Origin of the sequence: Streptomyces nojiriensis, assembly GCF_017639205.1 — a bacterium.
In the GTDB taxonomy this organism is placed as follows: Bacteria; Actinomycetota; Actinomycetes; order Streptomycetales; family Streptomycetaceae; genus Streptomyces; species Streptomyces nojiriensis.
Window position 1 is genome coordinate 6,570,344 of record NZ_CP071139.1, and the last position, 115,343, is coordinate 6,685,686.

The following is a 115,343-nucleotide window of genomic DNA, read 5'->3' on the forward strand; positions in this document are numbered from 1 at the left end:
GCGCGGGGTCCGCCGGGCGCGCTCCGCGTCGGGTGAAGCTGCCGACCCGGGCCCGGGCGGGAACGTGGCCCCGGCTCGCGGTCGGGCGCCTGCGGTCGGCTGCGGCGGCCCCGTCCCCGGATCGGGTGTCCGGGGACGGGCGTGGCGGCGTGCGCGGCCTGCTTTCCGGGCGTCATCGGCCCGGGGCCGGCGTTCGTGCCGGGGCCCGGGCGGGTGCCGCGGGCCCGGGGGGTGGGGCTACTTCCAGGTGATGCCCTTGCCGTTGCTGATCGCGTTGTACGGGTTGCCCCAGTACTCGGCGCCGGCGACCTTCACCTGGGCCGACGGGGCCAGGGCTATCGCGCAACTGGTCTGGGTCTGGCCGTTGGTGAAGCCCTTCGGCATGGACTCTTCCTTGCACTTCTCGAACTTGCCGATGACCGCCAGGCTCTGGGCCTCGGTGCCGTCCCCGAGCAGGCCCCTGACGTGCCCGACCGAGGCGTACGACATGTCCGTGGCGCCGATGTTCTTGACCGTGTAGCGGATGTAGTACGGGACCTTGCCGTTCGCCTTGTCGCCGAGCTTCAGCCCTTCCAGGTCGGCGGGCGTGCCCTGCTCGATCGCGGTGACGGTGAGGGCGACCCGGCTGCCCTTGAAGTCTCCGTAGTCGTACGGGATTTCCGCGGCCTCGCCGATCTTGAAGACCTGGCCGGACTTCGCCGTGCCCGGGGCCCCGGCGGGGGCCGCGCTGTCACCGGTCGACGGGCTGGCCGAGGCGCCGGCGGTGGGCGAGGTGCCGCCCGGGCTGGACGCGGCCGGCTGCGCCGGGAGCTCCTCGTCGCCGTTCTTGCAGCCGGTCAGGACCAGGCTGCCGATGACCGCCAGGCCGACCGCGCCCAGGGTGGTGTTGCGCATGCTGATGGTGCTCACTCTTCTCGTCCCCCATGACTGTGCATCGCCGGTGCGATGCCTGTGATCACCTTGATAAAGGATCAATAAGTGGATCGGCCTGCTCAGGGGCGGTCGACGACAGGTTTGTGACATGTTCAGGACGCGAGCGGCACAGTCGGGACCGTGTGGGCGGTCAGGAGCGCAGGCGCAACCCCCTCGGCGTGGCGTGGAAGCCGGCCGCCTCCAGGGCCGGTCCCAGGGGGGAGGTCAGGGCTGCCGCCGCGTTGATCCGTTCCACCGTGAGGGCCGGGAGCGTGCCCGCGCGGGAGGCGCCCGCCAGGGCGGCCGTGGCCGCCGCGAGCCGGGGGTCCTCCGGGGCGGGCCAGGCCAGCAGGGTCTTGCCGCCGCGCTCCAGGTAGAGGACGAGCTCCCCGTCGACCAGGACCACCAGGGAGCCCGCTTTGCGGCCCGGCTTGTGGGTGGCCCCGGCCGGGGGCTCGGGCCAGGGCAGGGCCGCGCCGTACGCGTTTGCCGGGTCGGCGGCCGCCAGCACCACCGCCGCCAGCGGGGGCGGCGTCCGTTCGGCGGCCCGGAGCCGGTCCACCGCGCCGTCCATAGCGAACTGGGCCGCGCCCAGCCCCTCGACCACATAGCCCCGGCGGGCCTGGCCGCTGTCCTCGAAGGCCGACAGGACGCGGTAGACCGCGCTGAAGCCGCCCTCCACCCCTTCCGCGGCGACCGCCCCGCGGGTCACCACCCCGTGCCGGTCCAGCAGGGTGCGGGCCAGGGCGTGGGCCCGGTGCGTCGGGTCGGGGGCCGCGGCCGGCAGCAGGGACCAGCGCCCGGAGACGGTGGGCGGGCCGGTACGGGACACGGTCGCGCTGAGCGTGCCGTACCGGCCGCGGGGGACGGTGCGCCGGGCCCGGTGCGCCGTCGAGCCGGCCGTGCGGCCCGAACCGAGCAGTGAGCGCAACGGGGCCAGGGTGTCGTTGGTGAGCCGGCCCGACCAGGCCAGATCCCATACGGCCTCGGAGAGCGCGACGTCGGACACCTCGGGGAACTCGCCGCGGATCGACTGCGCGATCTGCCGGAAGAACAGGCCGTACCCGCCCGCCAGCGACGCCAGGACCGCCTGGTGGAGGGGGCTCTGCTCCAGCGGGTGCGGCGGGGGCAGCAGCATCGGGGCCGCGTCCGCCAGGTAGAGGGAGATCCAGCCGTCCTTGCCCGGGAGGGCACCCGCGCCCGCCCACACCACCTCGCCCGCGGTGGTCAGCTCGTCCAGCAGGCCCGGGGAGTACCCGCTCACCCGCGACGGGAGGATCAGGCGTTCCAGCGCGGAGGCCGGCACCGGGGCGCCCTGGAGCTGCTCCACCGCCCGGGCCAGCCCGTCGAGGCCGCGCAGGGCGCCGCCCAGGTGCTGCCACTGGGGGAGGAAGGTGGCCAGCGAGGTCGGCGGCACCGGTTCCAGCTCCTGGCGGAGCGCGGCGAGGGAGCGGCGGCGGAGCCTGCGCAACACCGTCGCGTCGCACCACTCCTGGCCGATGCCCGCCGGGTGGAACTCGCCCTGCACCACCCGGCCGGCCGCGGCCAGCCGGTGCAGGGCGCCCTCGGTCACCGCCGCGCCCAGGCCGAAGCGGGCGGCGACGGCGGCCGTGGTGAAGGGCCCGTGGGTGCGGGCGTACCGGGCCAGCAGGTCCCCGAGCGGGTCCTTGACCGGTTCGGTGAACGCCTCCGGGACACCGACGGGCAGGGCTGTGCCCAGCGCGTCCCGCAGCCGGCCCGCGTCCTCGATCGCAGCCCAGTGGTCCGCGCCGCCGATCCTGACCGCGATGGCGCGGCGGGCCGCGGCGAGCTCGCGGGCCCACGCCGGATCCGCCCCGCGCTCGGTCAACTGGTCCTGCGTCAGCGGGCCCAGCAGGCGCAGCAGGTCGGCCACCGACTCGGGATCCTTGGCCCGCCGGTCCTCCGTGAGCCACTGGAGCTCCCGCTCCAGCTCCTCCAGCACCTGCGCGTCGAGGAGTTCGCGCAGCTCCGCCTGGCCGAGCAGCTCGGCCAGCAGCCGGGAGTCCAGCGACAGCGCGGCCGCCCGGCGCTCGGCCAGCGGCGAGTCGCCCTCGTAGAGGAACTGGGCCACGTACCCGAAGAGGAGGGAACGGGCGAAGGGGGAGGGCTCCGGGGTGGTCACCTCGACCAGCCGCACGCGGCGCGCCTCGATGTCCCCCATCAGCTCGGTCAGGCCGGGCACGTCGAAGACGTCCTGGAGGCACTCCCGTACGGCTTCCAGCACGATCGGGAAGGAGCCGAACTCCGAGGCCACCTGGAGCAGCTGGGAGGCGCGCTGGCGCTGCTGCCACAGCGGGGTGCGCCGGCCGGGGCTCCGGCGCGGCAGCAGCAGGGCGCGGGCCGCGCACTCGCGGAACCGGGAGGCGAACAGCGCGGAGCCGCCGACCTGGTCGGTGACGAGCTGGTTGATGTCGCCGTGGTCGAAGGCGACATCGGCCGCGCCCAGCGGGGCCTTCTCGTCGTCGAACTCGAACCCGTGCGCGGCGGCCGGGTCGTGGTCCAGGAGGTCCATCGAGAGCAGGTCCGCGTCGGGCAGGCGGAGCACGATCCCGTCGTCGGCGTGCATCACCTGCGCGTCCATGCCGTACTTCTCGGCGAGGCGGGCCCCCAGCGCCAGCGCCCACGGGGCGTGCACCTGCGCGCCGAAAGGTGAGTGGACCACGACCCGCCAGTCGCCCAGTTCGTCGCGGAACCGCTCGACCACGATGGTCCGGTCGTCGGGGACGTGACCGCAGGCCTCGCGCTGTTCGGCGAGGTACGCCAGCACGTTCTCGGCGGCCCAGGCGTCCAGGCCCGCCGCCAGCAGCCGCAGCCGGGCGTCCTCCTCGCCCAGGCCGCCGAGCTCGCGGAGGAACGCGCCGACCGCGCGGCCCAGTTCGAGCGGCCGGCCGAGCTGGTCGCCCTTCCAGAACGGCAGCCGGCCCGGGACCCCGGGGGCGGGGGTGACCAGGACCCGGTCGCGGGTGATGTCCTCGATCCGCCACGAGGTGGTGCCCAGGGTGAAGACGTCCCCGACGCGGGACTCGTAGACCATCTCCTCGTCGAGCTCCCCGACCCGGCCGCCGCCCTTCTTGGGGTCGGAGCCCGCGAGGAAGACGCCGAAGAGACCGCGGTCGGGGATCGTGCCGCCCGAGGTGACCGCGAGGCGCTGGGCACCCGGCCGGCCCGTGACCGTCCCCGCCGCCCGGTCCCAGACCACGCGCGGCCGGAGCTCGGCGAACGCGTCCGACGGATAGCGCCCCGCCAGCATGTCCAGCACCGCCGTGAACGCCGACTCCGGCAGCGCCGCGAAGGGCGCCGCCCGCCGCACCAGGGCGAGCAGGTCGTCCAGCTGCCAGGTGTCCATCGCGACCATCGCGACCAGCTGCTGCGCCAGTACGTCCAGGGGGTTGGAGGGCACCCGCAGCGACTCGATGGCCCCCGTGCGCATCCGCTCGGTGACCACCGCCGCCTGCACCAGGTCGCCGCGGTACTTGGGGAAGACCACGCCGGTGGAGACCGCGCCCACCTGGTGCCCGGCCCGGCCCACCCGCTGCAGCCCCGAGGCCACCGAGGGCGGCGACTCCACCTGCACCACCAGGTCCACCGCGCCCATGTCGATGCCCAGCTCCAGGCTGGAGGTGGCGACCACGGCGGGCAGCCGGCCCGCCTTCAGGTCCTCCTCCACCAGCGCCCGCTGCTCCTTGGACACCGAGCCGTGGTGCGCGCGCGCCAGCAGCGGCGGGGCCCCCCGGGCGGCGCCCGACTGGGCCATGATCTCGGCCGGGGGCGCACCCTCCGGCAGCTTCTCGCCCACGGCGCGCTCGTACGCGATCTCGTTGAGCCGGTTGCACAACCGCTCGGCGAGGCGGCGGGAGTTGGCGAACACGATCGTCGAGCGGTGCGCCTGCACCAGGTCGGCGATCCGCTCCTCCACGTGCGGCCAGATCGACGGCTTGTCCCCGCCCTCCTTGCCCTCGGTCGCGGGGGAGCCGCCCAACTCGCCCATGTCCTGCACCGGAACGACCACCGACAGGTCGAACTCCTTGGCCGAAGGCGGCTGGACGATCTCCACCTTGCCGCGCGGCGCCAGGTACCGGGCCACCTCGTCCACCGGCCGCACCGTCGCCGACAGCCCGATCCGGCGCGCGGGGCGGGGCAGCAGCTCGTCCAGCCGCTCCAGGGAGAGGGCGAGATGGGCGCCGCGCTTGGTCCCCGCGACCGCGTGGACCTCGTCCAGGATCACCGTCTCGATCCCGGTCAGGGCCTCCCGGGCCGCCGAGGTCAGCATCAGGAACAGGGACTCGGGCGTGGTGATGAGGATGTCCGGCGGGCGGGTGGCCAGCGCCCGCCGCTCGGCGGGCGGGGTGTCGCCGGAGCGGATCCCGACCCGGATGTCCGGCTCGGGCAGGCCCAGGCGGACCGACTCCTGGCGGATCCCGGTCAGCGGGCTGCGCAGATTGCGCTCCACGTCGACGGCCAGGGCCTTCAAGGGCGATACGTACAGCACGCGGCAGCGCTTCTTCGACTCGGCGGGCGGCGGGGTCGACGCGAGCCGGTCGAGGGCGGCGAGGAACGCGGCCAGGGTCTTGCCGGAGCCGGTGGGGGCCACCACCAGCACGTCCGAGCCCTCCCCGATCGCCCGCCAGGCGCCCTCCTGTGCGTCGGTGGGCGTGACGAAGGCCCCCGTGAACCACGAGCGGGTCGCGGGGGAGAACGAGTCGAGCGCAGCGCCTGCCATGCCCCCATCGTGCACCCGGCCACTGACAACGGGCCGGACCTGGGGAAACGTGAGTCGGCGCGGGGGCGCAGAATGGGGGGATGGGGACGGACGAGGGCGCCGGGGGCCGCCGGGAGTGGGCACGGCACTGGCAGTACGCGGAACTGCCGGGGCTCGACCTGCTGCGCGCCCATTACGTGCGCCACACCTTCCCGCGCCACGCGCACGACGGGTACGTCATCGCGGCCGTTACCGGAGGCATCGAGGAGATCGGACTCCCCGGCCACGTCGTGCGCGCCGGGCCGGGCAGCGTGGTCCTGATCAACCCCGAGGTACCCCACACCGCGCGCGCCGGCGCCCCCGAAGGATGGGCGTACGCCACCCTCTACCCCTCCAGCGAGCTGATCGCCGAGGTCGCCGACGACCTCGGCACCCTGCGCGGCACCCCCGGCTTCACCACCGACATGGTCGCCGACCCCCAGGGCGCGCAGGCCATCACCGAGATCCACCGGGCCGCCGAGGCGGGGAACGCGCTGGCCGCCGACACACTGCTGCGCAGCGTGGTGGCGCGGATGCTGACCCGGCACGCCGGACCGCTGCCCGCCCGTACCGTCCGTGGAGCGGGCGGCGCCGACGCCGCGGCCGCCCGGGCCGTACTGCAGGAGCGGATGGCCGACCCGCCGTCGCTGGAGCAGCTCGCCGCGGAGCTGGGCACGAGCCCCTTCGCCCTGCTGCGGGCCTTCCGCGAGCGGTACGGGATGCCGCCGCACACCTGGCTGACCGACGCCCGCGTCCGCCGGGCGCGCCGGCTCCTCGACGCGGGCACGGCGCCCGCAGAGGCGGCCGTCACCGTGGGCTTCACCGACCAGCCGCACCTGAACCGGCACTTCACCCGGATCGTGGGCGTCCCGCCCGGCGCGTACCGGCGGGAGCGGGCCCTCTGAGGTCCCTCGGGCCGCAGGTCACGGGCGCCGGGTGCGCGCAAGAACGTACAAGACCCACCCGGCGGGCCCCGCGTAGTTTCGGGGCGTGGGAGAGAACCAGCTGGTCACAGAGCCAGAGATACGTGAGGCACCGACGCCCGACGAGCGGCCGCGCGCCGCCGTCGTACGGGACGCGCTCGGGGTCGGAGTGGCCGTCGGACTGTCCGGGTTCGCCTTCGGGGTGACCGCCGCCGGGGCCGGCATCAGCACCCTCCAGGCCTGTGTGCTCAGCCTGCTCGTCTTCACCGGCGCCTCGCAGTTCGCCCTGGTCGGGGCGCTCGCCGCGGGCGGGAACCCGTTCACCGCCGCCGCCGGGGCCTTCTTCCTCGGGACCCGGAACGCCTTCTACGGGCTGCGGCTGTCGCAGCTGCTCAAACTGCCCCGCCCCGTGCGGCCCCTCGCCGCGCACTGGGTGATCGACGAGACCACCGCCGTCGCGCTGGCCCAGCCCGACCGGAAGTCGGCCCGGCTCGGCTTCACCGTCACCGGCCTCACCCTCTACGTGCTGTGGAACCTCACCACCCTGCTCGGCGCGCTCGGCGCCGAGGCCATCGGGGACACCAGGGCGTGGGGCCTGGACGCCGCCGGCCCGGCCGTGTTCCTGGCGCTGCTGGCGCCGATGCTGAAGACCTCCACCGAGCGGGCCGTCGCCGCCCTCGCGCTCGTCCTCGGGCTCGGCTTCCTGCCCGTACTGCCCGCCGGCGTGCCCGTGCTGATCGCGGCCCTGGCCGCCCCCGTCGTGCTGTGGACGAAGGGACGCCGTCCGTGAACGTCTGGATCGCCATCGGCCTCACCGTCGTCGGCTGCTACGCCGTCAAGCTCGCCGGGCTGCTCGTCCCCGCCGGGGCCCTGGAGCGGCCGCTCGTGCGCCGCCTGTCCGCCCTGCTGCCGGTCGCCCTGCTCGCCGCGCTCACCGCCCAGCAGACCTTCAGCACCGGGTCCGCCCTCGTCGTCGACGCCCGCGCCGCCGGACTCGCGGCCGCCGGGCTGGCGCTGCTGCTGCGGGCCCCGTTCCTGGTCGTGGTCGCGGCCGCCGTCGTCGTCACCGCGGGGGTACGGGCCCTGGGCGGCTGACCTGGGCGGGCAGGCGCCCGTACGCCCGCAATGTGAGCAGGGCCTCCAGGGTCGCGATCGGCCGCCGCTCCAGCGAGCTCCCCGGCGCCCAGGCCCGCCGGCGCACCGGCCAGCCGCCGTCCGGCTGCTGTTCGGAGGCCAGGAAGTCCAGTGAGCGGCGCAGCTCCGCATCGGTGAACCAGCCGCGGGCCAGCGACTCCGGCCGCCGGGCGAAGTCGTGCGGGTACAGCCGCTCGCCCGGCGCGTAGCCGGGGGCCTCCGGGTACTCCGCCCGCCGTACCGGATCGAGCACCACGAGCCGCTGCTCGCGCACCAGCCGGCCCAGCCGGTCCGCGGCCGCCGCCGCGCGCGCCCGGTCGGGGATGCCGTCGAGGAAGGCCACCGCGCTCTGGACCTCGTACGGGTGCGAGTGGCGCAGGTTCTCGACCCGGTCCCAGCAGAAGTCCGTGGCCCGGAAGAGCCAGGCGTGCCAGACCCGGTTGCGGTGCAGTACGCCGACGACCGGGCCCGTGGTCAGCAGCTCGCCCGGAGGGTCGTCGTGCATCGGGTGGTAGGGGGCCGCGGGATAGTCGCGGTGGGCGGGGAAGACCACCGGAAGCGCGCCGTCCGCGGTGGAGACCCCGGTCAGGTGACGGCAGAGCCGCTCGACGCGCTGTCCGGCGCAGCGGCCCAGGCTGTCGAGCACGCGCAGCGCGTGCGCGGTGTGCAGGGGCTGGCTGAGCGGACCGCGAAGATCTGGATCGAGCGCGTGACCGTAGCCGCCGTCCGCGTTGAGGTAGGAACCGAGGGCCGTGTCCACCGGGTCGGCGTCCCCGCCGAGGAAGTGGAAGGCGAACCGCCGCTGCTCCAGCACGCGGGCCGTGAGCCAGATGAACCCCTCGGCGCGGGCCAGCGGGTCCTGCTGGGGCTGGGCGGGCTGCGGGGGCTGGGGAGTCCGGGGGGATGGCGGGGTGTGGGGGGAATGGGGGGTCTGCGGGGAAGCTTCGTCTCCGGGCATGCGTGCAACGTAGGACGCGGTGGTGCGGCGGGGAGGGCCGAACGCGGGCGGTGCACTCTCCCGGGGCGGGATACTGGGGGCATGCGGTTGACGATTTTCTGGGAACGGATGGCGGAGCACTTCGGCGCGGGCTACGCCGACTCCTTCGCGCGGGACCACGTCATGACGGAGCTGGGCGGGCGGACCGTCCACCAGGCGCTGGACGCGGGCTGGGAGACCAAGGACGTGTGGCGCGCGGTGTGTTCGGCGATGGACGTGCCGGCTTCGCTGCGCTGACCAGCGAGCTGTTTCGCGAGGGCGGGCGCGGGTGGGACAGACTTGGCGCCGTGGCAGCCAGCGAAGAGACGACCGATCAGTCCGCCGAGGCGCGGGGGGTGACACCGCCGGTGCAGGCGGAGGAGCCGAAATCGCCGGGTCAGCCGGGTCAGCCTGGTCGGCCGGGTCCGCCCGCGCCGCCGGCTCCACCGCCGTCCGGTGCGGCCCCAGCCGCGGACGATGCGCGCATGCCGCGCTGGCTGCCGCGCGCCGTGATCCTCGTACTGGCCCTCGTGGCCTGTTTCCAGCTCGGCAGCTGGGCCTTCCACCAGCTGATAGGCCTCCTCGTCAACATCCTGATCGCGTTCTTCCTCGCGCTCGCGATCGAACCGGCGGTGGCCAGGATGGCGGCCGGCGGCATGCGCCGCGGGGTCGCCACCTTCGTGATGTTCCTCGCGGTGCTCGTCGTGACCGCAGGATTTCTCGCACTGCTCGGCTCGCTGCTCGCCGGGCAGATCGTCGCCATGGTCGAGGGCTTCCCGGGCTATCTCGACTCGGTGATCAAGGCGATCAACTCCACCTTCCACACCGAACTGTCCCGGCTGGAGATCCAGGAGAGCGTGCTGCGCTCCGACTGGCTGCGCAAGTACGTGCAGAACAGCGCGTCCGGCGTGCTCGACGTCTCCGCCACCGTGCTCGGCGGACTCTTCAAGCTGCTGACGATCGGACTCTTCTCCTTCTACTTCGCCGCCGACGGACCGCGGCTGCGGCGCGCGCTGTGCTCCGTACTGCCGCCCGCGAAGCAGGCCGAGGTGCTGCGCGCCTGGGAGATCGCCGTAGCCAAGACGGGCGGGTACCTCTACTCGCGCGGGCTGATGGCGCTGATCTCCGGTGTCGCGACCTACATCGTGCTGGCGGTCCTCGGGGTGCCGTACGCGCCCGCGCTCGCCGTGTGGGTGGGACTGGTCTCCCAGTTCGTGCCCACCATCGGCACCTATCTCGCGGGCGCGCTGCCGGTCTTGCTCGCCTTCACCGTGGATCCCTGGTACGCGCTGTACGTACTCGGGTTCGTGGTGGTCTACCAGCAGTTCGAGAACTACGTCCTCCAGCCGAAGCTGACCTCGAGGACCGTGGACATCCATCCGGCCGTGGCCTTCGGATCGGTCATCGCGGGCACCGCCCTGCTGGGCGCGGTCGGGGCGCTCATCGCGATCCCGGCCGTCGCCACCCTGCAGTCCTTCCTGGGTGCGTACGTCAAGCGCTACGAGCTGACCCAGGACGCGGATTCCTCTACTTCTCGTCCGCGACGACGCGTACGACTGCCAAGGCTTCGCTGACGGTCGTCTCGACGGCGGCCTTGTCCAGACCGAGGCCGCTCAGCGGGCCCTCGCCGTTCTCCAGCTCCAGGAGCGCCAGCAGGACGTGCTCCGTGCCGACGAAGTCGTGGCCCAGGCGAAGGGCCTCGCGGAAGGTGAGCTCGAGGGCCTTCTTCGCGGACGCGTCGAAGGGGATCAGGTCGGGGACCTCCGGCTGGGCCGGGGGCAGCAGGGCGGTCACCGCGGCGCGTACGTCGTCCGCCGTGACCCCCTGGGCGCGCAGGGCGTACGCGGCGAGGCCCTCGGATTCGGCGAGGAGGCCCAGGACCAGGTGCCCGGTGCTGATCTCGGTGTTGCCGGCGGCGCGGGCCTCGTTCTGGGCGGTCATGACGACGTTGCGGGCGCGGGGGGTGAACCGGCCGAAGCCGGCGCTCGGGTCCATGCCGCCGGCGCCCTCCTTGTCGGCCTTGGGGACGAAGCGCTTCTGGGCCGCCTGGCGGGTGACGCCCATGCTGCGGCCGATGTCGGTCCAGGAGGCGCCGGAGCGGCGGGCCTGGTCGACGAAGTGACCGATGAGGTGGTCTGCGACGTCCCCGAGAGCCTCTGCCGCGACGACGGCGCCGCTGAGCTGCTCCAGGGGGTCGGCGTGGACCTTGTTGATGGCCTCGATCAGGTCGTCGAGGCGTACCGGATTGGTCATGCGAACGGGTTCCACCGAAGGGTTCGTCATAGGTGCAACCGTAGGTTGACACTTCCGTGAGTGTCAACCCTGGGTTGTCACTCGGCTGGGGAGTTCGTGGGCGCGGGACCGCGGTGCCATCCTGAGGGGGAATGGCGAGACGCGGAGGCGGCCATGGGGTTCTACGCCGAGCAGGCAGTGCCGCGGATCCTCGACGTCGCCTGCGGGGCCAAGATGGCCCGGCCGCTGCGCCGCCGGGTCTGCGCGGGGCTCGCGGGCGAGGTCGTCGAGATCGGCTTCGGCGCGGGGCACAACGCCCCCTTCTATCCGCAGGCCGTCACGGGCGTGTCGGCGGTCGAGCCCTCCGACGTCGCGTGGCGACTGGCCGCCAAGCGCGTGCGCGACGCCCGCGTCCCGGTCCGGCGGGCCGGCCTGGACGGCCAGTCGCTGCCCTTCGAGGACGGCCGTTTCGACTCGGCGCTGTCCACCTGGACGCTGTGCACCATCCCCGACGCCATGGCCGCCCTGCGCGAGCTGCGCCGCGTGCTCAAGCCCGGCGGCACCCTGCACTTCGTCGAGCACGGGCTCGCCCCGGAAGGCGACTGGCGCGTGCGGCGCCTGCAGCGACGGCTCGAACCGCTGAACATGCGGCTGCTGGGCGGCTGCCACCTCACCCGCTCCGCCCCGGACCTGCTGGCGGCGGCGGGATTCACGATCACCGCCCTCGACGTGTTCTACGAGGAGGGTGCGCCGAAGTTCCTGTGCGCCGAGTCCCTCGGGACGGCGATCTCCCTCCGGCCGACGACCCGTCACGAAACCATCACGAGGGGCACGGGCCCGGAGCCTCCCTGACAGCATCGGTCGGACCGATCCAGGGGGTTCCAGGTTCCATGAGATTCCGTGTGCGCGTCCCCGCGGCGACCCGCGTCACCGTCACCGTCACCGTCACCCTCGCAGCCGTCACGCTGTTGCTCGGAGGCTGTTCCCAGGCACCGGCCGAGCGGCTGGAGGAGTGGTACAGCTCGGGAGGCGAGGAGCAGATCCGGAAGCTGAACGAGGACGCCGGCCGGGTCAACGAGGTGAGCATGCGCACGATCGACGTCCAAGGACCCGCCTGCCAGGACCTGTTGGCCCGGACCGCCGAGGCCGAGAAGCTCGACCCGATTCCGGACGAAGCCGCCCAGCGGTACTGGAAGGAGGCCCTCGGCGGATTCCGGCGGGGCGCGGGCGAATGCGCCGACGGGGCCGCGAAGAAGGACGGGAGCCAGGTCTCCCGGGGCATCACGGCGGTCCAGACGGAAGGGCTCCCCAAGCTGGTGAGCACCGTCTCGATGATCAAGGCGGGCCTGGCGCACAAGTGACAGAGCCGGCGCAGCCGACAGAGCCCTTGTCGGAGACCGTTGCCGGCTTCCGCCGGAGTGTGGGTACTGGATGGGGAGGCGGGCCGGGGGCGGGTCCAGGAGGAGGGGACGCACCTGATCCTGGACGTGCACAGGATGGTGCGGCCCGGTGGGTCTCCCGGTCACGGCACCGTGCAGCCCGTCCAGCCTGCCGAGGAGTACCGGCTGGCCGGGACCGACCGCCCCACGCGCGCACACGTACAGCTCATGAACTCCTTGCCGACCGGCGGTGGGCCGGCAGGTGCGCGGTCCTGCACGATGCGCACGGCAGCCGGAGGAGATCCGCTTCTGGGGCTTCTCCGGCGACTGAGGCACCCTGCGCCGGTCCACCGCTACGCCCGGGGCCCGGTCATCGTGTCGATCCCGGTGCGGGGTGCTGCCTACCCTGCTCGCATGGCTCATGCGAAGACCTCCTACGTCTGCCTGCCCTGCCGGGCCTCGTACAAGCAGCCCTACGACAGGGACCGGGAGCGGATCTGCCCGCGGTGTGCGGGAACCCTGGTCCATGCGGGCTCGGCCTTCGCCGCACCCCCGCACCGGGACACCGCGGGATGGCGGACCCTCACCGTGCTGCTGAACGCGGGTGTGCGGTTCCACAAGAGCTGCTGCGGCGGGCCGGGCTACCGGCCGCGCACCCTGCACGAGGTGCGCGAGCGGATGGCGTACGCGCGGCGGACCGGCACCCCCTTCGCGGAGGCGCTCGTCCTGCGTGACCTGCCGTGACCGGGCACGACGCCCTGGCGCGGCTCGTGACTCCGCCGGCCGTCCCCGTCGACGCCCGCGGCGACTGGACCGTCGTCGAGAACGCGGTCGGTGTACGGCTGCCCGACGACTACAAGTGGCTGGTCGCCACGTATGGATGGGGGGAGTTCTGCGATCTCCTCTACCTCCACACACCGTTCGGCCCGAGCAAGCACAACGGCATCGAGTGGCAGGGCGCGCATCCGTCGGAATCGGCCGACCGGGGCGGCGAGCGCTACCCGTACCCGCTGCACCCGGCGCCGGGCGGGCTGCTGATCTGGGGCACCACCATGGACGCCGACCGGCTCTGCTGGCTCACCGACGGGGAGCCCGAGGAGTGGCCCGTCGTGGTGTGGAGCAGCGAGGGCTGGTACGAGACCCACCACACGGGCGCGGCCGGGTTCGTCGAGGGCTGGGTCGGCGGCCGCGTCCACTCCCGCCTGCTCGGCGCGATGGATCCGGACCTGGCGCCCTGGTTCAACACCTTCCGGCCCCGTGTCGACCGGTGCCTGGTCCTGTCCGAGGGGCCCTTGCCCCATGACGAGCGCCTGAGCCGTCTGCGTACGGCGCTGGCCCCCACCACGGACCGCGGCGCGTGGCGCTCGGAGCGCGACGGAAGCGGACAGGACCACTTCGCGACCCTCGACGCCGACTGGCTGCTCACCTACGACACCCCCCACCCGCACCGGATCCGGATCGCCTTCCCGCCCGAGGACACGGAGCGCGTCCGACACCGGCTCTTCGCCGCCGCCGAGCTCATGGAGTGCCGGGTGCTGGAGGTCACGACCGCGGCGGGGACCCCGCTGGAGACCTGGGACGCGGTCACGGACGAGGACGAGTAGCCCGGCGTCCGCGGGGTCCTCGCAGGTGGGGGACGGGTAGGCGTGGCGCGCTTGACAGGAAAATCGAACATCCATTCTGATGGGTTATCCACAGCCGAAACGCTCGTGGAGGCGCATTGTCAGTGGCAGGCATTAGCGTCAGTGACGTGAAGCGATCGACTCAAGCAAACCGGGTGGAACCCATGGCAGGCACCGACCGCGAGAAGGCTCTCGACGCCGCTCTCGCACAGATTGAACGGCAATTCGGCAAGGGTGCGGTCATGCGCCTCGGCGACAAGCCGAACGACCCCATCGAGGTCATCCCCACCGGGTCGACCGCGCTGGACATCGCCCTCGGCGTCGGCGGGCTGCCCCGCGGCCGTGTGATCGAGGTGTACGGCCCGGAGTCCTCCGGTAAGACGACCCTGACCCTGCACGCCGTGGCCAACGCGCAGAAGGCCGGCGGCACCGTCGCCTTCGTGGACGCCGAGCACGCGCTCGACCCCGAGTACGCGAAGGCCCTCGGCGTCGACACCGACAACCTCATCCTGTCGCAGCCGGACACCGGCGAGCAGGCGCTGGAGATCGTGGACATGCTGGTCCGCTCCGGTGCCCTCGACCTGATCGTCATCGACTCCGTGGCCGCCCTCGTGCCGCGCGCGGAGATCGAGGGTGAGATGGGCGACTCGCACGTCGGCCTCCAGGCCCGACTGATGAGCCAGGCGCTCCGGAAGATCACCGGTGCGCTCAACCAGTCCAAGACCACCGCGATCTTCATCAACCAGCTCCGCGAGAAGATCGGTGTGATGTTCGGCTCGCCCGAGACCACCACCGGTGGTCGCGCGCTGAAGTTCTACGCCTCCGTGCGCCTCGACATCCGCCGCATCGAGACCCTCAAGGACGGCACGGACGCGGTCGGTAACCGCACCCGCGTCAAGGTCGTCAAGAACAAGGTCGCGCCCCCGTTCAAGCAGGCCGAGTTCGACATCCTCTACGGCCAGGGCATCAGCCGCGAGGGCGGCCTGATCGACATGGGCGTGGAGCACGGCTTCGTGCGCAAGGCCGGCGCCTGGTACACGTACGAGGGCGACCAGCTCGGCCAGGGCAAGGAGAACGCCCGCAACTTCCTGAAGGACAACCCCGACCTCGCCAACGAGATCGAGCGGAAGATCAAGGAGAAGCTGGGCGTGGGTGTCCGCAAGGACGCCGCCGAAGCCGGCACGGACGCGGCCGATGCCACGGCCACCGCCGTGCCCGCCCCGGCAACGAAGGCCAAGACGACGGCCAAGGCCGCCGTGGCCAAGAGCTGACCCGTGCGGGAGCAGGAAGGGGGCGGCGAGCGCCGCGGCCGTGAGGGCCGTTCGGAGCTGCCGCCCCAGAGCCCCGAGGAGCAGGCGCGGGCGATCTGTCTGCGCCTGCTCACCGGGAGCCCGCGTACCCGGCGCCAGCTCGCGGACGCCCTGCACAAGCGGGGCATCCCCGAGGAGGTGTCGCAGCAGGTCCTCTCCCGGTACGAGGAGGTCGGCCTGATCGACGACGCGGCCTTCGCCGGAGCCTGGGTCGAGTCCCGGCACCGCGGCCGCGGCCTGGCCCGCCGGGCACTGGCCCAGGAGCTCCGGACCAAGGGGGTGCACGCCACCCTCGTGGAGGAGGCCCTGGAGTTGCTGGACTCCGACCAGGAGGAGCAGACCGCCCGGGAGCTCGTGGAGCGCAAGCTCCGCTCCACCCGGGGCCTGGAGCGGGACAAGCGGATCCGGCGCCTCGCCGGGATGCTCGCCCGCAAGGGATACCCGGAGGGCATGGCCCTGCGGGTGGTGCGCCGCGCGCTGGAGACGGAGGGCGACGACGCCGACGACCTCGGGTACCCGGGGGAGTGAGCCGGTGGGCCCGGGGTGGGGTTAGCCCCCGGGGCCGGACGCCGGAGCACGCCAGTGTCATGCGCCGGACACGGCGGCAGAGTTGGCCGCATGATGCTGCGCTACGCCCTCCAGACCGTCAGGGACCGCAAGGCCGGTTTCCTCGGCGCCTTCGTCGCACTGCTGTGCGCGGCCGCCCTCATCACCGCCTGCGGGACGCTCCTGGAGACGGGCCTCCGCGGAAAGATCGGCACCGAGCGCTACGCGGCCACGCCGGTCCTCGTCTCCGCCGACCAGAACGTCCACGAGACCACGGTCAAGGAGAAGAAGGGCGGACGGACCAAGACCAAGCACAAGGCCAAGCCCGTCGCCGAGCGGGCCTGGCTCCCCGCCGCCACCGTGGACACGGTCCGTGCCGTGCCCGGCGTCGAGCGGGCCGTCCCCGAGCTCACCTTCCAGGCCGTCCCCCTGGTCAAGGCCCCCGGCAGGCCGGTGCCCTCGTACGGGCACGCCTGGACCTCCGCCGCACTGACCCCCTTCACCCTCTCCGAGGGCGGCGCCCCGCAGAGCGGCGCCGAGGTCGTCGTCGACCGTGCGCTGGCCGCCCGCGCCGGGCTGAAGCCCGGCTCCGAACTCGCCGTGCAGTCCACCGGCGAACCCAGGACGTACCGGGTCAGCGGGGTCGCGAAGACGGACCGGGGCGACCTCGCGCAGCAGAGCGCGCTCTTCTTCAGCGACGACGAGGCCCAGCGGCTCGCCGCCCGTGACGGCCAGGTCAGCGCCGTCGGGGTGCTGCCCGCGCCGGGCGTCGGCACCGCCGAGCTCGCCGCCCGCGTCGAGCGGGCGCTGCAGGGCACCACCGCACAGGTCACCGCGGGCGACGACCGCGGACCCGTCGAATTCCTCGACGCCGCCGGTGCCCGCGTCAAGCTGGTCTCCATGGGCGGCGCGATGGGCGGCACCTCGCTGCTCGTCGCGATCCTCGTGGTCGTCGGCACCTTCGCGCTCTCCGTCCGGCAGCGCTACCGCGAACTCGCCCTGCTGCGGGCCATCGCCGCCACCCCCGGGCAGCTACGCCGCATGATCGGCCGGGAAGCGCTGCTCGTCGGCCTGGCCGCCGGCGTCGCCGGAGCGCTCGCCGGGCTGCCGCTCGCCGCCTGGCTGTACGGCCGGTTCGTCGACAGCGGCGTCGTCCCCGTCACCCTGGAGCGCACCGCCGGCATCTTCCCGATGTTCGCGGCCGTCGCCGCCAGCCTGCTCGGCGCCTGGGCCGCCGCCCGGATCACCGGCCGCCGGATCGCCCGGATCCGCCCGGCCGAGGCGCTCGCCGAAGCCGCCGTGGAGCGGGGGCGGCCCGGCTGGATCCGCACCGGGCTCGGCGTGCTGCTGCTGGCGGGCGGGGCGGTGCTGGTCGTCGCACTCGGATCGCTGCGCACCGAGCCGGCCTCCACCCCGGTCACCTTCCTCGCCGTGGTGGTCCTGGCCGGGGCGGTCTCGCTGCTCGGCCCGCTGCTCGTACGGGGCGCCACCGCGCTGCTCGCCGGACCGCTGCGGCTGGCCGGCCCGGGCGGCCACCTGGCCACCGCCAACCTGCGCGGGAACGCCACGCGCATGGCCTCCGCCGTCACCCCGCTCGCGCTGCTGATCGGCATGACCTGCACCGTGCTCTTCATCACCCCGACGCTCGGGGACGCCGCCCGGGCCCAGGCCCGCGACGGGATCCGGGCCCAGTGGGTCCTGGCCGCGCAGGGCCCCGGAGTCACGCGGGAGGCCGCCGAGCGGGTCCGGCGTACCCCGGGGGTCACGGCGGCCACCGAGATCGTGCACACGTCGGTACGGGTGGGGCTGACGAAGTACGCCGCGCAGGGCGTCACCCCGGCCGGGCTGACCCGGACCTGGAACCCGGAGGTCACCGGCGGCAGCCTGGACGGCTTCGGCGAGGGGAGCGCGGCGGTGAGCGAACTCGCCGCCGGCCGGCTGGGGCTGAAGCCGGGGAGCCCGCTCGAGCTGACGCTCGGGGACGGGACCCCGGTCACGCTGACGGTCTCGGCCGTGTACGCGCGGGGGCTCGGCTTCGGCGACCTGACCCTGCCGCACGGGCTGGTGGCCGCCCACACGGACAATCCGCTGGCCGCCGGCGTGCTGGTGGCGGCCGAACCGGGTTCCGGGACCGGACGCGAGCAACTGGCCGCGGCGGTGCGGGCGTTCCCGGGCGTACGGGTGCAGTCCGCGGCGGACGCCGACGCGGCCCGGGCCGAGCGGCAGGACGCCGGGGCGGAGATCAACCTGCTGGCGATGGGCCTGGTGCTGGCCTTCACCGCGATCGCGGTGGTGAACACGCTCGCGATGTCGACCGCCGAGCGGTTCCGGGAGTTCGCGATGCTGCGGCTCGCGGGGGCGAAGCGCCGGCAGGTGCTGCGGATGCTGCGGACGGAGGCGCTGGCGGTGGTCTTGATCGGGACGGCGCTGGGGTCGGGGATCGCGCTGGCCGTACTGACCGCGTTCAGCGTGGGCATGACCGGGGTGGCGGCGCCCGCGGTGCTGCCGGTGGCCTACGCGGCGGTGGTGGGGGTGGCCGGGGTGCTGGCCCTGGCGGCCACTGCCCTCCCGGGCCGGGTGGCGCTGCGGGTACCTCCGGTGGAAGTGGCCACGGCGAAGGCGTAGCCCCCGGACCCCCGCGCCTCAATCGCCGGCGAGGCTGGATTTTCCAGCCCGTCCGGCGTTTGAGGACCGGGTCCGGGCGGAGCCCGGGGAGTTTCAGGCGGGTGCGACCGGGAGGCCCGCCGTCTTCCAGGCCTGGAAGCCGCCGGTCAGGTCCGTCGCGCGGTGGAGACCCAGGGCGTGGAGCGAGGCCGCGGCGAGGCTGGACGCGTAGCCCTCGTTGCAGATCACCACCACCTGGAGGTCGTGGCTCGTGGCGTCGGGGAGGCGGTGGCTGCCCCGGGGGTCCAGGCGCCACTCCAGCTCGTTGCGCTCGACCACCAGCGCGCCCGGGATCAGCCCGTCCCGCTCGCGCAGGGCCTGGTAGCGGATGTCCACCAGGAGGGCCCCGGCCCGGGAGGCGGCGTACGCCTCCCGGGCGTCCACGCGGGTGTAGCCCGCGCGGACCCGCTCCAGCAGCTCGTCGATGCCGACCGGGGCGCTCACTGCCAGTCCGCCGGACGCTCGACGTGCTCCAGGCTGAGCACCGGGCCGCTGCGGCTGTAGCGGCGGATCAGCGGGAGCGGCGGGTAGTAGGCGTGCACGGAGACCGCGTGCTCGGCCTGCGACTCGTTGAGGACCTCGTGCACGTGGTGTTCCCGGAAGGCGCGCCCCGATCCCGCGGCCAGTGTGCGGCGGCGGTCGACGTCAGGGGCCAGTTCCAGGGACTTCCAGCCCTCCGAGGGCAGGCGCACGGTCAGCGAGTGCTCGGTGAGCCGGCCCTGGGCGGTGGCGAACGCGCCCCGCGATTCGGCGTGGTCGTGCCAGCCGGTTCCGGTGCCCGGAGGCCAGCCGATCAGCCATGCCTCGCTGCCGCCCGGCCCCTCCAGCCGGATCCAGGTGCGGCCCTCGGGATCGAGCGGCAGCGAGGCCACGATCGCGGGGTCGGCCGCTGTGCGGAGGGCGAAGTCGAGGAGCTCGGCGGCGGTGGGGCCGTCGGCCGTCGGCGGGGACTCCGGGGCGTACGGGGGTGCGGATGCGGGTGCAGACATGAAAGGGGACCGTTCCTGGGTTCGCGGAGGTGCGCGCAGGCCGGTGGACGGCACGGGGCGCGCGGAAGGAAGGGCGAATCAGCAGGAAGGGCGACACACGCAGCCCGCGTAGCGGAGCAGGTCCATATGGACCCTCCGCCACAGGCGTACGTCGTTGCCGGTCATTCCGCGAGTGAACCACGGAGTCCCGGAGACGGTCAATCGATCACCACGGTCGGCGTGGGCGCCGGAGCGGGCGTCGGCGTCGCCGTGGAGGGCGCCGGCACCCGGGACGCGGGCGCGCCCGCCCGCAGCGTGTCCGCCGCCTCGTACAGCTCCGCCGGGCGGACCCCCGCGAAGGTCGCCGCCAGATGGCCGTCGGGTCGCACGAGCAGCACGGTGTGGGCCGGAGCCCCCGGGTAGCTGTCCGCGACCAACAGGTCGGTGCGGACCGGGAGGGCGCTCACCGCCGCCGCGAGGCGGGGCATCAGCCCGGCGCCGAGCCAGTGCCGCCGGTCCCAGACCCCGGTGCCGGGAGCCACCAGGACGACCAGCAGCCGGCCCTGCCCGAGCAGGTCCCGCAGGGGAACGGTCGCCCCGTCGGGCGCGGTCACCGCAACGTTCGCCACCGGGCCGCCCGGCTCCGTGGCCGTCGGGACCTCGCGTACGGCGACCGGCGGGGCGTACGTGGGCTCCGCGCCCAGCGGCCCGCGCCCCAGGTGGCCGTCGGTGAGCAGCGATTCGGCGGAACGCGCGGCGCCGGGGAGGTAGGTGCGCAGGCCGCCCCCGGCCCGCAGCGACGGCATCGCCTGGTCGGCCGCGCGCAGCCGGGAGGCGACCGCGGTGCGCCGCTCGCCCTCGTAGCTGTCGAGCAGGGCCTCGGAGGCCCCCTGGTGCCAGGCCAGGGAGAGCTTCCACGCCAGGTTCTCGGCGTCCCGGAGCCCCTCCTCGACGCCCTGGGTGCCGAGCGCGCCCAGCAGGTGCGCGGCGTCTCCGGCGAGGAAGGCGCGGCCGTCCCGCCAGCGCCGGGCCAGGCGGTGGTGCACGGTGTGGACCCCGGTGTCGATGAGGTCGTACGGGGGCGTCGTGCCGCCGCACCACACCGCGAGGGTGTCGCGGATCAGGGTCACCAGCGCGTCGGGAGTCACGAGTTCACCGCGGGGCGGGAGCAGCCAGTCCAGCCGCCACACCCCGTCGCGCAGCGGCCGCGAGGTGACCTCGTGCGGCGGGCTGCGGTGCAGCAAGGCCTCGCCGGGCCACGGCAGTTCGGTGCGCAGCGCGGCCACGGCATGCCGCTCCACGGCGGTGCGGCCCGGGAAGCGGATGCCGAGGAGCTTGCGCGCGGTGGAGCGGGCGCCGTCGCAGCCGACCAGGTAACTCCCGCGCCACCAGGTGGTTTCGGCGCCCCGGGTGTGCGCGGTGACGCCCCGGCCGTCCTGCTCCAGGGAGTCCAGTTTGCTGTCGGTGACCAGCTGGACGAGCGGGTGGGCCGCGGCGGCGTCGCGCAGGCCGCGCGTCAGCGCGTGCTGCGGCACGTGCAGCGGGGCCGGGTGGTCCTCGAAGGTGATCCGCCGGTCGGGCCGGCTCCGGCGCATCGTGCGCCAGGCGGCGAAGTACGCCCCCTCGTCGCGCAGCGTCGTACAGCCGAGCCGGTGCGCCATGGCCGCCGTTTCGGCGTGCAGGACGACGGTACGGGCCGGGCGGACCTCTTCCTTGCCGGGCCCCTCGTCGAGCACGACGGAGGGCACGCCCGCACCCGCCAGGGCGAGCGACAGGGACAGCCCGACGGGTCCCGCGCCGACGACGATCACCGGGTCCATGGCGCGGCTCCCGATGTCCGGTATGTGATCACAGAACGTATGCAACCCACTGTAGGTGCCCGCGTCAAGTGACACCCGTCGGCCGAGTGGCAACTGGAATCGGAAACCCGAAAAGGGGCGTTGCTCCGTGTGATCCGCACTCACGCGGACCGCCTAGCTACCGATGGGCCGGCTGCTCCACATCGCTCGGGCTGCCGCCGCTGGTTGCGCCCTCCCCGTGATCCGCGTGCCGATTAGGTGCCCGCAGGTGTACCGGGTGAGTTTCGCCGGAAATTCGTGGCCACGGTGTGCGGTTCGGCTGGTTTCAGTCATCGCGTGACTCAAATTCCCGCGTCAAGTATTTCGGTCTCCGCTTGGCTCGAATTCTCTATCCTGACATCAGGCCAATTCGGCCGGAATTGAACCTTTCGCTTATTTTGTTCGGGATGGTTATGTAGCGCTTTGCCTCTTTATTTCGCACGCCCTGGGTCGTCTGAGGCTCAAGTAACCCTCAGAAGGTTGTTTTCTCGCTTGCCTCGCTCCAGTAGGCGTGGAATTGTCGTGGCCATGCAGGGGGCGGGAAGCGTCCACCGCATGCAAGGGGAGTTGAAGGCTGTAACAGTTTCAGTCCCCCTCCTGTTCTGTCGGATGGCATATTGAGCGTCTATTGCTCAGGGTGAAAGGTGAAGGATCTTGTTGAAGAGCACTCGCATTCGGCGGATCGCTGCCGCTCCGGCGCTTGGAGTGATGCTTGCCGGTCTCTTATCGCTCGGCGGCGGAGCGACAGCATCGGCTTCCGAGTCCGGCGCTACCGGGCACCCCACCGGTTGCCTCGCGGAGAAGCCTGCTGGGAATTGGGGTGCGGTCGTCAGGTGCACGAACGCCAATGGCGGCTCGTATCGGGCTGTCGCCAACTGCAGGAGCGTTGATACCGGAAGGGAGGCGCAGTTCTACGGCGATTGGAGGCAGGATGGGTTTTCCTATGCTTACTGCCAGGGGTCTTATCAAGCCTATTCCGCAGGGTTTGTGTCATCCCCTCGGAATAACACGTGAGAACGTCCGGATCGATCACGAAAGGTTCAATGAAAATGAAGAAGGTTTACACGGCGCTGCTCGCTGGCGCAGCGTTGGCGTTTCTCGGACTTCAAGGCGCGGCGACCGCGGCTCCCATGGGTTGGCCGGAAGGGTGTAGTAGCTTCCAGTCCCCGCTCGGTGGCGGCTGGGTGGCTACATGTGAACACCCCAATGGTGGCCACTTTAAGGCAACCGTTAAATGTGAGCGATGGGATGGGAAGGGCTTCGTCAATCACGATGCGGCGGATTGGGCCAGCAGCGGGTTCTCGGCCGCCTTCTGCCCGCCGAACACTTCTGTCAAGGGCGGCTCCGTCTGGACAAGGTCCTACTAGCAGGACGCCCGTCTGACGGTCTCCGGTGTTCGCGTAGCGTCCCACGGTGTGAACGGCCGAAGTGGTCCGGCGCATGCGGCGTGACTTGCCTCGCATTGTTCACGATCTGAAGTGTCGACGCACCACGAAGGAGCCTGCAGCTTGGTCGGAGCGCTGCTGCTGGGGAGCCTGGGACGTGGGCATCCTGGTCGTCAACCCGGGCCAACGGCGCGGCGGGATGGCCGACTGTGCAACGCAGTGTGGTGCGGCGGATGAGTTCCGCCGCACCACACAGACTACGCATTCCGACTGACCGTATGTCAGACCCGGGGGCGTCCGAAGGAGGCTCCGGCGTCAGGCTCCGGCCGCCGTGTTCGCGCCGGGGACCGCGTCGTCGATCTCTTCCGCGCCGAGCACGGCGCCGGTGCCCTTCTTCGACTTCCGCAGCCGGCCTTCCAGCTGGGAGGCGAAGGTGGTGAGGACGAAGTTCACCACGATGTAGATCAGGGCGATCACGACGAGGGTCGCGATGGCGTTGCTGTAGTTGGCCGAGATCTGCCGGTACGTGGCGAGCAGTTCCGCGAAGCCGAGCAGGGCGCCACCGAGCGCGGTGTCCTTGAGGATCACCACGAGCTGGCTGACCAAGGCGGGCAGCATCGCCGTGACGGCCTGCGGGATCAGCACGTAGGTCATGGTCTGGCCCTTGCGCATGCCGATCGCCTTGGCCGCGTCGGTCTGGCCGCGGGGCAGGGAGAGCACGCCGGCCCGGACGATCTCGGCGATGACGGCCGAGTTGTAGAGGACCAGGCCCGTGACGACGGCCCAGAACGGCCGGGTGTCGGAGGGGACGTCCATGAGCTGCGGTGCGTACAGGGCGTTGCTGAACAGCATCAGCATCAGTACCGGGATGGCACGGAAGAACTCCACCCACGCACCGACGGCGGCCCGCACCCAGGCATGGTCGGACAGCCGGCCGATGCCCAGCACCGCGCCGAGCGGGAGGGCGATCACCATGGCGAGCGCGCCGGCCTTGAGGGTCTCCATCAAGCCGGGGATCAGGTACGTGGTCCAGACCCGGCTGTCGGTGACGAAGGGCGACCACTTGTCGGCGTCGAGCTGGCCCTTCTCGCTCATGAGGGACAGCGCCCACCACAGGACGAGTCCGAACAGGACGACGAAGATCCCGCTGTAGATCCAGTTGCGCGCCTTGGCCCTGGGGCCGGGGGCGTCGTACAGCACGGAGGTCATCGCTTCACCGCCACTCGCTTGGCGACCCAGCCCAGCAGAAGACCGGTGGGCAGGGTCAGCAGGACGAAACCGAGGGCGAAGACCGCGAAGACCGCGAAGACCGCCTGCGCCTCGTTCTCGAGCATTTCCTTCATCAGCAGGGCCGCCTCGGCCACGCCGATGGTCGCCGCCACCGTGGTGTTCTTGGTGAGCGCGATCAGTACGTTGGCGAGCGGCGCGATGACCGCCCGGAAGGCCTGGGGGAGCACGATCAGGGTGAGCACCTGGAAGAAGCTCAGCCCCAGTGCGCGGGCCGCCTCGGCCTGGCCCACGGGCACGGTGTTGATGCCGGAGCGCAGGGCCTCGCAGACGAAGGTGCCGGTGTAGGCGATCAGGCCGAGGACCGCGAGCCGGAAGCCGGTCTCCTTGAACGTGTCGCCGGCCAGGTCGATGCCGAGGGTCTGGCTGAGACCCAACGAGCAGCCGAGGACCAGCAAGGTGAGCGGGGTGTTGCGCACCAGGTTGACGTACGCGGTGCCGAAGCCCCGTAGCAGCGGGACCGGGCTGACCCGCATCCCCGCCAGGACGGTGCCCCAGATCAGGGACCCGACCGCCGAGTAGAGGGTGAGCTGAACCGTCACCCAGAAGGCTCCGAGCACGTCGTACTGCCCGGAATCAAGAAAATCGAACACGATGCCCTGCGCTCTCCCCAGGATGGCCGGTGAGGTGCGCCGCCGCCCGCGGCAGGCGGGCGGCGACGCTCCTCACCGATGAATCAGCTGCCTTCGGTGATCTGCGGGGCAGGCTCGCTCTTGAAGTTGGCCGGGCCGAGGTTCGCGTCCACGGCCTTCTGCCAGCTGCCGTCCTCGACCATCTTCTTGAGCGCGGCGTTGATCTTGGTCTGGAGCTCCTTGTCGCCCTTCTTCAGACCGATGCCGTAGTTCTCGTTGCTCAGGCTCAGCCCGGCCAGCTTGAACTTGCCCTTGTTCTTCTCCTGGGCCGCGTAGCCCGCCAGGATCGAGTTGTCCGTGGTGAGGGCGTCGACCTTCTTGTTCTCCAGGCCGGTCAGGCACTCGGAGTAGCCACCCAGCTCCAGCAGGTCGGCCTCGGGGGCCAGCTTGGTCTTGACGTTCTGCGCCGACGTGGAGCCGGTGACCGAGCAGAGCTTCTTCTTGTTGAGGTCCTCGGCCTTGGTGATGCTCGTGTCGTCGGCGCGGACCAGCAGGTCCTGGTGCGCGAGGAAGTACGGGCCGGCGAAGTCGACCTTCTCCTTGCGCTTGTCGTTGATCGAGTAGGTCGCGACGACGAACTTCACGTCGCCGTTCGCGATCAGGTTCTCGCGCTCGGCGCTGACGGCCTGCTTGAACTCGATCTGGTTCGGCTCGTAGCCGAGCTCCTTGGCGACGTAGGTCGCGACGTCGACGTCGAAGCCGGTGAACTTGCCGTCCGGGGTCTTCAGACCCAGACCGGGCTGGTCGTACTTGATGCCGACGACGAGCTTGTCCTTGGCACCACCGGAGGCACCGCCGTCACTGGCGGCGTCCTGCTTGCTGCCGCCACACGCGGTCGCGGTCAGGGCAAGGGCGACGGCGACGGCCGCGGCCGCAGCGGCCTTGGAGATCTTCATGGTGAACTTCCCTCGGATGAGACGTTGTTGAACGACGAGCGAGGCTTACGGCGCCCGCGCGGCCGACAGGAACGATCCGGCGGCGATCCGTATACGGATGACTACCAGACGCAAACCTCAGTGGTGCAGGATCTTCGACAGGAAGTCCTTGGCGCGGTCACTGCGCGGGTTGCTGAAGAACTGCTCGGGGGTGGCCTCTTCGACGATCTTGCCGTCGGCCATGAAGACGACCCGGTTGGCAGCAGAGCGGGCGAAGCCCATCTCGTGCGTGACGACCACCATGGTCATCCCCTCGCGGGCGAGCTGCTGCATGACCTCCAGCACCTCGTTGATCATCTCCGGGTCCAGCGCCGAGGTCGGCTCGTCGAAGAGCATCACCTTCGGCTCCATGGCGAGCGCCCGGGCGATCGCCACACGCTGCTGCTGGCCGCCGGAGAGCTGCGCCGGGTACTTGTCGGCCTGAGTGCCGACGCCCACCCGCTCCAGCAGGGACAGCGCCTTCTCCTTGGCCGCCGCCTGGTCGGTCTTGCGGACCTTGAGCTGGCCCAGCATGACGTTCTGCAGCACCGTCTTGTGCGCGAAGAGGTTGAACGACTGGAAGACCATGCCGACGTCGGCGCGCAGCCGGGCCAGTTCCCTGCCCTCGGAGGGCAGTTCCTTGCCGTCGAGCGTGATGGTGCCCGAGTCGATGGTCTCCAGGCGGTTGATGGTCCGGCACAGCGTGGACTTGCCCGATCCCGAGGGACCGATCACCACGACTACCTCACCGCGGGCAATGCTCAGATCGATGTCCTGAAGCACGTGCAGCGCGCCGAAGTGCTTGTTGACGTTGCTCAGTACGACCAGGTCGTCTGCGGCACCGGCCGCGTCCTGCACGTCCTTGGTCACTGATACTCCGCTCATCGGCTTCTTGCTCCGTCCTCCTCGGTTGGGAGGACAGTAGTGACGTGACGCGCACAACGTCATCACATCTGAGGGAGAATTGAGGATAACGATCCGGCCTCTCCCGGATACGCTCCGTGCGCGGTGCCGGTGTGGTCGATCATGTCCGCGTACCGGGTGCATAACGGAAGGCGCGCCGCGGCGGGACCCCCTTGACGTGGGACTCCGCATGGGCGTGGATGCATGGTGGCCCTACGCGCGGCCCCGCGTGTGACCATGCGTGGTGACGGCCGGAGTGAGAAGTGAGAGAAGAGGAGAGGGGGACGGCATGAGACTGCTGCTCGTCGAGGACGACGATCACGTCGCGGCAGCGCTGTCCGCGATCCTCGCCCGCCACGGCTTCCAGGTCACCCACGCCCGCAACGGTGAAGAGGCCCTGCAGGCGCTCCTGCCCGCCGGCGCCCCGACCTGCCCCCAGCCCTACGGCGTGATCCTGCTCGACCTCGGTCTGCCCGACCAGGACGGCTACGAGGTCTGCGGCAAGATCCGCAAGCGCACCGCCACCCCCGTGATCATGGTGACCGCGCGGGCCGACGTACGCTCCCGCATCCACGGCCTGAACATGGGCGCCGACGACTACGTGGTCAAGCCCTACGACACCGGCGAGCTCCTCGCCCGTATCCACGCCGTCGCCCGGCGCACCGGCGCCGCCGAGGAGGCCGCGGCCCCCGGCACCGGTACGCCCGCCACGGTCCGCCTCGGCCCCGTCAGCATCGAGCTGCCCAACCGCCGGGTCAGCGTGGACGGCGCCGACGTACCCCTCACCCGCAAGGAGTTCGACCTGCTGGCGCTGCTCGCGCAGCGGCCCGGCGTCGTCTTCCGCCGCGAGCAGATCATCAGCGAGGTGTGGCGCACCAGCTGGGAGGGGACCGGACGCACCCTGGAGGTCCACGTCGCCTCGCTGCGCTCCAAGCTGCGCATGCCCGCCCTCATCGAGACCGTCCGAGGGGTGGGCTACCGGCTCGTCGCCCCGGCCGCTCCCTAGGGGCCCTCTGTCGTGCGTGCCCGTCTGCTCCCGCTGCTCGTCATCCTGATGGCGGGCACGCTGCTCGCCCTCGGCTTCCCGCTGGCGGTGAGCCTCGCCGCCGGGCAGCAGCAGCGGGTGGTGGTCGACCGGATCGACGACAGCGCCCGCTTCGCCGCCCTCGCGCAGTTCTTCATCGACGCCGAGGGCTCCGGATCGACCGGAGCCGCCGAGCGCCGTGAGACCCTCGGCCTCGAACTCGCCCGCTACCAGACCCTGTACGGAATCCGCGCCGGCATCTTCTACCGCGACGACAACGCCCTGGCCCGGTCCCCGGGCTGGTGGCAGCTCCCGGAATCGCGCGAGGGACGCCGTGCCTTCCAGGAGGCGCTGGCCGGCCGGCGCAGCCACGACCCCCCGCAGGTGTGGCCCTGGCAGACCGACGGCAAACTGCTCGTCGTCTCCCCGGTCGTCCTCGACGGCGACGTGGTCGCGGTCGTCGCCACCGAATCACCGACCGACCAGATGCGCGCCCGCATCCTGAAGGGCTGGCTGCTGATCGCGGGCGGACTCGCCGCCGCCATGCTGGTCGCCTTCGGCGCCGCCCTCAAGCTCACCAGCTGGGTGCTCAAGCCCGTCCAGACCCTGGACGCGGCCGCCCACGGCATCGCCACCGGACGGATGAACTCGCGCGTCGCGGCCGCCGGCGGACCCCCGGAACTCCAACGCCTGGCCCACTCGTTCAACGAGATGGCCGACAACGTCGAAGAGGTCCTGGAACAGCAGCGGGCGTTCGTCGCCGACGCCTCCCACCAGCTGCGCAACCCGCTCGCGGCGCTGCTCCTGCGGATCGAGCTGCTCGCCCTCGAACTCCCCGAGGGGAACGCGGAGATCGCCTCCGTGCGCACCGAGGGCAAGCGCCTGACCCAGGTCCTGGACGACCTGCTGGACCTGGCACTGGCCGAGCACGCCTCCGCCGAGATCAGCCTCACCGACATCGGGGCCCTGGCGGCCGAGCGGGTCGCCGCGTGGCGCCCCTACGCCGAGGAGAAGGGCGTACGGCTCACCGAGACGGGCCGGACCGCCATCACCGGCTGGGCCGACCCCATCGCCCTGTCCAGCGCGCTCGACGCGGTCATCGACAACGCCCTCAAGTTCACCCCCACGGGTGAGGAGGTCGAGGTCTCCGTCTCCACCGAGGGGCGCTCCGTCCTCGTGGCCGTCGCCGACCGCGGCCCCGGCCTCACCGAGGACGAGCTGCTCCGCGTCGGCGACCGGTTCTGGCGCAGCGGCCGCCACCAGAACGTCAAGGGCTCCGGGCTCGGCCTGTCGATCTCCCGTGCCCTGCTGGCCGCGGGCGGCGGGTCCCTCTCCTACGAGACGAACCCGCCGCACGGGCTGCGGGTGACGGTGGCCGTCCCGCGCACCGACCCCCAGGGCGCCTGAGCCCCGGGTCTTGTGGGGTCCGGCTACCAGACGAGGGTGGTGCGGGCCGCCTCCGACACCGCGTACAGCTCGTCGACCGCCCGGACCTCGAAGACCGCCGCCCGCTCCCGCCCGGCGCGCGGGACGGCGGGCAGGTACAGGGCGGTGCCGCAGGTGCCCCCGAGGAAGCGCCGGGTGCCGTCGGGCAGGACCCGCCACACCTCGTGGTGGCGCGGCCGCCCGCCGGGACCGGCCGCCGCCGCCCGCCAGGACAGGCGTACCCAGGCCCGGCCGTCGTGCCGGGCCGAGGCGTCCACCACCGGTGCGGTGGGCGGGGCCGGGCGCCGGGTGCGGGTCTCGTCGCGCACCGACACGGCGCCGATCCGCCACGCCACCGGCTTCTTCCCGAGTGCGGTGATCCGTACCGCCAGGCCGTACGCGGTCCCGCCGGCCAGGGACGCCAGCCCGGCCCGCGTCGTGCGCCAGCCCCGCCCGCTGTCCCGGGTCCGGGCCGGCAGCCACGTGTACGGGACCGGCTCGCCGGGGCCGGACGGCTCGCGGACGGCCACGCCGACCTCCACCGTGATCTCCGTCGCGGCCGGCTCCGGCCCGGTGGTGTGCACCAGCTCCAGGACCGCCCCGCGGGTCAGCGGCAGCCGGGTGGAGTGCAGCCCGATGACCACCGGCGCGGTCAGGGCGCCCTCGACCAGCAGGCTGGAGCCGCCGCGCCAGGCGTTCGCGAAGTCCAGGGTGACCGAGGGGCGCGCCCCGGTGGTGTCCACCGCCCAGCGGCGGCCCGGCAGCCGGTCCTGGAGCCCCAGGTGGTTCCAGGGCGTGTCGGAGACGGCCTTGCCGTCCTCGTACCAGCGCAGCCCGTGCCCGGTGTTGAAGGAGCAGGCGAAGGGGAGCCCGGTGACGGTGGACCGGTCGGCGACGACGGTGGCCGGCGCCCGCCAGCGGGCCCCGGGCGCGGGTCGGGCCGGGTCCAGGGACTCGCCGGTCCAGAACCGGTCGTCGGCGCGGTGGAAGGCCCCGGGGGAGCGGTCGGCGAGGTGGTTGCGGGTCCACTCGGGCCGGTAGAAGCCGTAGCTGACGACGTGGTCCCGCCCGCGCGGGACGATCGCGTCCCAGTCGACGACCGAGTCCCAGCCGCGGGACTCGGTGTCCACCGCGGCCCACAGGTCGTGGCGGGAGCGGCCGAGGCGTTCGGCGAGCGCGCCGGAGGCGCCCAGGGAGTCCGGGGTCCAGCGGAAGTCCACGAACATCGTGTCCGAGACCGCCCCGGCCCGGTCCTCGAAGAACTCCTGGTTGAGCGCGTTGAGGGCGCCCTGCCAACCCACCCGGCCGGTGCTGTTCATGGCGTCGTACCAGGTGATGCGCAGTCCGTGGGGCTCGCCGGCCGCCCGCAGGGCGTGCAGGAACTCCCGCATCCGGGTGGCGAGCGCGCTGTCCCCGCCGTCGGTCTCGGCGTTCACGAACCAGCCGTCGAAGCCGTAGGTCCGCGCCACCCGGACGAGCTTGTCGGCGATCGGGAAGCGGCCGAGGGAGTCCCGCCGTACCAGGTCGCGGGTCCACCGGAGGTCGCCGCCGTAGGCGACGGGCGGCAGGAACACGTTGCCCAGCACCCGGACCCCGTTGCGGTGGGCGGCGTCGACCACGGGTGCGTTCGGCGCGAGCACGATGCCCTCGCCCGCGGAGCCGCCCCAGAAGACCAGCTCGTCGATGTACGCCCAGTGCGTGAGCGCGTAGTGGTCGGCGGTCGGGGAGCCCTGGGACGGGTTCCCGGCCGTGGGCCCGAAGGAGACCAGGGAGGCGATACGGGCCTGGCCGGCGCGGGCCTCCCGGTTGGCCGGGACCGGGGTGAACCGCTCCGCCAAGGGCACGGTCGAGGTGTCGTGGGCCAGATCGGGGTCGCCCTCGGGGGTCCACCGGCTGAGCGAGCGCCACACGATCCCGGGGCCGGGGGTCCCCGACGGGACGGAGTCCGGGAACCAGTACGAGGCGTACGGGGCCAGGTCGGCCGGGGCAGGGGCCGTGGCGGGCGCTCCCACGGGTAAGGGCACGGGCGCGGGCGCGGCGGCGGCACGGGCGCGGCCCGCCAGGCCCAGCAGCACGGCGGCCCCGGCCCCGGTCACCAGCACCCTGCGCCGGGTCGGCCGTACCGCGGCGGGCGGCGTACGCGGATCGACGACGTCGTCGGTCTCTGGCATGCGGGGCTCCTCACGAAGGGATCGGGGGACCGGGGGATCGGCCGGTCAGGTCACGTCGTGCACGCGCAGCACCTCGGTGATGCCGCGCGCGGCCAGATGGGCGGGGTCCGCGGCGCGCTCCGCGAGGACCACCGCGGGGCGCACCCCCTGGGCCGTCAGCGAGGCCCAGGCTTCGAAGAACGCGCCGCCCGGGGCGCACACCGAGCGCCCCGGAGCCTCCAACGCCCCGCCGACGTCCACGGCGAGCGCGGTGGACCGCGGGGCCGGGCGGTGCGCGCGGCCCCGCCACCGCGCCGCGATCCGGGCGACGGCTGCACCGGCCGGTTTGGTCCGGCGGTCGTTGGCGAGCAGACCGAGGCCGTACTCCAGCTCCGGGAAGTCCGCGAGCTCCCGCGACACGTCGTGCGAGCACCACCAGGTCACGCCCCACAGGTCCGGGCAGTCCAGGGCGTTCGCGACGGTGGCCTCGGCGAACCGCGCCGCGTGCTCGGGCGGGATCAGCGGCGCCGGGGCGCCGACCTCCTGGAGCCACACCGGGCGGCGCGGGTCCAGGGACCAGGCCTTGGAGAGCTCGATCAGGTACGCGGCATGGTGCTCGGTCGCCGTCCCGCTCCGGCCGTGGCGCTGCGCGGTGCCGTTGAACACCCAGGAGTGCACGGCGGTGGCCCCGCCCAACCGGGCCGCATGAGCCGGGGTGAAGGGGTGCCCGTCCTGGTACCAGGCCGCGTCGTACTCGGCGTGCAGATGCAGCCGTCCCGGCGCTCCCGCCTCGCACGCGGCGAGCATCCGCTCCAGCCAGCGGGCGGCCTGGTCAGGGGTGATCCGGTCGGGGTCGGGGTGCGGCGCGCCGGAGAACTGGTTGATCTCGTTGCCGACCGTCATGCCCAGGAAGTTCGGCCGGTCGGCGAGGGCCGCGGCCAGCGTGCGCAGGTACTCCTCCTGCCCGGCGACCACGTCCGGGTCGGTGAAGATGCTGCGCCGGTGCCAGGTCCGGGTCCAGGCGGGCAGGAAGTCGAAGCTCGACACGTGCCCCTGCAGGCCGTCCACGTTGACGTCGAGCCCGCGCTCGGCGGCCGCGTCGGCGAGCGCGACGAGCTGCTCCACGGCGCGCGGCCGGATCAGCGTCCGGTTCGGCTGGAACACCGGCCACAGCGGGAAGACGCGGATGTGGTCCAGCCCGAGCGCGGCGATCGAGTCGAGGTCGGCCCGCACCTCGTCGAGGTCGAAGTCCAGCCAGTGGTGGAACCAGCCGCGGGCCGGTGTGTAGTTGGCGCCGAAGCGGAGCGCGTCATCGGGCACAGGGCGTCCTGGAGTCCTGGAGGAATTCACCGGATGCGCCACAACCTGCCGGTGCGGATGAGGAAAGTCAACAGGGCCCCCGACCATGTACTTATGCGCTTCAGCCCAGTTGACACAAGGGTTCTGCGCGAAGAGTCTGAGGTAACTAATGCGCTTTAGTTGTGCCCGGGTGCAAGGAACTGCGTGGAAATGGACAGCGGTATTTCGGTCACGCCGGTCATCGCCGCCACCCGCCCGCTCGGGCATGCCGCTGCGGGAGACGCCCCTCCCGGAAGCGACCGGATCGTCATGGAAGCGGCCTGTCAGGGCAGGATCGCGTACGGTCCGGCCATTGCCGTCCGTATTCCGCCACGTGTGACGCACCCGAAGGACGAATGAGGCAGGCATGGCCCGCAGACCCACGATCAAGGACATCGCCCGGCAGGCCGGTGTGTCGGAGAGCGCGGTCTCCTTCGCGCTCAACGACCGGCCGGGCGTCTCGCAGGACACCCGGGCCCGGATCCGGCGCGTCGCCGAGGAACTCGGCTGGCAGCCCAACAGCGCGGCCCGGGCCCTGTCCGGCGAACGCTCCGGGGTTGTCGGCCTGGTCCTGGCCCGGCCCGCGCACACGCTCGGCGTCGAGTCCTTCTTCCTCCAGCTCGTCTCCGGCGTCCAGGAGGTCCTCTCCGCCGCCCGGACCGCCCTGCTGTTCCAGGTCGTCGAGGACATCGACGCCGAATGCGCGGTCTACCGCCGCTGGTGGGCCGAGCGTCGGGTCGACGGCGTCCTCGTCGTCGACCCGCGTACGAGCGACCCGCGACCGGCGCTCCTGGAGGGACTCGCCCTGCCCGCGGTCACCATCGGCGAGGCCCTGTCCCCGGACAGCGGCGCGGCCGCCGGACCCGGTGACGGGAGGGGCTCCTCCCCGGCTCACCCGGTGACCCTGTCCTCGGTCCGGGCCGACGACGCCGGCGCCATGGCCCAGGTCCTGGAGCACCTGTACGGGCTGGGCCACCGCCGGATCGTGCACGTCGCCGGACTCCCCGGCCTCGCCCACACGGTCCGCCGGATGGAGTCCCTGCGGACGGAGGCCGCGCGCCGCGGCCTCGGCCCGGACCAGGTGCGCTCGGTGGTCACCGACTACTCCGACGCCGAGGGCGCGGCGGCCACCCGACGGGTCCTCGCCGAGCCGGACCCGCCCACGGCGCTCGTCTACGACAACGACGTGATGGCCGTCGCCGGGAGCGCGGTCGCCGCCGAGCTGGGCATCCCCGTCCCGGGCCGGCTCTCGATCGTGGCCTGGGACGATTCCGCGCTCTGCCGGGTCACCCATCCCCGGCTCACCGCTCTCGTACGGGACACCGCCGGCTTCGGCCGGCTGGCCGCCGAGGAACTCCTGGCCGTCCTCGCGGGCAGCCCGCCCGGAGTGCGGATCAGCGAGCGGCCGAGGCTGGAGCCTCGCGACAGCACGGCGCCGCCCCCGGCGCATACTTAATCCTGAAACCTTCCTGGAGTCGCCATCGTGACCATTCCCAGCGCCCCGTTCCCCGCAACGCGGGCCGCCGCAGCGGCCTCCGGACCGACCGTGGCGATCGACATCGGCGGTACGAAGATCGCCGGTGCGCTGGTCCACCCCGACGGCACGATGTCGGCCACCACCCGTCGCCCGACCCCGCGCGGGGCGGACGCCGACGGGGTCATGGCAGCGGTCGCCGAGGTCGTCGCCGACCTCTCCGAGTCGCCGCTGTGGGCCTCGGCGGTCCGCTGCGGGATCGGCAGCGCCGGACCGGTGGACACCTCGCGGGGCACGGTCAGCCCGGTCAACATCGGGGCCTGGCGGGAGTTCCCGGTCCAGGAGCGGGTCGTGGCGGAGCTCGCGGCGCACGGGGCCGACCTGCCGACCGTGCTGGCCGGTGACGGAGTGGCGATGACCGCCGCCGAGCACTGGCTGGGCGCGGCCCGGGGCCACGCGAACGCCCTGTGCATGGTGGTCTCCACGGGCGTGGGCGGCGGCCTGATCCTGAACAGCCGGCTCCACCCCGGCCCCACGGGCAACGCGGGACACATCGGACACATGAGTGTGGCTTTCGACGGTGAACCGTGCGCGTGCGGCGGCCACGGGTGCGTCGAGTCGATCGCCTCCGGTACGGCGATCGCCCGCTGGGCCCTGGACCAGGGCTGGACGCCGTCGGACACGGCGGGGGGCGCCGCAGGCGTGAACGGCGCGGGCGGCGCGGGCGGCGGGCGTGACGCCACGGCGGCGGGTGTGGCGGCCGCCGCCGCCGAGGGCGACCCGATCGCCCTGGCGGCCTTCGACCGCGCGGGCCGCGCCCTGGCCGCCGCCATCGCGGCCACCGCCACCCTCGTGGAGACGGACATCGCGGTCATCGGCGGTGGCGTGGCCGCCGCCGGCGACACCCTCTTCGGCCCGATCCGCAGCCACCTCGCGGCCTACGCCACGCTCTCGTTCGCCAAGGACATCCAGGTGGTGCCGGCGATGCTGGGCACCCACGCGGGGCTGATCGGCGCGGCCGCGGCGGCGACCATGCTGCTTCCCTCGGCACCGTCCTCTTCGTGAACCCCGGCCCCGGGACGCTCAGGGCTTGACGGACCGGTAGTACCGGCGCGCACCCTCGTGCAGGTCCAGGGGGTCGGTGTAGATCGCCGTCCGCAGGTCCACGAGCTGCGCCGCGTGCACCTGGCGCCCGACGAGGTCACGGCTGAGGATCACCGTCCGCGTCAGCTGCTCGGTGAGCTGCGGGTCGGTCGCCGCCGTGGTCACCAGCAGGTTCGGCACGGCCAGGGTCGACACCGAGCTGGTGTTGCGCGCCCGCGCGTAGGCGTCCTGAGGCATCACGGCCGTCCGGTAGTAGCGCGCCGGGCTGCCGCTCTCCTGCAGCTGCTCCATCAGGTCGCCGAGCGGTACGAGCCGGATGTCGAAGCGTTCCGACAGCTCCTTCACGGCGTTCGTCGGCAGGCCGCCGGACCAGAAGAACGCGTCGAGCCGGCCGGCCTCCAGCTCGCCCGGCATGGTGTCGATGCCGATGGACACCGGCGTGATGTCCAGCACCGGGTCGATCTTGGCCGCCCTCAGCAGCCGCTCCGAGACCAGCCGTACGCCGGACCCCGGCTGGCCGATCGCGACCCGCAGGCCCTTCAGGTCACGCGCCGACTGCACCGGGGAGCCGGCCGGGACCACCAGCTGCACGTAGTCGTCGTAGAGCCGGGCGACCCCGCGCAGGCGGTCCGCCCCGGGCTTCTTGTCGAGCTGGTACTTGGCGACCGCGTCCGCCGTCGCCACCGTGAAGTCCGCCTCGCCGGTGGCCAGCCGCTTCAGGTTCTCCTGCGAGCCCTCGCTGGTCTCCAGCCGTACGTCCACCCCGGGCATGTCCCGCCCGAGCGCCTGCTCCAGCAGCTGCCCGTACCGGTGGTAGACCCCGGTCCGCGCGCCCGTGCTGAAGGTCAGCTCGCCCTCCAGCTCCGGCTCCCCGAAGGGCTTCAGCCACCACGTCAGGATCCCGAGCACGGCGAGTACGGCCACCAGGACCCGCAGGGCGTGGCGCCTGCTGATCCGGGGCGGTACGAGAGGCATGGCCGCGATCCTGCCACCCGTCCGCCGTCCTGTCACGGCGCGGGCCGTCCGGGGGCTCCCGAGCGGAGCCTTCCGAGCAGTTTGCGTGCGGCCGGACCGGACGGTCCGTCCGTGCGCCAGGCCAGCGCGACCCTCCCGGTCAGCGCCGGCTCGGTGATCCGCAGCGCGCACAGTCCGCTGCCGCTGCCGCTGCCGCTGCCGCTGCCGCTGTCCGTGTCTGTGCCTGTACCCGTGCCGACGCCGGCTCGCGGGCCCGCGGCCGACTCCGCCCCGGACGGCACCACCGCCACCCCCAGGCCCCGCGCGGCCAGCCGGACCAGCACGGCGGGCGCCGCCGCCTCGAAGTCCACCCGCGGCGCGAAGCCCGCCTGTGCGCACGCCCGCTCCAGCACCGCGCGCAGCCCGGTCCCGCGCGGCAGGCTGATCAGGGCCCGCCCGCGCAGGGCGGTCAGCGGGATCCCGCCGTTCACGGCGTCCGCCACCAGCGGATCGTCCGCCCGCACCGCCGCGACCAGGGGTTCGTCGAGCACCACCCGGCAGGAGACGCCCGGCGGCGGCTCCCCCGCGAGGCCGACCACCGCCAGGTCCAGCTCCCCGCGAAGCAGCGCGGCCAGCATCCGCTCCGAGGTGTCCTCGGAGAGCGCGATCTCCACCCCCGGGTGCTCGTCGTGGAAGGCCCCGAGCACCTCCACCACGTCGAACCCGTCCACCACCGCCCCGGCCGCCCCCGGGACCAGCCCGAGGGCCACCCGCCCGCGCAGCAGGCCGGAGAACTCCTCGGCCGTCCGCCGCACGCCCTCAACCGCCGCCAGGGCGGCACGCGCGTACGAGAGCACCGCCCGGCCCGCCTCCGTCGGGGTCACCCGCCGCCCGGACCGGTCGAGGAGCCGCTGCCCGAGCTCGCGCTCCAGTTGCGCGACCTGTGCGCTCACCCCGGGCTGTGACACGTGCAGCCGCGCCCCGGCCCGCGTGAAGCCGCCCTCTTCCACCACGGCCACGAAATACCGCAGCTGAGCCAGTTCCATAAGCATGGATTCTAGATCGCAGAAGGACCCACTCTTGGACTTATGCCCAGTGCCGCCTCGACCCTGAAGCCATGAGCCGATCCGCCTCCCCCGCCTTCGCGCACCGCCGGACGATCGCCGCGGCCGTCGCCGCCGAACGCCGCGAGCTGGCCGACGTACTGGACGCCCTCACCCCGGACCGGTGGGACGTGCCCTCCCTCTGCGCCGGCTGGCGCGTCCGCGAGGTCGCCGCCCACCTGTCCCTCGGATTCCGCACCACCCTCCCCGGCTTCGCCGCCGAACTGCTGCGGGCCCGCGGCAGCCTGCACCGGATGACCGACCGCACGGCCCGCCGCGACGCCGCAGCCTTCACCACGCGCGAGCTCGCCGCACTGCTCCGCGAGAACGCCGGCCACCCCTGGAGACCACCCGCCGCCGGCCCGACCGGAGCCCTCGCCCACGACGTGGTCCACGGCCTCGACATCACCGTCGCCCTCGGCCACCCGCGCCGCGTCCCCGAGGACCGGCTGCGGCTCCTCCTCGACGCGGCCACCCCCCGGTCCCTGCGCTTCTTCGGCGCGGACCTGACCGGCGTCCAGCTGCGCGCACAGGACCTGGACTGGTCCCTCGGCGAGGGAACTCCCGTGTACGGGGAAGCCCAGGACCTGCTGCTCCTCCTCTTCGGCCGCCGCCTTCCCCCGGGTCGGCTGAACGGGGGACCGGAGGGCCACCGGGTACCGCCTACCCTTGTTGCATGACCAGCAGCGACCGGAGCCAGGCAGTGGACGTGAAGCGAAGCTACGAGGTGCGCACCTACGGGTGCCAGATGAACGTGCACGACTCGGAGCGGCTCTCCGGTCTGCTGGAGGACGCCGGCTACGTCCGGGCGCCCGAAGGCGCCGACGGCGACGCCGACGTCGTGGTCTTCAACACCTGCGCGGTCCGCGAGAACGCCGACAACAAGCTGTACGGCAACCTCGGCCGACTGGCCCCGATGAAGACGAAGCGCCCCGGCATGCAGATCGCCGTCGGCGGCTGCCTCGCGCAGAAGGACCGCGACACGATCGTCAAGCGGGCCCCCTGGGTCGACGTCGTCTTCGGTACGCACAACATCGGCAAGCTGCCCGTGCTGCTGGAGCGCGCCCGCATCCAGGAGGAGGCGCAGGTCGAGATCGCCGAGTCGCTGGAGGCCTTCCCCTCCACGCTCCCGACCCGCCGCGAGTCCGCGTACGCCGCCTGGGTCTCGATCTCCGTCGGCTGCAACAACACCTGCACCTTCTGCATCGTCCCGGCCCTGCGCGGCAAGGAGGAGGACCGCCGGCCCGGCGACATCCTCGCCGAGGTGGAGGCCCTGGTCGCCGAGGGCGTCTCGGAGATCACCCTGCTCGGCCAGAACGTGAACGCGTACGGCTCGGACCTGGGCGACCGCGAGGCCTTCAGCAAGCTGCTGCGCGCCTGCGGCCAGATCGAGGGCCTGGAGCGGGTCCGTTTCACCTCCCCGCACCCGCGCGACTTCACGGACGACGTGATCGCGGCGATGGCCGAGACCCCGAACGTGATGCCGCAGCTGCACATGCCGATGCAGTCCGGATCGGACACGATCCTGAAGGCGATGCGCCGCTCGTACCGGCAGGAGCGGTTCCTGGGCATCATCGAGAAGGTCCGCGCCGCGATCCCGCACGCCGCGATCTCCACCGACATCATCGTGGGCTTCCCCGGTGAGACGGAGGAGGACTTCCAGCAGACGATGCACGCGGTGCGCGAGGCCCGGTTCGCGAACGCCTTCACCTTCCAGTACTCCAAGCGGCCCGGCACCCCCGCCGCCGACATGGAGGGGCAGATCCCCAAGGAGGTGGTCCAGGAGCGGTACATGCGCCTGGTCGCCCTCCAGGAGGAGATCTCCTGGGACGAGAACAAGAAGCAGGTCGGCCGCACGCTGGAGGTCATGGTCGCGGAGGGCGAGGGCCGCAAGGACGGCGCCACGCACCGCCTCTCCGGCCGCGCGCCCGACAACCGCCTGGTCCACTTCACGAAGCCGGAGGCGGAGGTCCGCCCCGGTGACGTGGTCACCGTGGACATCACCTACGCGGCACCGCACCACCTGCTGGCCGAGGGCCCGACGCTGACCGTGCGCCGCACGCGCGCCGGCGACGCCTGGGAGAAGCGCAACGCCGCCCCGGCGCAGCCGGCGGGCGTCATGCTCGGGATCCCGAAGCTGGGCGTCCCGGCGCCCCTGCCGGCCGTCACCTCCGGCTGCTCGGTGCCCACCTCCTCCTGAACGGCACGGGTCCCGCCCCTGCGGCTAGGCTGCGGATCATGCTCGTAGCCGCTGCCGTCTGTCCCGCCCCGCCGCTGCTCGTGCCGGAGGTCGCCGCGGGGGCCGCCGCCGAACTCGGCGACGCCCGCACCGCCTGCTCCGACGCGCTGGCGGTGCTCGCCGCGTCCCGGCCCGACCTGCTGGTCGTGGTCGGGGCCGCCGCCGAGGGCGGCGCGTACGACCAGGGCACCCCCGGCGGCTTCGCCGGGTTCGGCGTGGACCTGACCGTCACCCTGGGCCCCGACCTGGGCGAACCGCCGAGCGGCCACGCCACGGGGACCACCCTCCCGGCTTCCCTCGCGGTGGCCGGATGGCTGCTGGGCCAGGCCCGCTGGGCGGCCGCTCCGGTCGCCGGAGTGGCCGTCGCCGCGGACCTCGCCCCGAGCGGCTGCGGGCTCCTCGGCGCGGATCTGGGCGGCTCCGCCGAACGCGTGGCCATGCTGGTCCTCGGGGACGGCAGCGCCTGCCGCACCCTCAAGGCCCCCGGTTACCTCGACGAGCGCGCCGCCGCCTTCGACGCCGAGGCCGCCCGCGCGCTGGGCGCCGCCGACGTGGCGGCGCTGGCCGGGCTCGATGCCGCTCTCGCGGCCGAACTCCAGGCCGCCGGGCGGGCCCCCTGGCAGGTGCTGGCCGGCGCCGCCGAGGGCGCGGGGCTGGCCGGGCGCCTGCTGTACGAGGACGCCCCGTACGGCGTGGGGTACTTCGTCGCCGCCTGGTCGTAGCCGTACGGCTCCCGGAACGGCGAAGGGGCGCGGGACCGGCAGCAGCCGGTCCCGCGCCCCTTTCCCGGATCGCGTCAGGAGGCGGCAGGCGGCGTCGGCCCGCCGGGAGCGTCCTTGTGCGCGATCTTCCCCAGGGCGTTTTTCGCCTTGCCCGTTCCGCTCGTGATCTGGCCGCTGTACTTGCCCTTGGTCTTGGAGTCCATGGCCTTGGCCACCTTGTCCAGACTCTCGCCGATCCTGCCCTCGTGCTGCAGGGCGAGGTCGCCGACCTTGTCCTTCGCCGGAGCGAGCTTGGCCTTCAGATTGTCCAGCAGGCCCATGGGTCACCTTCCGTTGGCGGTCGCTACGTGCGGGCGCCCTCGCCGGTCTCGCTGTCCGCGGCCACCGGGGCCGCCAGCTGCTTCGGAATCTCCACGACTCCCGCCTCAGGAGACTTCTCGGCAACCGGCTCGGCCTCCTCGGCCGCACCGGACTCCGCCGTCAGGTCCTCCGCCGCGACCGCCTCGGTCACGACTTCGTCCTTACGACGAAAAAACCGCTCAAAAACGCCCATGTCTACTCCCGTAACGTTACTCGTGTGAGTGAAGTTCCGCGTCGACCGGACCGGCCTGCGCCGGGCGTACGCAGGGCGTATGCCCGGCCGGAACCTCGCCAGGGCAACGACCCCGACCTCACCCCGTCACGTCACTCGATCGGGTACATGGCCGCGCCTTGACCAGGGGCTGAGAGACTGGGGCGGTGAGGAAAGCAGCCCCCGCCCCGCGGGTCATCGCCGTCGTAGGTCCCACTGCGGCAGGAAAGTCCGACCTGGGCGTCGCCCTGGCCCGCCATTTCGACGGCGAAGTCGTCAACGCCGACTCCATGCAGCTGTACCGGGGGATGGACATCGGCACCGCCAAACTGACGACGGAGGAGCGCGGCGGTGTCCCGCACCACCTCCTCGACATCTGGGACGTCACCGACACCGCCAACGTCGCCGACTACCAGCGGCTGGCCCGCCTGGAGATCGACAAACTGCTCGCCGAGGGCCGCACCCCCGTCCTCGTCGGCGGATCCGGGCTGTACGTGCGCGGCGCCCTGGACGTCATGGAGTTCCCCGGCACCGACCCGGAAGTGCGGGCCCGCCTGGAGGAAGAGCTCACCCTCCGCGGCTCCGGCGCCCTGCACGCCCGGCTCGCCGCCGCCGACCCGGCCGCCGCGCACGCCATCCTGCCCAGCAACGGCCGCCGCATCGTCCGCGCCCTCGAAGTGATCGAGATCACCGGCCGCCCGTTCACCGCCAATCTGCCCGGCCACGATTCCGTCTACGACGCCGTGCAGATCGGCGTCGACGTGGCCCGCCCGGAGCTCGACGAGCGGATCGCGCTGCGGGTCGACCGGATGTGGGAGGCCGGGCTGGTGGACGAGGTCCGCGCGCTGGAGGCCCGCGGGCTGCGCGACGGAATCACCGCCTCCAGGGCACTCGGCTACCAGCAGGTCCTGGCCGCGCTGGCCGGTGAGTGCACCGAGGACGAGGCCCGGGCCGAGACCGTCCGGGCGACCAAGCGGTTCGCCCGCCGCCAGGACTCCTGGTTCCGCCGCGACCCGCGCGTGCACTGGCTCAGCGGGGCCGTCGCCGACCGGGGGGAACTCCCCGGACTCGCGCAGTCGTTGGTCGAACGAGCGGTCACAGCCTGATCACGTGATGGCATCGGGACGCCTCACGCGCCAGTAGCGGGGCCGGGGGCGTGCCATCATCAAACTCCAGCGGGTGCGATCACCTGCGATGAACGGCGGCGTACCGAGTCCGAGTGGGAGGGCGCGTGGCAATGGAGGCCGGCCCTCGCGACACCGGGCAGGACGACACCCGGAGGGAAGCGGACCCGATGCTTCTGGACGGGACCGACGGGACGGACGTGCCCGCAGGGCTCGGGCTGCCCGCCGACCCGGCGCGGCTGACCCCGGACGGCCCGGACACCCCGGACTCCGCCGAGGCGGAGGCCGCCGCCGGGCCCGAGTTCGAGGTGGAACTGCGCCCGCAGCGCCGTCTGCGCCTGTGGCAGATCGCCCCCATCGCGATGCTCGCCGCCACCGGTTCGCTGATGTTCGCCTTCCCGCTCGCCTTCGAGTTCGGCGACGGCGGTGCCGTGGTGGCCATGCTCGGCTTCCTGATCAGCTGCTGCGCCGGAGGCTGGGGAATGATGGCCGCCCGACGGGTCGGCCACACGTGGCCCGGTCTCCCGGCCCGGGGGAGCGGCCGCCGCCCGGACTGGCGCATGGCCGCGCTGTACGCCGTCGTCGCGCTGGCCGTCGTAGGCCTCGCCGTGTACCGGGTGGCCCGGCTCCGCTGACCGATCCCTCGGACGGTTCCGCCCCTCGGACGGTGCGGCCCCTCTGAGCTGGGGCTCGGTACCATGGGCGGGTGACGCAGACCACCCTCTCCTTCCTCAAGGGCCACGGCACCGAGAACGACTTCGTGATCGTCCCGGACCCGGACAACGCCATCGAGCTGCCCGTGTCGGCCGTCGCGAAGCTGTGCGACCGGCGCGCCGGGATCGGCGCGGACGGCGTGCTGCACGTCGTCCGGTCCGCCGCGCACCCCGAGGCCGCGCACCTGGCCGACGAGGCGGAGTGGTTCATGGACTACCGCAACAGCGACGGCTCCATCGCCGAGATGTGCGGCAACGGCGTACGCGTCTTCGCCCGCTACCTCCAGTACGCCGGACACGTCGAGCCCGGCGACCTCGCCATCGCCACCCGCGGAGGCGTCAAGCGGGTGCACCTCGACAAGACGGGCGACGTCACCGTCTCCATGGGCCGCGCCGAGCTGCCCCCCGGCGAGGTCACGGTCAGCGTCGGCGCCCGCAGCTGGACCGCGCGGAACGTGAACATGGGGAACCCGCACGCGGTGGCCTTCGTCGAGAGCCTCGACCACGCGGGGAACCTGTTCGCCGCCCCCGCGTTCAGCCCGGCGTCCGCCTACCCGGCCGGGGTCAACGTCGAGTTCGTCGTCGACCGCGGTCCCCGGCACGTCGCCATGCGCGTCCACGAGCGCGGCTCCGGCGAGACCCGCTCCTGCGGAACCGGCGCCTGCGCCGTCGCCGTGGCCGCCATCCGCCGCGACGGCGCCGACCCGGCCGCGACCGGCGAACCGGTCGCGTACACCGTCGACCTCCCCGGCGGCACCCTGATCATCACCGAACACCCCGACGGGCAGATCGACATGACCGGACCGGCCGTGATCGTGGCTGCGGGGGAGTTCGACGGGTCCTGGCTCACCGAAACGGCTTTCGCCTGAAGCTTCCCTCTAACGGGTGATCCGTTTCACGCTGAGCGAGAGGTGGACTGCGCCACGTGGTGGGGTCGGTAACATCAGGCACCGGCCCTGAGGGCTCACCCCATGCCCACCACCGCCGGTCGAAGCCGCCGGAGGTGCCCATGAGTGCAGAGGCCACGAACCCCGAAGCACACCCCGAAGCGCGCCCTGAGCTCCGCAGACGGGGGCGGACCAGGCTCGATCTGCGCCGGCTCGGGCGCGCGGCCCTGCTCGGGCCGACGTCACGAGACCGCCTTCCGGACGCGATCGGCCACGTTGCCGAGGCGCACCGCGCCCACCACCCGGACGCCGATTTGTCCATTCTGCGCCGCGCGTATCTCCTCGCGGAGACCTCGCACCGCGGCCAGATGCGAAAAAGTGGTGAGCCGTACATCACACATCCACTCGCCGTCACCCTCATCCTCGCCGAACTCGGCGCCGAGACCACGACCTTGACGGCCTCTCTGCTCCACGACACCGTCGAGGACACCGACGTGACCCTCGACCAGGTCCGGGCCGAGTTCGGTGACGAGGTGTGCTTCATCGTCGACGGCGTCACCAAGGTGGAGAAGATCGACTACGGCGCCGCCGCCGAACCCGAGACCTTCCGCAAGATGCTCGTCGCCACCGGCAACGACGTCCGCGTGATGTCCATCAAACTCGCCGACCGGCTGCACAACATGCGCACCCTGGGCGTGATGCGCCCCGAGAAGCAGGCCCGCATCGCCAAGGTCACCCGCGACGTCCTCATCCCGCTGGCCGAACGGCTCGGCGTCCAGGCCCTCAAGACCGAGCTGGAAGACCTCGTCTTCGCGATCCTGCACCCCGAGGAGTACGAGAGCACCCGCGCGCTCATCGCCGCCCACGCCGGGGAACGCGATCCGCTGCCCGCCATCGCCGACTCCGTACGCGGTGTCCTGCGCGACGCGGGCATCGCCGCCGAAGTGGAGGTCCGGCCGCGGCACTTCGTCTCCGTGCACCGCATCTCCCGCACCCGCGGCGAACTGCGCGGCTCCGACTTCGGCCGCATCCTCGTCCTCGTCGGCGAGAACGCCGACTGCTACGCCGTGCTCGGCGAGCTGCACACCTGCTTCACCCCGGTCGTCTCGGAGTTCAAGGACTTCATCGCCACCCCGAAGTTCAACCTCTACCAGTCGCTGCACACCGCCTTCGCCACTCCCGAGGGCTACGTGGCCGAGGTCATCGTGCGGACCCGGCAGATGCACCGCGTTGCCGAGGCCGGCGTGGTCGCCCTCGGCAATCCGTACGCCACCGCGACGCCCGACGCCACCACCGACCCGGACGAGGAGCGCGTGGACCCCACGCGGCCCGGCTGGCTGTCCCGGCTGCTCGACTGGCAGCAGTCCGCACCCGATCCCGACACCTTCTGGACCGTGCTCCGGGCGGAGCTCGCCCAGGACCGGGAGATCACCGTGTTCCGTGCCGACGGGGGCACGCTGGGCCTGCCGGCCGGGGCCAGCTGTATCGACGCCGCCTACGCGCAGCACGGCGAGGCGGCCCACGGCTGTATCGGCGCCCGCGTCAACGGGCGCCTCACCTCCCTGTCCTCCTCCCTGTCCGACGGGGACACCGTCCAGCTGCTGCTCGCGCAGGACGCCTCCTCCGGACCCGCCGCCGAGTGGCTGGACCACGCGCGGACCCCCGCGGCACGGATCGCCATCAGCAGCTGGCTCGAGTCCCATCCCGACCGGGCCATGGCCACGACCTCGGCCGCCCGGGCACCGCTGTCGGTGGTCGGGGCCCGCGGGGGCGGGGGCAACGCGGTCGCCGATCTGCCGGACGCCACCGTGCGACTGGCGGGGTGCTGCACCCCGGTGCCGCCGGATGCCGTCGCCGGCTTCCTGGTCCGCGGCGGGGCCGTCACCGTGCACCGCATCCACTGCGCGGCGGTGGCGCAGATGCGGGCCGTGGGGCGCACCTCGGTCGCCGTGCACTGGCGGGCCACGGCGGACTGCCGGGTCACCCTGCTCGCTGAATCGTTCGGCCGCCCGCACCTGCTGGCCGATCTGACCGAGGCCATCGCCCGCGAGGGGGTCGAGGTGGTCTCCGCGACCGTGGAGCCGCCTGTCGAGCAGCGGGTCCGGCACAGCTACACCCTGCAGCTGCCCGATGCGGCCGGGCTGCCCGCGCTGATGCGGGCGATGCGGGACGTGCCGGGCGTGTACGACGTCAGCCGGGTATAGACGCCGTCCGACGCCGGCCGATGCGGGCCGATGCGGGCCGGGCGCGGACGTAGGCCGGAACGGCTCCGGAACGCCCCGTTCGGGTGGACCCGTCGCGCGCCGTACGCGGCCGTGTGGCGGGCGCTGGTAAGCGGTGGTGGATGCAGCTCTCCTCCCCGCGCCTGCGCGCCACCCTGCTCGCCGCGGCCTCCCTCACCCTCGTCGCCGCCGTCCTGCCCCCACCGACGCCGCTGGGCATCGGCGACCCGCTCTTCCCGGAGCTCGGGAACCCGGGGTACGACGTGCTCTCGTACGACCTGTCCTTCGACTACAAGGACAACCTGAGCCCGCTCGACGCGGTCACCGTCATCGACGCCCGCGCCCTGGAGCGGCTGGAGCGCATCAATCTGGACTTCACCCACGGCAAGGTGGCGTCCGCCGAGGTCAACGGGGAGCCGGCGCGGTTCGAGAGCGTGGCGGAGGACCTCGTCCTCACGCCAGCGCGCCCGGTGGCGGACAACATGCCGCTGCACATCACCATCCGGCACACCAGTGATCCGCGCGGCCGCGGCGACGGCGGCTGGGTGCCGACGGCGGACGGCCTGGCCATGGCCAACCAGGCCGACGCCGCGCACCGCGTCTTCCCCTGCAACGACCACCCCGCCGACAAGGCGTTCTTCACCTTCCGGATCACCGCCCCGGCCGGTCTCACGGCCGTCGCCAACGGGGAGTCGGTGGTCCCCGCCGTGCGGCTCGGCCCCACGACGACCTGGACGTACCGGACCCGGCACCCGATGGCCACCGAGCTGGCCCAGGTCTCGGTGGGCCGCTCCGAGGTCGTGCACGGCACCGGACCGCACGGACTGCCGCTGCGCGACGTGGTGCCCGCCCAGGACCGCCGGCGACTGGACCCCTGGCTCAAGAAGACCGCGGGCCACATCGAGTGGATGGAGGAGCGGGTCGGCCGCTACCCCTTCGAGAACTACGGGGTGCTGATCGCGCGGGCCACGACCGGCTTCGAGCTGGAGACGCAGACCCTCTCGCTCTTCGAGAGCAACCTGTTCGCGGGCGATGGCTACCCCGACTGGTACGTGGAGTCCGTGATGGTCCACGAGCTCGCCCACCAGTGGTTCGGCGACAGCGTCACCCCGCGGACCTGGTCCGACCTGTGGCTCAACGAGGGACACGCCACCTGGTACGAGGCCCTGTACGCGGACGGGCTCGGCAAGTACTCCCTGGAGCGGCGCATGCGCGAGGCGTACCAGCGCTCCGACCAGTGGCGGGCGGCGGGCGGCCCGCCGGCCGCCCCGAAGGCCGCAGCACCCGGCCAGAAGATCGGACTGTTCCGGCCGGTGGTCTACGACGGGTCCGCGCTGATCCTCTACGCCCTGCGGCAGGAGATCGGCACCGAGGCCTTCGAGAGGATCGAGCGGCGCTGGGTCGCGGAGAACCGGGACGGGATCGCGGGGACGGCCGACTTCGTGCGCCTGGCCTCGCAGGAGGCGGGCCGCGACCTCGCGGCCTTCCTGGAGCCCTGGCTGTACGGGGCCACGACCCCACCGATGCCGGGGCACCCGGAGTGGAGCGGCAAGGCGTCCTCCGGCAAGGCCGCGGCGGACGGGAGCGCCCGATAAAAGGGTGTGACCGGCGAGGAACGGGCATGTCACCATCGACGGGGCCGCGTGGGGAATCCCCCGGCGGTGTGACACGTTGGACGTGACAGTTAACGTCACAGCTAACGTGACACTGCTATTCGAATCGACGTAAGGATCCAATGACCTCCTCTTCTTCCCCTTCCCAGGACGCGCGGGACGCACAGGACGTGCGGGACTCGCAGAGCTTCACCGAGAGCCTTCGGGCCGATGCCCTGATGGAAGAGGACGTCGCCTGGAGCCACGAGATCGACGGAGACCGGGACGGCGAGCAGCTCGAACGCTCGGAGCGCGCGGCCCTGCGCCGCGTGGCCGGCCTCTCCACCGAGCTCGAAGACGTCACCGAGGTCGAGTACCGGCAGCTGCGCCTGGAGCGCGTCGTACTGGTCGGTGTCTGGACCTCCGGCACGGTGAACGACGCGGAGAACTCCCTCGCGGAGCTCGCCGCCCTCGCCGAGACGGCGGGTGCGCTCGTACTCGACGGTGTGATCCAGCGCCGTGACAAGCCGGACCCGGCCACCTTCATCGGCTCGGGCAAGGCGCGCGAGCTGCGTGACATCGTCATGGAGAGCGGCGCCGACACCGTCGTGTGCGACGGTGAGCTCAGCCCCGGCCAGCTCATCGCCCTCGAGGACGTCGTCAAGGTGAAGGTGGTCGACCGGACCGCGCTGATCCTCGACATCTTCGCCCAGCACGCCAAGTCCCGAGAGGGCAAGGCGCAGGTCGCGCTCGCGCAGATGCAGTACATGCTGCCGCGACTGCGCGGCTGGGGTGCCTCGCTGTCACGGCAGATGGGTGGCGGCGGCGGTGGCGGCATGGCCACCCGAGGCCCCGGTGAGACCAAGATCGAGACCGACCGGCGACGGATCCGCGAGAAGATGGCGAAGATGCGCCGGGAGATCGCGGAGATGAAGACCGGCCGTGACATCAAGCGGCAGGAACGGCGCCGCAACAAGGTGCCCTCGGTCGCCATCGCCGGTTACACCAACGCGGGCAAGTCCTCGCTGCTCAACCGTCTCACGGGCGCGGGCGTCCTGGTGGAGAACGCACTGTTCGCCACCCTCGACCCGACCGTGCGCCGGGCCGAGACGCCGAGCGGCCGGGTCTACACCCTGGCCGACACGGTCGGCTTCGTCCGGCACCTGCCCCACCACCTGGTCGAGGCGTTCCGCTCCACGATGGAGGAGGTCGGTGACTCCGACCTGATCCTGCACATCGTGGACGGTTCGCACCCGGCTCCGGAGGAGCAGCTGGCGGCGGTGCGCGAGGTGATCCGCGAGGTCGGCGCGGTCAACGTGCCCGAGATCGTGGTGATCAACAAGGCCGACGCCGCGGATCCGCTCGTCCTGCAGCGGCTGCTGCGGATCGAGCGGCACTCGATCGCGGTTTCGGCGCGGACGGGCCTGGGCATCGAGGAACTCCTCGCGCTCATCGACTCCGAGCTGCCGCGGCCCGAGGTCGAGGTGGAGGCCATGGTGCCGTACACGCGCGGCTCGCTGGTCGCCAAGGCGCACGCCGAGGGCGAGGTGATCTCCGAGGAGCACACCCCGGACGGCACCCTGCTCAAGGCACGGGTCCACCAGGAACTGGCGGCGGACCTGGCGCCGTACGCGCTCGCGAAGCGCTGAGCGTGCTGACGGCTTGACGGTTTGACGGCTGAGGCCCCCCTGCACCGCAGGGGGGCCTCAGCCTTTCGGCCACGCCCGGGGTCCGGGACCGCTCGGACTGCCCGTGCCGCTCGGACTACTTGAACTTGCGGCTGACGGCGTCGAAGATGCCCTTCGCCTCCGGCCCCAGCCGGGGTCCGGCCAGCCAGCCCGCCTTGGCCGGGCCGATCGAGGTGTTCGACACCAGCGCCGGCTTGCCGTCGGAGCCAGCCGAGACCCAGCCGCCACCGGAGGAACCGCCGGTCATGGTGCAGCCGATGCGGTACATCACCGGGTCGTTCGCGTTCAGGGACAGCCGGCCCGGCCGGTCCGTGCACTGGAAGGCGCGCTGGCCGTCGAACGGAGCCGCCGCCGGGTAGCCCGTCGCCGTGATGCTCGCGACCTTCGGCACGGCCTGCGCGTTGAACTCCACCGGGAGCGCCGAACCGACCGTCTCCTCCAGGGACTTGGTGCTGCCCTTCTCGGGCATCACGTGCAGTACCGCGAAGTCGTACGGGGCACCCGCGCCGCCCGTCGGACCGCCGCTCGCGATCCACTGGTCGGAGGTCTGCGCCCAGTCGCTCCACCACACGCCGAACGGGGCCACCGTCTCGCGGGGCGCGCCCTTGAGCTGCGCCGCCGGCTTGCCCGCGTTGTTGTAGGACGGGACGAAGGCGATGTTGCGGTACCAGCCGCCGGCCTTGCCCGCGTGGACGCAGTGGCCCGCCGTCCAGACCATGTTCGACTTGCCGGGGTGGGCCGGGTCCTTGACCACGGTCGCCGAGCAGACCATCGAGCCCTCGGGGCCGTCGAAGAACACCTTGCCGGACGCCGGAACGCTCGTGTGGTAGGGCGGGGCGGCCTGCTTGGCCGCCACCGGTGCCGGGGTGGGGTCGGTGACGCCCTGGTCCTTGCCCGCGTCGGGGTCGACGGCCGGACGCTGCGGCTGCTCGGCGTCACGCATGCGGTCCGGGTCCCACAGGCCCTCGATGACCGGGTTGATGTAGTCGCCCGCCTCGCGGAGCCAGTCCTCCTTCTTCCAGTTCTTCCACTCACCCCCCTTCCACTTCTCCAGGTCTATCCCGTGCTCCTTGAGCTTGTCCTTGAGCTGGTCCGGGATCTTGATCCCGTCCTGGCCCGGCAGGCTCGCAGCCACGGTCGGCTTGGCGTCGCCGCCGGCCTCCCCGTCGCCGGGGCCGCAGGCAGCCGCGGTCAGCGCGAGCGTGGCCGCGCACAGAATCGCGGTGACCGGTCGGTTCGGTCGCATGTCGTTCGTCCCCCTGGGAGTTCGAGGAGTGGAGTGCAGGCCCCCACTATGCCGCTGTGGCCCAGGACGACACAGGCCGGGGCCGCGGTTCCTGGCGCTCTTCCCGTGCGGGACAAGGATCTTGAGTCAACCCGTGATCCCTCGCCGTCACCGTCGTTGGTACGTACGGGGGATGGGGGAGCAGCGTTCATGTTCGAGACGCAATCCGGAAGAGCAATCACTGCGGGAGGACCGACACTCGTGGCTGTCACCGAGCCGGCCGCGGCGGCGGCCGCGACAGAGATCCCGCGCCAAGTGCCGTTGCAGGGAAGCCGGGGGCCGGGTCCGGACGCCCCGAGCGGTTCCGTTGTGAACGGTGGGCCTGAGGGTTCCGCCGCTCCGGAGGGCATCCTGCGCAGGCAGTCGCAGCGGGAGTCCGCCGCCCGCACGTACGCGCGCTCGCTGCCCATCGTCCCGGTGCGGGCCCGCGGGCTCACCATCGAGGGCGCCGACGGACGGCGTTACCTCGACTGCCTCTCCGGCGCGGGCTCGCTCGCCCTCGGGCACAACCACCCGGTGGTGCTCGAAGCCATCCGGGGCGTGCTCGACTCGGGGGCCCCGCTGCACGTGCTGGACCTCGCGACCCCGGTCAAGGACGCCTTCACCACCGAGCTGTTCGCGAACCTGCCGCTCGCGCTGGCCGCCGACGCGCGCATCCAGTTCTGCGGTCCGGCCGGCACGGACGCCGTGGAGGCGGCCCTCAAACTGGTGCGCACCGCGACCGGACGCCCCGGGCTGCTCGCCTTCACCGGGGCCTACCACGGCATGACCGCCGGGGCCCTGGACGCCTCGGGGGGCGCCCCCGGGGTTCGGGTGACCCGGCTGCCGTACCCACAGGACCTCCGCTGCCCGTTCGGCGTCGGCGGCCCCGAGGGTGCCGAACTCTCCGCGCGCTGGACGGAGAACCTGCTGGACGACCCGAAGGGCGGGGTGCCCGCCCCCGCCGGCATGATCGTCGAACCCGTGCAGGGCGAGGGCGGGGTGATCCCCGCCCCGGACGGCTGGCTGCGCCGGATGCGCGAGATCACCGCGGCGCGGGGGATCCCGCTGATCGCCGACGAGGTGCAGACGGGCGTCGGCCGGACCGGTGCCTTCTGGGGAGTCGACCACGCCGGGGTGGTGCCCGATGTCATGGTCCTCTCCAAGGCGATCGGCGGCAGCCTGCCGCTCGCGGTGATCGTGTACCGGGCGGGCCTGGACGTCTGGGCCCCCGGCGCGCACGCGGGCACCTTCCGCGGCAACCAGCTCGCCATGGCCGCCGGTACCGCCACGCTCGCCTTCGTCCGTGAGAACCGGCTCGCCGAGCGCGCCGCCGCCCTGGGGGAACGGATGCTGGCGGCCCTGCACGGCCTGGCCTGCGGCCATCCCTGCATCGGAGAGGTACGGGGCCGGGGCCTGATGATCGGCGTCGAACTCGTCGACCCCGACACCGGGGCCGCCGCGCCGTCCCTCGCCGCCGCCGTCCGCCAGGAGTGCCTCGACCGCGGCCTGATCGTCGAGCTCGGCGGCCGCCACGGCGCCGTGGTGCGCCTCCTTCCCCCGCTGACCCTGACCGACGAGCAGGCCGCGGCGGTCCTCGACCGCCTGGCCGACGCCATCCCGGCCGCCGCCCGCCGGACCCACTGACCCGCACCCCGAGGACCCGCGATGCCAGACCCGCACCCGTCCACCCCGATCACGGAGACCCAGCCGCTGTCCGCCGACCGGCCCGCCCCACCGCCGGGACCGGCCCACACGCAGCCGCGCCCGGACCACGAGGAGGCCGCCGCCCCGGGGCAGCCGTCGCCGCCGCCCGGCACCGCGACGCCGCCACGAGAGGCCGCGTTGTCGGCGTCGCCATCGCCGTCGCCCCGGCCCGACGTGCCCGAGGTGCAGGGCCCGGGGCCCGCGGCCGCCCCGCCGGCCCGGCCGGTACCCGCCGAGGACGCACCGACTCCGCCCCCGGCCGGCACGCCGCCCGACGCCGACGGGGCCATGGCCGAGCACCCGCAGCCTGCGTCGCCGGGCGCACCCGGAGCACCGGCCGAGCCGCTCCCCGCGGCGGCTGCGGCTACGGCCCCCACCGGGGCCGGGGCCGGGACCGGCCTCGGGGCCACGGCCACGGTGCCGCGGCAGAAGGACGGCACGCCCCGGCCCCGTTCCGGCTGGACGAGCCCCCTCCGGCTGGAGCCGACCACACTGCCCGACCTCCTCAACCACCCCGACCCGGCCGTCGCCGCCGAGGCCGCGGCGGTGGAGAACCTGCTCCGCTGCTGGGTCCGCGAATCCGGTGTCGGCCGCCCCGACGGGCCCGTCGGAACCCCCCTGCGCATCCCCCTTCCCGCCTCCGGCACCGCCCTGCTCGTCCCGGTCCGCCACTGGTCCCACGCCGGCTGGCACCGATTCGGTGCGGTCCGGCTCGAAGGCACGACCGCCTCCGCGCCCTCCCTCGACGCCGTCACCATCGCCGCGCTCATCGCCCGTGAGGGCACGAGCGGCGGCCGGGGCGCCGCCGACCTCGTCGGCCGGGTCGCCGACTCGGTGCGCCGCACCACCGAGTTCATCGCCGACCGGCGGGAACGCCCCACCGCCCCGGATCCCGTCGGCGGGGACCGCTTCCTCACCGCCGAACAGGCGCTCCTCCTCGGCCACCCCCTCCAGCCCGACCCGAAGAGCCGCGAAGGACTCTCCGAGGCCGAGGTACGCCGCTACTCACCCGAACTCCACGGCTCCTTCCCCCTGCACTGGTTCGCGGTCGAACCCGCGGCCCTCGCCAGCGAATCGGCCTGGACCGAGAGCGGCCGCCCCGTCTCCGCCCCACAGCTCCTCGGCAGACTCGCCCCCGGGCTCCCGCTGCCCCACGGCACCACCCCCCTTCCCCTGCACCCCTGGCAGGCCCGCGACCTGCTCCAACGCCCCGCCGTCACCGCCCTCCGTGACGCGGGACTTCTGCACGACCTGGGCCCGCACGGCGAGCCCTGGTACCCCACCTCCTCCGTCCGCACCGTCCACCGGCCGGGCGCCCCCGCGATGCTCAAGCTCTCCCTGGGCCTGCGCATCACCAACTCCCGCCGCGAGAACCTCCGCAAGGAACTCCACCGCGGCGTCGAGGTACACCGGCTGCTCCGCACCGGCCTCGCCGAGCAGTGGCAGGCGTCCCACCCCGCCTTCGACATCGTCCGCGACCCCGCCTGGGTCGCCGTGGACGCCCCGGACGGAACCCCCGTGCCCGGACTCGACGCCCTGCTGCGCCACAACCCCTTCCGTTCGGGCGACGACCCCGTCTGCATCGCCGCACTCACCGCTCCCCGCCCGTGGCCCGGCCGGACCACCATGAGCTCCCGCCTCGCCGAACTCGTCACCGGGCTCGCCACCGCCACCGGCCACACCACGTCCGCCGTCGCCGCCGAGTGGTTCCTGCGCTACCTCGACCACGTGGTGCTGCCGGTCCTCGCCTTCGACGCGCTCGCCGGCATCGCCCTCGAAGCGCACCAGCAGAACACCCTGGTGCTCCTCGACCCGGCCGGCTGGCCGATCGGCGGCCGCTACCGCGACAACCAGGGCTACTACTTCCGTGAATCCCGCCGCGCGGAACTGGAACACCGGCTCCCCGGCATCGGAAGCGCCAGTGACACCTTCGTGTCCGACGCCGTCACCGACGAACGCTTCGCCTACTACCTCGGCATCAACAACGTGCTCGGTCTCATCGGCGCCTTCGGATCCCAGCGGCTCGCGGACGAACGGGTCCTCCTCGCCGCCTTCCGCCGCTTCCTCGCCAAGGCCGCGGGCCTCGGCCCGCTCCCCGCACGGCTGCTCGACTCGCCCACCCTGCGCTGCAAGGCGAATCTGCTCACCCGCCTGGGCGGTCTCGACGAGCTGGTCGGCCCCGTCGACACCCAGTCCGTCTACGTCACCATCACCAACCCCCTTCACGATTGACGCGTCGGCGCCGACGCGGAGAAGAGCCCCGATGCCCTCCACCCACATGTCAGCCCCGGCCCCGGCCGCCCGATCCGCCCACGACGCCCGCACCGCCGCCGGCGTCGTCGAAGCCGTCGGCGGAGGGCTCGCGCAACGGCTCAACGCGGCACTGCTGCCGCTGCTCGCCGAGGCCGACCTGCTCGATTCCCCCGCCATCTGGGGCAGCGTCACCACGCCCGCCGGAGCCTTCCGCCTCGAACCCGTGCGGCCCGGCCGTGACCTGGAGCTGCTCACCGGCTGGATGAACGATCCCGAGGTGGCGGCCTACTGGGAGCTCGCGGGCCCCGCCGCGGTCACGGCCGCGCACCTGCGGGCCCAGCTCGACGGGGACGGCCGCAGCATCCCCTGCCTCGGCCTCCTCGACGGCACGCCGATGAGTTACTGGGAGATCTACCGGGCCGACCTCGACCCGCTCTCCGGGCACTACCCGGCGCGCCCCCACGACACGGGTATCCACCTGCTCATCGGAGACGGCACGAACCGCGGCCGCGGACTGGGAACAGCCCTGCTGCGTGCCGTCGCCGACCTGGTCCTCGGCAACCGTCCCCGCTGCACACGCGTCGTCGCGGAACCGGACATCCGCAACACCCCCTCCGTATCAGCCTTCCTGAACTCCGGCTTCCGCTGCTCCGCGGAAATCGACCTTCCCGAGAAGCGGGCCGCCCTGATGATCCGGGAGCGAGTGCTGCGCAATCTCCTCTGAGTGCCGCACCGCAAACCCCGACCGTCGTCGGCAGCTTCGCACCTCTCCCTTCGATAACTCTGCGTAGCGAAGCAAAGTTCCCGACCTCCGAGGAGTCACGTGCCGAACTTCCCCGCAGCCCCCGACACGGCCGAACCCGCCATGCCGCCGTCACCCCAGCACCCCTGCACGCCGCCCGAACTCAACCGCGAGACCTGGGACTTCGCCGCCCGCCGGCTGCTCGCGAAGATGCTCGGCGAGTTCGCCTACGAGGAGATCATCCGTCCCGTCCCCGTACCGGCCGCCGCCGGCGACGCCTGGACCCTGACCCTCGACGACGGCAGCAGCCTCGGCTTCCGCGCCCGCCGCCGCTCGTACGGCAGCTGGCACGTCACCCCGGACACGATCACCCTGACCCCACCGGCGCCCGCGCCGACCCCACCACCCTCACCGCCCGTGCCGGGCGACCTCGGGAGCCCGACCGCCTTCGGGGACCCCTACGCCTTCCTCATCCGGGCCCGCACCCTCCTCGGGCTCGACGGGGCCACCCTCGGTCACCTCGTCCGCGAGCTCAGCGCCACCCTCACCGCCGACGCGCGGCTCGACCACACCGCACTCACCGCCGACGTCCTCGCCGACCTCGACTACGCCGCGCTCGAAGGCCACCAGACCGGCCACCCCTGGCTCGTCCCCAACAAGGGCCGCATCGGACTCTCCGCCTCCGACACCGCGGCCTGGGCCCCCGAGGCCCGCACCCGCCAGCGGCTGCCCTGGCTCGCCGCCCACACCTCGCTCGCCGCCTACCGCGGGACCGCCGGCCTTGAGGACCCCGCCCGCCTCTACACCGCCGAGCTCGACCCCGTCACCCGGGCCGCCTTCGACCGGTCCCTGCGCGACCGTGGCCTCGACCCGCTCCACTACCTCTACCTGCCGGTACACCCCTGGCAGTGGGACGAGGTCGTCCTCCCCCTCTTCGCCCCGGCGCTCGCCTCAGGCGCCTTGGTGCCGCTCCCCGCCGATCCCGACGTGCGTCTCCCGCAGCAGTCCGTCCGCACCTTCCTCAACCTCAGCCGGCCCGACCGGCACAGCGTCAAACTCCCGCTCTCCGTCTTCAACACCATGGTCTGGCGCGGACTGCCCTGCGACCTCGCGCTCGCGGCCCCCGCCGTCACCGCCTGGATCCACTCGCTCCGCGACGGCGACCCCTTCCTCCGCGACGAATGCCGGGTCGTCCTGCTCGGCGAGGTGGCCTCCGTCACCGTCCGCCACCCCGTCTACGACGCGCTCCCCGAGGTCCCGTACCAGTACAAGGAGCTCCTCGGCGCGATCTGGCGCGAGCCCCTGACCGGCCTGCTGGCACCCGGTGAGCGCGCCCGTACGCTCGCCTCCCTCCTCCACACCGACCCGCGCGGCCGGTCCTTCACCGCCGAGCTCGTCGCCCGGTCCGGGCTGACCCCCACCGTCTGGCTGCAGCGCCTCTTCGCCGCCCTCCTGCCCCCGCTGCTCCGCTTCCTCTACCGCTACGGCACCGTTTTCTCCCCGCACGGCGAGAACGTCATCGTGATCTTCGACGAGCAGGACGTCCCGGTCCGGCTCGCGGTCAAGGACTTCGTCGACGACGTCAACATCACCGACGAACCGCTGCCCGAGCTCGCGTCCCTGCCCGACGAGGTCCGGGCGGTCCTGCTCACCGAGCCCGCCGACTTCCTGCCCCAGTTCATCCACTCCGGGCTGTTCGTCGGTGTCTTCCGCTACCTCTCGGCTCTGTGCGAGGACGGCCTCGGTGTCCCGGAGAGCGAGTTCTGGTCCCTCGTACGGGCGGAGATCCTGCGCCACCAGGCCCGCTTCCCGGAGCTCAAGGACCGCTATGAGCTCTTCGACCTGCTCGGCGAGCGCATCGGACGGCTCTGCCTGAACCGGAACCGGCTCTACGAAGATGGCTACCGGGACCGCCCCGACCGCCCCCACGCCGTGCAGCACGGCACCGTACCCAACCCCTTGTACCGGCCATGATTGCTCGCCGGTGCGCTCGCTGTCGGTGCGGCCCCGTAGGGTTGGCAGTGCTATGACGAAGCCCTCCCTCCCCGACCTGCTGCACGCCGCCGTCTCCGCCGTCGGCGGCACGGAGCGGCCCGGCCAGGTGGCCATGGCCGAAGCCGTCGCCGAAGCGATCGACGACAACTCCCACCGGCTGATCCAGGCCGGCACCGGCACCGGTAAGTCCCTCGGCTACCTGGTGCCGGCCCTCGCGCACGGTGAGCGCGTGGTCGTCGCCACGGCGACCCTCGCCCTCCAGCGGCAGCTCGTCGAGCGCGATCTGCCCCGGACGGTGGAGGCACTGCACCCGCAGCTGCGCCGCCGCCCGCAGTTCGCCATGCTCAAGGGCCGGTCGAACTATCTCTGCCTGCACCGCCTGCACGAGGGCGCTCCGCAGGACGAGGAGGACGGCCTGTTCGACCAGTTCGAGGCGGCCGCGCCCACCAGCAAGCTCGGCCAGGACCTGCTGCGGATGCGCGACTGGGCGGACGAGACCGAGACCGGCGACCGCGACGACCTGACCCCGGGTGTTTCGGACAAGGCCTGGTCCCAGATCTCCGTCTCCTCGCGCGAGTGCCTGGGCGCGACGAAGTGCGCGTACGGCGCCGAGTGCTTCGCGGAGGCCGCCCGTGAGCGGGCCAAGCTCGCGGACGTGGTCGTCACCAACCACGCCCTGCTCGCCATCGACGCCATCGAGGGCGCACCCGTGCTGCCGCAGCACGAGGTGCTGATCGTGGACGAGGCCCACGAGCTGGTCTCCCGGGTGACCGGGGTCGCCACCGGAGAGCTCACCCCGGGCCAGGTCAACCGGGCAGTGAAGCGTGCCTCCAAGCTGGTCGACGAGAAGACCGCCGACTCCCTGCAGACCGCCTCCGAAACCTTCGAGCGGGTCATGGAGCTGGCGCTCCCGGGCCGGCTGGAGCAGATCCCCGAGGACCTCGGCTACGCGCTGATGTCCCTGCGGGACGCCTCGCGCAATGTGATCTCGGCGATCGGCGCGACCCGGGACAAGTCCGTCCAGGACGAGGACGCGGTGCGCAAGCAGGCGCTGGCCGCGGTGGAGAGCATTCACGGGGTGGCGGAGCGGATCACCAACGGCTCCGAGTACGACGTGGTCTGGTACGAGCGCCACGACCGCTTCGGCGCCACCCTCCGCGTCGCGCCCCTGTCGGTGTCCGGCCTGCTGCGGGAGAAGCTGTTCGAGGACCGCTCCGTGGTCCTGACCTCCGCCACCCTCAAGCTGGGCGGCGACTTCAACGGGGTCGCGGCCTCCCTGGGCCTGTCCCCCGAGGGGGTCGAGGGCGACGACGTACCCGTCTGGCGCGGCCTCGATGTCGGCTCGCCGTTCGACTACCCCAAGCAGGGCATCCTCTACGTCGCCAAGCACCTGGCCACGCCGGGCCGGGAGGGGACGCGGGGCGACATGATGGACGAGCTCGCCGAGCTGATCGAGGCGGCCGGCGGCCGCACCCTCGGTCTCTTCTCCTCCATGCGCGGTGCCAAGGCGGCGGCCGAAGAGCTGCGCGGCCGGCTCGACAACCCGATCCTGCTCCAGGGTGAGGAAACCCTCGGCGAGCTGATCAAGTCCTTCGCCGCCGACCCGAAGACCTGCCTGTTCGGGACGCTGTCGCTGTGGCAGGGCGTGGACGTGCCCGGCCCCAGCTGCCAGCTCGTGGTCATGGACCGGATCCCCTTCCCGCGCCCCGACGACCCGCTGATGAGCGCCCGCCAGAAGTCGGTCGAGGAGCACGGCGGCAACGGCTTCATGGCCGTCGCGGCCACACATGCCGCGCTGCTGATGGCGCAGGGCGCGGGCCGTCTCGTACGGGCCTCTGGTGACCGGGGTGTCGTCGCGGTCTTGGACCCCCGACTGGCGACGGCCCGCTACGGGAGCTTCCTGCGGGCCACGCTGCCGGACTTCTGGTACACCACGGACCGCAATCAGGTCCGCCGTTCCCTGGCGGCGATCGACGCTGCCGCTCACGCTGACGGCAAGTAGTTCTCGGGAGCACGAGCGGCGAGCGACCGCATCCGCCGGAGCGGCGGCGGTTCAGCCGCAAAGAGCAACCCCCGGAACCGGCGCAGTGGGTCCCGGGGGCTGAATGGGGGCGGCGGGGTCAGACCCGACGCAGTACCGCGACGACCTTGCCGAGGATCGTCGCCTCGTCGCCGGGAATCGGCTGGTAGGCGGCGTTGTGCGGGAGGAGCCAGACGTGGCCGTCCTCGCGCTTGAAGCGCTTGACCGTGGCCTCGCCGTCGAGCATCGCGGCGACGATGTCGCCGTTCTCCGCGACCGGCTGGCGACGGACCGTGACCCAGTCGCCGTCGCAGATGGCGGCCTCGATCATCGAGTCGCCGACGACCTTGAGGACGAAGAGCTCGCCGTCGCCGACCAGCTGGCGGGGGAGCGGGAAGACGTCCTCGACCGACTCCTCGGCGAGGATCGGACCGCCGGCCGCGATCCGGCCGACCAGGGGAACGTAGGAGGCGGCGGGCTTGCCGGTGGTGTCCGTGGGCTGCGAGCTCGGCTGGTCGGAGCCGCGCACCTCGTAGGCCCGGGGGCGGTGCGGGTCACGACGCAGGAAGCCCTTGCGCTCCAGGGCCATCAGCTGGTGTGCGACCGACGAGGTGCTGGACAGGCCGACCGCCTGGCCGATCTCCCGCATCGACGGCGGGTAACCGCGCCGCTGCACGGAGTCGCGAATGACCTCGATGACCCTCCGCTGCCGGTCCGTGAGCCCGGAGCTGTCGGCGCGGATGCCTGGAGGTCGACCTGGCAGCGAGCGTGCGGGGCGCACTGCGGGCTCCGCATCCGGGTTCAGGTTTGCGTCGTTCATGGCATGCACCGGCTCGAGTCGGCTCTGGGAGCGGTTCTGGGCGGTAATGGCGGCACTGTCTGCGGTGGTGGTCACGTCGGCCCCTCTCGAAATGTTCTCCCTAGCTGGACAACGGTAGTAGCTTTCGAAAGGTTGCGCCAAACACACGTTCGAGTGAAAAATCGCAGATCGTCCTGCGTGGGCATATCAAGGGGTGTATGGACGATCGGTTCGCCGAACGCGGGTTCGGCTCGGCATCCGCCGCCTACGGTACCCTTCCCGGTCGGATCGCCGCCTTTCGGGCCCGCGCCCAGTGTGGCACCGACAGGCCCCGTGTCCGCCCACCGGACGCCGCGACACGCGGAGCCGCGTAAATCCTCCACAACCCAAGATCTAGTGGTTGGATGAGCGCTGCCACCCAGAGGTTGTGGTCCTCGGGTCTTCCGGGGGCCCCGGGATCGCATATGCTGGTGGCTGCTTCACGAGCCCCCGACGGAGTCCAGCTCCGTCGTTCAGGGGCTCCGTGGGGTGATTCGGTCGTGCCAAAAGGGAGGGTGAGGGAACCATGCACTGCCCCTTCTGCAGGCACCCCGACAGCCGTGTCGTCGACAGCCGCACCACGGACGACGGCACGTCGATCCGCAGGCGCCGTCAGTGCCCCGACTGCTCCCGTCGCTTCACGACGGTGGAGACGGCCTCGCTGATGGTGATCAAGCGCAGCGGGGTGACCGAACCCTTCAGCCGTACCAAGGTCATCTCCGGCGTGCGCAAGGCGTGCCAGGGGCGGCCGGTCACCGAGGACGCCCTCGCCAAGCTCGGCCAGCGGGTCGAGGAGGCGCTGCGCGCCACCGGGAGTGCCGAGCTGACCACCCACGACGTGGGTCTGGCCATACTCGGCCCGTTGCAGGAGCTCGACCTGGTCGCGTACCTGCGCTTCGCTTCCGTTTACAAAGCTTTCGACACCCTTGAAGACTTCGAGACCGCCATCGCGGAACTCCGCGTTTCGCGGTCTCATCCTGAAGAGTGCGAGCTCGGTGGGACCGTCCAGGTCCCCGTGCCCGCCTCCGCCGCCGACTGACCGGACCATCCGTACCGCGGCGCTCACGCGTCGTGACGCGGCCGGTCGGCCAGGCGAAGAGACGTAGATACACGACACAGCACTGTGCCGCGGAATATCGATGGCACTTTAGGGCGTTTTTGCCCGCATATGGGAGGAAGCGGCATGACAGAGACGGCGAGCGGCTCGGCACGTGGTTCCCGCGCCAAGGGGACCAAGGCTGCCAAGGGCGGCCTGCGTATCGAGCGCATCCACACCACCCCGGGCGTGCACCCTTACGACGAGGTGAGCTGGGAGCGCCGTGACGTCGTCATGACCAACTGGCGCGACGGCTCGGTCAACTTCGAGCAGCGTGGTGTCGAGTTCCCCGACTTCTGGTCGGTGAACGCGGTCAACATCGTCACCAGCAAGTACTTCCGCGGCGCGGTCGGCACCCCGCAGCGCGAGACCGGTCTGAAGCAGCTGATCGACCGGATCGTGAAGACGTACACGAAGGCCGGCGAGGACTTCGACTACTTCTCGTCGCCCGCCGACGCGGAGATCTTCGAGCACGAGCTGACCTACGCCCTCCTGCACCAGATCTTCAGCTTCAACTCCCCGGTGTGGTTCAACGTCGGTACGCCCCAGCCGCAGCAGGTCTCCGCCTGCTTCATCCTCGCCGTCGACGACTCCATGGAGTCGATCCTCGACTGGTACAAGGAAGAGGGCATGATCTTCAAGGGCGGCTCCGGCGCCGGCCTGAACCTCTCCCGCATCCGCTCCTCCAAGGAGCTCCTCTCCTCCGGCGGCAACGCCTCCGGCCCGGTCTCCTTCATGCGCGGCGCCGACGCGTCCGCCGGAACGATCAAGTCGGGCGGCGCCACCCGCCGCGCGGCCAAGATGGTCGTCCTGGACGTGGACCACCCGGACGTCGAGGCCTTCATCGAGACCAAGGTGAAGGAGGAGGAGAAGATCCGCGCCCTGCGCGACGCGGGCTTCGACATGGACCTGGGCGGCGACGACATCACGTCCGTCCAGTACCAGAACGCCAACAACTCCGTCCGCGTGAACGACGAGTTCATGACGGCCGTCGAGAACGGCACCGAGTTCGGCCTGCGTGCCCGTATGACCGGCGAGGTCATCGAGAAGGTCGACGCCAAGGCGCTCTTCCGCAAGCTGGCCGAGGCCGCGTGGGCCTGTGCCGACCCGGGCATCCAGTACGACGGTGTGATCAACAACTGGCACACCTGCCCCGAGTCCGGCCGCATCACCGCGTCCAACCCGTGCAGCGAGTACATGCACCTGGACAACACGTCCTGCAACCTCGCCTCGCTCAACCTGATGAAGTTCCTGAACGACGACGGCAAGGGCAACCAGTCCTTCGACGCCGAGCGCTTCGCCAAGGTCGTCGAGCTCGTCATCACCGCGATGGACATCTCCATCTGCTTCGCGGACTTCCCGACGCAGAAGATCGGCGACAACACCCGCGCCTTCCGCCAGCTGGGCATCGGCTACGCCAACCTCGGCGCCCTGCTCATGGCCACCGGCCACGCGTACGACTCCGACGGCGGCCGCACCCTCGCCGCGTCGATCACCTCGCTGATGACCGGTACCGCGTACAAGCGCTCCGCCGAGCTGGCCGCCATCGTCGGCCCGTACGACGGCTACGCCCGCAACGCCGAGTCGCACAAGCGCGTCATGAAGCAGCACGCCGACGCCAACGCCGTCGCGCCGCGCACCGAGGACCTGGACAACAGCATCTGGGCCGCGGCCACCGAGGCCTGGCAGGACGTCCTGCGCCTCGGCGAGAAGAACGGCTTCCGCAACTCCCAGGCCTCCGTCCTCGCGCCGACCGGCACCATCGGTCTCGCGATGTCCTGCGACACCACCGGTGTCGAGCCGGACCTGGCCCTGGTCAAGTTCAAGAAGCTCGTCGGCGGCGGCTCGATGCAGATCGTCAACGGCACCGTCCCGCAGGCCCTGCGCCGCCTGGGTTACCAGGAGGAGCAGATCGAGGCGATCGTCACCCACATCGCCGAGCACGGTGTGGTCGTCGACGCCCCCGGCCTGAAGACCGAGCACTACTCGGTGTTCGACTGCGCCATGGGCGAGCGCTCCATCTCCGCGATGGGCCACGTCCGCATGATGGCCGCGATCCAGCCGTGGATCTCCGGCGCGATCTCGAAGACGGTCAACATGCCGGAGACGGCGACCGTCGAGGAGATCGAGGAGATCTACTTCGAGGCGTGGAAGATGGGCGTCAAGGCGCTCGCGATCTACCGCGACAACTGCAAGGTCGGCCAGCCCCTCTCCGCCAAGAAGAAGGAGGAGGAGAAGGAGGAGGTCACCGTCAAGACGGAGGAGACCATCCGCGCCGCCGTCGAGAAGGTCATCGAGTACCGCCCCGTCCGCAAGCGCCTCCCCAAGGGCCGCCCGGGCATCACCACCTCCTTCACGGTCGGTGGCGCCGAGGGCTACATGACGGCGAACTCCTACCCGGACGACGGTCTGGGCGAGGTCTTCCTGAAGATGTCCAAGCAGGGCTCGACCCTCGCGGGCATGATGGACGCCTTCTCGATCGCCGTCTCGGTCGGTCTGCAGTACGGCGTTCCGCTGGAGACCTACGTCTCGAAGTTCACGAACATGCGCTTCGAGCCGGCCGGCATGACGGACGACCCGGACGTGCGGATGGCGCAGTCGATCGTCGACTACATCTTCCGCCGCCTGGCGCTGGACTTCCTGCCCTTCGAGACCCGCTCGGCCCTCGGCATCCACACCGCCGAGGAGCGTCAGCGTCACCTGGACACCGGCTCCTACGAGCCGCTCGAGGACGAGCTGGACACCGAGTCCCTGACGCAGGCGACCCCGCTGGCAGCGGTCCCGTCGGCCCCGAAGCCGGTCGCGGCCGTCTCCGTCCCGGCCCCGAAGACGGCGCACAGCAACGCCGAACTGGTCGAGATGCAGCTCGGTGTCTCCGCCGACGCCCCGCTCTGCTTCTCCTGCGGTACGAAGATGCAGCGCGCCGGCTCCTGCTACATCTGCGAGGGCTGCGGCTCGACGAGCGGTTGCAGCTGATCGATCTTGACGCCCTGTAGGGCGTGAGTGAGCTGTTCAGGTGGGGTGTTCGCGGTGACGCGGGCACCCCACCGGGCGTTTCGGTGGCGCCGCGGTGGCATCGAGTCCACACCCGGTCGAGCGGCTACCCGGTGTGTTCGGCTGCCGCAATGGCTTGCCGCAGGGTTCGGCGGGCCTGTGCCAATTCCTCCGCGCGCCGGTCGAGGTGGGCGAGCTGTGTGCGCAGCTTGTCCAGGACTCCCGGGCACGGGCGCAACGAGCCGTCTGCGAGGGCGCAGGGCAGTACCTGCCGGATCAGGCTGGTGGACAGCCCGGCCGCCAGCAGGGCGCGAATCTGACCGACCGTCCGCTCGGCGGCATCGTCGTAGTCGCGGTAGCCGTTGGCCCGACGGGTCGAGGCGAGCAGGCCGACCCGTTCGTAGTACCGGAGCAACCGCTCGCTCGTCCCGGTCCGTTTGGCCAGCTGGCCGATCAGCATTGCTTCCCCCGGAGCTTGACCTTGCCATCGTGTCAACCTTGAACGATGGGACCGGCGGCGGCATTCCGCCACCTGTACCGGTCCTGACCAGGAGAATCCGTTGATCATCGATGCGCACAGCCATGTCCACGATCCCGTGCACCGGCACATCGCCCTGCTGGACGAGGCAGGAGTGGACCGTGCGGTGCTCTTCAGCACCCGGCCGCATCCCGAGCGGGCCACCGATCTGGCTTCCTTCCGGCGGGAGATGAGTGTGCTGGACGAGACGGTCGGCGGAGGCGCCGACGGTCCGGCGGGCCATCGGGCCGCGGGGGAGGAACTCGCCGCGGCGTGTGCGGCGTATCCCGATCGCTTCATCGGCTTCGGCAAGGTCCGACTGGATCAGCCGGCCGAGCGGATCGCGGCGGATGTCGAGCAGGAGGTCGTCGGCCGGGGCTTCCGGGGCATAGGTGAGCTGACCCCGCCGCCGGAGCGGGCCGGTCTGATCGAACCCGTTCTGCGAGCGGCCTCCGACCACGGTGGATTGCCGGTGGTCGTGCACGGGTTCGCACCGACCACGGCGGGAGATCTGGCCACGCTGGCCGGACTCGCGCGCGAGCACCCCACCGTCCCGCTGGTGATCAGCCAACTCGGCGGGCTGAACTGGCTGACCGCCATCGAGCTGGCCCGGGAGACCCCGAACCTGTACCTGGAACTGTCGACGGCCGCCGTCGTCTTCGCGGTACGGCTGGCGATCGACGAGGTGCCCGACCGGACGTTCTTCGGCTCGGACGCGCCGTACGGAGATCCGTTCCTCGCTCGGGCCACCGTCGAACGCGTCACCAGGCCGGGCATGGTGCGCGATCGCGTTCTGGGTGGCACCCTCGCGGAGCTGCTCGGTCTCTGACCGCTGGGACGTGTACCGGAGCGGGCGGGTCAGTGGGGGATGCGGCGGGACGGACGGGTGACCAGTTCCTCGCGGAACTCGGCGATCCGGGAATGGACCTGGCGCATCAGATGGGTGTCCTCGATGCGGTCCAGGTACAGGCAGCGCGCGGCCAGCCCCGGCAGGTCGAAGGCGAAGCACAGGGACATCAGCGGGTTCACGAAGAGCTCGCTGCCCCGCGTGCGGCTGGTGAACTGCACGTCGCCGAAGGAACCCCGGACGGCCGCGGCGATCGAGCCGTTCACGATGCTGGGCATGTCCGGGGTCTGTTCCTGGGCATGGGCCACCGCGTCCAGGAACAGCGCTCCCTCCCTGGTGGCGCGCGGTATGGAGAACGCGCCGAGGTAGGCGCCCGCGCGCTCCAGCGCCGCGATGTTCTCCAGCACCAGGCCGTGACTGACCCCGTGGTACGCGTCCACACCGAAGCCCACCGACACGACGAGGCGTTCGGGTACGTCGTCCAGCGCGGCCAGTGCCGCGACGCTGGTCAGGTCCTCCTCGGGCGTGCCGAGGCCCGCTTCGTCGCCCCGCATCAGGATGTCCGTTCCGCCGTCGACCAGGACGATCGCGTCGATGCGGTGGAGGTCGACCAGCTCGCGGTAGGCGGCGCGCAGCGGCTGCACCCCGGTCTGGGGGAAGGCGTACACGGTGGCCGGGTAGTCGTGCGCCTCCAGCCACCGGGCCAGGGTCCGCTCGGGGAAGTAGGTCAGGTGGGGCGCGGAGTCGGGGGTGACGGCGGCCAGGTCGGGGGCCACCCACGCCTCGGAGGGCAGTCCGGCGAGCGCGCTGAAGGAGAGGTTCGCCAGGTGCACCCGTTTGCCCTGGTGCATGAGGGACAGGGCGACGGGGAGGCCGGCGTAGATGTCGAAGCCGCCGCCCGCACCGGTGACCAGGATGTTTTCGGCGTCGGCGAGGCGGTCGAAAAGCGGGTTGGTGTGCAGGGCCGTCATGCTGATCATTGTGCGGGGCGCGTATGACGACGCGCCTGCGGATTCCACGGCGGTGCGTTGGCCGACGGGGCGGGGGAACGGGGAGATGGTCAGTCGTGTGGAGCGGTGACGAGCTGGACCTGGACGCGTATCTGGAGCGGATCGGTTATGAGGGGGACCGGGGGCCCTCCGGGGAACTCCGGCCGGACCTCCGCACGTTGTACGCAGTGCACCGCGCCCACACCGCCTCCATCACCTTCGAGAGCCTGGACGTCCTGCTCGGCCGCCCCGTCGCGCTGGACCTCAAGTCGATCGAGGACAAGCTCGTGCACGGCCGCCGCGGTGGCTACTGCTACGAGCAGAACTCGCTGCTGGCCGCCGCCCTGGAGCGGATCGGCTTCGAGGTCTCCGGGCGCGGTGCCCGCAACCGCACCCGCGGGGACTCCGTCCTCGCGGTGACGCACGCCGTCCTCGTCGTCACCGTGAAGGGTGAACCGTGGCTGTGCGACGCCGGGTTCGGGTTCCAGGGCCCTCGCGAGCCGGTGCCGCTGGGACGGCCGGGCTCCGAGGTGCGGCAGGGCGAGTGGACGTACCGCGTCCGCGAGGAGGAGGACGGCGTCCTCGTGCTGTGCCTGCTGCGCGGCGAGACCTGGCGGGACCTGTACGCCTTCTCCCCGCAGCGCTATCACCCCGTCGACTACGTCGTACTCAACCACTACAGCTCCAGCCACCCTGCCTCCTCCTTCGTCGGGCGGCTGATCGTCCAGTACCCGGGTGACGGCGTCCGCCAGGCGCTCGTCGGGCGGGAACTCACCCGGCTGCACCCCGACGGCCGGGCGGAGCAGGAGATCGTCGGCCCGGACGGGCTGCTCGCCGTGCTCGACCAGGAGTTCGAGCTTCGGCTGCCCGAGCGGGACGCGGAGGAACTGGTGCGGATCCACCGCGCCGAGGACTGACCGGGGCCGCGCCTGGCCCGTACGATGGCGCCGTGCTGGTCAAGTGGATTCGCTGCACGGTGACGGACCGACGCGGGTTCGAGCGCGGGCAGCGAAAATGGGCGGGGCTGCCGGGTGAGCCGGGATTCCGGGGGCAGGGCGGCGGCTGGAGCCGGGGCCGGCAGGGGGTCGCGCATGTCTTCGCGTTCTGGGAGAGCCGGTCTTTCTACGACTCCTTCATGGCCCGCTCGCACGACCGGCTGGCCGCCTCCCAGAACGGCACCTATACCGATCTGCGGGTCACGCTCTTCGACCACCGCTTCGACGTGAAGACCGGCTTCGAGCCCCGCTTCACCGATGCCGACGTCGTACGGGTCGCGCACACGCGGGTCCGGGAGGGCCGGGTCGACCACTTCGCCCTCATGCAGGAGAAGGTGTGGAATCCGGCGATGGCGGGCTCACCCGGGATGGTCCGCGGCCTCTTCGGGGAGGCCCCGGGCCGGGAGTTCCTGGTCCTCTCCATGTGGCACGCCGCCGCCGAGCACGGCAAGTACCGGCAGGAGCGGGTCGAGCGGCTCTCCCTGCGTGCCCAGATCCAGGCCGATGTCGAGGCCCTCACCGGCGATGTCGTCGACCTCGAACCCTCCTGGACGGTATGACCGTACGATGACCGCCGGGGGGCGACCGGCGTGCCCGGTCGGCGGGCCGCCCGGTGTCGGAATAGGGTCGTGGAATGGTTCGACCACACCGCATCGTCCTTGTCCGGCACGGGGAATCGGAGGGGAACGCCGACGACTCGGTGTACGAGAGGAAGCCCGACCACGCCCTGCGGCTGACCCCTGCCGGGCGCGAGCAGGCGTCGGCGGCGGGCGTCCGGCTGCGCGAGCTCTTCGGCACCGAGACGATCAGTGCGTACGTCTCCCCGTACCGCCGCACCCTGCAGACCTTCCGGGAGCTCCGGCTGGACCCGACGCGCGTGCGGATGCGCGAGGAGCCGCGCCTGCGCGAGCAGGACTGGGGGAACTGGCAGGACCAGAACGACGTACGGCTGCAGAAGGCGTACCGGGACGCGTACGGACACTTCTTCTACCGCTTCGCGCAGGGCGAGTCGGGGGCCGATGTGTACGACAGGGTCGGATCCTTCCTGGAAAGCCTCTACCGCAGCTTCGAGGCCCCCGACCATCCCGAGAACGTTTTGCTGGTGACGCACGGGCTGACGATGCGGCTGTTCTGCATGCGCTGGTTCCACTGGTCCGTGGCCGAATTCGAGGCCCTGTCCAATCCGGGCAACGGCGAATTCCGGGTGCTCCTGCTCGGCCCGGACGGCCGGTACCGGCTGGACCGCCCGTTTGAGCGGTGGACCACACACGAGCCTTATGACCTGGACGGCTAGAGTGGCCCGCGATGACGCCTGATTCCACTCCCGAACGGCGCTACGCGCGCGCCATGGCCAGCCTTCGAGGGCTGGCGCTGGGTGACGCCCTGGGCTCCCAGTACTTCGTTCCCGTGAACTACCCACTGCTCAAGCGGCGCGAGCTGCCCACCGGCGCCCAGGCGTGGCAGTGGACCGACGACACCGAGATGGCCTGCTCGGTGGTGGCGGTGCTGGCCGAGCACGGGCGGATCGACCAGGACGCGCTCGCGAGTTCCTTCGCCCACCACCACGACTTCGACCGTGGTTACGGGCCTGCGGTGAACCGGATGCTGCGTCTGGTGCGGGAGGGGCAGGACTGGCGCACGCTGGCCGCCGAACTGTTCAACGGGCAGGGCTCGTGGGGCAACGGCGCCGCGATGCGCATCGCGCCGCTGGGTGCCTGGTACGCCGACGACCCGGAGCAGGCCACGCACCAGGCGGAGATCTCCGCCTACACCACCCACCAGCACCGCGAGGCCGTGTGCGGGGCGATGGCCGTCGCCGCGGCGGCGGCACTGGCCGCGGGCGCCGACGGCCCGCCGAAGGCCTCCGACCTGCTGGACGGGGTGATCGCACTGGTGCCGCGCAGCGCGGTGGGTGCGGGGCTGCGGCGCGCGCGGGACATGCTCGACTACGGCGACGCGACCACGGTCGCGGCCGTCCTGGGCTGCGGGCGGCGCACGAGCGCGCACGACACCGTGCCGTTCGCCCTGTGGTCGGCGGCGCGGGCGCTGGACGACTACGAGGGGGCGTTCTGGACCACCGCGCAGGTGGGCGGGGACGTCGACACGACCTGCGCGATCGTCGGCGGGGTGCTGGGGGCGCGCGGGGACGCCGTGCTGCCGGCGGCATGGCTGGCGCGTACCGAGGCACTGCCGGCCTGGCTGCCGGAGGTCGCCGCGGGCTGACGCCCGTGGATCGATCCGGCGGGAGCCGGGGAGTTGGCGCGATGCGGTACGTCAGGCGTGTGCGGAGCGTTCGCTGCGTCCGGCGCCTCGGGCGCGGCGTGACCAGCAGCTTCGGTGAGTCCGGCGCCCGGTGAAATATCCCACTCCGATTGTCACGGTCCTGCCACAGCACTCTTTTGATCCTGTTCAAAACTGCATCGCACCGGCCTACCCTGTCCGCATCGCCGCCCCGACCTGAACTCCGGGGCGGCCGACAGGGGAGGGAACCCGATGTCAGAGAACACCGGCGGGGCGGACGAAGCCCGGACCGACGACGTGGTCAACGCAGAGGCCACGGCGGGGGATTCGCCAGCGCCGCCCGGTCCGGCCGGCGGCAGACACACCGGCACGTCCGGCCCGCCGCCGGGGCCGTGGGCCGGCGCGGCGCAGGCCGGCACGGCGCCCGCGACCCCCTGGCAGGTGCAGCGCTCGACCGCGCCCTCCTGGGCCACCCTGGTGCGGCCCGCCGAGGCCGCCCCCATCCGGACCGCGACCCTCGTTGCCGTCCTCGCCTCCGGTCTCGCCACCGCCCTGCTGCTCGGCGACGGCATGGGACCCGGCCTGCTGCTCGCGGTGGTGCCCGCCGTCATCGCGGCGTACGTCGCCGCCCGCGCGGCCCGCCGCAGCGCCCGCCCCTGGACCGTCGCCTGGGTGATCGGCTGTCTCGCCCTGCTCGCCGTACCGGCTCTGCGCGACTCCGCCTGGCCGGCCACGCTGGCGATCCTGTCCGCCGTCCTGCTGGGCGCGCTCGCCCTGCACGGCAGCCGTACCTGGCCGGGCGTCCTGCTCAGCCCCCTCGGCTTCTTCGACGCCGCCGTGTCCGGGATCGGCTGGCTGGTGACCGGGCTGCGCTCGCGCGGCGGGGTCAGCAAGGACCGCTGGCTGCCCGTCGCCAAGGCGACCGTTGTGGCCGTCGCACTGCTGCTGCTCTTCGGCGCGCTGTTCGCCTCCGCCGACGCGGCCTTCGCCGATCTGCTGGGCGACCTGCTGCCCGACGTGTCGGTCGAGGACGGGCCCATCCGGTTCATGCTCTTCCTCCTCGGCGCCGTCCTCGCGCTCGCCGCGGCCCGTACCGCCGCGGCCCCGCTGCGCTGGGACCAGATCAAGGTGGCTCCGGGCAAGCCGCGCTCCCGCGTCGAATGGGCCCTTCCGCTCATCCTGCTCAACCTGCTCTTCGCGGGCTTCATCGCGGTCCAGCTGGCCGTCCTGTTCGGCGGCTACGACAAGGTCCTGCGGAGCACCGGCCTCACCTACGCCGAGTACGCCCGCCAGGGCTTCTGGCAGCTGCTGTGGGCCACCCTGCTCACCCTCGCCGTGATCGCGCTCGCCCTGCGCTGGGCCCCGCGCTCCGGAGCGGGCGACCGCCGCTTCGTCCGCATCGTCCTCGGGGTGCTGTGCGCGCTGACGCTGGTCGTCGTGGCCGCCGCGCTGCGCCGGATGGACCTCTACGTGGAGGCGTACGGGCTGACCAGGCTGCGCGTGTCGGTGGCCGCGATGGAGCTGTGGCTCGGGCTGGTCATCGTACTGATCATGGCGGCCGGGCTGTTCGGCGGCCGCTGGCTGGCGCGCGCGTTCGCGGGCAGCGCGGCTGCGGCCGTCCTGGCCTTCGGGCTGCTCTCCCCGGACGGGATGGTCGCCGAGCGGAACGTGGCCCGCTTCGAGGCGGACGCGAAGATCGACCTCTCCTACTTCCAGTCCCTGTCGGCGGATGCCGTTCCCGCCCTCGACCGGCTGCCCGAGCCGCAGCGGTCCTGCGCCCTGCGCGGGATCAACGACGAGATGGCCAAGGCCGGGGACGTCCCCTGGTACGCGATGAGCCTGGGTGAGTACCAGGCCCGGCAGATCCTGCGCGAGCGTCCGGTGACCGTCTCGTACGAGGTCTGCTCGCGCCTGGGTGCCTTCGGCAGCCGCGTCGAGTACTAGACGCCCTGCGGGAGGTTCCGTGGAGGGTGTGTACGGGGCCGGGCGCGGGGAACGATCCCCGCGCCCGGCCCCGGCCCGTACGGAAGACCTCGTTCAGGCGGCCGGACCGGCCTTCGCGGCGGCGCCGGCCAGGGCCTCCAGGTCGCTCTTGCGCACCCGGATCACCAGCAGGGCCGTGGCCAGGGCCAGGCCCGCCATGGCGACGGCGGCGTAGAACGCGGTGGAGATGCCGTGGGCGAGGACCAGATCGCCCCAGGGGTCGGGCAGGAAACCGGTCTCCTTGAAGGCGGCGATCTGCTCGGGGTCCGCCTGCGCCATGAAGGACGGGACCTGCTTCGTGGCCTCGTCGCGACTGGCCGTGCCGAAGACGGTGACCAGGATGGACAGGCCGAGCGAGCCGCCGACCTGCTGGCTGGCGTTGAGCAGCCCCGAGGCCGCGCCCGCCTCCTTCGGCGCCACGCCGGAGACGGCGGTGAGGGTGAGGGTCACGAAGTTGAGGCCCATGCCGAAGCCGAACAGCAGCATCGGCCCGAGCACACCGGAGACGTAGGAGCTGTCGGTCCGGATGAAGGTCAGCCAGGCCAGACCGGTTCCGGTGAGCGCGGACCCGATGACCATGAAGGGCTTGGGGCCGAAGCGCGGCAGAAAGCGCTGCGAGAGGCCGGCGGCGGTGATGATGGCGACCGTCACGGGCAGGAAGCCGAGTCCGGACTGGATCGGGGAGAAGCCCAGTACGTTCTGTACGAACTGGACGATGAAGAAGAACATGCCGAACATCGCCGCGGCGAGGCCGAGCATGATCACGTAGGTGCCGGTGCGGTTGCGGTCGGCGAACATGCGCAGCGGGATGATCGGCTCGCGGGCCCGCGACTCGATGACGACGAAGAGCGCGAGCAGGACCAGGGCCGCGGCGAACGAGCCGAGGGTGACCGCGTCGCGCCAGCCCTTCTCCGCGGCGCTGATGAACCCGTACACGAGCGAGGCCATGCCACCGGTGGAGGTGAGGGCTCCGGCGACGTCGAAGCGGCCGGGGTGGCGCTCGGACTCGGTGATGTAGAGCGGGGTGAGGACCGCGATCAGCACCCCGATCGGCACGTTGACGAAGAGGACCCAGCGCCAGTCGAGCCACTCGGTGAGCATGCCGCCGGCCAGCAGGCCGATCGCACCGCCTCCCGCGGAGACGGCCGCGAACACCCCGAACGCCCGGTTCCGCTCGGGGCCTTCGGGGAAGGTCGTGGTGATCAGGGCGAGCGAGGTCGGCGAGGCGATCGCGCCGCCGACCCCCTGCAGGGCACGGGCCGCGAGCAGCTGCCAGGGCTCCTGGGCGAAGCCGCCGAGCAGGGAGGCCAGGGTGAAGAGCAGGATTCCGGTCAGGAACGTGCGGCGTCGGCCCAGGATGTCGCCCGCCCGGCCGCCGAGGAGCAGCAGGCCGCCGAAGGTGAGGGTGTAGGCGCTGAGCACCCACGAGAGGTCGGTGGTCGTGAAGTCGAGGGCGCTCTGGATGTGCGGGAGCGCGATGTTCACGATCGTCGCGTCGAGGACGACCATGAGCTGGCACGCGGCGATGACGGCGAGCGCCACTCCTGGGCGCCCCTCCCGGCGTGCCGCGCCCGGTATCCGGGGTGTGGCGAGTTGAGAGCTTGTCACTGAGGATCCCCCCCAAAGTGAAATAGTGAACGCATTCGTTCACTGCGGGTCCACGGTAGGAGCCGCGCCTTAGTGAACGCAAGCGTTCACTAAGGCTGAAAATATGTGCGCCGAACGCGCAAGCCGGTCGGAGGTGGGGAGATGGTGGGTTCGCGCTGGTCAGCGGCGTCGCCGGGGCGCAGGCGGGGTCCGGAGCTCGAACGGGCGATTCTCGACGCCGCGTTGGAGCAGCTGAGCACGGTCGGTTGGAACGCGCTCACCATGGAGGGCGTCGCGTCCGGCGCGCACACCGGCAAGGCCGCGCTCTACCGCCGCTGGCCGTCGAAGGCCGACCTGGTGGCCGATGCGCTGCGGAGCGGCCTGCCGCGGATCGGTGACATTCCCGACTGTGGTTCGATCCGCGAGGACCTCTACCTGCTGTGCGTGAGCACGCGGGACGTCATGCACTCGCGCGCCGGTCAGGCGCTGCGGTCGGTGCTTCACGAATGCGACCACATGCACGCCGATCGGTTCCACGGAGTGATCTGGTCCGGCCTGCACGAGCCGGCCCAGCGCCTGATCAGGGAGCTTGTGGGGCGCGGAATCGAGCGGGGTGACGTGCGACCGGATGCGACTGGTCCGTTTGTCGTGGATGTCATTCCGGCGATGCTGATGTACCGCGCCAAGGTGTGCGGAAGCGAATGGGAGGATGCGGACATCGCGGCGCTGATCGACGAGGTGATGGTGCCGCTGCTCAGGGCGTGAGGCGTGTCGGGGGCGGCGCGGGGCGCGCGGAGCGGGCTTCGCGTCCGATCTCGGGCGGGTCGGACCGGGGCGGGGGTGTGCAGTGGGCTCGGGGCGGCGTAACCTTGCTGGCGCCATGCCGTACGAAGCACCCACCCACACCGTCGAGCGCTCCCTCCGTGCAACCACCGGCGCCAAGGTCATCGCCGGGGTCGACGAAGTCGGACGAGGGGCCTGGGCCGGACCCGTCACCGTGTGTGCGGCGATCACCGGCCTGCGCCGGCCGCCCGCCGGGCTCACCGACTCCAAACTGCTCACCCCCAAGCGGCGCGACGCCCTGCTCGATGTCCTGGAGGGCTGGGTCACCGCGTACGCGCTCGGGCACTCCTCGCCCGAGGAGATCGACGAACTGGGGATGACGGCCGCCCTCCGACTGGCGGCGGAGCGTGCGCTGGAGGCGCTGCCGGTGCGGCCCGACGCGGTGATACTCGACGGTAAGCACGACTATCTCGGCCCGCCCTGGCGGGTCCGTACGGTGATCAAGGGCGACCAGTCCTGCATCGCCGTCGCCGCGGCCTCGGTCATCGCCAAGGTCCGCCGCGACCGCATGATGGCCGAACTCGGGGAACGGGGCGGTGGAATCGAGGACTTCGCCTTCGCCGCCAACGCCGGGTATCCCTCGCCCGTGCACCGGGCGGCGCTGGAGGAGCTGGGGCCCACCCCCTACCACCGGCTCTCGTGGTCGTACCTCGACGCGCTGCCCCGGTGGCGCCATCTCAAGAAGGTGCGCCGCAGCGAGGAGTCGATGGAGCTGGAAAACGGAGGCCAACTCGGCTTCGATTTCTGATCGCACGCGTGTGCCACCGACCGGTACGTTTCGTACCGGTGTTTGATAGATATCAACTCATGCCTCTCACCCCCGCCATCGAGGAGCCTCAGATTCACGAGAGTGCCCAGGGTCCCCGCGTCACGCCGGCCGCGAGCCGCACCGCGCAGACCCCCCGCCCTGTACCTGGTCCGCGTCCCGCCGCCGTACCGCGGCCCGGCCGCCCCGGTCCCGCCAGGCCCGCACCGCCCGCGCAGCGTGCACCGCAGGCCACCCCCGGACCCGTTCCCGCAGCTCCTGCCGCTGCCCCCACCGCACCGTCCGTCTCCGCGGCGGTGCCGCAGATCCAGCTGATCCCGGCGTCCGCCGAGGGTGCGCTGGACGCGGCCGAAGAGGCCGTCGACCTGCTGCTCGACACCGGGCGCGCGCCCGGCGACATCCTGGTGCTCACCAGTGGCGACCCGCACCCGTGGGCCGCGCACGAGCTGTCCTTCGGCGAGGCCGCGTACTGGGCCCTGCACGACGCCGGGGACGACGTCTTCTACGCGGACGCGGCGCAGGTCCAGCGCGCCGCAGGCCGTCCCGTCGTGGTCTTCGCGGCCAACGGCGGAGCGGTCGACGCCATCGCGGGCGCCCTGCCGGTCGCGCTCACCCGGGCGGGTGCGCTGCTGATCGTGTGCGGTGACCCGCAGCAGATCAACTCCGTGCTGGGTGCGGGCGTCTGACGCCCTGTACCCCGGCACGGGCGAGGGGCGGGGCGGGCCATGGGCCGGCCCCGCTGAAGCCCGCGCCGGGGCCCGAGTCGGAGCCCGAGGCCTGATCCGCCGTACGCCCGGTCCTGGGTGTACGGCCGTGAGGCATGCCCGCAGGCAAGGCGGCGGCCGTGCGGTTGTACGGGCGGCAGCCGCACGGGTGGCACCCGCACAGGTGTCGGGCGCACCGGCGCGGGCCGTACCCGTGGGAGCCTTACGCGGGTCAGCGCGCGGCGGTCCGCCGCAGGGCCTCGACCGCGCCGCCCCCGGTGTGCAGGGCCAGCGGAGAGAACTCGGCCACGGTGTCGCCCAGGCGCTGCGGCCGCGAGTCGGAACTCGGGCGCCGACCGCCACGGCCCTCGCCCACCACCTGCCAGCCCGCGTGGGTCAGCGTGATGTACGCACCGCAGCGCAGGCCGTGCAGGGTGCAGGCGTCCCGCAGCCCCCACATCCACGCCCCGTCCTCCTCGGTCCACCGCTCGTCGCCCTCGCGGCAGTAGAGCAGCACCGCCGTACGCACCGGGGTCCGCCTGCGCAGGTCGTGCGGGAGGACCCGGCGCAGCCGGGACAGCAGGGCGTTGCGGTACTCCCAGCCGTCGGCCGAGGCCGAGCGCTGTACGAAGGAGGCGCTCGCCACGAGCTGCTCCTCCGGGCCGAGGACGGCGATGATCGCGGTCGAGGGCACGGGGCTGTGCCGGGAGTGCAGCCCGCTGACGACCTCGCGCGGATTGCGGAGCAGCGGAATGCCCGCCGCTGTCCATTCCGCGGGTTCCAGCAGTCTGCCGTGCCGGCTTGTGCCGCCGGTGGCTGATGCCAGGGACGTGGTCGGGGGCGGCGCGAATCCGAAGGTCACGGTCCTCCCTTCGGGTACACGCCCGCGAACGGGCACGGTGGAGTCAGGGCGCGCCGCAGCGCGGCCCAGGAGGGTGCCGAGGAGCCGAGCGGGAGCACTCCAATTCTCGCGTGGCTTCTGAGCGTGCGGCAACGAGCAATTGACGCCGCCGACCGGAATTCGCCGGTATGCCGTTCATATCCTTGCCCCGCCACGCCGAAGATGACGCATTCGGCTAGCCCTGAAGCGCCAGCACCAGCGGGAACACCTCTTTCGCGCCTGCCCGTCGCAGCAACCGGGCGGCCACCGCGATGGTCCACCCGCTCTCCGTGCGGTCGTCGACGAGCAGCACCGGGCCGGCGGACCGTTCCAGCGCGTCGGCCAGCGCCGGGGGCACGGTGAGGGCCTGGTGGAGTCCCCGTACGCGCTGTGCGCTGTTCGAGGACATCGATCCGAACTCCGGGGCCTGGTCCGTGTAGGCGAGCGCGCCGAGCAGCGGCATCCGCCCGATCTCCGCGATCCGCGCGGCCAGTGAACCGATCAGCTGGGGGTGGCTGCGCGAGGGCAGGGCGACCACGCCCACCGGCCGTGCCGGTGCGTCCGGTGCTCCCGAGGCCCAGCCGCCTGGGCCCCGGGCCCAGTCGGCGAGCACCGCGACCACGGCCTGCGCGACGTCGTCCGGAACCGGCTGGTCCGGAGCTTGCGGCGCCAGCATCGGGCGCAGCCGGTTGCCCCATCCGATGTCGGACAGCCGGCCCAGCGCCCGGCCCGTCGAGGCCTGCTCCCCGGCGGGGATGCGCCCCTTGAGGTCGACGCCGACCGCCGCGAGCCCGGTCGGCCACATCTTGCGCGGCTCCAGCTCCACGCCCGGGCGGCCGAGTTCACCGCGCGCGGTGTCCAGCGCGGTGGTGGAGACCTCCGCGGTGAACCGGGCCCCGGCGCAGTTGTCGCAGCGGCCGCAGGGCGCCGCCTCCTCGTCGTCGAGCTGGCGGCGCAGGAACTCCATCCGGCATCCGGTGGCCGCGGCGTAGTCGCGCATCGCCTGCTGTTCCGTGGCCCGCTGGCGGGCGACCCACGCGTAGCGCTCGGCGTCGTAGGCCCAGGGCTCGCCCGTCGAGGTCCAGCCGCCCTTGACGCGGTGCACGGCGCCGTCGACGTCGAGCACCTTGAGCATGGTCTCCAGCCGGGTGCGGCGCAGATCGACCAGCGGTTCCATGGCGGGCAGCGACAGCGGCCGGCCGGCCCGGGCCAGGACGTCGAGGGTGCGGCGCACCTGCTCCTCCGGCGGGAAGGCCACCGAGGCGAAGTACTGCCAGATCGCTTCGTCCTCCCGGCCGGGCAGCAGCAGGACCTCCGCGTGCTCCACGCCACGGCCCGCGCGGCCGACCTGCTGGTAGTAGGCGATGGGGGAGGAGGGCGAGCCGAGGTGCACCACGAAGCCCAGGTCGGGCTTGTCGAAGCCCATCCCGAGGGCGGAGGTGGCCACGAGCGCCTTGACCCGGTTCGCCTGGAGGTCGTCCTCGGCCTGCTGGCGGTCGGCGTTCTCCGTCTTGCCGGTGTACGAGGCCACCGTGTGCCCCCGGTGGCGCAGGTACGTTGTGACCTCCTCGGCGGCCGCCACGGTCAGCGTGTAGATGATCCCGGAGCCGGGCAGTTCCCCGAGGTGGTCGGCGAGCCAGGCCAGCCGGTGCGCCGCGTCGGGCAGGGTCAGGACGGCCAGGCTCAGGCTCTCGCGGTCCAGCGGGCCGCGCAGCACCAGAGCGTCCGTGCCGGCCCCGGTGCCGAGCTGTTCGGCGACGTCGGCAGTCACGCGGGCATTGGCCGTGGCGGTCGTCGCGAGCACCGGGACACCCGGCGGCAGGTCGGCCAGCATGGTGCGCAGCCGGCGGTAGTCGGGGCGGAAGTCGTGCCCCCAGTCGGAGATGCAGTGCGCCTCGTCGACCACGAGCAGCCCGGTGGCGGCGGAGAGCTTGGGGAGGACCTGGTCGCGGAAATCAGGGTTGTTGAGCCGCTCCGGACTCACCAGCAGGACATCGACCTCACCCGCCGCCACCTCGGCCTGGATGCCCTCCCACTCCTCGGGGTTGGCGGAGTTGATGGTGCGGGCGCGGATCCCGGCCCGGGCCGCGGCCTCGACCTGATTGCGCATCAGTGCGAGGAGCGGCGAGACGATCACGGTGGGGCCTGCGCCGTTCGCCCGCAGCAGCGAGGTGGCGACGAAGTACACCGCGGACTTGCCCCAGCCGGTGCGCTGAACCACCAGCGCCCGCCGCTTGTGCGCCACGAGGGCCTCGATCGCCCGCCACTGGTCCTCGCGCAGCCTGGCGGCACCCGTGGGATCGCCCACGAGACGGGCTAGTACGGAGTCGGCCGAGGACCTCAGGTCTGCGTTCATACCCCCATGCAACCTGATGCCTCCGACATCGCGCCAATGCCGCTCCGGGCCTGTGGACGGCGGCGGCGGGAGTTATCCACAGGGCTTTCGGGATCGGATCATGCGCGGGACCTTCATGGCATGACGAACAACCACGAATCACGCACCCCGTCCGACCGGCCCTCCATCAGCCCGGCCGGAGCCGCCACCGGACCCCAGATCACCCTGCGCAGTCCGGCCGAACTGGCCGACGCGCTGCCCTACATGCTCGGCTTCCACCCGACCGACTCCCTCGTCATGGTCGCCGTGCACGGCGAGGGCGGGCGCTTCGGCGGCAGGCTCCGTGTCGGCATCCCCAGCTCGCCCGCGGAATGGGAGGACACCGCCCGACAGGTCGCCGAATGCCTGATCAGGGGCAGCGAACGGCGCGGCGGCAAGCCCGACGGCATCGTCGTCTACCTCTGCCAGGAGCCGGGCGGGGAAGAGAGCGGCAGGCGGGTGATGACCCGGCTGCGGCCGCTCGCCCAAGGGATCCGGCTGGCCTGCGGCGCACTGGACGTGCCCGTACTGGAGGCCCTGTGCCTGTCCGCGGGACGGTTCTGGTCCTACGTGTGCCCCGACGAGCGGTGCTGCCCGGCCGAGGGCAGCCGGCTGGCCGCCGTCGGTACCTCGGTGCTGGCGGCGACGGCGACCTTCGCCGGACTCCAGGTCCGGGGCTCCCTCAGGGAGATCGAGGGCAGGATGGCACCGCTGCGCGGGGCCGTGGCCGAGGAGGCGGAACAGGCCCTCGACCGGGCCGCCGCCGCCCTGATGCCCCGGATCCTCGACGGGGCCACCCGCGAGGAGGTCGGCGCCGAGACCATCGCCCTGGCGCGGACCCTGATGCGGCGCCTGACCCTGGCCCCGCCCGCCGAGGGCGGCGCCCACGCCGACGACTGGGACGACGCGCTGCTCGGCCACGACGAGGCGGCCGCACTGATCCTCGGCCTCCAGGACCGCGAGATCCGGGACATCGCGGCGGAGTGGATGGAGGACGAGGACGCGGCCCCGGCCCTGCGGCTGTGGCGGGCCCTGGCCCGGCGCTGCGTCGGGGCCTACGGCGAGCACGCCGCGGCCCCCCTCACCCTCGCCGGCTGGGTCTCGTGGTCCACGGGGGACGAGCCGACCGCCCGGATCGCCTTCGGCCTGGCCCTGCGGGCGGATGCCGAGTACCGCTTCGCCCAGCTGCTCCACCACGCGTGCAACGAAGGGATCGACCCCGAGGGGCTGCGGCAGTGCCTGCGGGAGGAGCGGCGCCGCCGGGAGCCCCGGCGAGGGCGCTCCTCGGCCGGTACCCGTCCTCCCGGCCGACGGGGCCGGACGTCCCCCCGTCGCGGGTTGCGCCGTACCGCGCGGAGCGAGCAGTGAGCGCGCACCGGTTCACGCCGCCCGGCGGCCCGGTGCGACTGCTCCGGCACGCCTTGGGCAGGCCCAGATGGCGGGGGCTTCACCCCGGGCACGCCCGGACGGCTCCCGGGCCCGTGACCCGGGCGGGGGTGGGGGCGTTCAGCTGGGGGGTGGTGGGGCCCCGGCCGCGCCGCCGCCCAGCCGAACCGACCGGAGCGCAGACAAGGCGACACATGTCCCTCCCCGCACCTCCACGCCCACCCGGCGTGCCCGCCGCCCACAGGTCCGAACTGCCGCCCGTGCACGGCGCCGTCATGTGCGTCGCCGCGCCCTGTCTGGTCATCTCCCCGGAGCACGGCCAGCTGACCGGGCGGGGGATCGACGGGATCTACCGGTCCGGGCGCCGCCTGCTCTCCCGCTGCGTGCTGCGTGTCGGCGGCCGGGACCCGGTCGCCGTGCAGGGGCGCAGCCTCGCGGCCGACCGGGCCGTCTTCACCGCGACGGTGCGCACCGGCGCCGAACCCGGCCCCGACCCCGACATCGGTGTGGAAAGGTTCCGGCACGCGGACGGCACCGAGCGGATCACCCTGCGCAGCTTCACGGCCCGGCCGGTCCGCCTGCCCGTGGAGGTGCTTCTCGGCACCGACCTGGCGGAGCTGGCCTCCGTGGCCGCCGGCCGGGCCGGCCCGGAGCTGCCCGCCGGGGTGCACGCCGCCGGGCTGCGCTGGAGCACCGGCGAGGCGCAGGCAGTGACCGCCGCCGACCCACCGCCGGACGACGCGCTGGCCTCGGCGGGGCTGTTGCGCTGGCAGCTCGAACTGGCTCCCGGTGAATCCCGCACCATCGAGCTGCGGACCACGCAGCACCGGGTGGGGCGGGCCCCCGCCGGGCAGGTGGCGAACCCGCTGGCCGACGCCCGGGCCGAAGGGGACGATCCGAGGGCCGAGGCGTGGTTCCGGACCAGCGTCGAGGACCTGGGCGCGCTGCTCCTGCGGGATCCCGAGGAGCCGGGTGACGCCTTCGCCGCGGCGGGAGCGCCCTGGCGGCTGGGCCTGGCTCCGGCGGAATCGCTCTGGGCCGCCCGGATGGCGCTGCCGCTCGGAACCGGTCTCGCCGCGGCAACCCTGCGCATCCTTGCCCGGACCCAGACCGAGGAGCGGGGACCCGACCTCGGGAAGATCCCGGGCCCGCTGCGCGGAGCGGGCGCGCAGCTCCCACCGGGATGCACCGGCACGGAGGCGACCCTGGCCTTTCCCGTGGTACTGGCCGAGGCCCGGCTCTGGGGCATGCCCGAAGAGGAGGTGGCCCGGCTGCTGCCGGCCGCCGAGCGGTGCCTGGACTGGCTGCGTGGCGCACTGGGGGAGGACGGCTTCCTGGCCGATCCCGACCCGGGCCCGCGGCGCTGCGAGACCCAGGCCCACGCCCATCGGGCCGCCGTGCTCGGCGCCGATCTGCTCGCCGCGTGCGGACGGCCCGGAGCCGAGGAGTGGCGGGAGCGGGCGGTCGGACTGCGGGAGCGGTTCCGGGCCCGGTTCTGGATCGACGGTCCGGACGGCGGCCGGCCCGCTTCGGCCCTCCACCCCGACGGGAGGCCGCTGCCACGACTGACGGGGGCCGCCGCCCACCTGCTCGACACCGGACTGCTCAGCAGTGGCCGGCTTGCCCCGGGACTCCTGGACCGCACCCGCGCCGAGCAGCTGGCCCGGCTGCTCGGAGCCCCCGCCATGGATTCCGGATGGGGGCTGCGGAGCATGGCCGTCAAGGAGCCCGGGCACAACCCGTTCGGCCACCGCTCGGGCGCCGTGCGGGCGTACGAGAGCGCGGTGGCCGTGGCGGGCCTGGCCCAGGCCGGCTTCGAGAAGGAGGCCGCGGGCCTGCTCGGCGGCCTGCTGGACGCGGCGGAGGCCTTCGGGTACCGGCTGCCGGAGATGTTCGCGGCCGAGCAGCGCACCGCGGGCAGCGCCCCGGTGCCTCACCCGGCGGCCTGCCGCCCGGCCGCCGTGGCGGCGGCGGCCGGGATCCACGCGCTGACCGCCCTCGCCGGGATCCGCCCCGACGCCCCCGCGGGCACGGTCGCCCTCGCGCCCCTTCCCGGAGCCCCCCTGGGCGGGCTCAGACTCTCGGGGCTGCGGGTGGCGGGGGAGCCCTTCGCCGTCCGGATCAGCCGGCTCGGCCTCGGCATGGTGGAGGAGGCGGCCGATGTGCTCCAGTTGGGTGGCTGAGCACGCGCACCCCGTTCAGGCGGGACCGTCCGACGGATCGGAGGCCTCCCGCCCCCGGTGCGCCGTCTTCAAGGTCACCAAAGCGCTGTTTATCGTCAGGCAGACGACTATGATCGCGGCATGTCGCCCTACGACCCGTCGGCCTATCCGCCCTTCGCCGTCACCGTCGACCTGGTCGTGCTCACCGTGCGGCGCCACGCGCTCTGCGCGCTGGTCGTCCGCAGAGGTGAGCAGCCGTTCCAGGGGAGCTGGGCGCTGCCCGGAGGATTCGTCCGCGCGGACGAGGACCTGGCGGGGGCCGCCGCCAGGGAGCTCTCCGAGGAGACCGGCCTGTGCGCGCACGACCCGGCCCTGCCCGGCGCGGGCAACGGGGCGCACCTCGAACAGCTGGCCACCTACGGTGATCCGAAGCGGGATCCGCGGATGCGCGTCGTCAGCGTGGCGCACCTGGTGCTGGCTCCGGACCTGCCTGCGCCCCGGGCCGGGGGCGACGCCAACAGCGCGCGGTGGGCCCCGGTCGACGAGGTGCTGGCCGACACCGATGAGGCCTCCACCGGGCTCGCCTTCGACCATGCCCGGATCCTCGCCGACGGTGTGGAGCGGGCCCGCTCGAAGATCGAGTACTCCTCGCTGGCCACTGCCTTCTGCCCGCCGGAGTTCACGGTCGGCGAGCTGCGCCGGGTCTACGAGGCGGTCTGGGGTGTCTCCCTCGACCCGCGCAACTTCCACCGCAAGGTCACCGGCACCCCCGGATTCCTGGTGCCGGCCGGAGGTACGACGACCCGTCAGGGCGGGCGTCCGGCCCAGTTGTTCCGGGCGGGCGGGGCCACCCTCCTCAACCCGCCGATGCTGCGTCCGGAAGTCTGACGCCGCGGCGTACGAGGCGTCGCCGGCGGTGGCGGGGCCGCCGTGCCCCATCCCAGGACCGGGCATACCGGGGCCGTTTCCGGGGCCGGTACCGGGTCCGGACCCGCCGTCCGTGCGGGGCCCGGCGGCAGCATCGGCGTTCCATCGGACCGGTTGCGTCGAATATCGGACATATCGCGTTATCTTGCTTGCGGTACCCACCCTGCCGCTGAGCGGTCTCACCCCCCGCGAGAGAAGCGATGCTCCAGGCCATCGGACTCACCAGCAAGCCCCGACCCGACGCCCCGCCCCTCGTGGACGACCTCACCTTCGAGGCCCGCCCGGGGCATGTGACCGCCCTGCTCGGCGAGCCGGGATCGGGCAAGACCACCGCACTGCGGCTCATGCTCGAACTCGAACCGGGCCGCGGCGTCACCTACTTCCGCGGCCGCGCGCTGCACCGGATCCCGCACCCCGGCCGTGAGGTCGGAGTGCTCCTCGGCGACGTCCCCGGCAACCCCGCACGGACCGTCCGCAACCAGCTGCGGATGCTCTGCGCCGCGGCCGGGGTGCCGGCCTCCCGGGCCGACACCATGCTGGAGGTCGTCGGCATCGCGGGACTGCGGGACGAACGGCTCGGTTCGCTGTCGCTCGGCATGGAGCGCCGGGTCGCACTGGCCTCGGCCCTGCTCGCCGATCCGTGCACCCTGCTCCTCGACGAGCCCGGCGCCGGACTGTCCCCCCGCGAACGCGGCTGGCTGCACGGGCTGCTGCGCGGTCACGCCTCCCTCGGCGGCGCCGTGCTCTTCACCACCGACGACGCCAAGGAGGCCGCCCGCAGCGCCGACCGCGTCGTCAGCATCGAGGCGGGCCGGCTCGTCGCCGACCAGGAGGCGGCCGATTTCGCCCGGACCAGGCTGCGGCCGCGGGTCGCCGTGCGCACCCCGCACGCGGCCCGGCTGGCCGACGCGCTGGGCCGGGAGGCCCGGGCCGCCCGGCGCTCGGTGGAGATCGTCGCCGAGAGCGGCAGCCGCCTGTCGGTGTACGGCAGCAACTGCGCCGAGATCGGCGAGGCGGCGTTCCGGCACGGCGTGCTGGTCCACCAGCTCGCCGACGAGACGGGCGACGCCGGGGCACCGACGGCGCCGGTACCGGCCGCGCGGGCCGCGGCCGGAACGCCTCCGGAGCCCGGCGCGGCCCGCGCCGAGGCCGCCACCGAGGTCTCCGGCGCACATCCCCGGCAGACCGGCTCCGGGCGCCCGGCCTCGGCCGTGCGCCGCGTGGGCGGCCCGCTGCGTCCCCTGCGCTACGAGCTGCTCCGGGTCTTCGGGACCGCCACTCCCGTCCTCACCGCCGCGCTCGTCGTCGCCGTCTCCGTCCTCACCGCCCTGGTGCTGGCCCGGGCCGGGCAGACCCCGCAGAACCGGCTGCTCGCCGCCTGGCCCGAACTGCTGCCGCTGCCGCCCGCCGCCCTGGGCGCGGGCCTGCTCGGCGCGCTGGCCTTCGGAGAGGAGTACCGCTACCCCGCACTCGCCGCCGACCGGGGCACCGTGCCCCGGCGGATGGGGCTGCTCGCCGCCAAGCTGGGCAGCTGCGCCGCCCTCGCGCTGCTGCTGGGCGCCCTGACGGTGGCCGCCGACGCCGCCGCCCTCGCGCTGGTCTTCGACAGCGGCCCCCTGCGCACCCCGGTGGAGTGGCTCTCCCCGGCCGTGAGTTGGGCCGGGCTGCTCATCGGGTGCGCCTGGGCCGGCGTACTGGCCTCCGGCGTCTTCCGGTCCGCCACCGCGGGACTGGCCGCGGTGCTCGCCGTACCGGTGATGGTGGTTCCGCTGGTGCGCAAGGCGCTGGAGGGCTCCGCCGCGTACCCGTCGACCGGGCTCGCGTCCCGGCTGCGCGGCCTGACCTGGGGGCAGTGGCCGCCGGAGGTCGACCGCCTGCTGACGGGGGCCCTCCGGGTGATGGCCCAACCCGTCGGGACCGCACTGGTGTTGTCGCTGATGGTCCTGTTGTGCGCCTATGGGTTCACCGGACTGCGCAGCCGGGTCCGTTGGTGATCGTTCCGGTTCGGGAGAAGTCGCGGACGGGACCGTTGCGGTCCGTGTCACGTCAAGCGGACCGCAACTCCCCGCAAAACGTCGGATTCTTTACGATAAGTCGTCAATTGCGTAGGTGGCACCGATCACCCTTTCGTGTGCTTTTCACCAAAGACCTCAAGGGTCGTGGAAGCACGGCCGACAAAGGATTCGTGAGTACCCTTGCGCACACCATGATGACCGCCGCCCGCCACGCCGATTCCGGCCTCGCCGGCCCGGGCGAACTCGACCGCTACCCCTACGCGGAGACCCCCGGGTCCGACCGCGTCGGAGCACCCCACTGGGACGGTGCCGACGTCGAGTTGAGCCGCGTGGGCCGCCGAGCGGCAGGCAGCCGCGGACGCGGACTGCACGGCCAACTCGTCCAGCAGCTCGGCCAGATGATCGTCTCCGGCGATCTCGGCGCGGACCGCCCGCTGGTCCCCGAGGAGATCGGCCAGCGCTTCGAGGTCTCCCGCACGGTCGTCCGCGAATCCCTGCGGGTCCTGGAGGCCAAGGGCCTCGTCAGCGCCCGCCCCAACGTCGGCACCCGGGTCCGTCCCGTCGCCGACTGGAACCTGCTCGACCCCGACATCATCGAATGGCGCGCCTTCGGTCCGCAGCGCGACGACCAGCGCCGCGAGCTCGGTGAGCTCCGCTGGACCATCGAGCCGCTCGCCGCCCGCCTCGCGGCCGGCCACGGCCGCCCGGACATCCAGCAGCGCCTCGCGGACATGGTCGAGATCATGGGCCACGCCCTCGGCCAGGGCGACGCGATCACCTTCGCCCGCGCCGACACCGAATTCCACGCGCTCCTCATCCAGGTCGCAGGAAACCGCATGCTGGAGCACCTTTCCGGCATCGTCTCCGCCGCCCTCCAGGTCTCCGGCAGCCCGGTCACCGCCTGCGACCGCCCGAGCGAGACCTGCGTCGCGCACCACGCGCGGATGGTCGAGGCCCTCGCCGCGGGTGACGCGACGGGCGCCGAGAACGCCATGCGCCAGCTCCTGACGGTTCATCCGGAGGTCGAGCGCGTGGTTCCCGCCCCGCGCGAGCACTGACGGGCGGACGCGCGGGGGCGCGGGGGTGCAGAACGTGTCGCCGGGCCCGGTCGGGTCCGGCGACACCGGCGTGAGGCCCCTTTCGCGGCGGTTCGGCATGCGCGAAGGGCCGGGTACGACCACAAGAGCGGCACTCGTGCGTACGGGGTGTGACTCGGGCCACGAAGATTGGGCGTAACGCTCTGCGAGGTCACGCGATGACGTAAGAGGTGATGGCCGACGGAGGGAAGACAGCAGCCCTTGGGGGTGCTGTGCAGCTCCCCGGCCCCTGCCCGCGCCGCCGGCCCATCCCCGGTCGGTGGTCGTCGGCTCCGGTCCAGCACCACCAGGCCCGGGGTCGGAAGCCGTTCCCATCGTTCCGAGAGGTTGTTCGTGTCGGCCAGCACATCCCGTACGCTCCCGCCGGAGATCGCCGATTCCGAGTCTGTGATGGCGCTCATCGAGCGGGGCAAGGCCGAGGGGCAGATCGCCGGCGATGACGTGCGTCGGGCCTTCGAGGCTGACCAGATTCCTGCGACCCAGTGGAAGAATGTTCTGCGCAGCCTCAACCAGATCCTCGAGGAAGAGGGTGTGACGCTGATGGTCAGTGCCGCGGAGTCGCCCAAGCGCACCACCCGCAAGAGCGTCGCAGCCAAGAGCCCGGCCAAGCGGACGGCCACCGAGACCGTCAAGAAGACGGCGGCCAGGACGACGGCAGCGCAGCCCGCGGCCACCGCGGTCCCGGCAGCCGGGGCGGCGGACCCGGAGATCGTGGACGCCCTCGCGGGAGAGACCGGAACGGAGCCCGCCGCCAAGAAGACGGCGGCGAAGAAGACGGCTGCGAAGAAGGCCGCGCCCGCCAAGAAGGCCGCCGCCAAGAAGACGGCGGCGAAGAAGACCGCCTCCAAGAAGGACGCGGACGAGGCGGGCGAGGACGAGAGCGCGGACGAGGGTCCCGACGCCGTCAAGGCCGAGGCCGAGGAAGAGGAGGAGGGCGGGGAGAACAAGGGCTTCGTCATCTCCGACGACGAGGACGACGCCCCCGCCCAGCAGGTCGTGGTCGCCGGCGCCACCGCCGACCCGGTCAAGGACTACCTCAAGCAGATCGGCAAGGTCCCCCTCCTCAACGCCGAGCAGGAGGTGGAGCTCGCCAAGCGCATCGAGGCGGGTCTGTTCGCCGAGGACAAACTGGCGAACTCCGACAAGCTGGCTCCCAAGCTCAAGCGCGAGCTGGAGATCATCGCCGAGGACGGCCGCCGTGCGAAGAACCACCTGCTGGAGGCCAACCTCCGCCTCGTGGTCTCCCTCGCCAAGCGCTACACCGGCCGCGGCATGCTCTTCCTGGACCTGATCCAGGAGGGCAATCTGGGTCTGATCCGCGCGGTCGAGAAGTTCGACTACACCAAGGGCTATAAGTTCTCCACCTATGCCACGTGGTGGATCCGGCAGGCGATCACGCGCGCCATGGCCGACCAGGCACGCACCATCCGCATCCCGGTGCACATGGTCGAGGTCATCAACAAGCTCGCCCGCGTCCAGCGCCAGATGCTCCAGGACCTGGGCCGCGAGCCCACCCCGGAGGAGCTGGCCAAGGAACTCGACATGACCCCCGAGAAGGTCATCGAGGTCCAGAAGTACGGCCGCGAGCCGATCTCCCTGCACACGCCGCTCGGCGAGGACGGCGACAGCGAGTTCGGTGACCTCATCGAGGACTCCGAGGCGGTCGTGCCGGCCGATGCCGTGAGCTTCACGCTGCTGCAGGAGCAGCTGCACTCGGTGCTCGACACCCTGAGCGAGCGCGAGGCCGGCGTGGTCTCGATGCGCTTCGGCCTCACGGACGGCCAGCCCAAGACCCTCGACGAGATCGGCAAGGTCTACGGGGTCACGCGTGAGCGGATCCGCCAGATCGAGTCGAAGACGATGTCGAAGCTCCGGCACCCGTCCCGCTCCCAGGTGCTGCGCGACTACCTGGACTGACCGGGCGGCTTCCGGCGGCGCTCGGCGCTGCCGGAAGCCGACGGGGGCGACAGGGCGACGGTGGCCGCGCGGGTGCGCTCGGCCACCGGGCGACCCACTCTGGGTGGAGTAATGCACACTCGGAGTCAGGAGGCCTCATGCGTCGTCCCTTTGCCCGTGCTCTGGCGGGAGCGCTGACCCTGGCGGCGGGAGCGGCCGCAGCGCCGTTCGCCCAGGTGCCGCAGGCGGCCGCGGACAGTGTGGTGATCGGCGGGAAGCCGGTGAAGGTGGCCGACAGCCCTTGGGTCGTCGCCCTCGCCAGCCGTGACCGGTTCGGGGGTACGCGGGGCGGGCAGTTCTGCGGAGGCGTGGTCGTGTCCCCGACCAGGGTGCTGACGGCGGCGCACTGCCTGGGCAGCCAGGTGCTGGGCGGTCCGGTCGAATCCGTGGCCGACTTCCGGGTGATCGCCGGGCGTACGGAGCTCCGGGCGGCCGAGGGCCTGGAGATCGCGGTGCGCGGGGCGAGGGTGAACCCAGCCTACGACCCGGCGAGCAATGCCGGGGACCTCGCCGTTCTGGAGCTGGCCGAGTCGGTACCGGCCCACTACGTGCTGCCCATGGCGGCGGCGGGGCATCCCGCCTACGCGGCCGGCACCGGGGCGGCGGTGTACGGCTGGGGCGACACGAGCGGCTTCGGTGACTACGCGTACGGGCTGCGTGCCGCCGGGGTGACGGTGCTGGCGGACCAGGTCTGCGAGCGCGCCTACCCCGGGGACGCGGACGGGCAGTACCGCGCGGAGTCCATGGTGTGCGCGGGGGACAGCGGCGGCGGCAAGGACGCCTGCCAGGGGGACAGCGGCGGACCGCTGGTGGCGCAGGGGCGTCTCATCGGGCTGGTCTCGTGGGGCCGGGGCTGCGGCCGTGCCGACAGCCCAGGGGTCTACACGCGTATCGCCCCGTTGGTCGACTTCGTGCTGGCCCCGGAGACGGGCGCGCAGCCCGGGAAGGTCCAGGGCATCGGGTGGGGTGCCCGCGGGGCCTCCGGGCCGCACGCAGGGCCCGTACAGGGGCATCGCACGCGTTAGCCGCAGGGTCGCGGATGTGAGGACGGGCGGCGCCCCTGGGTCTCAGGGGTGCCGCCCGTCGACCGGCCTGGCCGGTCCTGGCTCGTCGGATGCGAGGTGCAGGCCTGTGTCAGCGGTCCTCGGGTTCGGCATTGGCAGCCGGAGCGGACGTGAGCCGCTCGGTCTCATCCTGTATTTCCGCGGCGATCTTCTTGAGTTCCGGCTCGAACTTGCGCCCGTGGTGGGCGCAGAAGAGCAGTTCACCGCCGCTCAGCAGGACGACGCGCAGATATGCCTGGGCGCCGCAACGGTCGCATCGGTCAGCGGCCGTCAGCGGGGTCGCGGGTGTCAGAACAGTAGTCACGTCGCCTCTTCTCTAGCTCGACGAGCTGTCGTACCAGGGTCAACATCCAACCAGGCCGAAAACGTTCCCGCTCGCGGCTTTTCCTCGAAACTTCCTTCCGAAGCTGGCCGGCTGTTGCCGGTTGGCGGCGAAGGAGCCGTATTGCGTTGCTTTACGGTTTCGCGTTGTCAGTCGTGCGCTTGTTGCAGTTCCATCCTCCCCCAGCGTGAGTGCCAGGTTGTTCATGAGGACGTGCCCGAACCCTAAATGGTTCATGCGCGGAAGGGAACGTGATGTTTCCTTCACCCGCGCGGGGGATCGAACATCCGTGCGGATCTGGACTAGGGTGAGGAATGGGCGAGGGTGGCGTTGCATCGGCTCTACCTGGCCTCGGTACCCTTCGAGCGGCACCCGAGCCACCCCTGCGCCCGACCGGGCCAGAAAAGAAATTCAGCGAGGAGCGAACTGCGTGACCGCCGACACGTCCGTGCCTTCCAGCGCGCTGCTGTCCGGAGCAGACCGGGACGGTTCCAACTACACCGCGCGGCACCTGCTCGTCCTCGAAGGGCTGGAGGCCGTCCGCAAGCGCCCCGGCATGTACATCGGCTCCACCGACAGCCGGGGCCTCATGCACTGCCTGTGGGAGATCATCGACAATTCCGTCGACGAGGCCCTGGGCGGCTACTGCGACCACATCGAGGTGATCCTCCACGAGGACGCCTCCGTCGAGGTCCGGGACAACGGCCGCGGCATCCCCGTGGACGTCGAGCCCAAGACCGGCCTGTCCGGCGTCGAGGTCGTCATGACCAAGCTGCACGCCGGCGGCAAGTTCGGCGGTGGCTCGTACGCGGCCTCCGGCGGCCTGCACGGCGTCGGCGCCTCCGTGGTCAACGCCCTCTCCGCCCGCCTCGACGTCGAGGTCGACCGCAACAGCGCGACCCACGCCATCAGCTTCCGGCGCGGCGTTCCGGGAATGTTCACCGAGCAGGGCCCCGACAGCCCCTTCGACCCCGCCAACGGCCTCCGCAAGGCCAAGCGGATCGCCAAGGGGAAGACCGGCACCCGGGTCCGCTACTGGGCCGACCGCCAGATCTTCCTCAAGGACGCCCGGCTCAACCTGGAGACGCTCTACCAGCGCGCCCGCCAGACCGCCTTCCTCGTCCCCGGCCTGACCCTGGTGGTCCGCGACGAGCGCGGCATCGACGGAGCCGGCAAGACCGAGGAGACCTTCCGCTTCGACGGCGGCATCAGCGAATTCTGCGAGTACCTCGCCCAGGACAAGGCCGTCTGCGACGTCCTGCGCCTGACCGGCACGGGCACCTTCAAGGAGACCGTCCCGGTCCTCGACGACCGCGGCCACATGACCCCCACCGAGGTCACCCGCGAGCTCGGCGTGGACATCGCCCTGCGCTGGGGCACGGGGTACGAGACCAACGTCAAGTCCTTCGTGAACATCATCGCCACCCCCAAGGGCGGCACCCACGTCTCCGGCTTCGAGCGCTCGGTCGCCAAGACCGTCAACGAGGTCCTGCGCTCGGCCAAGCTGCTGCGCGTCGCCGAGGACGACGTGGTCAAGGACGACGCGATGGAGGGCATGACGGCCGTCGTCACCGTCCGTCTCGCCGAGCCGCAGTTCGAGGGCCAGACCAAGGAGGTGCTCGGCACCTCCGCGGCCACCCGGATCGTCGCCGCCGTGGTCGCCAAGGAGCTCAAGGCCTTCCTGACCTCCACCAAGCGCGACGACAAGCAGCAGGCCCGCGCCGTGATGGAGAAGATCGTCGCGGCTGCCCGGACCCGGATCGCGGCCCGTCAGCACAAGGAGGCGCAGCGTCGCAAGACCGCGCTGGAGACCTCCTCGCTCCCCGCCAAGCTGGCCGACTGCCGCAGCGACGACGTGGACCGCAGCGAGCTCTTCATCGTCGAGGGAGACTCCGCCCTCGGCACCGCGAAGCTCGCCCGGAACTCGGAATTCCAGGCGCTCCTGCCCATCCGCGGCAAGATCCTCAACGTCCAGAAGTCCTCGATCTCGGACATGCTCAAGAACGCCGAGTGCGGGGCGATCATCCAGGTCATAGGAGCCGGCTCGGGCCGGACCTTCGACATCGACGCCGCCCGGTACGGCAAGATCGTGCTGCTCGTGGACGCCGACGTCGACGGCGCGCACATCCGCTGCCTGCTGCTCACGCTCTTCCAGCGGTACATGCGACCGATGGTCGAGGCCGGCCGGGTCTTCGCGGCCGTGCCCCCGCTGCACCGGATCGAGCTGGTCCAGCCGAAGAAGGGCCAGGACAAGTACGTCTACACGTACTCGGACAACGAGCTGCGCCAGACCCTGCTGGAGTACCAGCGCAAGAACATCCGGTACAAGGACTCGATCCAGCGCTACAAGGGCCTCGGCGAGATGGACGCGGACCAGCTGGCGGAGACCACCATGGACCCCCGCCACCGCACCCTGCGCCGGATCAACATCGGCGACCTGGACTCGGCGGAGCAGGTCTTCGACCTGCTCATGGGCAATGAGGTGGCCCCCCGCAAGGAGTTCATCACGAGCTCCGCGGCGACCCTGGACCGCTCGCGCATCGACGCCTGATCCAGGTGCCGCCGGGCCCCGGCGGAGACCGACACCGAACGCACCACGGCATACCGGCGCTCTTCACTCCATCACCTGTTGGAGTGAAGAGCGTCGGTACACCAGTCCGGAAAGCCCCATTCCGCACATCCTTGTGGGCACGCGGCCACTGCGGCGGCGGACAAGGAGAGTTCGGTGGACAAGCACGAAGGTCGTGATACCGGAACGATCCGGCTGGACGACCCCTGGTACGACGCCCTGGCCGTCGGGTGGGGCGAGGGTGAGGAAACGTCCCAGCCGGCCCCGGCCCCCGGTGGCGGACGCCCCGCGCCCGGCGCATCCGACATCTACCTCGAAGTGCAGCGCAGCGCCGCCTTCCAGGAGGTTCGCACCCGCTACCGCAGGTTCGTCGTCCCCGCCACCGCCGGGTTCTTCCTCTGGTACGTCGCCTACGTGGTCGCCGCCACCGCCGCGCCCGGCCTGATGGCCCGGCCCGTGGTCGGCGCGGTCAACGTGGCCATGCTGGCGGGCCTCGGCCAGTTCCTCAGCACCTTCCTGCTGACCTGGGCCTACGCCCGGCACGCGCGGCTGCGCCGGGACCGGGCCGCGCTCGATCTGCGCTGGACCGTGTTCGAGCAGGAACGCGGCCAGGAGCGGACGCGGGCGAGGGGGGCCGGCCGGTGACCACCGAACACCAGACCCTCGCGCTGATCCTGTTCAGCCTCTTCATCGCCGTGACCCTCGGCATCACCACCTGGGTCAGCCGGAACCGGCACGGGTCGGCCGAGGAGTTCTACGCGGGCGGGCGGTTGTTCTCCCCGATGGAAAACGGTTTCGCCATCGCCGGCGACTACATGTCCGCGGCCTCGTTCCTCGGCATCTCCGGCCTGATCGCCCTCTTCGGCTACGACGGGCTGCTGTACTCGGTGGGCTTCCTCGTGGCCTGGCTCGTGGTGCTGTTCCTCGTCGCCGAACTGGTCCGCAACTGCGGGCGCTTCACCCTTGCCGACGTGATCGCCGCGCGGATGAGCGAACGTCCGGTGCGGATCGCCGCCGGCATCTCCTCGGTCGTCGTCTCCGTCCTCTACCTCATCGCGCAGATGGTCGGCGCGGGCAGTCTGGTCGGCCTGCTGCTGGGGAACTCGGGCACCGTTGCCCGGACCCTCACCGTGGTGGGGGTGGGCGCGCTGATGGTGGTCTACGTGTCCTTCGGCGGGATGCGGGCCACCACGTGGATCCAGATCGTGAAGGCCGTGCTGCTGATGGGCGGCGCGATCACCCTGACCGTGCTCGTGCTGCTGCGCTTCCACGGGAACTTCGACCAGTTGCTCACCAGCGCCGCCGACCGCAGCGGGCACGGCCGGGCGTTCCTGAGCCCCGGCCTCAGGTACGGCGGGGACTGGACCGCCCGCATCGACTTCATGAGCCTCGGTCTCGCGCTGGTCCTCGGGACCGCCGGGCTGCCGCACATCCTGTCGCGGTTCTACACCGTGCCCACCGCGCGGTCGGCCCGCCGCTCGGTGGTGTGGGCGATCGCGCTCATCGGCGGGTTCTACCTGATGACCATCGTGCTCGGCTTCGGGGCGGCCGCGCTGGTGGGACCGGACGAGGTACGGGCCTCCAACGCCTCCGGGAACACGGCCGTTCCGCTGCTGGCGGCCTTCCTCGGCGGGGGCGCCGAAACCACCGGGGGCGCGGTGCTGTTCGCCTTCGTCGCCGCCATCGCCTTCGCCACCATCCTGGCCGTGGTCGCCGGCATCACCCTGGCCTCCTCGGCCTCCGTGGCACACGACCTGTACGCCTCCCTCAAGCGCCGGCACGCCCGGCAGCGCAGCGAGGTCGCGGTGGCCCGGGGCGCGGCCGTGGGCATCGGGGCCGTCGCGATCGCCCTCGGGCTGCTCGCCCAGGACCTCAACGTGGCGTTCCTGGTGGGGCTGGCCTTCGCGGTGGCGGCTTCGGCCAACCTGCCGGTGCTGCTGTACTCGCTCTTCTGGCGCGGCTTCACCACGCGGGGAGCCGTCTGGTCGGTGTACGGCGGCCTGATTCCGGCGGTGCTGCTGGTGCTGGTCTCGCCGGTGGTGTCGGGCAGCGCCGAATCCCTCTTCCCCGCAGTGGACTTCCAGTACTTCCCGCTCCAGAACCCGGGGATCGTCTCGATCCCGCTGGGCTTCCTGGCGGGCTGGCTGGGCACCGTCACCTCGGGCGAGGAGGCGGACGAGGCCAAGCACGCGGAGACGGAAGTCCGCTCCCTGACCGGAGCCGGAGCGGTCTGAGGACCGGAGCGGTGTTCCGGGCGGCCGGGTGTCCGGGTGTCAGGCCGCCGTCAGGCAGGTCCCTCCGACGGGAGCCAGGTGTAGCGGTGTTCCGGGCGGCCGGTCTCGCCGTAGCGCAGGGCGAGGCTGACCCGGGCGGTGCGTTCGAGGAGCTTGACGTAGCGCTGGGCGGTCTGCCGGCTGATGCCCGCGCGGTCGGCGATCTGCTGGGTGGACAAGGGGCCCTCGGCGGACCGCAGCACCTGGCGGACGAGCTCCGCGGTGGTGGCGGAGTGGCCCTTGGGGAGCTCGTTCGGGGATCCCGCGGCGGCGAGGGCGCCGAAGATCCGGTCCACCTCGGCCTGTTCGGCCTCACCGCCCGTGTCCAGGGTGCGGCGCAGGGCCCCGTACGCCTCCAGCCGGCTGCGCAGTCCGGTGAAGGTGAAGGGTTTGACCAGGTACTGCAGGGCGCCGAGGCGCATGGCGGCCTGCACGGTGGCGAGGTCGCGGGCCGCGGTGACCATGATCACATCGGTGCGGTGGCCGAGCTGGCGCAGGCGCCGGACGAGGTCCAGGCCGTTCTCGTCGGGGAGGTAGTGGTCCAGGAGGACGAGGTCCACCGGATGTGAGGTGAGGAACTCCAGGGCCTCGGTGGCCGAATGGGCCTGCGCCGTCACCAGGAATCCGGGAACCTTTGCCACGTACGCCGCGTTGATCCGGGCAACACGCATGTCGTCGTCGACGACCAATACGTGAATCGGGGTCTCGTTCACCGCAGGGCCTCCGGGAGTACGACGGAGAATTCCGCCCCTCCGTCCGCTGCTTCGCCGGCCCGGGCGCTGCCGCCCTGCCGCTCCGCGAGGCGGCGTACGAGGGCGAGGCCCAGCCCGCGCTCGCGGTGGGCCTTGGGCTGCTTGGTCGACCAGCCCTCCGTGAAGATCTCCTCACGGCGCCCGGCGGGCACCCCGGGACCGCTGTCGCGCACCCGCAGCACGGCGGTGCGGCCCTCCGCGCGCAGCTCCACCTCGACCAGGGGTGCCGTTGAACCCGCGGCGGCGTCGAGGGCGTTGTCCACGAGGTTGCCGAGGATCGTGACGAGGCCGCCCGGGTCCACCAGGCGGTCGGGGAGGAGGGTGGAGCCGGCCAGCCGCAGGGGGACGCCGCGCTCGGCGGCGACGGCCGCCTTGCCCACCAGCAGGGAGGCCAGAAGCGGGTCCTGGACCTTCTCGGTGACCTGTTCGGCCGTCGTGCGGTGCACGCCGGCGACCTCGGTCACGAACTCCACCGCCTCCTCGTGCAGGCCCAGCTCCAGCAGGCCGAGGAGGGTGTGGAGGCGGTTGGCGTGCTCGTGGTCCTGGGCGCGCAGGGCGTCGATCAGGCCCCGGGTGGAGTCGAGCTCGCGGCCCAGGTGCTCCAGCTCGGTGCGGTCGCGCAGGGTGGCGACGGCGCCGCCGTCCTCGGTGGGCATGCGGTTGGCCACCAGTACCCGGGGGCCCTGGACGGTGAGCAGGTCCCGGCCGGTGACACGGCCCGACAGGACGTCCGCGGTGCGGCCCGCACCCAGTACGTCCTCCAGCGGGCGCCCCGCACAGTCGTCGGTGGCGTCCGGGGCCAGGCCCAGCAGGCGGGCGGCCTCGTCGTTGACCAGCCGGATCCTGCCGTCGGGGGCCAGGGCGATCACGCCCTCGCGGATGGAGTGCAGCATGGCCTCGCGCTCGGCGAGCAGGCCGGCGATGTCGGAGAAGGCCAGATCGCGGGTCTGCCGCTGGATCCGTCGGGAGAGCAGGTAGGCGGCGAGGGCGCCCGCCGCCAGGGCGCCGCCCGCGTAGGCGAGCAGACCGGGGATCGCGCCGAGCAGCCGGTCGCGGACGCTGTCGTAGGCGATGCCGACCGAGACGGCGCCGACGATCTCGCCGTCGGCCGCGAGGAGCGGGACCTTGCCACGGGCGGAGCGGCCCAGGGTGCCCTCGTCGATCTCCATGACCTCGCGTCCCGCCAGGGCGTCGCTCGGGTCGGTGGAGACGGGCAGCCCGATCCGGTCGGCGCTCGGGTGCGAGCGGCGGATGCCGTCCAGGTCGAGCACGACCACGTACTCGGCTCCGGTGGCCCGGCGGATCCGCTCGGCCGAGGACTGCACGGGGCTGTCGGCGGAGGGCTCGGAGCTCAGGACCCCGGCGGCCAGCGCGGGGTCGGCCGCGGCGCTCTGCGCGATGGCCAGGGCGCGCCGCATGGCCTGGTCGTCGAGCTGGGCGCTCAGCGGCGCCAGGAACAGTCCGGTCGCCAGTACGGCGACCCCGGCGGCGATGGCCAGCTGGGTCAGCAGGATCTGGGAGACGGCCCGTCTGGGCAGCCCGAGGCGCCGAGCGCTCATGAGGGGGAACCGCATGGGCAGCAACGGTAGGTCGGCACCGGCACAAGCGGAATGCTTACGCCCGGCTTGTCGGGTACCCCACTCCCGTCATGCCCGGAGCGTGTTCCACACCTCACTGCGGGTGAAGTAGGTGTCGTAGAGCTCCTGGACGTCCAGCAGGGACTCCGGCGGCACTTTCCCGTAGGCGATCCGCTCCAGGTGGCGGAAGTACTCGAACCGCTCGATGCCCGGCGTGATCACGATGAGGATGTCGGCGTTCTCACCGGGCGGGGCGGCGAACGCGTGGTCGAGGCCGGGCGGCACGATGACGAGGTCGCCGCGTTCCGCGGTCACCACCTGGTCGCCCGACAGGAACTGCGCGGTGCCGTCGAGCAGGTAGAAGAGCTCGGCGGACCGGGAGTGGCGGTGGGGCGCGGCCCCGTCGGCGCCGTCCAGCAGGCTCACCCGCTGGGTCGACAGGGCGCCGCCGGTGGAACCGCTGTCGGCGAGGAGCCGGACGGTGGTCGGGGCGGCGCCGATCGTCTCGGCCTCGGCCGAGCGCACGATCACCGATTCGTCGAAGGAAGGCACGATCAGGGACATGTCGTCTTCTCCTGGTGGAGGGGGAGGGGGAGAGGGAGCTGGTGAGGGGCGGGCGGGGCGGGTGGTCAGGCCCGGGCCGGCTCGGCGGCGGCGTGGGCGGCCGGGACCGGACGCTCGCGCAGCAGGAGGCCCGCGGTCAGGGCGACGGCGAGGGCGGTGGCCCCGTGGACCCCGTACGCCTGAGCCGCGGCTCCGTCGTTGGCGAGGACGACCACCATGTCGCCGGCGGGGACGAAGGTGATCGCCGCCATCGCCCAGCCGAGCCCCCGGCGCTGGCCCGTGAACAGGAGGGCGAAGATGACCAGGCCGGTCGCGACATCGCGTACGCCCTTGACGGCGAGGAAGGCGGCGCCCTCGTGCTGCGGCCAGGTCGGCAGCCCGAAGCCGGCGGCGGTGGCCTGCGGTGCGAGCAGGTAGCTGAGCCCGACGTACACGATGAACGCGGCGCCGGTGGCGGCCAGGGCGGTGGCGAGGTGCTTGAGGGGCATGGGAGGTCTCCTGAAGGTGGATGAGAGGGGCGGCGGAGGGAGGGGGGATCAGCGCGCAGCGGTGGCGCGACGGACGGCCCGCATCCGGCGGACGTAGGCGGGACGCCCGACGGTGTGCCACAGCAGGCGCCCGGCGAGGGGCAGCGCGGCGAGCATCGACGCGCGCTCGGCCCGGTCGGCGTCCTCCAGGACCATCCCGAGGAAGAACAGCAGCTTGGGCTTGGGCGTGCTGGTCAGGAAGTGCTCGCCCAGCCGGTCCCACTCGTACGCGGACAGGTGGCGGGCTGCGAGCGGCAGGAGCGATTCCTCCTCGTCGGCCAGGTGTTCCAGCAGCACGGTCCGGTGCTCGGCGAGGACCGACACGAGCGTGTCGCGTTCGGCTTCCCCGGCCCGGCCCTCCCAGGCGGGCAGCGCCTCCTCGGCGGCCGTGAGACTCGCGGCCACCCGCTCGTGCTGGGCCTCCATGCGCAGGACGAGATCCGCTTCGAGGTCGACCCGGGCCATCAGCGGGGGCCACAGGTACGCGTCCTCGCCGTGGTGGTGGCCCGTCAGACCGAGCCGGTAGTCGCGGAAGTGGTCCCCGAGGAGCCGCGCCCGCGCCGTGTCGCCGGGGGCCACCGCGGCGATCAGCTCGACCAGCAGGCGCGCCTCGCGGCGCAGGCCGCGGTGGATGACCACCATCTCGTGGGTGTTCGGCCGGGCCGTGCTCCGCTGCGATCGCGGTGCTCGTGCCGTCAGTGGCAGCGTCGTCTTCATGGGAAGAGACTCGGCGTCGGCACATGGAGGGCTCTTGGAAGGTACTTGGAAGGTTCCGTCACGTCATCCGGCCCAGGGCGGGCCGGAGTTGACCGATGCGGCGTACGTTGGTGGAGTCATGGTCCACATACGCGTACTCGGCTCCTTCGCGGCCGAGCGGGACGGCGAGGCGATCCCGCTCGGCGGCCACCGCCAGCGCTCCGTACTGGCCCTGCTCGTATCGGCGCGCGGCCGGGTCGTGTCCGTCGACCGGATGATCGAGGAGCTCTGGCAGGGGGCGCCGCCCGCCCGGGCCGTCGCCTCGCTCCAGGCGTACGTCTCCAACCTGCGCCGCCTCCTCGAACCGGGCCGGGCCCCGCGCACTCCCGCCCGGCTGCTGGTGAGCACGCCGCCCGGGTACGCGCTGCGGCTTCCCGAGGACGCCGTCGACGCCTGGCGCTTCGAGCGGCTGCTCGGCCGGGCCCGCGAGGCCCTGCACGCCGAGCCGGACACCGCCGGAGCCCTGCTCCGCGAGGCGCTGGCGCTGTGGCAGGGGCCGGCGTACGCGGAGACGGCCGACGAGCCGTGGACCCACGCCGAGATCATGCGGCTCGGCGAGCTGCGGCTGGCCGCCCGCGAACTCGGCATCGCCGCCGGGCTGCGGGGCGGCGGCGACATCGCCGGGGCGGTCGCCGAGGCCGCGCTGCTGACCCGGGAAGAGCCGCTGCGGGAGGAGGCCTGGCGGCTGCACGCCCTCGCACTGTGGGCGGCGGGCCGGCAGGCCGACGCGCTCTCGGTGCTGCGCCGGGCCAGGAAGGTACTCGCAGACGAGGTGGGACTGGATCCCGGCGCCGCCCTGGTCGAGCTGGAGAAGGCGGTGCTGGCCCAGGACGGCCGGGTGCTGCGCGAGGCCACGCGACCACCGGAGCCTGTGCCGCATGCGCAGCCCGTACCGCGTGCGCCTGAGGTGTCCGGCGCGTTGGCCGCCACCGGGGCCGAGCTGTTCGTCGGGCGCGAGGAGGAACTGGAGCGGCTGACGGTGGCGGCGCACCGGGCCCGCACGGCCGGCCCCGGCGTCGCACTGGTCACCGGCGAGGCCGGGATGGGCAAGTCGGCGCTGCTGCACGCCCTCGGCGACCGGCTCCGCGCCGAAGGCTGGCTCGTCGCCTTCGGGCGCACCACCGACGCCGAGGGCGCGCCACCCGCCTGGGCCTGGGTCGAAGCACTGCGCGCCGTCGCGGCGACCGCCCCGCCCGGGCCCGCGGTGGCCGCCGCGCTGGCGCCCCTGCTGGCCGAGGGCGCTCCCGTCACCGGCCGTGCGCCCCTCGGCGAGGACGTCGCCGCCGGGCGGTTCCGGCTGCACCGCGCCGTCGGCCGGTGGCTGGGGGAGGCCGCGGGCGGGCGGCCCGTCGCCGTCGTCCTGGACGACCTGCACTGGGCCGACGCCGAGACACTGGCGCTGCTGTCGGGCGCGGCCGACCTCGCCCCGGGTACCGCGCTGCTCCTCGTGGGGGCGTACCGGCCGGAGGACACGGACGGCCCGCTCGACGACGCCCTGGCCGGACTGGCACGGCGTGCACCGGCCCGGATCGCGCTGCGCGGCCTGACCGAGGAGGCCGTGGCCGAGGTGGTCCGTGCCGTGGGCGGCCCGCAGGTCGACGCGGAGGTCATGACCGCGCTGGCCGAACGCACGGGAGGCAACCCCTTCTACGTCCGGGAGAGCGCCAGGCTGCTGGGCAGCGAGGGCTCGCTCGTGGCACTGTCCGAGGTGCCCGAGGGCGTACGGGACGTGCTGCGTCGGCGGCTCGGACGTCTCCCCGAGGCGGTGGTGGGCGTCCTGCGCCTGGCCGCGGTGGCCGGCCGGGAGTGCGGCGTCGAGGTCCTGGTCGGGGCGGCGGACACCGGCGAGGACGGGGTACTGGGCGCCCTGGAGGCCGGGCTGCTCGCCGGGCTGCTGGCCGAGCCCGAGCCCGGGCGGGTCCGGTTCGCCCACGTGCTGGTACGCGACACCCTGCTGGCGGACCTCAGCCGGCTGCGCTCCTCGCGGATGCACGGCCGGATCGCGGCCTGCCTGGAGCGGCTCGCCCCGGACGACGTCTCCGCGCTGGCCCACCACCACGTACGCGCGGCCTCCTCGGCGACGGCGGCGAAGGCGGTCGCGTACTGCCTGCGGGCCGCCCGGCTCGCAGAGAGCCGGTTCGCCCATGACGTGGCCGCCGCGCTGCTCGCCGAGGCGGTGGAGTGCTTCGAGCGGGTGCCCGCGGGGTCCGGCGGCGACCGGGACGCCGAGCGCGCCGAGCTGCTGGGCCGGCTGGTGCGGGCCCAGGTGCGGGCGGGGGCGGTCATGGCGGCCCGTACGACCCGGCGTACGGCGATCGACCGCGCGGTCGGCGCCGGCCGGGACGACCTGCTGATCGCGGCGTTCACGGCATGGACCGAGCCGACGCCGTGGCAGACGCGGCCCTACGGCGTGGTCGACGGACCGGTGGTGGAGCTGCTGGAGCGCCTGCTGGCGCGGCCCGGACACGAACCCGCCGTACGGTGCGGGCTGCTGGGCGCGTACGCCGCCGAGCTGTCCGACGCCAAGGTGGCGGGCGTACGGGCGGCGGCCCGCGAGGCGCTCGCCCTCGCGGAGGGCACCGGGGACCCCGCGCTGCGGGCGGGGGCGCTCGCGGCGCTGGCCAAGGAACTCGACGCCGACCTGGAATGGCCCGAACGCGCGGCGCTGGGAGGCGAACTCGAACGGATCGGCGCCGCGCACGAGCTCCCCGGCCACCAGTGGTACGGGATGTTCGTCCGCTCCACGGCGCTGGCCGCCGAGGGCGAAGTGGCCGGCGCCCGCCGGCTCGTGGAACGCTGGACACGGTTCGCGCGGACCTACCGGATGCCCGGACCGGGCGCCGTCGGCGAGACGGTCGAGGCGACCTGGGCCCATGTCGAGGGGCGGTTCGAGGAGGCGGAGCACCTCTACCGGCAGGCGGCCGCGCGGATGGCCCGGCAGGGATCCCCGCACGCGGAGGGGATCCTGGCGGTCGCGATCGCGACGCTGCGGGTGAGCCAGGGGCGGCTCGCGCAGTCGCTGCCGTGGCTGCGGCAGGTGTACGCGGCCTTCGGCCCGCCGGCCGGGGACCTGCTCGCGGTCGCGCTGGCCGCCGCGGGTGAGGAGCGGGAGGCCCGCGAAGTCCTCGACCGGGCGGGACCGCTGCGGACGGACTACTTCTTCAAGGTCTTCGCGACCTTCCGGGCGATGACCCTGGTCATGCTCGGGGAACGGGCGGGCGCCGAGGAGTTGTACGCGGCCCTGCTGCCCTACCGGGACGCCCCGCCGCCCTCCTCCGGGTTCACCGTGGCGGTCCGCCCGGTGGCCCGCACCCTGGGCGAGCTGGCCGTGCTGCTGGGCCGCGAGGACGAGGCCGCCGGCCACTTCGCGCGCGCGGCGGCCATCGCCGAGCGGTGGCACAGCCCGTGGGGAGCCGCCTGACGCCCCCAGCCGCCCGACGTCAGGGGCCGGAGCCCGGGCGGGGTGAGCCTGAGCCCCGGCGGGGTGGGCCTGAGCCCCGGCGGGGTGGGCCGGAGTCCGGGCGGGGCGGGCCCGTCACGGCATCGGCCGGGGCGGGCGGGGCCCGTGGTACTGCCCGCTCGGCCGCATCCGCAGCGGCCGCTCCTGGTACTCCTCCAGGGCGTGCGCCATCCAGCCCGCCGTACGGGCGACCGCGAAGACCGTCTCCCCGGCCTCGGCCGGCATCCCGCACGACACCGTCAGCACGGCCAGCGCCAGGTCCACATTGGCGTGCAGCCCGCCCTGCCGGGCCATCACCGCAGCCACCTCGCGTGCCGCGCCCAGCGCCGGACCGGCCTGTTCCAGCGCTTCCAGCCGGGCGAAGAGCACCCGTGCGCGCGGATCCTCGCCCTGGTACAGCCGGTGGCCGAGCCCGGGGACCCGCCGTCCCGCCCGCAGGTACTCCGCCACCACCGGCGCGGCCCCGCCCTGTTCCAGCACCTCCACCAGCATCCGGTGCGCGAGCCGTCCGGCCGCGCCGTGCAGCGGGCCCTCCAGGACGCCGAGCCCGGCGGACACCGCCGCGTACGGATGGGCCCGCGCGGAGGCGGCCACCCGTACGGCCAGGGTCGAGGCGGCCAGGTCGTGGTCGACCAGCAGGGCCAGCGCGAGGTCCAGCACGGCCAGCGCGTCCGGGTCCGGCTCCCGCTCCGTCAGCCGTGACCACAACTGCCGGGCGATCCGGCCGTCCCCGGCCCATCGGGCCGTGCCCACCGCCGGCAGCGCGCCGACCAGCGTGGGGATCAGGGCGCGCGCGGAGCCGAGTACCGCCTCCTCGGACAGGTCGAAGCGCAGCGGATCCGCCACCGCGGCGGCGGCGACGGCCACCCGCAACCGGTCGATGGGGCCGCCGTGTTCCGGCAGCGCGGCCACCGCCCGCCGGGCCGCCTCCAGGGTCTGCGGGGGCGCGGTGAACCGGGCCCCGGGCGTGAGGGTGCCCGTCCAGAGCCACTCGGCGACCTCCTCGTAGCGGTACCGGGAGGCCAGCTCCACGGCGTCCACGCCGCGGAAGTAGTACCGGTCGGGCTCGATGAGGGTGAGTGCCGTACGGACGGACAGTTCCCCGGTGGGGGCCGCCGCCTCGCGCCGGCTCCGCCGGGCCAGGGCCTCCACCTCGGCGGCGTCGAAGCTGCTGCCCCGCCCGGCGGGATCGCGGCGGCTGCTCAGCTGGCCCCGGCTGACGTACGCGTAGACCGTCGCCGGTTTCACCCCGAGTGCACGGGCCGCCTCCTGCGTGCTGAGCCTGCGCCCGCTGTCCGTCTGGTCGCTCATGACGAACACCCTACAGATAGATGGATGTGTTGAGTCAATCAATATTGACAGCGATTGAATCCATCATGGATGGTCGATCCATGAACACCACCTTGGAAGTACCCCGCGGCCTCGCGGGAGTCGTGGTCACCGAAACCGGGCTGGGCGACGTCCGGGGCCGGGAGGGCTTCTACCACTACCGCCAGTACTCGGCCGTCGAGCTCGCCGCCACCCGCAGCTTCGAGGACGTGTGGCACCTGATGTTCCGCGGCACGCTCCCGGCGGACGCCGCCGAGCGCGCCGCCTTCACGGCCGAGATCGCCCCCCTGCGCCGCCTGCCCGAGGAGGTCCGGGACGCCCTGCCGGCCCTGGCCCGGGCCACCCGGCTCTCCGGCCCCCTGTCCGGGCTGCGCACCGCGCTCTCGCTGCTCGGCGCCTGTGCCGGCTTCCGGCCGGTCTACGACCTCGACCCCGGCCGCCGGGCCGCCGATGCGCTGGCCGCCTGCGCCGCCGTCCCTACCCTGCTGACGGCCTTGCACCGGCTGGGGCAGGGCCTGGAGCCGGTGGAGCCGCGCGAGGACCTCCCGTACGCCGCCAACTACCTCTACATGCTGACCGGCCGGGAACCCGACCCGGTCCGGGCCCGCGCGGTCGAGCGGTACCTGATGTCCACCGTCGACCACGGCTTCAACGCCTCGACGTTCACCGCCCGGGTGATCGCCTCCACCGGCGCCGATGTCGTCGCCTGCCTGACCGGGGCGATCGGCGCCCTCTCCGGCCCCCTGCACGGCGGTGCCCCCAGCCGGGCCCTGGACACCCTCGACGCCATCGGGACCGTGGACCGGATCGGGCCGTGGATCCGCGAGCGGGTCCTGGCGGGCGACCGGATCATGGGCTTCGGGCACCCCGTCTACCGCACCGAGGACCCCCGCTCCCGCATGCTGCGCGAGATCGCCCTCCAGTTCGGCGGTCCCCTCGTGGACTTCGCCGTCGAGGTCGAACGCCAGGTCGAGGAGATCCTCGCCGAACTGAAGCCCGGCCGGGAGCTGCACACCAACGTGGAGTTCTACGCGGGCGTGGTCATGGAGCTCTGCGGGCTCCCGCGCGAGATGTTCACACCGACGTTCTGCGCGGCCCGCGTCGTCGGCTGGAGCGCGAACATCCTCGAGCAGGCCACCGATTCGAAGATCATCCGGCCGGCCGCCCGGTACACCGGCCCCACCCCGCCCCACACGGTGCCGCCCCTGCACTGACGGAGTCTGGCTACGATCGACCGGGTGAACAGCAGGCAGCCCATCCCCGTCGTCGTCCTGGCCGGTTTCCTCGGATCCGGCAAGACCACCGTGCTGAACCACCTCCTCGCCGGCCGCGGGGGCACCCGCATCGGGGTCGTCGTCAACGACTTCGGATCGATCGAGGTCGACGCGATGTCGGTGGCCGGACAGGTCGGGGACTCCATGGTCTCCCTCGGCGGCGGCTGCCTGTGCTGCGCCGTCGACGGCAGCGAACTCGACGCGTACCTGGAGAAGCTCTCCGCCCCCGCCCACCGCATCGACGTGATCGTCATCGAGGCGAGCGGACTGGCCGAGCCCCAGGAGATGATCCGGATGCTCATGGCCAGCGAGAATCCCGCCATCCGCTACGGCGGGATGGTGGAGGTCGTGGACGCCGCCGAATTCGACGCCACCCGGACCAGACACCCGGAGACCGACCGCCACCTCGCCGTCGCGGACCTGGTGGTACTCAACAAGACCGACCGCGTGGACGCGGCCGAGCGGGCCCGGATCGAGCGGGAGCTCGCCGTGCTCTGCGCCCCGGGCACCCCCGTCGTCGGCGCCGACCACGGGCGGATCGACCCGGAGCTGCTCTTCGACCGCAGGCCCTGGACCGAGACCCGCGGGCAGCTCTCCTTCGAGGACCTGCTCGCGGAGGCCGACGGCGACGAGCACGGCCACGACCGCTGCGGCCACGCGCACGCCGCTTACGAGAGCACGGAGTTCACCTCCGAGCAGGCCCTGTCCCCGCGCCGGTTCATCGACTTCCTCGACCGGCGTCCGGCCGGGCTCTACCGGATCAAGGGCTTCGTCCACTTCGGCGTACCCGGGCACCAGGAGTGCTACGAGGTCCACGCGGTCGGCCGCTTCCTCCGCTTCGCCCCGAGGCCCTGGGGGCGGGGCGAGGCACGCCTGAGCCGGCTCGTCCTGATCGGCTCCGGCACCGACGGGCCGGGCCTGCTGCGCGAGCTGGAGGCCTGCCGCGAACCGGCCCCGCACGAGGCGCGCCCCGAGAGCATGTGGGGCGTACTGCGGTACGTGGCCCGGCCCGCGGAGCCCGGGCACGAGTTTCCCGGGACCGGCCCGGACGAGACCTGAGGGTGTCACCACCCTCACTCCGGACGAGACGGCCTAGGCGACCTCGACCCCGAACTCGCCCAGCAGGTCCTCCAGGCCGCCCCGGTAGCCCTTGCCGCCGATCACGAAGTCCCAGTCGCCGTTGGAGCGGTGCCGGAACGAACCGAGGACCAGGGCGGTCTCGCCGGCGCGCCCGTCGGAGACGTCCAGCCGGCCCAGTTCCTCGCCGCCCGCGGACAGCAGCCGGATGTGGGCGTCGGTGAAGCCGGCGAGGTCGGCGTGGGGGTCGACCTCCGGGTCGATCGCGGCCACGAGGACCAGCCGGTCGGCCTGCGACGGCAGGGCGTCGAAGGAGACCTCCAGCGCCGCCTTGTCGGGCGCCGCGTGCGCGCGGGCCCGTACCGAACCGTCCGGGGTCCGCGGGTTGTTGAAGAAGACGAAGTGCTCCTCGCTCAGCACCCGGTTGCCCGTGCAGACGAGCGCGCACACGTCGAGCGCCACCGAACCCGACCAGGACATGCCGAGCACGTTGTGGTCGGCCGGGGGAGCCGGTTCGGCCGCCGCCCGCCGCGCGGGCGGCGCGGCGCCGCCGCCGCCGAGCCGGCCACGCAGTCCGTACTGGTGGAGCAGCTCGACCAGGTCCGTCCCGGGAACCAACTCCAGCGGCTTGCCGTTGGCAAAGGTGTACGACCCGGGGCCGAAGGACGCGGTGGTGACGAGCACCCCCTTGTTCGCCCCCTTGTCCTGGACCGTGCCGTACAGATCACGCACGGCCGTCGGCGGCACCGTGTTCCGGTAGCGCTTGACCTGCACCACGATCCGCCCGCCCCGGATCGGCGCCGGGTCCACCGCCTCCACATCGACCCCGCCGTCGCCCGACCGTTGCGTCGTAACCGCCTCCATGCCCATCGCCCGGAACAGCTCGGCGACCAGGTTCTCGAAGGCGATCGGGTCCATCGCGAAGAGATCCGGCTCGTCCTCGTCCGCGTCGCCCGTGTACCCGCCGTGGCTGACGACATCCCCGCCGACCTCGTCGGGCCGGCGCCCGGGGCGAACCGCCGTCAGCTGGTCGGGCCGCGCCGACAGCAGCCCGCCGAGCCCCGAGACCAGACAGTCCACCGCGCTGACCTGCTCCAGCCGCAGCCCGGCGAAGGCGCCGCGCGCCGCCGGCACCGTGGCGAGCACGAACCGCGCCTCCTGGCCCGTCACCGGATCGTGGCAGTCCACGAAGCCGTTCACCACGACCGAGTCCAGTACGCCGAACTCGTCCGCCGCGTACAGCTCGCGCACCACCAGCAGCACGCACTGGGCCAGCAGGTCCCGGTACAGTGCCCGCCGTTCCGTGACCGGGCGGGGCTTCACCTTGTCCTGGTCCGTGCTCGGCAGGTACTGCACCGCCCGGGCCTCCGGGACCACCGCGTACCCGGGCAGCTCCCAGTCCAGCACCAGCTGGCGCGCGGCCGGATCGTACGCCGCCGCCACCTGCCTCGGCAGCCCCTCGGGCCAGGCGGTCGAGGCGTACAGGGCCGCCGAGAAGTACTCCACCGCCGCCTCGGCGTCACCCGCGCGCAGCGCGTCGGCCAGCTCGGTGAGCCCGCCGTCGTGTGCCCGCATCCCCGCGAGCTGCTCGGCCGCCCACCGGTCGTACTGCTGTTGGTACGCGGCCAGTTGCTGCCGGCGCTGCGCCTCCGCGGCGTTCGCGGCCTGCCAGGCCTGGGTGTAGCGGGCGTGCGCCTCCCGCTCCGCCTGCGCACGCTGGTTCGACCCGAGCGTCCAGCCGCTGCTCTGCCGCTGGAAATCCTCGATGCGGGGCATCGGCACCGGGTGCGCCAGGGCACCGGGGTCGAAGGGCTGCAGCCGGTCGGGCCGGGCCAGGGCGGATATCCGGAACGCCGGTGCCCGGCAGCCCGCGGCCAACAGGCACTTGAGGGCCTCGACCTCGGCGTCGAGCTGCGCGGTACGCCGCAGGGCCTCGGCCTCGCGGTACTGCCGGTGGCTCCGGTTCGCGTCCCGTTCGTGGGCCCGCTGCCGGCGCTCGGCCTCCCGCTGCTGGACCAGCTGCGTCTGTTGCTGCCGGCGCTGGGCCTCCGCCCAGTTCCCGATCAGTCCGCTGCCCGCTCGACGGCTCATCAGCTGCGTTCTCCCCCCACCGCGTCCACGGGGAAAACACTAGTCGGCATTCGGGTGGTACGTCCCCCCGGTCGTACCACCCGAACGCCCTCCCGCGACCTACAGTGCGGCTCCCGCCAGCGCCGCGACCGCCGACGGCAGTGCCGCCCCCGAGCCGTCCCGGCGCGGGTCCACGGCCGGCAGCTCGGCCGGAGTGCCGTTCGCCGCCGCCGCGCGGACGGGGGAGCCGCCCGCCCAGGCCAGGACCAGCACGTCCTCGCCCTTCAGGAACCGCTGGCAGCGCACGCCGCCCGTGGCCCGGCCCTTGCGCGGGTACTGGTCGAAGGGGGTCAGCTTCCCGGACAGCACCGAGCCGTCCAGGGTGCCGTGCGAGCCCGCCACCGTGAAGACCACGGCGTCCCGCGCCGGGTCCACGGCCGAGAAGTGGATCACCTTGGCGCCGTCGGCGAGCTTGATGCCCGCCATACCGCCCGCCGGACGGCCCTGCGGGCGGACCTGGCCCGCCGGATAGCGCAGCAGCTGGGCGTCGTCGGTGATGAAGACCAGGTCCTCCTCACCCGTGCGCAGCTCGACCGCGCCGACGATCCGGTCGCCCTCCTTGAGGGTGATGACCTCCAGCTCGTCCTTGTTCGCCGGGTAGTCCGGCACGACGCGCTTGACCACGCCCTGCTCGGTGCCCAGCGCGAGGCCCTGCGAGGACTCGTCCAGCGAGGTCAGGCAGATCACCTTCTCGTCCGCCTCCAGCCCGGAGACGAACTCCGAGACGGGGGCGCCGCCCGCCAGGTTCGGCGCGGCGTGCGTGTCCGGCAGCTGCGGCAGGTCGATCACCGACAGCCGCAGCAGCCGCCCGTACGAGGTGACCACGCCGACATCGGCCCGGGCGGTCGCGGCGACCTGCGAGACGATCAGGTCGTGCTTGGCGCGGGCGCCGCCCTCCTCCTCCGGCAGCGCGTCGCCGTTCGCCGTACGCGCCAGCAGGCCCGTCGAGGACAGCAGCACCCGGCACGGGTCGTCCGCGACCTCCAGCGGAACGGCCGCCACCGCGGTGCCCGCGGACTCCAGCAGCACCGTACGGCGCCCGGTGCCGAACTTCTTCGCGACCGCCGCCAGTTCCGCGGAGACCAGCTTGCGCAGCTCGCTGTCCGACTCGAGGATCCCGGTCAGCTCGTCGATCTCGCCCGTCAGCCGGTCGCGCTCGGACTCCAGCTCGATCCGGTCGAACCGGGTGAGCCGGCGCAGCGGGGTGTCCAGGATGTACTGGGTCTGGATCTCGCTCAGCGAGAACCGCTCCATCAGCCGGGACTTGGCCTGCGCGGAGTTGTCGCTGTCCCGGATGAGCCGGATGACCTCGTCGATGTCGAGGAGCGCCACCAGCAGGCCCTCGACCAGGTGCAGGCGGTCGCGGCGCTTGGTGCGGCGGAACTCGCTGCGCCGCCGGACGACCTCGAAGCGGTGGTCGAGATAGACCTCCAGCAGCTCCTTGAGGCCCAGCGTCAGGGGCTGCCCGTCCACCAGCGCCACGTTGTTGATGCCGAAGGACTCCTCCATCGGCGTCAGCTTGTAGAGCTGCTCCAGCACGGCCTCCGGGTGGAAGCCGTTCTTGATCTCGATGACCAGGCGCAGGCCGTGCGAGCGGTCGGTGAGGTCCTTCACGTCGGCGATGCCCTGGAGCTTCTTCGAGCCGACCAGGTCCTTGATCTTCGCGATGACCTTTTCGGGGCCGACCGTGAAGGGCAGTTCGGTGACGACCAGGCCCTTGCGGCGCGCCGTCACGTCCTCCACGGCCACCGTCGCGCGGATCTTGAAGGTGCCGCGGCCGTTCTCGTAGGCGTCCTTGATGCCCGAGAGCCCGACGATCCGGCCGCCCGTGGGCAGGTCCGGACCCGGCACGAAGCGCATCAGCGCCTCCAGGTCCGCCTGCGGGTACCGGATCAGGTGGCGGGCGGCCGCGATGACCTCGCCGAGGTTGTGCGGGGGCATGTTGGTGGCCATCCCGACCGCGATCCCGGACGCGCCGTTGACCAGCAGGTTCGGGTAGGCGGCGGGCAGGGCGACCGGCTCCCGCTCCTGGCCGTCGTAGTTGGCGGTGAAGTCGACGGTGTCCTCGTCGATCGACTCCGTCATCAGCGAGGTGGCGTCGGCCATCTTGCACTCGGTGTAACGCATCGCGGCCGGCGGGTCGTCGTTGCCGAGCGAACCGAAGTTGCCGTGGCCGTCGACCAGCGGCAGCCGCATGGAGAAGGGCTGCGCCATGCGCACGAGGGCGTCGTAGATCGACGCGTCACCGTGCGGGTGGAGCTTGCCCATGACCTCGCCGACGACACGGGCGCACTTCACGTAGCCGCGGTCGGGGCGCAGGCCCATCTCGTTCATCTGGTACACGATGCGCCGGTGCACCGGCTTCATGCCGTCCCGGGCGTCGGGCAGGGCACGGGAGTAGATCACCGAGTACGCGTACTCGAGGAAGGAGCCCTGCATTTCGTCGACGACGTCGATGTCGAGGATCTTCTCCTCGAAATCCTCCGGCGGCGGGGTCTTCGTGCTGCGGCGGGCCATCGCTGCGCGGCTCCTTAACCAAAATGGGGTGTGCTGGGTGTCGGGCGGGGTGTCTGGCTGGGTCTGGCGGTCTTGTGGTGTCCGGCGAGGGTACGACGCGGACCATTGTGGCCCGACGCACCGACAACGCCGACTCCGACCCCGGGGGTCCCCCGGACGGAGTGCGGGGGAGTGACCCGGGAACTTATCCGGCGGTCGGCGCGCTTGCATACAGTGGCAGGTCGATAAGAAATCTCTGCATCGCGATCGAAGGGACCACATGCCCATGGGTCACACGGCCACAGCCCAGGCCGGCTCCGGCGGCCTGACAGCGACCGAGCACCGGCTGGCCAACGGCCTGCGCGTGGTGCTCTCCGAGGACCACCTGACCCCGGTCGCCGCGGTCTGCCTCTGGTACGACGTCGGCTCGCGCCACGAAGTCAAGGGACGCACCGGCCTGGCTCACCTCTTCGAGCACCTGATGTTCCAGGGGTCGGCGAGCGTACCCGGCAACGGGCACTTCGAACTGGTCCAGGGCGCCGGCGGCTCCCTCAACGGCACCACCAGCTTCGAGCGCACCAACTACTTCGAGACGATGCCGACCCACCAGCTGGAGCTCGCCCTCTGGCTGGAGGCGGACCGGATGGGGTCCCTGCTGGCCGCCCTGGACGACGAGTCCATGGAGAACCAGCGCGACGTCGTCAAGAACGAGCGCCGCCAGCGGTACGACAACGTCCCCTACGGCACGGCCTTCGAGCGGCTCACCGCCCTGGCCTACCCCGAGGGCCACCCGTACCACCACACCCCGATCGGCTCCATGGCCGACCTGGACGCCGCCTCCCTGGAGGACGCGCGCACCTTCTTCCGTACGTACTACGCGCCCAACAACGCGGTGCTCTCGGTCGTCGGCGACATCGACCCCGAGCAGACGCTCGCCTGGGTCGAGAAGTACTTCGGCACCATCCCCGCGCACGACGGCAAGCAGCCGCCCCGCGACGGCTCGCTGCCCGACATCATCGGGGAGCAGCTGCGCGAGGAGATCGTCGAGGAGGTCCCGGCGCGTGCGCTGATGGCCGCCTACCGGCTGCCGCACGACGGCACCCGCGAGTGCGACGCCGCCGACGTGGCGCTGACCATCCTGGGCGGCGGCGAGTCCTCGCTGCTGCACAACCGGCTGGTACGCCGCGACCAGAGCGCCGTCGCGGCCGGCTTCGGCATGCTGCGCCTGGCCGGGGCGCCCTCCCTGGGCTGGCTGGACGTCAAGACCTCCAGCGGGGTCGAGATCCCCGACATCGAGGCGGCCGTGGACGAGGAGCTCGCGCGGTTCGCCGCCGAGGGCCCGACGGCCGAGGAGATGGAGCGCGCCCAGGCGCAGCTGGAGCGCGAGTGGCTGGACCGGCTGAGCACGGTGGCCGGCCGCGCCGACGAACTGTGCCGCTTCGCGGTGCTGTTCGGCGACCCGCAGCTGGCGCTGACCGCCGTCCAGCGCGTCCTCGACGTCACCGCCGAGGAGGTGCAGGCCGTGGCCGCGGCCCGACTGCGCCCGGACAACCGCGCGGTGCTCGTCTACGAGCCGCTCGCGGCCGACGAGTCCGACCAGCACGACGAGTCCGACGACTCCGACGAGAACGAGGGGGCGGAGCAGTGAGCGACACGGCAGCCGTCACGATGACCTTCCACCCGCGCCCGCAGGCCGGCGAGCCGCAGCCGTGGGCCTTCCCGGCCCCCGACCGCGGGCAGCTGTCCAACGGGCTGACCCTGCTGCGCTGCCACCGGCCCGGCCAGCAGGTCGTCGCGGTCGAGGTCAACCTCGCCGCCCCGCTGGACGCCGAGCCCGAGGGCCTGGACGGCGTGGCGACCATCATGGCGCGGGCGTTCTCCGAGGGCACCGACAAGCACTCCGCCGAGGAGTTCGCGGCCGAGCTGGAGCGCTGCGGCGCCACCCTGGACGCGCACGCCGACCACCCGGGCCTGCGGGTCTCGCTGGAGGTCCCGGCCTCCCGGCTGCCCAAGGCGCTGGGCCTGCTCGCCGAGGCGCTGCGCGCCCCCGCCTTCGCCGACGCCGAGGTCGACCGGCTGGTGCGCAACCGGCTCGACGAGATCCCGCACGAGCTGGCCAACCCCCAGCGCCGCGCCGCCAAGCAGCTCTCCAAGGAGCTCTTCCCCGCCACCCTGCGGATGTCCCGGCCGCGCCAGGGCACCGAGGAGACGGTCGCCCGGATCGACTCCGCCGCCGTACGCGCCTTCTACGAGGCCCACGTACGCCCCGCCACCGCCACCGCGGTGGTCGTCGGCGACCTGACCGGCATCGACCTGGACGCCGTGCTCGCGGACACCCTGGGCGCCTGGACGGGCAACACCGCCGCCGCCCTCCCGGTGCCGCCGGTGACCGCCGACGACACCGGCCGCGTGGTCATCGTGGACCGGCCCGGCGCGGTCCAGACGCAGCTGCTGATCGGCCGGATCGGGGCGGACCGCCACGACCGGGTGTGGGCGGCCCAGGTGCTGGGCACGTACTGCCTGGGCGGCACGCTCACCTCGCGCCTGGACAAGGTGCTGCGCGAGGAGAAGGGGTACACCTACGGCGTGCGCGCCTTCGGCCAGGTGCTGCGCTCCACCGCGGACGGCAAGGGCGCCTCGATGCTCGCCATCAGCGGCTCGGTGGACACCCCGAACACCGGACCGGCGCTGGAGGACCTCTGGAAGGTGCTGCGCACCCTCGCGGAGGGCGGTCTGACCGACGCCGAACGCGATGTCGCCGTGCAGAACCTGGTGGGCGTGGCCCCGCTGAAGTTCGAGACGGCGGCCTCGGTCGCGAGCACGCTCGCCGACCAGGTCGAGCAGGAGCTGCCGGACGACTACCAGGCGCAGTTGTACGCCCAGCTCGCCGAGACGGGCACGGTGGAGGCGACCACGGCGGTCGTCAAGGCCTTCCCCGCGGACCGGCTGGTCACCGTCCTGGTGGGCGACGCGGCGCTGATCGAGGAGCCCGTGCGGGCTCTTGGGATCGGAGAGGTCACGGTCGTCTCCAACTGACCGTCGGACGACGGCTCATTGAGGGCCGGCTGAAGGTTTCAGCAAGGGGTTCTGGTGACTTGTCACCAGAACCCCTTTTGTCCGTTTAGTGGTGAGGTTGCTTGTATGCGGTGTGGCGTACGCAACAAAAAGCCGTGTCTGTTTGGCGATTGACTGATGATCCGCCTAGCGTCGGCCGTGCTGTCCGTCAGTTGTGCCCGCCGCACCCGCGGCACCGGGCAGCGATCGCCGAGTCCCCGTCAGGCGCGAGCCTGGGGAGCCGGGGACCCACATGAGTCCCTGGGGTGAATCGGACCCCCTCGCAAGAGGAGATCCGTAGGAGACCTTCCTGCTCCGAACCCGTCAGCTAACCCGGTAGGCGAGAAGGAAGGAAAGGATCAAACCCTTCATGGCGTTTGGCAGTCGTCCCGCTGGTACCGGTAAGCACCGTGGCTCCAGCCGTCTGAGCAAGAAGACCGCCGGTTACGCCGGTATCGCCGCGATCGCCACCACGGGTGTCGTCGGCTCCCTCGCCGCCCCGGCCTTCGCCGCGGACAACCACAGCAGCACCATCGGCCAGGACAACGGCCTGGGCGCCGTGGTCGTCGCCGAGGACCTCGCGGGCGACATCGCAGACCAGGCCGAGACCCAGCACCGCGGCGCCGAGCAGGACGCCGCCAAGGCGCAGGCCGAGGCCGACGCGAAGCAGCGGGCCGCGGAGGCCAAGCGCCTCGCCGAGGCCAAGGCGAAGGTCGAGCGCGAGGCCGCCGAGCGCGCCGCCCGCGAGGAGGAGCGCAAGCGCCTCAACACCTTCGTCGCCCCGGTGGACGGCTCGTACGTCAGCACGCAGTACCACGCGGGCGGCGGCATGTGGTCCTCCGGCTCCCACACGGGCATCGACTTCCACGCCGCCTCCGGTACCTCGGTCCACGCGGTGGGCGTCGGCACCGTCGTCGAGGCCGGCTGGGGTGGCGCGTACGGCAACAACGTCGTCATCAAGCACAACGACGGCACCTACACCCAGTACGGGCACATGACCTCGCTGAACGTCTCCGTCGGCGACCAGGTCACCCCCGGCCAGCAGATCGGCCTGTCGGGCTCCACCGGCAACTCCAGCGGCCCGCACCTGCACTTCGAGGCCCGCACCGGCTCGCAGTACGGCTCGGACATCGACCCGATCGCGTACCTGCGCTCGCACGGCGTCAGCCTCTGACACCGCCTCGCACCGCTTCACCGAAGACCCCGGCTCCCCGAGCCGGGGTCTTTGTGTGTTGCGTCCTTGTGTAAATGTTTCGTATTTCTGGCCGCTCTCGGAAATTATCGTGTGTTGCAATAGAGTCGCAGCACGCGCATGTGCGTGCAATGAGGCTGGCAGACGGAAATAGGCGGAGGTTCGGTCTTGCGTATTCCTGCGCACGCGGTATGCACAGCAATCCGCGACGACATCGTCTCCGGGGTGTTCGAGCCGGGCGGCCGGCTGACCGAGGAGGTGCTGGCCCGCCGGTACGGGGTCTCGCGCGTCCCGGTGCGCGAGGCCCTGCGGACCCTGGAGTCCGAGGGGTTCGTGACCACGCGGCGGCACGCGGGGGCCTGCGTGGCGGAGCCGACCGAGCAGGAGGCCGCGGACCTGCTGGAGCTGCGGATGCTCCTGGAGCCGCTGGCCGCGGCGAGAGCGGCCCGGCGGCGCACCGACGCGCACCTCAAGGTGCTGCGCGGGCTGGTCAGGCTGGGGCAGGAGCGGGCCAGGCGGGGCCAGGGCGAGGATCTGCGGTCCCTGGGCGGCTGGTTCCACGAGACGCTCGCCCAGTCCTCCGGCAGCCCCGGGCTGATCGCGCTGCTCACGCAGATGCGGCACAAGATCGCGTGGATGTACGTGGTGGAGGCGCCGGCCCGGCCCGTGGACTCCTGGGCGGAGCACGGGGCGATCGTGGACGCGGTGGCGCGCGGTGACGCCGAACGGGCGCGGGCGCTGACCGCGGTCCACGCCGACCGGGCGGCGGGGGCGCACCGGCTGCGGCTCCGCGCGGCGGTGAGCACTTCGCAACCTGCCGTAAACATGTCGGGCGGCCGGCATTAACAGGAGCCGTATACAAAGGACGGGATCGCTTGAATTCGCTGTCCGGCGGCCGGTTCGTTCCGTGTCGGCCAATTCTCTGTGCGGAATTCCGGCGGAGCTGAATTCGGCGTGCGCCGGGCCGGATTCCGGTGGGGTCTTTTCCGCCGGGCGGTATTTCCGGCGGCGTCCGCGGGTCCGCGGGTCCGCGGG

The 115,343-nt window shown here is 72.7% G+C and carries 93 protein-coding genes and 1 riboswitch; of the genes, 59 read left to right on the forward strand and 34 right to left on the reverse strand.

Features of this window, described 5'->3' with window-relative positions; all coding sequences use genetic code 11:
• Positions 1–237 precede the first annotated feature (237 nt).
• Together JYK04_RS30640 and JYK04_RS30645 are read right to left on the reverse strand one after the other, a co-directional pair.
• A complete protein-coding gene (locus JYK04_RS30640) occupies positions 238–909 on the reverse strand; it encodes a hypothetical protein (protein ID WP_189738700.1) in 672 nt (223 codons plus the stop codon).
• A gap of 154 nt (positions 910–1,063) precedes the next feature.
• Positions 1,064–5,653, reverse strand: coding sequence for an ATP-dependent helicase (locus tag JYK04_RS30645; protein WP_189738703.1), 4,590 nt, complete (start codon positions 5,651–5,653; stop codon positions 1,064–1,066).
• Between the two features lie 80 nt (positions 5,654–5,733).
• Here JYK04_RS30645 and JYK04_RS30650 point away from each other — a divergent pair, with 80 nt between their 5' ends.
• The 3 genes from JYK04_RS30650 to JYK04_RS30660 all read left to right on the forward strand — a co-directional run bounded on the left by JYK04_RS30650 (position 5,734) and on the right by JYK04_RS30660 (position 7,689).
• Positions 5,734–6,576: an AraC family transcriptional regulator gene (locus tag JYK04_RS30650; protein WP_189738706.1), complete on the forward strand. Its 843-nt coding sequence runs from the start codon at positions 5,734–5,736 to the stop codon at positions 6,574–6,576.
• A gap of 118 nt (positions 6,577–6,694) precedes the next feature.
• A complete protein-coding gene (locus JYK04_RS30655) occupies positions 6,695–7,384 on the forward strand; it encodes an AzlC family ABC transporter permease (RefSeq protein WP_308431053.1) in 690 nt (229 codons plus the stop codon).
• Positions 7,381–7,689 (forward strand): AzlD domain-containing protein, encoded by a 309-nt coding sequence (locus JYK04_RS30660; RefSeq protein WP_189738712.1) that lies wholly within the window; start codon positions 7,381–7,383, stop codon positions 7,687–7,689. The genes JYK04_RS30655 and JYK04_RS30660 overlap by 4 nt, the downstream gene beginning before the upstream one ends.
• Here the strand turns inward: JYK04_RS30660 and JYK04_RS30665 are convergent.
• The gene (locus JYK04_RS30665; protein ID WP_373297444.1) at positions 7,658–8,686 is read right to left on the reverse strand and encodes a hypothetical protein; all 1,029 of its coding nucleotides are present in this window, start codon (positions 8,684–8,686) and stop codon (positions 7,658–7,660) included. The two genes, JYK04_RS30660 and JYK04_RS30665, sit on opposite strands and share 32 nt — an antisense overlap.
• 81 nt (positions 8,687–8,767) lie before the next feature.
• On the opposite strand from JYK04_RS30665, the gene JYK04_RS30670 reads away from it, so the two are divergent.
• A complete protein-coding gene (locus tag JYK04_RS30670; protein WP_033217375.1) occupies positions 8,768–8,962 on the forward strand; it encodes a DUF3046 domain-containing protein in 195 nt (64 codons plus the stop codon).
• A gap of 110 nt (positions 8,963–9,072) precedes the next feature.
• Positions 9,073–10,278: an AI-2E family transporter gene (locus JYK04_RS30675; RefSeq protein WP_229875610.1), complete on the forward strand. Its 1,206-nt coding sequence runs from the start codon at positions 9,073–9,075 to the stop codon at positions 10,276–10,278.
• On the opposite strand, the gene JYK04_RS30680 is transcribed toward JYK04_RS30675, so the two are convergent.
• A complete protein-coding gene (locus JYK04_RS30680; RefSeq protein WP_189738718.1) occupies positions 10,232–10,987 on the reverse strand; it encodes a Clp protease N-terminal domain-containing protein in 756 nt (251 codons plus the stop codon). The genes JYK04_RS30675 and JYK04_RS30680 overlap by 47 nt on opposite strands.
• Positions 10,988–11,053: 66 nt before the next feature.
• Between JYK04_RS30680 and JYK04_RS30685 the strand changes: the two genes are divergently transcribed.
• The 7 genes from JYK04_RS30685 to JYK04_RS30715 all read left to right on the forward strand — a co-directional run bounded on the left by JYK04_RS30685 (position 11,054) and on the right by JYK04_RS30715 (position 18,418).
• A complete protein-coding gene (locus tag JYK04_RS30685; protein WP_268254148.1) occupies positions 11,054–11,788 on the forward strand; it encodes a class I SAM-dependent methyltransferase in 735 nt (244 codons plus the stop codon).
• Between the two features lie 38 nt (positions 11,789–11,826).
• Positions 11,827–12,297 carry a hypothetical protein gene (locus JYK04_RS30690; RefSeq protein WP_189738724.1) on the forward strand — a complete coding sequence of 157 codons (471 nt, stop codon included), beginning with the start codon at positions 11,827–11,829 and terminating at the stop codon, positions 12,295–12,297.
• Positions 12,298–12,729: 432 nt separating this feature from the next.
• Positions 12,730–13,059, forward strand: a complete 330-nt coding sequence (locus tag JYK04_RS30695; protein ID WP_189738727.1) for a deoxyxylulose-5-phosphate synthase — start codon at positions 12,730–12,732, stop codon at positions 13,057–13,059.
• Positions 13,056–13,919 (forward strand): SMI1/KNR4 family protein, encoded by an 864-nt coding sequence (locus tag JYK04_RS30700; protein WP_189738730.1) that lies wholly within the window; start codon positions 13,056–13,058, stop codon positions 13,917–13,919. The genes JYK04_RS30695 and JYK04_RS30700 overlap by 4 nt, the downstream gene beginning before the upstream one ends.
• A 173-nt stretch (positions 13,920–14,092) precedes the next feature.
• A complete protein-coding gene (recA, locus tag JYK04_RS30705) occupies positions 14,093–15,208 on the forward strand; it encodes a recombinase RecA (protein WP_189738732.1) in 1,116 nt (371 codons plus the stop codon).
• Positions 15,209–15,211: 3 nt separating this feature from the next.
• Positions 15,212–15,775, forward strand: coding sequence for a recombination regulator RecX (gene recX / locus JYK04_RS30710; RefSeq protein ID WP_189738734.1), 564 nt, complete (start codon positions 15,212–15,214; stop codon positions 15,773–15,775).
• A gap of 90 nt (positions 15,776–15,865) precedes the next feature.
• A complete protein-coding gene (locus JYK04_RS30715) occupies positions 15,866–18,418 on the forward strand; it encodes an FtsX-like permease family protein (protein WP_189738736.1) in 2,553 nt (850 codons plus the stop codon).
• Between the two features lie 93 nt (positions 18,419–18,511).
• Here JYK04_RS30715 and JYK04_RS30720 read toward each other — a convergent pair whose 3' ends face one another.
• The 8 genes from JYK04_RS30720 to JYK04_RS30750 form a co-directional block, all read right to left on the reverse strand.
• A complete protein-coding gene (locus JYK04_RS30720) occupies positions 18,512–18,901 on the reverse strand; it encodes a rhodanese-like domain-containing protein (RefSeq protein ID WP_373297445.1) in 390 nt (129 codons plus the stop codon).
• The gene (locus tag JYK04_RS30725) at positions 18,898–19,446 is read right to left on the reverse strand and encodes a cupin domain-containing protein (RefSeq protein ID WP_189738738.1); all 549 of its coding nucleotides are present in this window, start codon (positions 19,444–19,446) and stop codon (positions 18,898–18,900) included. Before JYK04_RS30725 ends, JYK04_RS30720 begins: the two co-directional genes overlap by 4 nt.
• A gap of 78 nt (positions 19,447–19,524) precedes the next feature.
• Complete coding sequence (locus JYK04_RS42430) at positions 19,525–19,611, reverse strand: putative leader peptide (RefSeq protein WP_311318651.1); 87 nt, start codon at positions 19,609–19,611, stop codon at positions 19,525–19,527.
• A 32-nt stretch (positions 19,612–19,643) separates the two neighbouring features.
• Complete coding sequence (locus tag JYK04_RS30730; protein WP_189738740.1) at positions 19,644–21,245, reverse strand: FAD-dependent oxidoreductase; 1,602 nt, start codon at positions 21,243–21,245, stop codon at positions 19,644–19,646.
• Positions 21,246–22,963: 1,718 nt separating this feature from the next.
• Positions 22,964–23,857 carry an amino acid ABC transporter permease gene (locus tag JYK04_RS30735; protein ID WP_189738742.1) on the reverse strand — a complete coding sequence of 298 codons (894 nt, stop codon included), beginning with the start codon at positions 23,855–23,857 and terminating at the stop codon, positions 22,964–22,966.
• The gene (locus tag JYK04_RS30740; RefSeq protein WP_189738745.1) at positions 23,854–24,528 is read right to left on the reverse strand and encodes an amino acid ABC transporter permease; all 675 of its coding nucleotides are present in this window, start codon (positions 24,526–24,528) and stop codon (positions 23,854–23,856) included. Before JYK04_RS30740 ends, JYK04_RS30735 begins: the two co-directional genes overlap by 4 nt.
• Positions 24,529–24,611: 83 nt before the next feature.
• Positions 24,612–25,463: a glutamate ABC transporter substrate-binding protein gene (locus JYK04_RS30745; protein WP_189738748.1), complete on the reverse strand. Its 852-nt coding sequence runs from the start codon at positions 25,461–25,463 to the stop codon at positions 24,612–24,614.
• A 117-nt stretch (positions 25,464–25,580) separates the two neighbouring features.
• A complete protein-coding gene (locus tag JYK04_RS30750; RefSeq protein ID WP_189738751.1) occupies positions 25,581–26,366 on the reverse strand; it encodes an amino acid ABC transporter ATP-binding protein in 786 nt (261 codons plus the stop codon).
• Positions 26,367–26,673: 307 nt separating this feature from the next.
• Between JYK04_RS30750 and JYK04_RS30755 the strand changes: the two genes are divergently transcribed.
• Complete coding sequence (locus tag JYK04_RS30755) at positions 26,674–27,390, forward strand: response regulator transcription factor (protein WP_189738754.1); 717 nt, start codon at positions 26,674–26,676, stop codon at positions 27,388–27,390.
• Positions 27,391–27,402: 12 nt separating this feature from the next.
• Positions 27,403–28,815 carry a sensor histidine kinase gene (locus JYK04_RS30760; protein WP_189738756.1) on the forward strand — a complete coding sequence of 471 codons (1,413 nt, stop codon included), beginning with the start codon at positions 27,403–27,405 and terminating at the stop codon, positions 28,813–28,815.
• 23 nt (positions 28,816–28,838) lie between these two features.
• Here the strand turns inward: JYK04_RS30760 and JYK04_RS30765 are convergent, their stop codons facing one another.
• Complete coding sequence (locus tag JYK04_RS30765; protein ID WP_189738759.1) at positions 28,839–31,004, reverse strand: endo-beta-N-acetylglucosaminidase; 2,166 nt, start codon at positions 31,002–31,004, stop codon at positions 28,839–28,841.
• Positions 31,005–31,049: 45 nt separating this feature from the next.
• Positions 31,050–32,303 (reverse strand): glycoside hydrolase 5 family protein, encoded by a 1,254-nt coding sequence (locus tag JYK04_RS30770; RefSeq protein WP_189738762.1) that lies wholly within the window; start codon positions 32,301–32,303, stop codon positions 31,050–31,052.
• Between the two features lie 183 nt (positions 32,304–32,486).
• Between JYK04_RS30770 and JYK04_RS30775 the strand changes: the two genes are divergently transcribed.
• From JYK04_RS30775 to JYK04_RS30785, 3 genes are read left to right on the forward strand one after another with little or no spacing between them, the layout of a single operon-like run.
• A complete protein-coding gene (locus JYK04_RS30775) occupies positions 32,487–32,681 on the forward strand; it encodes a hypothetical protein (protein WP_189738764.1) in 195 nt (64 codons plus the stop codon).
• 7 nt (positions 32,682–32,688) lie between these two features.
• The gene (locus JYK04_RS30780) at positions 32,689–33,777 is read left to right on the forward strand and encodes a LacI family DNA-binding transcriptional regulator (RefSeq protein ID WP_189738767.1); all 1,089 of its coding nucleotides are present in this window, start codon (positions 32,689–32,691) and stop codon (positions 33,775–33,777) included.
• A 33-nt stretch (positions 33,778–33,810) separates the two neighbouring features.
• Positions 33,811–34,860 carry an ROK family protein gene (locus tag JYK04_RS30785; RefSeq protein WP_229875617.1) on the forward strand — a complete coding sequence of 350 codons (1,050 nt, stop codon included), beginning with the start codon at positions 33,811–33,813 and terminating at the stop codon, positions 34,858–34,860.
• 18 nt (positions 34,861–34,878) lie between these two features.
• Here JYK04_RS30785 and JYK04_RS30790 read toward each other — a convergent pair whose 3' ends face one another.
• Both JYK04_RS30790 and JYK04_RS30795 read right to left on the reverse strand, forming a co-directional pair.
• Positions 34,879–35,874, reverse strand: a complete 996-nt coding sequence (locus JYK04_RS30790) for a TAXI family TRAP transporter solute-binding subunit (RefSeq protein ID WP_189738770.1) — start codon at positions 35,872–35,874, stop codon at positions 34,879–34,881.
• Between the two features lie 32 nt (positions 35,875–35,906).
• Positions 35,907–36,899 (reverse strand): LysR family transcriptional regulator, encoded by a 993-nt coding sequence (locus JYK04_RS30795; RefSeq protein ID WP_189738773.1) that lies wholly within the window; start codon positions 36,897–36,899, stop codon positions 35,907–35,909.
• A 71-nt stretch (positions 36,900–36,970) separates the two neighbouring features.
• Here JYK04_RS30795 and JYK04_RS30800 point away from each other — a divergent pair, with 71 nt between their 5' ends.
• Genes JYK04_RS30800 through JYK04_RS30810 form a run of 3 tightly spaced genes read left to right on the forward strand, consistent with a single transcriptional unit; the run spans position 36,971 to position 39,917 of the window.
• Positions 36,971–37,636, forward strand: coding sequence for a maleylpyruvate isomerase family mycothiol-dependent enzyme (locus JYK04_RS30800; protein ID WP_189738776.1), 666 nt, complete (start codon positions 36,971–36,973; stop codon positions 37,634–37,636).
• On the forward strand, positions 37,633–39,156 hold the full coding sequence (miaB, locus tag JYK04_RS30805; RefSeq protein ID WP_189738779.1) for a tRNA (N6-isopentenyl adenosine(37)-C2)-methylthiotransferase MiaB: 1,524 nt from the start codon (positions 37,633–37,635) through the stop codon (positions 39,154–39,156). Before JYK04_RS30800 ends, miaB begins: the two co-directional genes overlap by 4 nt.
• Positions 39,157–39,194: 38 nt before the next feature.
• Positions 39,195–39,917 carry a class III extradiol ring-cleavage dioxygenase family protein gene (locus JYK04_RS30810; protein ID WP_189738782.1) on the forward strand — a complete coding sequence of 241 codons (723 nt, stop codon included), beginning with the start codon at positions 39,195–39,197 and terminating at the stop codon, positions 39,915–39,917.
• 74 nt (positions 39,918–39,991) lie between these two features.
• Here the strand turns inward: JYK04_RS30810 and JYK04_RS30815 are convergent, their stop codons facing one another.
• Both JYK04_RS30815 and JYK04_RS30820 read right to left on the reverse strand, forming a co-directional pair.
• Positions 39,992–40,237 (reverse strand): antitoxin, encoded by a 246-nt coding sequence (locus JYK04_RS30815; protein WP_189738785.1) that lies wholly within the window; start codon positions 40,235–40,237, stop codon positions 39,992–39,994.
• A 23-nt stretch (positions 40,238–40,260) separates the two neighbouring features.
• Positions 40,261–40,428 (reverse strand): gliding motility protein, encoded by a 168-nt coding sequence (locus tag JYK04_RS30820; protein ID WP_229875451.1) that lies wholly within the window; start codon positions 40,426–40,428, stop codon positions 40,261–40,263.
• A gap of 227 nt (positions 40,429–40,655) precedes the next feature.
• On the opposite strand from JYK04_RS30820, the gene miaA reads away from it, so the two are divergent.
• The 6 genes from miaA (at position 40,656) to hflX (ending at position 48,675) form a co-directional block, all read left to right on the forward strand.
• Positions 40,656–41,594, forward strand: coding sequence for a tRNA (adenosine(37)-N6)-dimethylallyltransferase MiaA (gene miaA / locus JYK04_RS30825; protein ID WP_189738789.1), 939 nt, complete (start codon positions 40,656–40,658; stop codon positions 41,592–41,594).
• A 131-nt stretch (positions 41,595–41,725) separates the two neighbouring features.
• A complete protein-coding gene (locus tag JYK04_RS30830) occupies positions 41,726–42,247 on the forward strand; it encodes a hypothetical protein (RefSeq protein ID WP_189739541.1) in 522 nt (173 codons plus the stop codon).
• Positions 42,248–42,318: 71 nt separating this feature from the next.
• Positions 42,319–43,194 (forward strand): diaminopimelate epimerase, encoded by an 876-nt coding sequence (gene dapF / locus JYK04_RS30835; RefSeq protein ID WP_189738792.1) that lies wholly within the window; start codon positions 42,319–42,321, stop codon positions 43,192–43,194.
• A gap of 140 nt (positions 43,195–43,334) precedes the next feature.
• Positions 43,335–45,416 carry a RelA/SpoT family protein gene (locus tag JYK04_RS30840; RefSeq protein ID WP_189738794.1) on the forward strand — a complete coding sequence of 694 codons (2,082 nt, stop codon included), beginning with the start codon at positions 43,335–43,337 and terminating at the stop codon, positions 45,414–45,416.
• A 140-nt stretch (positions 45,417–45,556) separates the two neighbouring features.
• Complete coding sequence (locus tag JYK04_RS30845; protein WP_189738797.1) at positions 45,557–47,029, forward strand: M1 family metallopeptidase; 1,473 nt, start codon at positions 45,557–45,559, stop codon at positions 47,027–47,029.
• Positions 47,030–47,169: 140 nt separating this feature from the next.
• Positions 47,170–48,675 (forward strand): GTPase HflX, encoded by a 1,506-nt coding sequence (gene hflX / locus JYK04_RS30850; RefSeq protein ID WP_189738800.1) that lies wholly within the window; start codon positions 47,170–47,172, stop codon positions 48,673–48,675.
• Between the two features lie 115 nt (positions 48,676–48,790).
• On the opposite strand, the gene JYK04_RS30855 is transcribed toward hflX, so the two are convergent.
• A complete protein-coding gene (locus JYK04_RS30855) occupies positions 48,791–49,960 on the reverse strand; it encodes a trypsin-like serine peptidase (protein WP_189738802.1) in 1,170 nt (389 codons plus the stop codon).
• 189 nt (positions 49,961–50,149) lie between these two features.
• On the opposite strand from JYK04_RS30855, the gene JYK04_RS30860 reads away from it, so the two are divergent.
• From JYK04_RS30860 to JYK04_RS30880, 5 genes are all read left to right on the forward strand, one after another.
• Positions 50,150–51,625, forward strand: coding sequence for a diaminobutyrate--2-oxoglutarate transaminase family protein (locus JYK04_RS30860; RefSeq protein WP_229875459.1), 1,476 nt, complete (start codon positions 50,150–50,152; stop codon positions 51,623–51,625).
• A 348-nt stretch (positions 51,626–51,973) separates the two neighbouring features.
• Positions 51,974–53,917 (forward strand): IucA/IucC family protein, encoded by a 1,944-nt coding sequence (locus JYK04_RS30865; RefSeq protein WP_373297452.1) that lies wholly within the window; start codon positions 51,974–51,976, stop codon positions 53,915–53,917.
• A gap of 31 nt (positions 53,918–53,948) precedes the next feature.
• Positions 53,949–54,662, forward strand: coding sequence for a GNAT family N-acetyltransferase (locus JYK04_RS30870; protein WP_229875464.1), 714 nt, complete (start codon positions 53,949–53,951; stop codon positions 54,660–54,662).
• 99 nt (positions 54,663–54,761) lie between these two features.
• Entirely contained in the window at positions 54,762–56,654 is a 1,893-nt protein-coding gene (locus tag JYK04_RS30875) for an IucA/IucC family protein (RefSeq protein WP_229875467.1), read from the forward strand.
• A 52-nt stretch (positions 56,655–56,706) separates the two neighbouring features.
• Positions 56,707–58,677 (forward strand): ATP-dependent DNA helicase, encoded by a 1,971-nt coding sequence (locus JYK04_RS30880; RefSeq protein WP_189738810.1) that lies wholly within the window; start codon positions 56,707–56,709, stop codon positions 58,675–58,677.
• 118 nt (positions 58,678–58,795) lie between these two features.
• Here JYK04_RS30880 and lexA read toward each other — a convergent pair whose 3' ends face one another.
• Positions 58,796–59,590, reverse strand: a complete 795-nt coding sequence (gene lexA, locus JYK04_RS30885) for a transcriptional repressor LexA (RefSeq protein WP_150259859.1) — start codon at positions 59,588–59,590, stop codon at positions 58,796–58,798.
• A 469-nt stretch (positions 59,591–60,059) separates the two neighbouring features.
• Between lexA and nrdR the strand changes: the two genes are divergently transcribed.
• Positions 60,060–60,572 (forward strand): transcriptional regulator NrdR, encoded by a 513-nt coding sequence (nrdR, locus tag JYK04_RS30890; protein WP_189738812.1) that lies wholly within the window; start codon positions 60,060–60,062, stop codon positions 60,570–60,572.
• 144 nt (positions 60,573–60,716) lie between these two features.
• Positions 60,717–63,605 carry a vitamin B12-dependent ribonucleotide reductase gene (locus tag JYK04_RS30895; RefSeq protein WP_189738815.1) on the forward strand — a complete coding sequence of 963 codons (2,889 nt, stop codon included), beginning with the start codon at positions 60,717–60,719 and terminating at the stop codon, positions 63,603–63,605.
• 124 nt (positions 63,606–63,729) lie between these two features.
• Here JYK04_RS30895 and JYK04_RS30900 read toward each other — a convergent pair whose 3' ends face one another.
• Positions 63,730–64,083: a MerR family transcriptional regulator gene (locus JYK04_RS30900; protein ID WP_189738819.1), complete on the reverse strand. Its 354-nt coding sequence runs from the start codon at positions 64,081–64,083 to the stop codon at positions 63,730–63,732.
• Positions 64,084–64,183: 100 nt separating this feature from the next.
• Here JYK04_RS30900 and JYK04_RS30905 point away from each other — a divergent pair, with 100 nt between their 5' ends.
• The gene (locus JYK04_RS30905) at positions 64,184–64,969 is read left to right on the forward strand and encodes an amidohydrolase family protein (RefSeq protein ID WP_189738822.1); all 786 of its coding nucleotides are present in this window, start codon (positions 64,184–64,186) and stop codon (positions 64,967–64,969) included.
• A 29-nt stretch (positions 64,970–64,998) separates the two neighbouring features.
• Here the strand turns inward: JYK04_RS30905 and JYK04_RS30910 are convergent, their stop codons facing one another.
• A complete protein-coding gene (locus tag JYK04_RS30910; RefSeq protein WP_189738825.1) occupies positions 64,999–65,958 on the reverse strand; it encodes a DUF1152 domain-containing protein in 960 nt (319 codons plus the stop codon).
• Between the two features lie 95 nt (positions 65,959–66,053).
• Here JYK04_RS30910 and JYK04_RS30915 point away from each other — a divergent pair, with 95 nt between their 5' ends.
• The 5 genes from JYK04_RS30915 to JYK04_RS30935 all read left to right on the forward strand — a co-directional run bounded on the left by JYK04_RS30915 (position 66,054) and on the right by JYK04_RS30935 (position 71,156).
• A complete protein-coding gene (locus tag JYK04_RS30915) occupies positions 66,054–66,893 on the forward strand; it encodes an arylamine N-acetyltransferase family protein (RefSeq protein WP_229875469.1) in 840 nt (279 codons plus the stop codon).
• A gap of 32 nt (positions 66,894–66,925) precedes the next feature.
• A complete protein-coding gene (locus tag JYK04_RS30920) occupies positions 66,926–67,531 on the forward strand; it encodes a YdbC family protein (protein WP_030008846.1) in 606 nt (201 codons plus the stop codon).
• 74 nt (positions 67,532–67,605) lie between these two features.
• Positions 67,606–68,265, forward strand: a complete 660-nt coding sequence (locus tag JYK04_RS30925) for a histidine phosphatase family protein (RefSeq protein ID WP_189738829.1) — start codon at positions 67,606–67,608, stop codon at positions 68,263–68,265.
• 11 nt (positions 68,266–68,276) lie between these two features.
• Positions 68,277–69,194 carry an ADP-ribosylglycohydrolase family protein gene (locus tag JYK04_RS30930; protein ID WP_189738833.1) on the forward strand — a complete coding sequence of 306 codons (918 nt, stop codon included), beginning with the start codon at positions 68,277–68,279 and terminating at the stop codon, positions 69,192–69,194.
• Between the two features lie 270 nt (positions 69,195–69,464).
• The gene (locus JYK04_RS30935) at positions 69,465–71,156 is read left to right on the forward strand and encodes a DUF4153 domain-containing protein (protein ID WP_189738836.1); all 1,692 of its coding nucleotides are present in this window, start codon (positions 69,465–69,467) and stop codon (positions 71,154–71,156) included.
• 93 nt (positions 71,157–71,249) lie between these two features.
• Here JYK04_RS30935 and JYK04_RS30940 read toward each other — a convergent pair whose 3' ends face one another.
• Positions 71,250–72,803: an MFS transporter gene (locus JYK04_RS30940; RefSeq protein WP_189738839.1), complete on the reverse strand. Its 1,554-nt coding sequence runs from the start codon at positions 72,801–72,803 to the stop codon at positions 71,250–71,252.
• A 141-nt stretch (positions 72,804–72,944) separates the two neighbouring features.
• On the opposite strand from JYK04_RS30940, the gene JYK04_RS30945 reads away from it, so the two are divergent.
• The 3 genes from JYK04_RS30945 (at position 72,945) to JYK04_RS30955 (ending at position 75,077) form a co-directional block, all read left to right on the forward strand.
• On the forward strand, positions 72,945–73,547 hold the full coding sequence (locus JYK04_RS30945) for a TetR/AcrR family transcriptional regulator (RefSeq protein ID WP_189738842.1): 603 nt from the start codon (positions 72,945–72,947) through the stop codon (positions 73,545–73,547).
• A 115-nt stretch (positions 73,548–73,662) separates the two neighbouring features.
• On the forward strand, positions 73,663–74,373 hold the full coding sequence (locus JYK04_RS30950) for a ribonuclease HII (RefSeq protein WP_189738845.1): 711 nt from the start codon (positions 73,663–73,665) through the stop codon (positions 74,371–74,373).
• 59 nt (positions 74,374–74,432) lie between these two features.
• Positions 74,433–75,077 carry a hypothetical protein gene (locus tag JYK04_RS30955; RefSeq protein ID WP_079406339.1) on the forward strand — a complete coding sequence of 215 codons (645 nt, stop codon included), beginning with the start codon at positions 74,433–74,435 and terminating at the stop codon, positions 75,075–75,077.
• 250 nt (positions 75,078–75,327) lie between these two features.
• On the opposite strand, the gene JYK04_RS30960 is transcribed toward JYK04_RS30955, so the two are convergent.
• Both JYK04_RS30960 and JYK04_RS30965 read right to left on the reverse strand, forming a co-directional pair.
• Positions 75,328–75,957, reverse strand: a complete 630-nt coding sequence (locus JYK04_RS30960; protein ID WP_189738848.1) for a hypothetical protein — start codon at positions 75,955–75,957, stop codon at positions 75,328–75,330.
• A 214-nt stretch (positions 75,958–76,171) separates the two neighbouring features.
• Positions 76,172–78,331, reverse strand: coding sequence for a RecQ family ATP-dependent DNA helicase (locus JYK04_RS30965; RefSeq protein ID WP_189738851.1), 2,160 nt, complete (start codon positions 78,329–78,331; stop codon positions 76,172–76,174).
• Between the two features lie 120 nt (positions 78,332–78,451).
• Here JYK04_RS30965 and JYK04_RS30970 point away from each other — a divergent pair, with 120 nt between their 5' ends.
• From JYK04_RS30970 to JYK04_RS31000, 7 genes are all read left to right on the forward strand, one after another.
• The gene (locus tag JYK04_RS30970; RefSeq protein WP_189738853.1) at positions 78,452–79,717 is read left to right on the forward strand and encodes a DUF4192 domain-containing protein; all 1,266 of its coding nucleotides are present in this window, start codon (positions 78,452–78,454) and stop codon (positions 79,715–79,717) included.
• 212 nt (positions 79,718–79,929) lie between these two features.
• Positions 79,930–81,918 (forward strand): glycogen debranching N-terminal domain-containing protein, encoded by a 1,989-nt coding sequence (locus tag JYK04_RS30975; protein WP_229875472.1) that lies wholly within the window; start codon positions 79,930–79,932, stop codon positions 81,916–81,918.
• A gap of 120 nt (positions 81,919–82,038) precedes the next feature.
• On the forward strand, positions 82,039–82,785 hold the full coding sequence (locus JYK04_RS30980) for an NUDIX hydrolase (RefSeq protein ID WP_189738855.1): 747 nt from the start codon (positions 82,039–82,041) through the stop codon (positions 82,783–82,785).
• Positions 82,786–83,024: 239 nt separating this feature from the next.
• A complete protein-coding gene (locus JYK04_RS30985; protein WP_189738858.1) occupies positions 83,025–84,818 on the forward strand; it encodes an ATP-binding cassette domain-containing protein in 1,794 nt (597 codons plus the stop codon).
• Between the two features lie 191 nt (positions 84,819–85,009).
• A complete protein-coding gene (locus JYK04_RS30990; protein ID WP_189738861.1) occupies positions 85,010–85,897 on the forward strand; it encodes a FadR/GntR family transcriptional regulator in 888 nt (295 codons plus the stop codon).
• Positions 85,898–86,263: 366 nt separating this feature from the next.
• Complete coding sequence (locus tag JYK04_RS30995) at positions 86,264–87,853, forward strand: RNA polymerase sigma factor (protein WP_189738863.1); 1,590 nt, start codon at positions 86,264–86,266, stop codon at positions 87,851–87,853.
• A gap of 137 nt (positions 87,854–87,990) precedes the next feature.
• Positions 87,991–88,917 carry a serine protease gene (locus JYK04_RS31000; protein ID WP_189738866.1) on the forward strand — a complete coding sequence of 309 codons (927 nt, stop codon included), beginning with the start codon at positions 87,991–87,993 and terminating at the stop codon, positions 88,915–88,917.
• Between the two features lie 109 nt (positions 88,918–89,026).
• Here JYK04_RS31000 and JYK04_RS31005 read toward each other — a convergent pair whose 3' ends face one another.
• Positions 89,027–89,260 (reverse strand): DUF7455 domain-containing protein, encoded by a 234-nt coding sequence (locus tag JYK04_RS31005; protein ID WP_030016583.1) that lies wholly within the window; start codon positions 89,258–89,260, stop codon positions 89,027–89,029.
• 448 nt (positions 89,261–89,708) lie between these two features.
• On the opposite strand from JYK04_RS31005, the gene JYK04_RS31010 reads away from it, so the two are divergent.
• From JYK04_RS31010 to JYK04_RS31020, 3 genes are all read left to right on the forward strand, one after another.
• Positions 89,709–91,829 carry a DNA gyrase/topoisomerase IV subunit B gene (locus tag JYK04_RS31010; protein ID WP_189738869.1) on the forward strand — a complete coding sequence of 707 codons (2,121 nt, stop codon included), beginning with the start codon at positions 89,709–89,711 and terminating at the stop codon, positions 91,827–91,829.
• Between the two features lie 174 nt (positions 91,830–92,003).
• Complete coding sequence (locus JYK04_RS31015; protein ID WP_189738873.1) at positions 92,004–92,492, forward strand: DUF485 domain-containing protein; 489 nt, start codon at positions 92,004–92,006, stop codon at positions 92,490–92,492.
• Positions 92,489–94,081, forward strand: coding sequence for a solute symporter family protein (locus JYK04_RS31020; protein ID WP_189738877.1), 1,593 nt, complete (start codon positions 92,489–92,491; stop codon positions 94,079–94,081). The genes JYK04_RS31015 and JYK04_RS31020 overlap by 4 nt, the downstream gene beginning before the upstream one ends.
• Before the next feature lie 50 nt (positions 94,082–94,131).
• Here JYK04_RS31020 and JYK04_RS31025 read toward each other — a convergent pair whose 3' ends face one another.
• The 5 genes from JYK04_RS31025 to JYK04_RS31045 form a co-directional block, all read right to left on the reverse strand.
• Positions 94,132–94,791, reverse strand: coding sequence for a response regulator (locus tag JYK04_RS31025; RefSeq protein WP_229875627.1), 660 nt, complete (start codon positions 94,789–94,791; stop codon positions 94,132–94,134).
• 38 nt (positions 94,792–94,829) lie between these two features.
• Entirely contained in the window at positions 94,830–96,431 is a 1,602-nt protein-coding gene (locus JYK04_RS31030) for a sensor histidine kinase (protein ID WP_229875474.1), read from the reverse strand.
• An 87-nt stretch (positions 96,432–96,518) separates the two neighbouring features.
• Positions 96,519–97,013: a cupin domain-containing protein gene (locus JYK04_RS31035; protein ID WP_189738886.1), complete on the reverse strand. Its 495-nt coding sequence runs from the start codon at positions 97,011–97,013 to the stop codon at positions 96,519–96,521.
• 65 nt (positions 97,014–97,078) lie between these two features.
• Entirely contained in the window at positions 97,079–97,501 is a 423-nt protein-coding gene (locus JYK04_RS31040; protein ID WP_189738889.1) for a DUF4267 domain-containing protein, read from the reverse strand.
• 48 nt (positions 97,502–97,549) lie between these two features.
• A complete protein-coding gene (locus JYK04_RS31045; protein ID WP_202185920.1) occupies positions 97,550–98,257 on the reverse strand; it encodes a hemerythrin domain-containing protein in 708 nt (235 codons plus the stop codon).
• Positions 98,258–98,375: 118 nt separating this feature from the next.
• Here JYK04_RS31045 and JYK04_RS31050 point away from each other — a divergent pair, with 118 nt between their 5' ends.
• Entirely contained in the window at positions 98,376–101,717 is a 3,342-nt protein-coding gene (locus JYK04_RS31050; RefSeq protein WP_189738893.1) for an ATP-binding protein, read from the forward strand.
• A 114-nt stretch (positions 101,718–101,831) separates the two neighbouring features.
• Here JYK04_RS31050 and JYK04_RS31055 read toward each other — a convergent pair whose 3' ends face one another.
• Positions 101,832–103,067 (reverse strand): citrate synthase, encoded by a 1,236-nt coding sequence (locus tag JYK04_RS31055; RefSeq protein ID WP_189738895.1) that lies wholly within the window; start codon positions 103,065–103,067, stop codon positions 101,832–101,834.
• 65 nt (positions 103,068–103,132) lie between these two features.
• On the opposite strand from JYK04_RS31055, the gene JYK04_RS31060 reads away from it, so the two are divergent.
• Entirely contained in the window at positions 103,133–104,299 is a 1,167-nt protein-coding gene (locus JYK04_RS31060) for a citrate synthase/methylcitrate synthase (RefSeq protein WP_189738898.1), read from the forward strand.
• 24 nt (positions 104,300–104,323) lie between these two features.
• Positions 104,324–105,418 (forward strand): CobW family GTP-binding protein, encoded by a 1,095-nt coding sequence (locus JYK04_RS31065; protein ID WP_189738901.1) that lies wholly within the window; start codon positions 104,324–104,326, stop codon positions 105,416–105,418.
• A 33-nt stretch (positions 105,419–105,451) separates the two neighbouring features.
• On the opposite strand, the gene JYK04_RS31070 is transcribed toward JYK04_RS31065, so the two are convergent.
• Both JYK04_RS31070 and JYK04_RS31075 read right to left on the reverse strand, forming a co-directional pair.
• The gene (locus tag JYK04_RS31070; RefSeq protein WP_189738904.1) at positions 105,452–107,527 is read right to left on the reverse strand and encodes a restriction endonuclease; all 2,076 of its coding nucleotides are present in this window, start codon (positions 107,525–107,527) and stop codon (positions 105,452–105,454) included.
• A gap of 99 nt (positions 107,528–107,626) precedes the next feature.
• Positions 107,627–110,083 carry a DNA gyrase/topoisomerase IV subunit A gene (locus JYK04_RS31075; protein ID WP_189738906.1) on the reverse strand — a complete coding sequence of 819 codons (2,457 nt, stop codon included), beginning with the start codon at positions 110,081–110,083 and terminating at the stop codon, positions 107,627–107,629.
• A gap of 265 nt (positions 110,084–110,348) precedes the next feature.
• On the opposite strand from JYK04_RS31075, the gene JYK04_RS31080 reads away from it, so the two are divergent.
• The 4 genes from JYK04_RS31080 to JYK04_RS31095 all read left to right on the forward strand — a co-directional run bounded on the left by JYK04_RS31080 (position 110,349) and on the right by JYK04_RS31095 (position 115,154).
• On the forward strand, positions 110,349–111,710 hold the full coding sequence (locus JYK04_RS31080) for a M16 family metallopeptidase (protein ID WP_189738909.1): 1,362 nt from the start codon (positions 110,349–110,351) through the stop codon (positions 111,708–111,710).
• A 20-nt stretch (positions 111,711–111,730) separates the two neighbouring features.
• A complete protein-coding gene (locus JYK04_RS31085) occupies positions 111,731–113,098 on the forward strand; it encodes a M16 family metallopeptidase (RefSeq protein ID WP_189739555.1) in 1,368 nt (455 codons plus the stop codon).
• A 216-nt stretch (positions 113,099–113,314) separates the two neighbouring features.
• Positions 113,315–113,473, forward strand: a riboswitch (cyclic di-AMP (ydaO/yuaA leader).
• A gap of 13 nt (positions 113,474–113,486) precedes the next feature.
• The gene (locus tag JYK04_RS31090) at positions 113,487–114,290 is read left to right on the forward strand and encodes a M23 family metallopeptidase (RefSeq protein ID WP_189738912.1); all 804 of its coding nucleotides are present in this window, start codon (positions 113,487–113,489) and stop codon (positions 114,288–114,290) included.
• 186 nt (positions 114,291–114,476) lie between these two features.
• Entirely contained in the window at positions 114,477–115,154 is a 678-nt protein-coding gene (locus tag JYK04_RS31095; RefSeq protein ID WP_189738915.1) for a GntR family transcriptional regulator, read from the forward strand.
• Positions 115,155–115,343 lie beyond the last annotated feature (189 nt).

Coding starts and splice junctions, on each gene's coding strand:
- JYK04_RS30645 (WP_189738703.1), bottom strand. CDS start 5,653: ATGGCAGGCGCTGCGCTCGACTCGTTCTCCCCCGCGACCCGCTCGTGG.
- JYK04_RS30650 (WP_189738706.1), top strand. CDS start 5,734: ATGGGGACGGACGAGGGCGCCGGGGGCCGCCGGGAGTGGGCACGGCAC.
- JYK04_RS30665 (WP_373297444.1), bottom strand. CDS start 8,686: ATGCCCGGAGACGAAGCTTCCCCGCAGACCCCCCATTCCCCCCACACC.
- JYK04_RS30670 (WP_033217375.1), top strand. CDS start 8,768: ATGCGGTTGACGATTTTCTGGGAACGGATGGCGGAGCACTTCGGCGCG.
- JYK04_RS30680 (WP_189738718.1), bottom strand. CDS start 10,987: ATGACGAACCCTTCGGTGGAACCCGTTCGCATGACCAATCCGGTACGC.
- JYK04_RS30690 (WP_189738724.1), top strand. CDS start 11,827: ATGAGATTCCGTGTGCGCGTCCCCGCGGCGACCCGCGTCACCGTCACC.
- JYK04_RS30695 (WP_189738727.1), top strand. CDS start 12,730: ATGGCTCATGCGAAGACCTCCTACGTCTGCCTGCCCTGCCGGGCCTCG.
- JYK04_RS30715 (WP_189738736.1), top strand. CDS start 15,866: ATGATGCTGCGCTACGCCCTCCAGACCGTCAGGGACCGCAAGGCCGGT.
- JYK04_RS30725 (WP_189738738.1), bottom strand. CDS start 19,446: ATGTCTGCACCCGCATCCGCACCCCCGTACGCCCCGGAGTCCCCGCCG.
- JYK04_RS42430 (WP_311318651.1), bottom strand. CDS start 19,611: ATGACCGGCAACGACGTACGCCTGTGGCGGAGGGTCCATATGGACCTG.
- JYK04_RS30730 (WP_189738740.1), bottom strand. CDS start 21,245: ATGGACCCGGTGATCGTCGTCGGCGCGGGACCCGTCGGGCTGTCCCTG.
- JYK04_RS30735 (WP_189738742.1), bottom strand. CDS start 23,857: ATGACCTCCGTGCTGTACGACGCCCCCGGCCCCAGGGCCAAGGCGCGC.
- JYK04_RS30745 (WP_189738748.1), bottom strand. CDS start 25,463: ATGAAGATCTCCAAGGCCGCTGCGGCCGCGGCCGTCGCCGTCGCCCTT.
- JYK04_RS30750 (WP_189738751.1), bottom strand. CDS start 26,366: ATGAGCGGAGTATCAGTGACCAAGGACGTGCAGGACGCGGCCGGTGCC.
- JYK04_RS30755 (WP_189738754.1), top strand. CDS start 26,674: ATGAGACTGCTGCTCGTCGAGGACGACGATCACGTCGCGGCAGCGCTG.
- JYK04_RS30765 (WP_189738759.1), bottom strand. CDS start 31,004: ATGCCAGAGACCGACGACGTCGTCGATCCGCGTACGCCGCCCGCCGCG.
- JYK04_RS30780 (WP_189738767.1), top strand. CDS start 32,689: ATGGCCCGCAGACCCACGATCAAGGACATCGCCCGGCAGGCCGGTGTG.
- JYK04_RS30790 (WP_189738770.1), bottom strand. CDS start 35,874: ATGCCTCTCGTACCGCCCCGGATCAGCAGGCGCCACGCCCTGCGGGTC.
- JYK04_RS30795 (WP_189738773.1), bottom strand. CDS start 36,899: ATGGAACTGGCTCAGCTGCGGTATTTCGTGGCCGTGGTGGAAGAGGGC.
- JYK04_RS30800 (WP_189738776.1), top strand. CDS start 36,971: ATGAGCCGATCCGCCTCCCCCGCCTTCGCGCACCGCCGGACGATCGCC.
- miaB (WP_189738779.1), top strand. CDS start 37,633: ATGACCAGCAGCGACCGGAGCCAGGCAGTGGACGTGAAGCGAAGCTAC.
- JYK04_RS30810 (WP_189738782.1), top strand. CDS start 39,195: ATGCTCGTAGCCGCTGCCGTCTGTCCCGCCCCGCCGCTGCTCGTGCCG.
- JYK04_RS30815 (WP_189738785.1), bottom strand. CDS start 40,237: ATGGGCCTGCTGGACAATCTGAAGGCCAAGCTCGCTCCGGCGAAGGAC.
- JYK04_RS30830 (WP_189739541.1), top strand. CDS start 41,726: ATGGAGGCCGGCCCTCGCGACACCGGGCAGGACGACACCCGGAGGGAA.
- JYK04_RS30840 (WP_189738794.1), top strand. CDS start 43,335: ATGAGTGCAGAGGCCACGAACCCCGAAGCACACCCCGAAGCGCGCCCT.
- JYK04_RS30845 (WP_189738797.1), top strand. CDS start 45,557: ATGCAGCTCTCCTCCCCGCGCCTGCGCGCCACCCTGCTCGCCGCGGCC.
- hflX (WP_189738800.1), top strand. CDS start 47,170: ATGACCTCCTCTTCTTCCCCTTCCCAGGACGCGCGGGACGCACAGGAC.
- JYK04_RS30855 (WP_189738802.1), bottom strand. CDS start 49,960: ATGCGACCGAACCGACCGGTCACCGCGATTCTGTGCGCGGCCACGCTC.
- JYK04_RS30860 (WP_229875459.1), top strand. CDS start 50,150: ATGTTCGAGACGCAATCCGGAAGAGCAATCACTGCGGGAGGACCGACA.
- JYK04_RS30865 (WP_373297452.1), top strand. CDS start 51,974: ATGGCCGAGCACCCGCAGCCTGCGTCGCCGGGCGCACCCGGAGCACCG.
- JYK04_RS30870 (WP_229875464.1), top strand. CDS start 53,949: ATGCCCTCCACCCACATGTCAGCCCCGGCCCCGGCCGCCCGATCCGCC.
- JYK04_RS30880 (WP_189738810.1), top strand. CDS start 56,707: ATGACGAAGCCCTCCCTCCCCGACCTGCTGCACGCCGCCGTCTCCGCC.
- nrdR (WP_189738812.1), top strand. CDS start 60,060: ATGCACTGCCCCTTCTGCAGGCACCCCGACAGCCGTGTCGTCGACAGC.
- JYK04_RS30895 (WP_189738815.1), top strand. CDS start 60,717: ATGACAGAGACGGCGAGCGGCTCGGCACGTGGTTCCCGCGCCAAGGGG.
- JYK04_RS30900 (WP_189738819.1), bottom strand. CDS start 64,083: ATGCTGATCGGCCAGCTGGCCAAACGGACCGGGACGAGCGAGCGGTTG.
- JYK04_RS30910 (WP_189738825.1), bottom strand. CDS start 65,958: ATGACGGCCCTGCACACCAACCCGCTTTTCGACCGCCTCGCCGACGCC.
- JYK04_RS30925 (WP_189738829.1), top strand. CDS start 67,606: ATGGTTCGACCACACCGCATCGTCCTTGTCCGGCACGGGGAATCGGAG.
- JYK04_RS30930 (WP_189738833.1), top strand. CDS start 68,277: ATGACGCCTGATTCCACTCCCGAACGGCGCTACGCGCGCGCCATGGCC.
- JYK04_RS30935 (WP_189738836.1), top strand. CDS start 69,465: ATGTCAGAGAACACCGGCGGGGCGGACGAAGCCCGGACCGACGACGTG.
- JYK04_RS30945 (WP_189738842.1), top strand. CDS start 72,945: ATGGTGGGTTCGCGCTGGTCAGCGGCGTCGCCGGGGCGCAGGCGGGGT.
- JYK04_RS30950 (WP_189738845.1), top strand. CDS start 73,663: ATGCCGTACGAAGCACCCACCCACACCGTCGAGCGCTCCCTCCGTGCA.
- JYK04_RS30955 (WP_079406339.1), top strand. CDS start 74,433: ATGCCTCTCACCCCCGCCATCGAGGAGCCTCAGATTCACGAGAGTGCC.
- JYK04_RS30965 (WP_189738851.1), bottom strand. CDS start 78,331: ATGAACGCAGACCTGAGGTCCTCGGCCGACTCCGTACTAGCCCGTCTC.
- JYK04_RS30970 (WP_189738853.1), top strand. CDS start 78,452: ATGACGAACAACCACGAATCACGCACCCCGTCCGACCGGCCCTCCATC.
- JYK04_RS30975 (WP_229875472.1), top strand. CDS start 79,930: ATGTCCCTCCCCGCACCTCCACGCCCACCCGGCGTGCCCGCCGCCCAC.
- JYK04_RS30980 (WP_189738855.1), top strand. CDS start 82,039: ATGTCGCCCTACGACCCGTCGGCCTATCCGCCCTTCGCCGTCACCGTC.
- JYK04_RS30985 (WP_189738858.1), top strand. CDS start 83,025: ATGCTCCAGGCCATCGGACTCACCAGCAAGCCCCGACCCGACGCCCCG.
- JYK04_RS31000 (WP_189738866.1), top strand. CDS start 87,991: ATGCGTCGTCCCTTTGCCCGTGCTCTGGCGGGAGCGCTGACCCTGGCG.
- JYK04_RS31025 (WP_229875627.1), bottom strand. CDS start 94,791: ATGCGTGTTGCCCGGATCAACGCGGCGTACGTGGCAAAGGTTCCCGGA.
- JYK04_RS31030 (WP_229875474.1), bottom strand. CDS start 96,431: ATGAGCGCTCGGCGCCTCGGGCTGCCCAGACGGGCCGTCTCCCAGATC.
- JYK04_RS31035 (WP_189738886.1), bottom strand. CDS start 97,013: ATGTCCCTGATCGTGCCTTCCTTCGACGAATCGGTGATCGTGCGCTCG.
- JYK04_RS31040 (WP_189738889.1), bottom strand. CDS start 97,501: ATGCCCCTCAAGCACCTCGCCACCGCCCTGGCCGCCACCGGCGCCGCG.
- JYK04_RS31045 (WP_202185920.1), bottom strand. CDS start 98,257: ATGAAGACGACGCTGCCACTGACGGCACGAGCACCGCGATCGCAGCGG.
- JYK04_RS31050 (WP_189738893.1), top strand. CDS start 98,376: ATGGTCCACATACGCGTACTCGGCTCCTTCGCGGCCGAGCGGGACGGC.
- JYK04_RS31055 (WP_189738895.1), bottom strand. CDS start 103,067: ATGAGCGACCAGACGGACAGCGGGCGCAGGCTCAGCACGCAGGAGGCG.
- JYK04_RS31060 (WP_189738898.1), top strand. CDS start 103,133: ATGGATGGTCGATCCATGAACACCACCTTGGAAGTACCCCGCGGCCTC.
- JYK04_RS31070 (WP_189738904.1), bottom strand. CDS start 107,527: ATGAGCCGTCGAGCGGGCAGCGGACTGATCGGGAACTGGGCGGAGGCC.
- JYK04_RS31075 (WP_189738906.1), bottom strand. CDS start 110,083: ATGGCCCGCCGCAGCACGAAGACCCCGCCGCCGGAGGATTTCGAGGAG.
- JYK04_RS31080 (WP_189738909.1), top strand. CDS start 110,349: ATGGGTCACACGGCCACAGCCCAGGCCGGCTCCGGCGGCCTGACAGCG.
- JYK04_RS31085 (WP_189739555.1), top strand. CDS start 111,731: ATGACCTTCCACCCGCGCCCGCAGGCCGGCGAGCCGCAGCCGTGGGCC.
- JYK04_RS31090 (WP_189738912.1), top strand. CDS start 113,487: ATGGCGTTTGGCAGTCGTCCCGCTGGTACCGGTAAGCACCGTGGCTCC.